The sequence below is a fragment of the Pseudomonas sp. Irchel s3f10 genome (genome assembly GCF_900187515.1).
GTDB lineage: Bacteria > Pseudomonadota > Gammaproteobacteria > Pseudomonadales > Pseudomonadaceae > Aquipseudomonas > Aquipseudomonas tensinigenes.
The window spans coordinates 1-115,343 of sequence record NZ_FYDZ01000013.1; the positions used below are offsets into that span (position 1 = coordinate 1).

The 115,343-nt window shown below is 60.0% G+C and carries 92 protein-coding genes and 1 pseudogene; 41 read left to right on the forward strand and 52 right to left on the reverse strand.

Annotated features, from left to right (window positions below; translation table 11 throughout):
• From CKW17_RS30620 to CKW17_RS22915, 4 genes and pseudogenes are all read left to right on the forward strand, one after another.
• A pseudogene (locus tag CKW17_RS30620) lies at nucleotides 1-119 on the forward strand (maturase); the annotation flags it as partial.
• Between the two features lie 677 nt (nucleotides 120-796).
• Nucleotides 797-4,072, forward strand: a complete 3,276-nt coding sequence (locus CKW17_RS22905) for a DUF2126 domain-containing protein (RefSeq protein ID WP_095121832.1) — start codon at nucleotides 797-799, stop codon at nucleotides 4,070-4,072.
• Between the two features lie 88 nt (nucleotides 4,073-4,160).
• Nucleotides 4,161-6,647, forward strand: coding sequence for a circularly permuted type 2 ATP-grasp protein (locus CKW17_RS22910; protein ID WP_095121834.1), 2,487 nt, complete (start codon nucleotides 4,161-4,163; stop codon nucleotides 6,645-6,647).
• On the forward strand, nucleotides 6,647-7,537 hold the full coding sequence (locus tag CKW17_RS22915) for a transglutaminase family protein (protein WP_095121837.1): 891 nt from the start codon (nucleotides 6,647-6,649) through the stop codon (nucleotides 7,535-7,537). Before CKW17_RS22910 ends, CKW17_RS22915 begins: the two co-directional genes overlap by 1 nt.
• 205 nt (nucleotides 7,538-7,742) lie before the next feature.
• Here the strand turns inward: CKW17_RS22915 and CKW17_RS22920 are convergent, their stop codons facing one another.
• Nucleotides 7,743-7,931 carry a hypothetical protein gene (locus CKW17_RS22920; RefSeq protein ID WP_095121840.1) on the reverse strand — a complete coding sequence of 63 codons (189 nt, stop codon included), beginning with the start codon at nucleotides 7,929-7,931 and terminating at the stop codon, nucleotides 7,743-7,745.
• Nucleotides 7,932-7,998: 67 nt separating this feature from the next.
• Nucleotides 7,999-8,586 (reverse strand): TIGR00730 family Rossman fold protein, encoded by a 588-nt coding sequence (locus CKW17_RS22925; RefSeq protein WP_095121842.1) that lies wholly within the window; start codon nucleotides 8,584-8,586, stop codon nucleotides 7,999-8,001.
• Nucleotides 8,587-8,924: 338 nt separating this feature from the next.
• Between CKW17_RS22925 and azu the strand changes: the two genes are divergently transcribed.
• Complete coding sequence (azu, locus tag CKW17_RS22930) at nucleotides 8,925-9,371, forward strand: azurin (protein ID WP_095121844.1); 447 nt, start codon at nucleotides 8,925-8,927, stop codon at nucleotides 9,369-9,371.
• Nucleotides 9,372-9,565: 194 nt separating this feature from the next.
• Nucleotides 9,566-11,599, forward strand: coding sequence for a hypothetical protein (locus CKW17_RS22935; protein ID WP_095121846.1), 2,034 nt, complete (start codon nucleotides 9,566-9,568; stop codon nucleotides 11,597-11,599).
• A 111-nt stretch (nucleotides 11,600-11,710) separates the two neighbouring features.
• On the opposite strand, the gene nadE is transcribed toward CKW17_RS22935, so the two are convergent.
• The 3 genes from nadE to CKW17_RS22950 all read right to left on the reverse strand — a co-directional run bounded on the left by nadE (nucleotide 11,711) and on the right by CKW17_RS22950 (nucleotide 14,882).
• Nucleotides 11,711-12,538, reverse strand: a complete 828-nt coding sequence (gene nadE, locus CKW17_RS22940; protein WP_095121848.1) for an ammonia-dependent NAD(+) synthetase — start codon at nucleotides 12,536-12,538, stop codon at nucleotides 11,711-11,713.
• Between the two features lie 4 nt (nucleotides 12,539-12,542).
• Nucleotides 12,543-13,766 (reverse strand): nicotinate phosphoribosyltransferase, encoded by a 1,224-nt coding sequence (gene pncB, locus CKW17_RS22945; protein WP_095121850.1) that lies wholly within the window; start codon nucleotides 13,764-13,766, stop codon nucleotides 12,543-12,545.
• Nucleotides 13,767-13,979: 213 nt separating this feature from the next.
• Nucleotides 13,980-14,882, reverse strand: a complete 903-nt coding sequence (locus tag CKW17_RS22950) for a LysR family transcriptional regulator (RefSeq protein WP_095121852.1) — start codon at nucleotides 14,880-14,882, stop codon at nucleotides 13,980-13,982.
• 163 nt (nucleotides 14,883-15,045) lie between these two features.
• Here CKW17_RS22950 and CKW17_RS22955 point away from each other — a divergent pair, with 163 nt between their 5' ends.
• The 9 genes from CKW17_RS22955 to CKW17_RS23000 all read left to right on the forward strand — a co-directional run bounded on the left by CKW17_RS22955 (nucleotide 15,046) and on the right by CKW17_RS23000 (nucleotide 26,138).
• Nucleotides 15,046-16,536 (forward strand): aldehyde dehydrogenase family protein, encoded by a 1,491-nt coding sequence (locus CKW17_RS22955; protein WP_095121854.1) that lies wholly within the window; start codon nucleotides 15,046-15,048, stop codon nucleotides 16,534-16,536.
• A 90-nt stretch (nucleotides 16,537-16,626) separates the two neighbouring features.
• Nucleotides 16,627-17,910 (forward strand): FAD-binding oxidoreductase, encoded by a 1,284-nt coding sequence (locus CKW17_RS22960; protein WP_095121856.1) that lies wholly within the window; start codon nucleotides 16,627-16,629, stop codon nucleotides 17,908-17,910.
• A 368-nt stretch (nucleotides 17,911-18,278) separates the two neighbouring features.
• The gene (locus CKW17_RS22965) at nucleotides 18,279-19,412 is read left to right on the forward strand and encodes an ABC transporter substrate-binding protein (protein ID WP_038360427.1); all 1,134 of its coding nucleotides are present in this window, start codon (nucleotides 18,279-18,281) and stop codon (nucleotides 19,410-19,412) included.
• Nucleotides 19,413-19,651: 239 nt separating this feature from the next.
• Complete coding sequence (locus tag CKW17_RS22970; protein WP_095121858.1) at nucleotides 19,652-20,566, forward strand: branched-chain amino acid ABC transporter permease LivH; 915 nt, start codon at nucleotides 19,652-19,654, stop codon at nucleotides 20,564-20,566.
• Nucleotides 20,567-20,569: 3 nt separating this feature from the next.
• Nucleotides 20,570-21,871 carry a high-affinity branched-chain amino acid ABC transporter permease LivM gene (gene livM, locus CKW17_RS22975; RefSeq protein ID WP_095047315.1) on the forward strand — a complete coding sequence of 434 codons (1,302 nt, stop codon included), beginning with the start codon at nucleotides 20,570-20,572 and terminating at the stop codon, nucleotides 21,869-21,871.
• Entirely contained in the window at nucleotides 21,868-22,740 is an 873-nt protein-coding gene (locus CKW17_RS22980) for an ABC transporter ATP-binding protein (protein ID WP_095121859.1), read from the forward strand. The genes livM and CKW17_RS22980 overlap by 4 nt, the downstream gene beginning before the upstream one ends.
• Nucleotides 22,737-23,453: an ABC transporter ATP-binding protein gene (locus CKW17_RS22985; RefSeq protein ID WP_007915900.1), complete on the forward strand. Its 717-nt coding sequence runs from the start codon at nucleotides 22,737-22,739 to the stop codon at nucleotides 23,451-23,453. The genes CKW17_RS22980 and CKW17_RS22985 overlap by 4 nt, the downstream gene beginning before the upstream one ends.
• An 839-nt stretch (nucleotides 23,454-24,292) precedes the next feature.
• Nucleotides 24,293-25,057 carry an SDR family oxidoreductase gene (locus CKW17_RS22995; RefSeq protein WP_095121861.1) on the forward strand — a complete coding sequence of 255 codons (765 nt, stop codon included), beginning with the start codon at nucleotides 24,293-24,295 and terminating at the stop codon, nucleotides 25,055-25,057.
• 175 nt (nucleotides 25,058-25,232) lie between these two features.
• Nucleotides 25,233-26,138 (forward strand): cation diffusion facilitator family transporter, encoded by a 906-nt coding sequence (locus tag CKW17_RS23000; protein ID WP_095121863.1) that lies wholly within the window; start codon nucleotides 25,233-25,235, stop codon nucleotides 26,136-26,138.
• 95 nt (nucleotides 26,139-26,233) lie between these two features.
• Here the strand turns inward: CKW17_RS23000 and CKW17_RS23005 are convergent, their stop codons facing one another.
• The 7 genes from CKW17_RS23005 to CKW17_RS23035 form a co-directional block, all read right to left on the reverse strand.
• Nucleotides 26,234-27,367, reverse strand: a complete 1,134-nt coding sequence (locus CKW17_RS23005; RefSeq protein ID WP_095121865.1) for an AGE family epimerase/isomerase — start codon at nucleotides 27,365-27,367, stop codon at nucleotides 26,234-26,236.
• Between the two features lie 182 nt (nucleotides 27,368-27,549).
• Nucleotides 27,550-28,122: a HupE/UreJ family protein gene (locus CKW17_RS23010; protein WP_095121867.1), complete on the reverse strand. Its 573-nt coding sequence runs from the start codon at nucleotides 28,120-28,122 to the stop codon at nucleotides 27,550-27,552.
• Nucleotides 28,123-28,149: 27 nt separating this feature from the next.
• Nucleotides 28,150-28,764 carry an urease accessory protein UreG gene (gene ureG / locus CKW17_RS23015; protein ID WP_007915910.1) on the reverse strand — a complete coding sequence of 205 codons (615 nt, stop codon included), beginning with the start codon at nucleotides 28,762-28,764 and terminating at the stop codon, nucleotides 28,150-28,152.
• 12 nt (nucleotides 28,765-28,776) lie between these two features.
• A complete protein-coding gene (locus CKW17_RS23020; protein ID WP_095121869.1) occupies nucleotides 28,777-29,451 on the reverse strand; it encodes an urease accessory protein UreF in 675 nt (224 codons plus the stop codon).
• Nucleotides 29,448-29,948 (reverse strand): urease accessory protein UreE, encoded by a 501-nt coding sequence (ureE, locus tag CKW17_RS23025; RefSeq protein WP_095121871.1) that lies wholly within the window; start codon nucleotides 29,946-29,948, stop codon nucleotides 29,448-29,450. Before ureE ends, CKW17_RS23020 begins: the two co-directional genes overlap by 4 nt.
• Nucleotides 29,949-30,248: 300 nt before the next feature.
• Entirely contained in the window at nucleotides 30,249-30,881 is a 633-nt protein-coding gene (locus CKW17_RS23030) for a TetR family transcriptional regulator (protein ID WP_077570695.1), read from the reverse strand.
• Between the two features lie 155 nt (nucleotides 30,882-31,036).
• Nucleotides 31,037-31,504: a hypothetical protein gene (locus CKW17_RS23035; RefSeq protein ID WP_095121873.1), complete on the reverse strand. Its 468-nt coding sequence runs from the start codon at nucleotides 31,502-31,504 to the stop codon at nucleotides 31,037-31,039.
• A 385-nt stretch (nucleotides 31,505-31,889) separates the two neighbouring features.
• Between CKW17_RS23035 and CKW17_RS23040 the strand changes: the two genes are divergently transcribed.
• Nucleotides 31,890-33,965, forward strand: coding sequence for an AsmA family protein (locus CKW17_RS23040; RefSeq protein WP_095121875.1), 2,076 nt, complete (start codon nucleotides 31,890-31,892; stop codon nucleotides 33,963-33,965).
• A 93-nt stretch (nucleotides 33,966-34,058) separates the two neighbouring features.
• Here CKW17_RS23040 and CKW17_RS23045 read toward each other — a convergent pair whose 3' ends face one another.
• A complete protein-coding gene (locus CKW17_RS23045; RefSeq protein ID WP_016985396.1) occupies nucleotides 34,059-34,592 on the reverse strand; it encodes a bacterioferritin in 534 nt (177 codons plus the stop codon).
• Nucleotides 34,593-34,690: 98 nt separating this feature from the next.
• Complete coding sequence (locus tag CKW17_RS23050; RefSeq protein WP_095121877.1) at nucleotides 34,691-35,626, reverse strand: LysR substrate-binding domain-containing protein; 936 nt, start codon at nucleotides 35,624-35,626, stop codon at nucleotides 34,691-34,693.
• Between the two features lie 120 nt (nucleotides 35,627-35,746).
• On the opposite strand from CKW17_RS23050, the gene CKW17_RS23055 reads away from it, so the two are divergent.
• From CKW17_RS23055 to CKW17_RS23065, 3 genes are all read left to right on the forward strand, one after another.
• Nucleotides 35,747-36,385: an FMN-dependent NADH-azoreductase gene (locus CKW17_RS23055; RefSeq protein ID WP_095121879.1), complete on the forward strand. Its 639-nt coding sequence runs from the start codon at nucleotides 35,747-35,749 to the stop codon at nucleotides 36,383-36,385.
• Complete coding sequence (locus CKW17_RS23060; RefSeq protein ID WP_016985399.1) at nucleotides 36,386-36,691, forward strand: multidrug efflux SMR transporter; 306 nt, start codon at nucleotides 36,386-36,388, stop codon at nucleotides 36,689-36,691.
• A 91-nt stretch (nucleotides 36,692-36,782) separates the two neighbouring features.
• Entirely contained in the window at nucleotides 36,783-37,661 is an 879-nt protein-coding gene (locus CKW17_RS23065) for a triacylglycerol lipase (protein ID WP_095121881.1), read from the forward strand.
• Nucleotides 37,662-37,770: 109 nt separating this feature from the next.
• Here the strand turns inward: CKW17_RS23065 and CKW17_RS23070 are convergent, their stop codons facing one another.
• Nucleotides 37,771-38,658 carry a DMT family transporter gene (locus CKW17_RS23070; protein ID WP_095121883.1) on the reverse strand — a complete coding sequence of 296 codons (888 nt, stop codon included), beginning with the start codon at nucleotides 38,656-38,658 and terminating at the stop codon, nucleotides 37,771-37,773.
• Nucleotides 38,659-38,754: 96 nt separating this feature from the next.
• Here CKW17_RS23070 and CKW17_RS23075 point away from each other — a divergent pair, with 96 nt between their 5' ends.
• The 3 genes from CKW17_RS23075 to CKW17_RS23085 all read left to right on the forward strand — a co-directional run bounded on the left by CKW17_RS23075 (nucleotide 38,755) and on the right by CKW17_RS23085 (nucleotide 41,261).
• Complete coding sequence (locus CKW17_RS23075) at nucleotides 38,755-39,549, forward strand: helix-turn-helix transcriptional regulator (protein ID WP_095121885.1); 795 nt, start codon at nucleotides 38,755-38,757, stop codon at nucleotides 39,547-39,549.
• A gap of 63 nt (nucleotides 39,550-39,612) precedes the next feature.
• Complete coding sequence (locus CKW17_RS23080) at nucleotides 39,613-39,918, forward strand: PsiF family protein (protein WP_038360460.1); 306 nt, start codon at nucleotides 39,613-39,615, stop codon at nucleotides 39,916-39,918.
• A 329-nt stretch (nucleotides 39,919-40,247) separates the two neighbouring features.
• Nucleotides 40,248-41,261 carry an AI-2E family transporter gene (locus CKW17_RS23085; RefSeq protein ID WP_064388695.1) on the forward strand — a complete coding sequence of 338 codons (1,014 nt, stop codon included), beginning with the start codon at nucleotides 40,248-40,250 and terminating at the stop codon, nucleotides 41,259-41,261.
• 112 nt (nucleotides 41,262-41,373) lie between these two features.
• On the opposite strand, the gene CKW17_RS23090 is transcribed toward CKW17_RS23085, so the two are convergent.
• Nucleotides 41,374-42,642 (reverse strand): Hsp70 family protein, encoded by a 1,269-nt coding sequence (locus tag CKW17_RS23090; protein ID WP_095121887.1) that lies wholly within the window; start codon nucleotides 42,640-42,642, stop codon nucleotides 41,374-41,376.
• Nucleotides 42,643-42,934: 292 nt separating this feature from the next.
• On the opposite strand from CKW17_RS23090, the gene CKW17_RS23095 reads away from it, so the two are divergent.
• Together CKW17_RS23095 and CKW17_RS23100 are read left to right on the forward strand one after the other, a co-directional pair.
• Nucleotides 42,935-43,885 (forward strand): DnaJ C-terminal domain-containing protein, encoded by a 951-nt coding sequence (locus CKW17_RS23095; protein ID WP_095121889.1) that lies wholly within the window; start codon nucleotides 42,935-42,937, stop codon nucleotides 43,883-43,885.
• 23 nt (nucleotides 43,886-43,908) lie between these two features.
• Entirely contained in the window at nucleotides 43,909-44,214 is a 306-nt protein-coding gene (locus tag CKW17_RS23100; protein WP_016984795.1) for a chaperone modulator CbpM, read from the forward strand.
• Nucleotides 44,215-44,337: 123 nt separating this feature from the next.
• Here CKW17_RS23100 and CKW17_RS23105 read toward each other — a convergent pair whose 3' ends face one another.
• Nucleotides 44,338-45,465, reverse strand: coding sequence for a sensor histidine kinase KdpD (locus CKW17_RS23105; protein ID WP_095121891.1), 1,128 nt, complete (start codon nucleotides 45,463-45,465; stop codon nucleotides 44,338-44,340).
• 325 nt (nucleotides 45,466-45,790) lie between these two features.
• On the opposite strand from CKW17_RS23105, the gene CKW17_RS23115 reads away from it, so the two are divergent.
• Entirely contained in the window at nucleotides 45,791-47,197 is a 1,407-nt protein-coding gene (locus CKW17_RS23115; RefSeq protein ID WP_095121895.1) for a hypothetical protein, read from the forward strand.
• Nucleotides 47,198-47,253: 56 nt separating this feature from the next.
• Here the strand turns inward: CKW17_RS23115 and ureC are convergent, their stop codons facing one another.
• The 20 genes from ureC to cbiE all read right to left on the reverse strand — a co-directional run bounded on the left by ureC (nucleotide 47,254) and on the right by cbiE (nucleotide 66,728).
• On the reverse strand, nucleotides 47,254-48,954 hold the full coding sequence (gene ureC, locus CKW17_RS23120) for an urease subunit alpha (protein WP_095121897.1): 1,701 nt from the start codon (nucleotides 48,952-48,954) through the stop codon (nucleotides 47,254-47,256).
• A 133-nt stretch (nucleotides 48,955-49,087) separates the two neighbouring features.
• On the reverse strand, nucleotides 49,088-49,396 hold the full coding sequence (locus tag CKW17_RS23125) for an urease subunit beta (RefSeq protein ID WP_095121899.1): 309 nt from the start codon (nucleotides 49,394-49,396) through the stop codon (nucleotides 49,088-49,090).
• The gene (locus CKW17_RS23130) at nucleotides 49,396-49,929 is read right to left on the reverse strand and encodes a GNAT family N-acetyltransferase (RefSeq protein WP_095121901.1); all 534 of its coding nucleotides are present in this window, start codon (nucleotides 49,927-49,929) and stop codon (nucleotides 49,396-49,398) included. Before CKW17_RS23130 ends, CKW17_RS23125 begins: the two co-directional genes overlap by 1 nt.
• A gap of 5 nt (nucleotides 49,930-49,934) precedes the next feature.
• The gene (locus CKW17_RS23135) at nucleotides 49,935-50,468 is read right to left on the reverse strand and encodes a GNAT family N-acetyltransferase (RefSeq protein WP_095121903.1); all 534 of its coding nucleotides are present in this window, start codon (nucleotides 50,466-50,468) and stop codon (nucleotides 49,935-49,937) included.
• Nucleotides 50,469-50,477: 9 nt separating this feature from the next.
• Nucleotides 50,478-50,780, reverse strand: a complete 303-nt coding sequence (gene ureA, locus CKW17_RS23140) for an urease subunit gamma (RefSeq protein WP_007915951.1) — start codon at nucleotides 50,778-50,780, stop codon at nucleotides 50,478-50,480.
• A 224-nt stretch (nucleotides 50,781-51,004) separates the two neighbouring features.
• Nucleotides 51,005-51,844, reverse strand: a complete 840-nt coding sequence (locus CKW17_RS23145) for an urease accessory protein UreD (RefSeq protein WP_095121905.1) — start codon at nucleotides 51,842-51,844, stop codon at nucleotides 51,005-51,007.
• 43 nt (nucleotides 51,845-51,887) lie between these two features.
• Nucleotides 51,888-52,586 carry an urea ABC transporter ATP-binding subunit UrtE gene (gene urtE / locus CKW17_RS23150; protein WP_007918914.1) on the reverse strand — a complete coding sequence of 233 codons (699 nt, stop codon included), beginning with the start codon at nucleotides 52,584-52,586 and terminating at the stop codon, nucleotides 51,888-51,890.
• A 134-nt stretch (nucleotides 52,587-52,720) separates the two neighbouring features.
• Nucleotides 52,721-53,590, reverse strand: coding sequence for an urea ABC transporter ATP-binding protein UrtD (gene urtD / locus CKW17_RS23155; RefSeq protein ID WP_007918913.1), 870 nt, complete (start codon nucleotides 53,588-53,590; stop codon nucleotides 52,721-52,723).
• Nucleotides 53,587-54,666: an urea ABC transporter permease subunit UrtC gene (gene urtC, locus CKW17_RS23160; protein ID WP_095121907.1), complete on the reverse strand. Its 1,080-nt coding sequence runs from the start codon at nucleotides 54,664-54,666 to the stop codon at nucleotides 53,587-53,589. Before urtC ends, urtD begins: the two co-directional genes overlap by 4 nt.
• Nucleotides 54,666-56,168 (reverse strand): urea ABC transporter permease subunit UrtB, encoded by a 1,503-nt coding sequence (gene urtB, locus CKW17_RS23165; RefSeq protein WP_095121909.1) that lies wholly within the window; start codon nucleotides 56,166-56,168, stop codon nucleotides 54,666-54,668. Before urtB ends, urtC begins: the two co-directional genes overlap by 1 nt.
• A gap of 143 nt (nucleotides 56,169-56,311) precedes the next feature.
• Nucleotides 56,312-57,577, reverse strand: a complete 1,266-nt coding sequence (urtA, locus tag CKW17_RS23170) for an urea ABC transporter substrate-binding protein (RefSeq protein WP_007914554.1) — start codon at nucleotides 57,575-57,577, stop codon at nucleotides 56,312-56,314.
• Between the two features lie 292 nt (nucleotides 57,578-57,869).
• Nucleotides 57,870-59,249, reverse strand: coding sequence for a PepSY domain-containing protein (locus CKW17_RS23175; protein ID WP_095121910.1), 1,380 nt, complete (start codon nucleotides 59,247-59,249; stop codon nucleotides 57,870-57,872).
• Between the two features lie 122 nt (nucleotides 59,250-59,371).
• Nucleotides 59,372-61,492, reverse strand: coding sequence for a TonB-dependent copper receptor (locus CKW17_RS23180; RefSeq protein ID WP_095121911.1), 2,121 nt, complete (start codon nucleotides 61,490-61,492; stop codon nucleotides 59,372-59,374).
• An 85-nt stretch (nucleotides 61,493-61,577) separates the two neighbouring features.
• Nucleotides 61,578-62,024 carry a DUF2946 domain-containing protein gene (locus CKW17_RS23185; RefSeq protein WP_095121913.1) on the reverse strand — a complete coding sequence of 149 codons (447 nt, stop codon included), beginning with the start codon at nucleotides 62,022-62,024 and terminating at the stop codon, nucleotides 61,578-61,580.
• Between the two features lie 21 nt (nucleotides 62,025-62,045).
• Nucleotides 62,046-62,525: a copper chaperone PCu(A)C gene (locus tag CKW17_RS23190; RefSeq protein WP_095121915.1), complete on the reverse strand. Its 480-nt coding sequence runs from the start codon at nucleotides 62,523-62,525 to the stop codon at nucleotides 62,046-62,048.
• 48 nt (nucleotides 62,526-62,573) lie between these two features.
• Nucleotides 62,574-62,972: a DUF2946 domain-containing protein gene (locus tag CKW17_RS23195; protein ID WP_095121917.1), complete on the reverse strand. Its 399-nt coding sequence runs from the start codon at nucleotides 62,970-62,972 to the stop codon at nucleotides 62,574-62,576.
• Nucleotides 62,973-63,069: 97 nt separating this feature from the next.
• On the reverse strand, nucleotides 63,070-63,360 hold the full coding sequence (locus CKW17_RS23200; RefSeq protein ID WP_095121919.1) for an addiction module antidote protein: 291 nt from the start codon (nucleotides 63,358-63,360) through the stop codon (nucleotides 63,070-63,072).
• 341 nt (nucleotides 63,361-63,701) lie between these two features.
• A complete protein-coding gene (locus CKW17_RS23205) occupies nucleotides 63,702-64,430 on the reverse strand; it encodes a cobalt-precorrin-6A reductase (RefSeq protein ID WP_095121920.1) in 729 nt (242 codons plus the stop codon).
• Entirely contained in the window at nucleotides 64,427-65,524 is a 1,098-nt protein-coding gene (locus tag CKW17_RS23210; protein WP_095121921.1) for a cobalt-precorrin-5B (C(1))-methyltransferase, read from the reverse strand. Before CKW17_RS23210 ends, CKW17_RS23205 begins: the two co-directional genes overlap by 4 nt.
• Complete coding sequence (gene cbiE / locus CKW17_RS23215; RefSeq protein ID WP_095121922.1) at nucleotides 65,517-66,728, reverse strand: precorrin-6y C5,15-methyltransferase (decarboxylating) subunit CbiE; 1,212 nt, start codon at nucleotides 66,726-66,728, stop codon at nucleotides 65,517-65,519. The genes CKW17_RS23210 and cbiE overlap by 8 nt, the downstream gene beginning before the upstream one ends.
• 132 nt (nucleotides 66,729-66,860) lie before the next feature.
• Between cbiE and cobG the strand changes: the two genes are divergently transcribed.
• The 6 genes from cobG (at nucleotide 66,861) to CKW17_RS23245 (ending at nucleotide 85,945) form a co-directional block, all read left to right on the forward strand.
• A complete protein-coding gene (gene cobG / locus CKW17_RS23220) occupies nucleotides 66,861-68,156 on the forward strand; it encodes a precorrin-3B synthase (protein WP_305883398.1) in 1,296 nt (431 codons plus the stop codon).
• Entirely contained in the window at nucleotides 68,149-68,775 is a 627-nt protein-coding gene (locus CKW17_RS23225) for a precorrin-8X methylmutase (protein ID WP_095121924.1), read from the forward strand. The genes cobG and CKW17_RS23225 overlap by 8 nt, the downstream gene beginning before the upstream one ends.
• Nucleotides 68,772-69,506 (forward strand): precorrin-2 C(20)-methyltransferase, encoded by a 735-nt coding sequence (locus CKW17_RS23230; RefSeq protein ID WP_371850966.1) that lies wholly within the window; start codon nucleotides 68,772-68,774, stop codon nucleotides 69,504-69,506. The genes CKW17_RS23225 and CKW17_RS23230 overlap by 4 nt, the downstream gene beginning before the upstream one ends.
• Nucleotides 69,506-71,206: a precorrin-3B C(17)-methyltransferase gene (gene cobJ, locus CKW17_RS23235; protein WP_095121925.1), complete on the forward strand. Its 1,701-nt coding sequence runs from the start codon at nucleotides 69,506-69,508 to the stop codon at nucleotides 71,204-71,206. The genes CKW17_RS23230 and cobJ overlap by 1 nt, the downstream gene beginning before the upstream one ends.
• A gap of 306 nt (nucleotides 71,207-71,512) precedes the next feature.
• On the forward strand, nucleotides 71,513-78,610 hold the full coding sequence (locus CKW17_RS23240; protein WP_095121927.1) for a TcdA/TcdB pore-forming domain-containing protein: 7,098 nt from the start codon (nucleotides 71,513-71,515) through the stop codon (nucleotides 78,608-78,610).
• Nucleotides 78,611-78,883: 273 nt separating this feature from the next.
• Nucleotides 78,884-85,945 carry a TcdA/TcdB pore-forming domain-containing protein gene (locus tag CKW17_RS23245; RefSeq protein ID WP_095122047.1) on the forward strand — a complete coding sequence of 2,354 codons (7,062 nt, stop codon included), beginning with the start codon at nucleotides 78,884-78,886 and terminating at the stop codon, nucleotides 85,943-85,945.
• A 77-nt stretch (nucleotides 85,946-86,022) separates the two neighbouring features.
• Here CKW17_RS23245 and CKW17_RS23250 read toward each other — a convergent pair whose 3' ends face one another.
• A complete protein-coding gene (locus CKW17_RS23250) occupies nucleotides 86,023-86,619 on the reverse strand; it encodes a MarC family protein (RefSeq protein ID WP_095121928.1) in 597 nt (198 codons plus the stop codon).
• A gap of 234 nt (nucleotides 86,620-86,853) precedes the next feature.
• Here CKW17_RS23250 and CKW17_RS23255 point away from each other — a divergent pair, with 234 nt between their 5' ends.
• From CKW17_RS23255 to CKW17_RS23265, 3 genes are read left to right on the forward strand one after another with little or no spacing between them, the layout of a single operon-like run.
• Nucleotides 86,854-87,654, forward strand: a complete 801-nt coding sequence (locus CKW17_RS23255; RefSeq protein WP_095121930.1) for a hypothetical protein — start codon at nucleotides 86,854-86,856, stop codon at nucleotides 87,652-87,654.
• 57 nt (nucleotides 87,655-87,711) lie between these two features.
• Entirely contained in the window at nucleotides 87,712-88,413 is a 702-nt protein-coding gene (locus tag CKW17_RS23260; RefSeq protein WP_095121932.1) for a hypothetical protein, read from the forward strand.
• Complete coding sequence (locus CKW17_RS23265; protein ID WP_095121934.1) at nucleotides 88,410-89,051, forward strand: hypothetical protein; 642 nt, start codon at nucleotides 88,410-88,412, stop codon at nucleotides 89,049-89,051. Before CKW17_RS23260 ends, CKW17_RS23265 begins: the two co-directional genes overlap by 4 nt.
• A 22-nt stretch (nucleotides 89,052-89,073) precedes the next feature.
• On the opposite strand, the gene CKW17_RS23270 is transcribed toward CKW17_RS23265, so the two are convergent.
• From CKW17_RS23270 to gcbA, 12 genes are all read right to left on the reverse strand, one after another.
• Nucleotides 89,074-91,848 (reverse strand): hybrid sensor histidine kinase/response regulator, encoded by a 2,775-nt coding sequence (locus CKW17_RS23270; protein WP_095121937.1) that lies wholly within the window; start codon nucleotides 91,846-91,848, stop codon nucleotides 89,074-89,076.
• A 99-nt stretch (nucleotides 91,849-91,947) separates the two neighbouring features.
• Nucleotides 91,948-93,243 (reverse strand): phosphoribosylamine--glycine ligase, encoded by a 1,296-nt coding sequence (gene purD, locus CKW17_RS23275; RefSeq protein WP_095121939.1) that lies wholly within the window; start codon nucleotides 93,241-93,243, stop codon nucleotides 91,948-91,950.
• Between the two features lie 172 nt (nucleotides 93,244-93,415).
• Nucleotides 93,416-95,023, reverse strand: coding sequence for a bifunctional phosphoribosylaminoimidazolecarboxamide formyltransferase/IMP cyclohydrolase (purH, locus tag CKW17_RS23280; RefSeq protein WP_007914589.1), 1,608 nt, complete (start codon nucleotides 95,021-95,023; stop codon nucleotides 93,416-93,418).
• Between the two features lie 83 nt (nucleotides 95,024-95,106).
• Nucleotides 95,107-95,427: a DNA-binding transcriptional regulator Fis gene (fis, locus tag CKW17_RS23285; RefSeq protein ID WP_003221275.1), complete on the reverse strand. Its 321-nt coding sequence runs from the start codon at nucleotides 95,425-95,427 to the stop codon at nucleotides 95,107-95,109.
• Nucleotides 95,424-96,434 (reverse strand): tRNA dihydrouridine synthase DusB, encoded by a 1,011-nt coding sequence (gene dusB / locus CKW17_RS23290; protein ID WP_095121942.1) that lies wholly within the window; start codon nucleotides 96,432-96,434, stop codon nucleotides 95,424-95,426. Before dusB ends, fis begins: the two co-directional genes overlap by 4 nt.
• 185 nt (nucleotides 96,435-96,619) lie before the next feature.
• A complete protein-coding gene (locus CKW17_RS23295; protein ID WP_095121944.1) occupies nucleotides 96,620-97,897 on the reverse strand; it encodes a DUF3426 domain-containing protein in 1,278 nt (425 codons plus the stop codon).
• Between the two features lie 30 nt (nucleotides 97,898-97,927).
• Nucleotides 97,928-98,806, reverse strand: a complete 879-nt coding sequence (gene prmA / locus CKW17_RS23300; protein ID WP_095121946.1) for a 50S ribosomal protein L11 methyltransferase — start codon at nucleotides 98,804-98,806, stop codon at nucleotides 97,928-97,930.
• A 268-nt stretch (nucleotides 98,807-99,074) separates the two neighbouring features.
• Nucleotides 99,075-100,433 (reverse strand): acetyl-CoA carboxylase biotin carboxylase subunit, encoded by a 1,359-nt coding sequence (accC, locus tag CKW17_RS23305; RefSeq protein WP_038360556.1) that lies wholly within the window; start codon nucleotides 100,431-100,433, stop codon nucleotides 99,075-99,077.
• 17 nt (nucleotides 100,434-100,450) lie between these two features.
• On the reverse strand, nucleotides 100,451-100,909 hold the full coding sequence (gene accB, locus CKW17_RS23310) for an acetyl-CoA carboxylase biotin carboxyl carrier protein (RefSeq protein WP_095121948.1): 459 nt from the start codon (nucleotides 100,907-100,909) through the stop codon (nucleotides 100,451-100,453).
• A gap of 48 nt (nucleotides 100,910-100,957) precedes the next feature.
• A complete protein-coding gene (gene aroQ, locus CKW17_RS23315; RefSeq protein ID WP_007914604.1) occupies nucleotides 100,958-101,410 on the reverse strand; it encodes a type II 3-dehydroquinate dehydratase in 453 nt (150 codons plus the stop codon).
• Nucleotides 101,411-101,661: 251 nt separating this feature from the next.
• Nucleotides 101,662-103,608 carry a methyl-accepting chemotaxis protein gene (locus CKW17_RS23320; RefSeq protein ID WP_095121950.1) on the reverse strand — a complete coding sequence of 649 codons (1,947 nt, stop codon included), beginning with the start codon at nucleotides 103,606-103,608 and terminating at the stop codon, nucleotides 101,662-101,664.
• Between the two features lie 51 nt (nucleotides 103,609-103,659).
• Complete coding sequence (gene gcbA, locus CKW17_RS23325; protein WP_095121952.1) at nucleotides 103,660-105,330, reverse strand: diguanylate cyclase GcbA; 1,671 nt, start codon at nucleotides 105,328-105,330, stop codon at nucleotides 103,660-103,662.
• Between the two features lie 424 nt (nucleotides 105,331-105,754).
• Here gcbA and CKW17_RS23330 point away from each other — a divergent pair, with 424 nt between their 5' ends.
• The 7 genes from CKW17_RS23330 to CKW17_RS23360 all read left to right on the forward strand — a co-directional run bounded on the left by CKW17_RS23330 (nucleotide 105,755) and on the right by CKW17_RS23360 (nucleotide 113,343).
• Nucleotides 105,755-106,822 (forward strand): DUF2333 family protein, encoded by a 1,068-nt coding sequence (locus tag CKW17_RS23330; RefSeq protein WP_095121954.1) that lies wholly within the window; start codon nucleotides 105,755-105,757, stop codon nucleotides 106,820-106,822.
• A gap of 3 nt (nucleotides 106,823-106,825) precedes the next feature.
• Nucleotides 106,826-107,383 carry an NUDIX hydrolase gene (locus CKW17_RS23335; RefSeq protein WP_095121956.1) on the forward strand — a complete coding sequence of 186 codons (558 nt, stop codon included), beginning with the start codon at nucleotides 106,826-106,828 and terminating at the stop codon, nucleotides 107,381-107,383.
• A 188-nt stretch (nucleotides 107,384-107,571) separates the two neighbouring features.
• Entirely contained in the window at nucleotides 107,572-107,943 is a 372-nt protein-coding gene (locus CKW17_RS23340) for a translation initiation factor Sui1 (RefSeq protein WP_007914613.1), read from the forward strand.
• A 219-nt stretch (nucleotides 107,944-108,162) separates the two neighbouring features.
• Nucleotides 108,163-110,076: an arginine decarboxylase gene (gene speA, locus CKW17_RS23345; RefSeq protein WP_038360569.1), complete on the forward strand. Its 1,914-nt coding sequence runs from the start codon at nucleotides 108,163-108,165 to the stop codon at nucleotides 110,074-110,076.
• Between the two features lie 233 nt (nucleotides 110,077-110,309).
• On the forward strand, nucleotides 110,310-111,659 hold the full coding sequence (locus tag CKW17_RS23350; RefSeq protein WP_095121958.1) for a type VI secretion system Vgr family protein: 1,350 nt from the start codon (nucleotides 110,310-110,312) through the stop codon (nucleotides 111,657-111,659).
• Nucleotides 111,656-112,450 (forward strand): DUF4123 domain-containing protein, encoded by a 795-nt coding sequence (locus CKW17_RS23355; RefSeq protein WP_095121960.1) that lies wholly within the window; start codon nucleotides 111,656-111,658, stop codon nucleotides 112,448-112,450. Before CKW17_RS23350 ends, CKW17_RS23355 begins: the two co-directional genes overlap by 4 nt.
• A 17-nt stretch (nucleotides 112,451-112,467) precedes the next feature.
• The gene (locus CKW17_RS23360) at nucleotides 112,468-113,343 is read left to right on the forward strand and encodes an alpha/beta hydrolase (RefSeq protein ID WP_095121962.1); all 876 of its coding nucleotides are present in this window, start codon (nucleotides 112,468-112,470) and stop codon (nucleotides 113,341-113,343) included.
• Here the strand turns inward: CKW17_RS23360 and CKW17_RS23365 are convergent.
• Nucleotides 113,337-114,686 carry an MATE family efflux transporter gene (locus tag CKW17_RS23365; RefSeq protein ID WP_095121964.1) on the reverse strand — a complete coding sequence of 450 codons (1,350 nt, stop codon included), beginning with the start codon at nucleotides 114,684-114,686 and terminating at the stop codon, nucleotides 113,337-113,339. The genes CKW17_RS23360 and CKW17_RS23365 overlap by 7 nt on opposite strands.
• A 230-nt stretch (nucleotides 114,687-114,916) precedes the next feature.
• Nucleotides 114,917-115,210, reverse strand: coding sequence for a hypothetical protein (locus CKW17_RS23370; protein WP_064388791.1), 294 nt, complete (start codon nucleotides 115,208-115,210; stop codon nucleotides 114,917-114,919).
• Nucleotides 115,211-115,343 lie beyond the last annotated feature (133 nt).

Sequence of the window (115,343 nt, forward strand, 5' to 3'; positions counted from 1 at the left end):
GTCCTTGGTGGAATTCGGGAGCGCCACATATGAACCAGGCGCTACCAAAGAAACTCTGGGATGGACTCGGATTGGTCTCGATACTGGATACGATAAACCGACTTAATCGCACAATCTGAACCGCCGTGTACGGAGCCGTACGTACGGTGGTGTGAGAGGACGGCGATCGCGAGACCGCCTCCTACTCGATTCTGCCGTTGGATTTATGCAGGCCGCAAGATCCATCCCCCTCACCCCAGCCCTCTCCCCCATGGGGGGCGAGGGGGAAGGGAGCAGATCTCTGTGCCTTTCAAACCTGAGTTCGACTCAAGTCTTTCAAGTCGGCGTATCTCGAACATCCAACGCGGTCAGTCCCCTCTCCCTCTGGGAGAGGGTTAGGGTGAGGGGCTCTTCGCAACAGATCTCCTTGCTTTTCAAAATCCGGGTTCGACTCAAGTCTTTCAAGTCGGCGTATCTCTAACATTCACCTCGGTCAGTCCCCTCTCCCTCCGGGAGAGGGTTAGGGTGAGGGGCTCTTCGCAACAGATCTCCTTGCTTTTCAAAATCCGGGTTCGACTCAAGACTTTCAAGTCGGCGTATCTCCAACGGCCACCCCGATCAGTCCCCTCTCCCTCTGGGAGAGGGCTAGGGTGAGGGGCTCTTCGCAACATTTACGTGCAATCAGCCCAAACCATTTCCCCGCATCGCCCGATTTTGGTGCTGTACTGCCCTAAGCATTCCGGGAAAGCGCCCAAGCCTGTGCATGGCATAAGTCTTGCGCGCTTTCGAATACGCTTAGGCTCGCAGGAGGCACGCCGTGTCGATTCATGTCGCATTGCATCACGTCACGCATTACCGCTACGACCGCGCTGTCGAACTCGGCCCGCAGATCGTGCGCCTGCGCCCGGCTGCCCACAGCCGCACGCGGATTTTGTCGTATGCACTGAAAGTCTCGCCCGAGCAGCATTTCATCAATTGGCAGCAAGACCCGCAGGGCAATTACCTCGCCCGATTGGTGTTCCCCGAGAAAACCAATGAACTGCGCATCGAAGTTGATCTGCTCGCCGAAATGGCCGTGTTCAATCCATTCGATTTCTTCCTCGAACCCTACGCCGAAAAAATCCCTTTCGCCTACGCTGCCGATGAGCGCAAGGAGCTGGCGCCGTACCTCGAAACCCTGCCGCTGACGCCGAAATTCAAAGCCTATCTGGACGCCATCGACCGCACGCCGCTGCCGGCGGTGGACTTCCTTGTGGCGCTCAACCAGCGCTTGAGCGAAGACATCGGCTACCTGATTCGCATGGAGCCGGGCGTGCAGACCCCGGAACACACCCTCGAACACGCCTCCGGTTCCTGCCGCGACTCGGCGTGGCTGCTGGTGCAGTTGCTACGCAACCTCGGGTTGGCGGCGCGATTTGTCTCCGGTTATCTGATTCAACTGACCGCCGACGTGAAAAGTCTCGACGGCCCATCCGGCACTGAAGTGGATTTCACCGACCTGCACGCCTGGTGCGAGGTGTATTTGCCGGGCGCGGGCTGGATCGGCCTCGATGCGACTTCCGGGCTGTTCGCCGGCGAAGGGCATATCCCGTTGGCCTGCAGTCCCGATCCGTCCTCGGCGGCACCGATCAGTGGCCTGGTCGAGCCGTGCGAATGTGTGTTCAGCCACGAAATGTCGGTGGAGCGGATCTGGGAGGCGCCGCGCGTCACCAAGCCCTACACCGATGAACAGTGGCTGGCGATTCAGGCGCTGGGGCGGCAGATCGATGCTGACCTGCTGGCGGATGATGTGCGCCTGACCATGGGCGGCGAGCCGACCTTCGTGTCCATCGATGACCCGGATGGCGCCGAGTGGAACACCGCCGCATTGGGCGCGGACAAGCGCCGGCTCTCCGCCGAACTGTTCCAGCGCATGCGCAAGCATTACGCGCCGAAAGGCCTGGTGCATTTCGGCCAGGGCAAGTGGTATCCCGGCGAGCAACTGCCGCGTTGGTCGCTCAATTGCTACTGGCGCCGTGATGGTGTGCCGATCTGGCACAACGACGCTTTGATCGCTGATGAGCAACAGGATTACGGTGCCAATGGCGAACTCGCAGGGCGTTTTCTGGCCAGTGTGGCTGAACGCCTGAAATTGCCTACGCGCTTTGTGTTCCCGGCCTACGAGGACAATTTCTATTACCTCTGGCGCGAAGGCACGTTGCCGAGCAACGTCAGCGCCGAAGATGCGCGTCTTGAAGAGCCGCTGGAGCGCGCACGCCTGCGCAAAGTCTTCAGTCAGGGCCTGAACAAGGTGATCGGCCAAGTGCTGCCGCTGGCGCGTACCGCCAAGGGCGACCAATGGCAGAGCGGGCGCTGGTATCTACGTGATGAGCACTGCCGTTTGGTGCCGGGAGATTCGCCGCTGGGCTATCGCTTGCCGCTGGGTTCGCAGCCTTGGGTGAAAGCCGCCGAGTATCCGTTTATTCATCCACAGGACCCGAATCAGGATTTTCCCGAGTTGCCGGATGCCGCGCAGCTCAACCGTCACAGCGAACCCGCGACGGTTGACGAACGCGTGCCGAAGATCGACGAATCTGCTGACTGGCTGACCCGCACCGCATTCTGCGCCGAGGCGCGGGAGGGGCGGTTGTACCTGTTCATGCCGCCGCTGGAGCGGGTTGAGGATTATCTGGAATTGGTGGCCGCCATCGAAGCGACCGCCGAAGAATTGCATTGCCCGGTGCTGCTGGAAGGCTACGAGCCACCGAGCGATCCGCGTCTGAGCAATTTCCGCATTACCCCCGATCCCGGTGTGATCGAGGTCAACGTGCAACCCTCGGCCACGTGGGACGAATTGGTCGAGCGCACCGAGTTTCTGTATGAAGAGGCGCGTCAGACCCGCCTGACCACCGAAAAATTCATGATCGACGGCCGTCACACTGGCACCGGCGGCGGCAACCATTTCGTTCTCGGTGGGGCGACGCCGGCGGATTCACCGTTTCTGCGCCGCCCCGATCTGCTACGCAGCCTGATCAGTTACTGGCATAACCATCCGTCATTGTCGTATCTGTTCTCTGGACTGTTCATCGGCCCGACGTCTCAGGCGCCGCGTGTCGATGAGGCGCGCAATGATGCTTTGTATGAACTGGAAATCGCTTTCGCGCAGATGCCCGAACCGGGCGAGGAATGCGCCCCGTGGCTGGTCGATCGACTGCTGCGCAATTTGCTGATCGACGTCACCGGCAACACCCACCGCGCCGAATTCTGCATCGACAAACTGTATTCGCCTGATGGCGCCACCGGGCGTCTTGGCTTGCTGGAACTGCGCGCCTTTGAAATGCCGCCCCACGCGCGCATGAGTCTGGCGCAACAGTTGTTGCTGCGGGCACTGGTCGCACGGTTCTGGCGCGAACCTTATGCGCCGCCGAAACTGGCGCGCTGGGGCACCGAACTGCACGATCGTTTCCTGCTGCCGCACTTTATCGAGCAGGATTTTGCCGACGTTATTGTCGAACTGAACAACGCCGGTTATCCGCTGCGCGCGGAATGGTTTGCGGCGCATCTGGAATTTCGTTTTCCCAAGGTCGGCGATTACGCCGTCAACGGCATCGAACTGGAACTGCGGCAGGCGCTGGAACCGTGGCATGTTCTGGGCGAGGAGGGCGCGGCAGGCGGCACGGTGCGTTACGTCGACTCATCGCTGGAGCGCCTGCAGGTCAAGCTCAAAGGCTTGCCGCCGCAGCGTTATCTGCTGACGTGTAACGGCATCGCGGTGCCGTTGCACCCGACCGGACGCGTGGGCGAGTTCGTCGCGGGTGTACGTTACCGAGCGTGGCAACCGGCCAACTGTTTGCAACCGACAATACCCGTGCACGCACCGCTGGTGTTCGACCTCCTCGACACCTGGATGGGGCGTTCCCTGGGCGGTTGTCAGTACCACGTTGCCCATCCGGGCGGGCGCAATTACGAGACGTTGCCGGTCAACGCCAACGAAGCGGAGAGCCGGCGGATGGCGCGATTCTTCCGCGTCGGACACACGCCGGGGAAACTTCCTATACCGAACGTAGAAATCAGTGACGAGCTACCGATGACAATCGATTTACGACGTTTCTAAGGCCTACGCGACACGCGGATTTTTCGTATATCCGCGCGTCATGTGCCTGCGTTAGTCTGACCGTTCCTTGCTGTCTGCCGAGCTTTCCATGCCTGACCTGCTAGACCGCTACCCGCTTACGGCGGGCACTTATCACGAACTGCTCGACGGCAGTGGCGCGGTGCGCCCGCACTGGCGGCGGCTGTTCGATCAGTTGCAACGCAGCACCCCGGCGCAACTGATACAGCGGCAGGCATTGCTGGCGCGGCAGATTCAGGAAAACGGTGTCACGTATAACGTCTATGCCGATCCCAAAGGCGCGGATCGGCCGTGGGAGCTGGATCTGCTGCCGCATGTGATTGCTGCGGATGAATGGCAGCAACTGTCGGCAGGCATCGCCCAGCGTGCGCGACTGCTCAATGCTGTGCTGGCTGATTTGTATGGGCCGCAACGGCTGATCAGCGAAGGCCTGTTGCCGGCAGAGCTGGTTTTCGGCCACAACAATTTTCTCTGGCCGTGTCAGCATGTCGCGCCGCCGGAAGCGTCGTTTCTGCACCTGTATGCCGTCGATCTGGCGCGCACGCCGGACGGGCGTTGGTGGGTGACCGCCGATCGCACCCAAGCCCCGTCGGGCGCCGGTTATGCCCTGGAAAACCGCACCATCGTGTCGCGCGCCTTTCCCGAGTTGTATCGGGATCTGAAGGTGCAGCATCTGGCCGGGTTCTTCCGTACGTTGCAGGAGACCCTCGCGCGACAGGCGCCGTGTGACGATGACGCGCCGCTGGTGGTGCTGCTCACACCGGGGCGCTTCAATGAAAGTTATTTTGAACATCTGTATCTGGCTCGCCAGCTCGGTTATCCGCTGGTCGAGGGCGGTGATCTGACGGTGCGCGATGCCACGGTCTACCTGAAAACCCTCAGTGGCCTGCGTCGGGTGCACGCAGTCATGCGCAGGCTCGATGATGATTTCTGCGATCCGCTGGAGTTGCGCACGGACTCGGCACTCGGCGTTCCCGGGTTGCTTGAGGCGGTGCGCCAAGGTCGAGTCCTGGTCGCCAATGCGCTGGGTAGCGGCGTGCTGGAGTCGCCGGGGTTGCTGGGCTTCCTGCCGAAGATCAACCAATACCTGTTTGGTGAAGAGCTGATTTTGCCCTCGATCGCGACGTGGTGGTGTGGTGAGGCGCCAGTGTTGGCCCAAGCCCTGGAAAAACTGCCCGAACTGCTGATCAAACCGGCGTTTCCGTCGCAGAGCTTCGCGCCGGTATTTGGCCGTGATCTGAGTGAAAAACAGCGTCAGGCGCTTGCCGAACGCATGCAGGCGCGTCCTTATGCCTATGTCGCGCAAGAATTGGCTCAGCTGTCCCAGGCGCCGATCTGGCAGGCGGAAAACGCTCAACTGCAACCACGGGCGATCGGTATGCGCATGTACGCCGTGGCCGGTGCTGACGATTATCGCGTGCTTCCGGGTGGTCTGACCCGGGTGGCGGCCGAGGCCGATGCCGAAGTGGTGTCGATGCAGCGTGGTGGGGCGAGCAAAGACACTTGGGTATTGGGTGATCGCCCTCCCAGCGGTGAGCAATGGAAGAGTCAGCGCAACGTTGGGGTCCATGATCTGGTGCGGCGCGATCCGTACCTGCCGTCACGGGTGGTGGAAAACCTGTTCTGGTTCGGCCGTTACTGCGAGCGCTGTGATGACAGTGCGCGGTTGCTGCGCATCATGCTCGCGCGTTACGTCGACGGCGACGACCCGCAAGCGTTGCAGGCCGCTGTCGACCTCGGCGAGCGACTGACGCTGCTGCCGGACGAGGGTGAACTGCCGGAGCGTCTGCTGGCGGCACTGCTGGGTGAGGACTGGTCGTTCAGTCTGCGTTCCAACCTGCAGCGTTTGCAGTGGGCGGCCTCACAAGTGCGTGGCAAACTTTCTCGGGAAAACTGGCAGGCGCTGGTGGAGCTGCAACGCGAAGCGACGGAGCTGGACACCGATGAGCCGGATTTCGGCGAGTTGCTGGATTTTCTCAACCGGCTGGTGATGTCGCTGGCGGCGCTGTCCGGGTTTGCCCTGGACGACATGACCCGCGACGAAGGCTGGCGCTTTCTGATGATCGGCCGGCGTATCGAGCGTCTGCAATTTCTCAGCAGCAGTCTGGCGGCGTTTCTGCGTGGCGCTGGGGCGTTCGATCAGGCGGGCCTGGAGTGGTTGCTGGAACTGGGCAACAGCAGCATCACCTATCGCTCACGTTATCTGGCGGTGGCGCAATTGATTCCGGTGCTCGACCTGTTGCTGCTCGATGAGCAGAACCCGCACGCGGTGTTGTTCCAGTTGAAACTGGTGACCCGCACCTTGAAACGTTTGAACGACGATTTCGCTGCGCCAAGCGAGGCCGGACTGCCGCAATTGGTCGAGCGTCTGGCGCGCTTCGATCTGGGATGTCTGGAGAATCCATTATTCGGTGAGTCCAGTGTACGAGCCGCTCTGAATGGTCTGGCGGATCTGCTGCAAGAGATTGCCGAGGCCAGCGGGCAGGTGTCGGATCGTCTGGCCCTGCGCCATTTCGCCCATGTCGATGACGTCAGCCAGCGCACGGTGTCCGTCTGATGAATGCTCGCTACCAGATCCTCCACGACACCTGTTACCACTACGACAGCCCGGTGTCCCTGGCGCAGCAACTGGCGCACTTGTGGCCGCGTGAATGCGCCTGGCAGCGCTGCACTGAACAGCAGCTGCTGATCAGCCCGGACCCGACAGCACGCCGCGATGAGCTCGACGTGTTTGGCAATCCGCTGACCCGGCTGGCCTTCGAGCGTCCTCACGATGAATTGCAGGTCAATGCCCGGCTCACCGTTGAGGTGCTGGCGCGGCCGGCTCTGGATTTCAATCAGTCGCCGGCCTGGGAATTGACCCGCGATGCACTCACCTACAGCAGCCAGCCGTTGTCCGCTGAGTTGCTCGAAGCCTGTCGCTACCGGTTCCAGTCACCGTACGTGCATTTGAAAAGCCGCTTCGTCGAGTTCTCTCAGAGTTGTTTTGCGCCGGGCAGGCCGTTGCTGTTGGGCGTGCGGGACTTGATGCAGAAGATCTTCAGCGAATTCACTTTTGATGCCGAGGCGACTCAGGTGGCGACCCCGCTGGTGGAAGTGCTGGAGCGGCGGCGCGGGGTCTGTCAGGACTTCGCGCACTTGATGCTGGCGTGCGTGCGCTCGCGAGGGCTGGCAGCGCGCTACATCAGTGGTTATTTGCTGACGCAGCCACCACCGGGGCAGCCGCGCTTGATCGGCGCCGATGCTTCGCATGCCTGGGTGTCGGTGTTTTGTCCGGTACTGGGCTGGGTGGATTTTGATCCGACCAATAATGTGCAGCCAGCGCTCGAGCACATCACGTTGGCGTGGGGGCGGGATTTTTCCGATGTGTCGCCGTTGCGCGGGGTGATCCTCGGTGGCGGCAATCACGACCCGGAAGTGCGCGTCACCGTAATGCCTCTGGATTAACGCCGATCAAACTGTAGGAGTGAGCCTGCTCGCGATAGCGGTGTGTCAGCAGCAAATATTTCAACTGACACACCGCTATCGCGAGCAGGCTCACTCCTACAGGGGGAATTGGATATTTCGGGGAGGGCTGTGAGGGCCAGCAGTGAAACCGCCAGCCCCGTCACAAATCCGCAGGGTCTGATTCGATCATCAAACCCGGTGGGGTTCAGGCGTCGGGCGCCTGATCTTTCGGTGTTTCGGTTGCATCAACATCATCTTCCGTTGCCACTTCACCCTCAGGGTTCAGTGCTGCTTCTTCAGCGGTTTGTTTCTTGCGCTGAAGCTTTTCCTCTTTCTTCTGTTCCTTTGCCAGGTCTCGTTGACGTTTGGCGAAGGAGTAATTGGGTTTGGCCATGGGCGTTCCTCTTGGTCGAAGGTGAGGTTGAGCGGCGCGTATTCTGCCCTGTATCGGTGTCCGGGGGTTAACCGGGTTTTTGCTCGACCCATTTTGGCGTGACGGTCGGCTTCCAGCTATCCAGAGCATCGAGCAGTGCTTGCGGCGATTCGCTCACTTGCAGCATGTCACGGTGTGGCGCGCGAACGAAGCCTTCGCCGACGATATGGTCGAGAAATGCAGTGAGCTTGCTGTAGAAACCGTTCACTTCCAGCAGGCCCAGCGGCTTGCCGTGGTAGCCGAGCTGGCCCCAGGTCCAGACTTCGAACAGCTCTTCCAGCGTACCCAGACCACCGGGCAGAGCAATGAACGCGTCGCTTAGCTCAGCCATCCGCGCCTTGCGCGCATGCATGCCGCCGACCACTTCCAGACGGGTCAGGCTTTTGTGGCCGATTTCCTTGTCCATCAGGCTTTGCGGGATGATCCCGATCACTTCGCCGCCGGCCGCCAGTGCCGCATCGGCAACGATGCCCATCAAACCCACGGCGCCGCCGCCATAGACCAGAGTCAGCTTACGTTCGGCCAACGCCTGGCCAAGAGCAACTGCGGCTGCGGTGTAAGCCGGAACAGTGCCGGCGTTGGCACCGCAAAATACACAAACGGATTTCAGAGACATGCCTTCCTCCTGGGTCAATCCGACACAGGGTAATGGCTGGCACGCCTTGATCCAAGGGCTAAACTTCGCGTTCCGGCGATTCAAAGGTGCCGCTGGCACCACAGGCGTAGGCGGCGAGCAAACTGCACAACAGACCGTTAAAGAACATGACAGACACTCCGTCTCAGTAGATGCGCCGATCATAGGGCCGACCGGGGAATCTGGCCGTTAGATTGTCTCGATGAGTGTCATAGCCTGAAAGTTGTATACAATTTTTGACTCAAGTCATAGGAACTTGCGAAGATTTCAGGCAGTCTTTCCACCATTCGTGTTTGTTAACCCTGCCTTGGAGATTCACCATGTTTTCCAAAGTTGTTGCGGTATCCCTGCTGGCGCTGGCCAGCAGCCAATTGATGGCTGCCGAGTGCAAAACCACCGTTGACTCCACCGATCAGATGTCCTTCAACACCAAGGAAATCGTGATCGACAAGAGCTGCAAGACCTTCACCGTCGAGCTGACCCACTCCGGCAACCTGCCGAAGAACGTCATGGGCCATAACCTGGTGATCAGCAAAGAAGCTGACATGCAGCCAATCGCCACCGCTGGCCTGGCCGCCGGTATCGACAAGAACTACCTGCCGGAAGGTGATGCGCGCGTTATCGCTCACACCAAGATCATCGGTGCCAAGGAAACCGACTCGGTGACTTTCGATGTGTCGAAGCTGGATGCCGCTGAAAAATACGGCTTCTTCTGCTCGTTCCCGGGCCACATCTCGATGATGAAAGGCACAATCGTCCTGAAGTAACACTGGGTTCAGGTGTCTCAAGAAACGCCGCTGCGCGATGATCGCCAGCGGCGTTTTTGCGTCTGGCATGGATTTTATTTGAGCTACCTTTCATCCGAAAAGCGCTGTCACCTGTAATTTCTGACAGTAGACCGCTCCTCGAAGTCGGGATTACATGGGTCTTCATTCCAGACGATTGCAAAGAGGATTCACCCATGGACGACAAGCGCAAGAACTCAACCTTGGCCGACCTGAAAATCACTAAAGTGTTTTCAGGTGGGGAGGAGATTGCCAGCGGCGGAAGGACTTTCTCCTCAAGGGCCAACTTCACCGTTACCGGGCCTGCGGACTCTCGTCTTGAGCTCCTTATCGATGATGGGTCGAAATACTATGGCCAGACAAACCTGGCAGGCGACGGATTTTTCCTGATAGATAATCTGCCTGAAGGAAAACATGAATATGTGCTGTCCCATGGGGAGGACGAAACCGATCCATTTGTAATGATCTCCGTAGTAACAAAGCCCTTTATTGAAATGCTGGAAGACTCCAGCGGCGCAGAGGTAGAAAACGGAGGCCAGACTGAAGACACGGATCTGAAGATCAAGGGTTTGGCGAAGACAGGCCAGATAAGGATCTTCAACGGTGCTGCCACTGCGCCGATTGCGACGTTTACGGTGAAACCAGACCGCAGCTGGGATGGCAGTCTCACGCTTGTAACGGGGCAGGTCTATGCGCTGAAAGCCAAGGCGGATGATAGAACCGAATCCGACATCTATACCGTTACCATCGGGGAAGTGTCCGAAGGCGAGGTAAAGATTACTTCGCTGAAGGATTCGGAAGAGGGCGAGATCGAAGACGGTGGGACTACCGCAGACACCACACTGACGATCACCGGCTCGGCGAAGGACGGCGAGGTCAAATTGCTGGATGGAGATAACCCGACTCCGATTAAAACGTTTACGGCAGCGGATGGCACTTGGGGTGGCGAAATCGAGCTCACGGCGGGTAAAACCTATGCGCTGAAAGCCGAGGACGTAGACGGCGAAAAATCCGAGACCCGCACCGTGACTGTCAGCGAGGCGTCCGAAGGTGAGGTAAAGATTACTTCGCTGAAGGATTCGGAAGAGGGCGAGATCGAAGACGGTGGGACTACCGCAGACACCACACTGACGATCACCGGCTCGGCGAAGGACGGCGAGGTCAAATTGCTGGATGGAGATAATTCGACGCCGATTAAAACGTTTACGGCAGCGGATGGCACTTGGGGTGGCGAAATCGAGCTCACGGCGGGTAAAACCTATGCGCTGAAAGCCGAGGACGTAGACGGCGAAAAATCCGAGACCCACACCGTGACTGTCAGCGAGGCGTCCGAAGGTGAGGTAAAGATTACTTCGCTGAAGGATTCGGAAGAGGGCGAGATCGAAGACGGTGGGACTACCGCAGACACCACACTGACGATCGCCGGCTCGGCGAAGGACGGCGAGGTCAAATTGCTGGATGGAGATAACCCGACTCCGATTAAAACGTTTACGGCAGCGGATGGCACTTGGGGTGGCGAAATCGAGCTCACGGCGGGTAAAACCTATGCGCTGAAAGCCGAGGACGTAGACGGCGAAAAATCCGAGACCCGCACCGTGACTGTCAGCGAGGCGTCCGAAGGCGAGGTGAAGATTACTGGTCTGACTGGCATTTCTGGAGAAGTGCGCAACGAAACGGCTACGCCGGACACTAAATTAACGATTGCCGGGACCGCCAGCTCAAGTACGGTAGAGGTGTTTGCTAAAGATAATTCAGAGCCGATCGAGACCTTTGACGTGACCGATGGCGAATGGAGCGGCGAGTTGGATTTTCCCACCGACACAAGATATTCGCTGACTGCCAAGGCTCCACAGGGCGACCCGACGGCCGCCATAGACTTCTATGTCGGGTCACCGAAACAACCTGCTATCGGCCGGATTGCAGAAGTCGGCGAAGGCGGCAAGGATCTGCAAGATGGCGACGATACTGAGTTTACGACGCTTGCGTTCAGTGGCCAGGCAGCAGGACACTTCCGATTAATACTTCGCAATGGTGAACAGGATTTGGCCCCGACTTCAGTGGCCTTCGATAATGCCTGGCAAGAGACACTCCCGGACTTGAAGCCCGGAACATACGTATTCAACGCAATAACGCCGTCGGATAGCCAATCTGAATCAATCACTATCACGATCGTGGACCCTGAAGCCCCTGAACAACGCCTGAAGCAATGACTGCAAGTCTCCACGTAGCGGCGCCGAAGCTGTCCGCAGGCTGCGATTTTTTGATTTTCGTACTCGAAATCGGGATCGCCGCCTGCGACAATTTTTGCCTCTCGTAGCAGCTCAAGGCGCGAACGGCATGACCCGCTTGTGATGCGTCTTGTTGTACGTATCGACAATGATCTTGAACGCGTCTTCCCGCACGGGCTCGCCATGCAGGAAGGCGTCGATTTCGGCATAGGTCACGCCATGCGAAGCCTCGTCCGGTTTGCCCGGCGACAGATCTTCCAGGTCTGCCGTCGGCACTTTCTCGACCAGCGACTCCGGCGCGCCAAAGCTGCGCGCAATCGCCCGAACCTGATTTTTTACCAGACCACTGAGCGGTGCCAGATCGCAAGCGCCGTCACCGAACTTGGTGAAGAAACCCATTACCGCTTCCGCCGCGTGATCGGTGCCGATCACCAGACCGTGCGCCGCGCCAGCGATGGTGTACTGCGCAACCATGCGCATCCGCGCCTTGGTGTTGCCCAGTACGAAGTCCACCGATACCGCATGCTTGCCTTCGAAGGCCGCGACTTCACTGGCCAGCGATTTCACCGCCGGGCCGATGTTGACTGTGTGACGCTCGTCCGGGGCGATGAAATCCACCGAGGCCTGGGCGTCGTGCTCGTCGAACTGGGTTTCGTACGGCAGGCGCACGGCGATGAATTTGTAACTGTTGTCGCCGGTCTGGTCGCGCAGCTCACGCATCGCACGCTGGGCCAAGAGGCCTGCGGTCAGCGAATCGACGCCGCCGCTGATGCCCAGTACCAGCGTCTTGAGCCCGGAATTGACCAGACAGTCCTGAATAAAGGCAATGCGCCTGGCGACTTCGGCCTGCAGGGCCTGGTAGTCGGCGAACGGCGGTTGCACCTTGAGCTGTTCAGCAATCTCACGCTGTACGGCTTGCATGAATTCACTCCTTGCTAGATAGACTGGAATCGGCAGGAACCTGGAACACGTGTCGCAAATAGGCGACAAAATTCGGGTCTTTGCAGTGGGACTTGCCTGGCTCGTCGGAGATCTTCGCCACCGGTTGGCCGTTGCAGGCGGTCATTTTAAGCACGATGCTCATCGGTTCGACACCTGCAATGTCACAGGTGAGGTTGGTGCCGATGCCAAAGCTGACGTTGATCCGACCGTGCAGCGCGCGGAAAATCTCCAGCGATTTGGGCAGGGTCAGGCTGTCGGAAAACACCAGGGTCTTGCTCATCGGGTCGATGCCGAGCCTGTGATAGTGGGCGATGCATTTTTCGCCCCACACCACAGGATCGCCGGAGTCGTGGCGCAGTCCGTCGAAAAGCTTGGCGAAAAACAGGTCGAAGTCGCCGAGGAACGCATCGGTGGTGATGCAATCGGTGAGCGCGATCCCCAGCAGGCCACGGTATTCGCGAACCCAGCAATCCAGCGCGGCGATCTGGCTGTCGATCAATCGCGGGCCGAGTTGCTGGTGGGCCATGATCCACTCGTGGGCCATGGTGCCCAGCGGTTTCATGTCCAGTTCACGCGACAGATGCACGTTGCTGGTGCCGACGAAGCGTCCGGGGAAGTCGTGCTTGAGCACATTCACCACTTCAGCCTGCACACCGTACGAAAAGCGCCGACGGGTGCCGAAATCGGCGACCTGCAGTTGCGACAATTCGTCGGCCGAGGCATTGGCGGTCAGCCAGTCGAACTTGCGATAGAGCTGTTCGCGCGCCTGTTCCAGTACTGTTTCGCGGTAGCGATAGCGGTTGCGCACTTCGCTGACGATCGCCAGCAACGGCACTTCGTAGAGAATCACATGCAGCCACGGCCCGCGCAGACGGATGAACAGCTCGCCGTTCTCGATGCCGGTGTGCACATAGCGCAGGTTGAAGCGGAACAGCCCGAGGAAACGCAGGAAGTCCGGTTTCAGGAAGCTGATGCGCTCAAGAAAACTCAGTTGGTCGGCGCTCAGGCTCAGTTCGGCCAGCCGCTCGATCTGAAAACGGATCTCGGCCAGATACGGGCGCAGATCCTCGCTATTACGGCAACGAAACTCCCATTCGACTTCGACGTTGGGGTAGTTGTGCAGCACCGCCTGCATCATCGTCAGTTTGTAGAAGTCGGTGTCGAGCAGGTTCTGCACGATGCGATCGGCAAACACGCTCTCGCTCATAACGGGGTCTCCAGGTGCGCCGCGCCTGTGCGCGGTCTCAATCAATGGCGCTAGTGGCGCATATCAGGGACGAAGATTGCCAGCAATTTTTTAGATCACCGCAGAACCCTTGTGGGAGCGAGCCTGCTCGCGAAGGCGTCATTTCAGTCGAAATGGGTAGTGAATGTGCCGGACTCTTCGCGAGCAGGCTCGCTCCCACATAATTCAATCGGTTCAGTCATTCGGGCTGTCGATCTGCTCCAGCATCCACTTCACAAAATCACGCACCTTCGGCACTTCCGCCGCGTGCTCCGGGTAGGCCAGGTAATAGGCGTCGCTGCTGGGCATCGCATGCTGCCAGGGAATAACCAGTTTGCCGTCGGCCAATTCCTCTTCCACCAGAAATCGCGGCAACAACGCCACGCCGCAACCAACCTGCGCGGCACGGATGCACATATAAAAGGTTTCGAAACGCGGCCCGTGGTAGCTGTGTTCGGTCTGATAACCCTGACTGTCGAACCAGTCGTGCCACGCCTGCGGGCGCGAGGCATTTTGCAGGAGTACCAGATCGGTAAGTTGCGTCGGATAAGTGAACGGCTTGTCCGGCAGGCTGCCCGGCGCGCAGACCGGAACAAGCTCTTCGCCGAACAACTTCAGGCATTCAGTGCCGGGCCGTGAGCCTTGGCCGAAGTAGAACGCCAGGTCGCTGCGCCCTTGCAGCAGGTCATCCGCTTCCTGCTCGTTACACAAATCCAGATGGATCGACGGATGGCGCAGACGCCAGCCTTTCAGGCGCGGCACCAGCCAGCGCGCGCCGAAGGTTGATGGCGTAGACACGCGCAGGACTTCAGTCTCACCGCCGTAGGAGCGCAGGTAATGCGTCGACATTTCCACTTGGGTGAGGATTTTTCTTACTTCAACCAAGTACAAATCCCCGGCCGGGGTCATCTGCAAGCGCCGCCGCACGCGGAGGAACAACAAGTGCTGCAACAACTCCTCAAGCTGCGCGACCTGTTTGCTCACCGCACTCTGGGTCAGGTTCAGTTCCTCGGCGGCGCGGGTGAAGCTCAAGTGCCGGGTCACGGCCTCAAAACACTGCAGGGCGGTGATCGAGGGCAAGTGGCGTTTGTTCAGCATGGCCGATCCTTTTCTTGTCTTTCTGTGCGCAGCATGAATAAACGGAATGATATCTCGCGTAAAGGTCGTTTGTTGCCTTGCCATTGTGACGCTACAACTAAAGGCCTGCCCGGTCGCGAAAAAGCGCCCGCACACATTCAGTTTTTTGCTTGAGGAGTGACCCATGGTTGCCGCATTGCTTGATCGTCTAGGTGTGAACCCGGCCCTTTATCAGAACGGCAAAGTGCCGGTGCATTCGCCGATCGACGGCAGCCGCATCGCCGCCGTCAACTGGGAAGGCCCGGCCGAAGTCGAGCAGCACATCAGTCGCGCAGATCATGCGTTCGAGCAATGGCGCAAGGTGCCGGCCCCGCGTCGCGGCGAACTGGTGCGTCAGTTCGGTGAAGTGCTGCGCGAATATAAGGCTGATCTTGGCGAGCTGGTTTCCTGGGAGGCCGGCAAGATCACTCAGGAAGGTCTGGGTGAAGTGCAGGAGATGATCGACATCTGCGATTTCGCCGTCGGCCTGTCCCGCCAGTTGTACGGTTTGACCATTGCCTCCGAGCGTCCGGGCCACCACATGCGTGAAACCTGGCATCCGCTGGGCGTGGTCGGGGTGATCAGCGCGTTCAACTTCCCGGTCGCAGTGTGGGCGTGGAACACCACGCTGGCGCTGGTCTGCGGCAACCCGGTGGTGTGGAAACCGTCGGAGAAAACTCCGCTCACCGCGTTGGCCTGTCAGGCGCTGTTCGATCGCGTGGTGAAGAACTTCACCGATGCGCCGGCGAACCTCTGCCAAGTGATCATCGGTGGTCGCGATGCCGGCGAAGCCTTGGTCGATGACCCGCGTGTAGCGCTGATCAGCGCCACTGGCAGCACACGCATGGGCCGCGAAGTGGCGCCGAAAGTCGCCGCACGTTTCGCCCGCAGCATTCTGGAACTGGGCGGTAACAACGCGATGATCCTCGGCCCGAGCGCCGATCTCGACATGGCCGTGCGTGCGATTCTGTTCAGCGCCGTTGGTACTGCCGGGCAGCGTTGCACCACCCTGCGCCGTCTGATCGCTCATGAGTCGGTCAAGGAAGAAATCGTTACTCGCCTCAAAGCTGCATACTCGAAAGTGCGCATCGGCAACCCGCTGGAAGGCAATCTGGTCGGTCCGCTGATCGACAAGCACAGCTTCGAAAACATGCAGGATGCGCTGGAACAGGCATTGAGCGAAGGCGGTCGGGTGTTTGGCGGCAAGCGTCAGCTCGAAGATCAATTCCCCAACGCCTACTACGTCTCGCCGGCCATCGTTGAAATGCCGGAACAAAGCGATGTGGTCTGCAGCGAAACCTTCGCGCCGATTCTGTACGTGGTCGGTTACAACGATTTCCAGGAAGCGCTGCGTCTGAACAATGCGGTGCCGCAAGGTTTGTCGTCGTGCATCTTCACCACTGACGTGCGTGAAGCCGAGCAGTTCATGTCGGCGGTGGGCAGTGATTGCGGCATTGCCAACGTCAACATCGGCCCGAGCGGTGCAGAAATTGGTGGCGCGTTTGGTGGCGAGAAGGAAACCGGTGGCGGTCGTGAGTCCGGCTCGGACGCTTGGCGCGCGTATATGCGCCGCCAGACCAACACCGTGAATTATTCGCTGGAGTTGCCGCTGGCGCAGGGCATCACATTCGATTAAGCAGCAGCGAGCTTCAAGCCCCAAGCTACAAGCAGATCGGCTTGCTGCTTGTAGCTCAAAGCTTGCAGCTGCTCCGTCAGGAGCTTGGCAATGCCGTTACGCGAAGAATGTCTGTGGGAAAAACTCACGCCACAAAGGCCGGATAACACCGCGCTCAAGGGCGAAGTCAAAGTCGATGTCTGCGTGATCGGCGCCGGGTTTACCGGGTTGTCGGCGGCGCTGCATCTGTTGGAAAAAGGCAAAAGCGTCTGCGTGCTGGAGGCTCATCGTGCGGGTCACGGTGGTTCCGGGCGTAACGTCGGACTGGTCAACGCCGGTATGTGGATCCCGCCGGACGAGATCGAAGCCGGTTTCGGCGAAGCGGTCGGCAGCCAGCTCAACCGCATGCTCGGGGCCGCGCCGGCACTGGTGTTCAGCCTTGTGGACAAGTACAACATCGATTGCCAGTTACGCCGCGAAGGCACGTTGCACATGGCGCACAACGCCAAGGGCGAGGCGGATTTGCGTAGCCGCGAGCAACAATGGAAACGTCGCGGCGCACCGGTTGAACTGCTGACCGGCAAGGCCTGCGAGCAAGCCACCGGCACGCAGAAGATCGCCGCGGCTTTGCTCGATCGTCGCGCCGGCACGCTCAACCCGATGGCGTATGTCACCGGGCTGGCCAACGCGGTGAAAGGTCTCGGTGGGCAAATGTTCGATCATTCGCCGGTCACTCGCCTTGAGCGTCAGGGGGCGAACTGGTCAGTGCAGACCGAACGCGGTTCAGTGCTGGCCGAGCAAGTGGTCATCGCCTCCAACGCCTACACCGAAGGCGACTGGACCGAACTCAAGCGCAACTTCTTCCCCGGTTATTACTACCAGGTCGCCTCGGTGCCGCTGAGCGAAGATGCCGCGCAGGAAATCCTCCCGGGCGGGCAGGGCTCGTGGGATACCCGCCAAGTCTTGAGCAGCATCCGCCGTGACAAAGAAGGGCGGTTATTGCTCGGCAGCCTCGGCAATGGCAACCAGAAACCGACCTGGTTTCTCAAGGCCTGGGCCGACCGCGTGCAGCAGCATTACTTCCCCAATCTGAAACCCGTCGAGTGGGAATGCACCTGGACCGGGCGCATCGCTTTCACGCCCGATCACCTCATGCGCCTGTTCGAACCTGCACCGGGATTGGTGGCCGTCACTGGTTACAACGGTCGTGGCGTGACCACTGGCACCGTGGTCGGCAAAGCCTTCGCCGACTATTTGTGTCACGGCAATCCGCAAGCCCTGCCGATTCCCTTCGCACCGATGCAGCCCCTGGCTGGCGTGGGCTTGCGCAGTTGCCTGTATGAGGCCGGGTTTTCGCTGTATCACGCGGGCCAGTGCCTGCGCATTGTGATTTGAGTGTTGAAATATGTTGCCGGAAGCGGCGCTTTTCGATGCAGCGACTAGCCTGTAATGGTGCGGGTTGTAGCAGTCCCGCACCAGCAGTGTGCAGTTCGGTGACGCGGGCTGTTACAGGCTGGTTGCACGTCGTTTGACGCCGCGGTTGCAATGATGGCGCGTGCGGGTTGCGCCTGAAAAAATAAATGGTTTCACCTTCCGCGGTTTAGACGGTTGCACGCCCAATGAAAATGGGAACGAAACAGTCGAAATAACAAGAAAGCAGCGACTTTTTGAAGAATAAAAAACCGATGGCACGGCCCTTGCTCAGAGCATTCAGTGAAGTGAAGTCGCAGTGCCAACTAAAAAAAACCTTGGAGCACCACCTCATGTCCCAGACGTTTTACAAGAAAGGCTTTCTGGCCCTCGCAGTGGCTACTGCGTTGGGTGTTTCTGCGTTTGCTCAAGCTGATGTGAAAATCGGTGTAGCGGGTCCAATGACTGGCGCCAACGCGGCATTTGGCGAGCAGTACATGAAGGGTGCACAGGCAGCGGCTGACGCGGTGAACGCGGCTGGCGGCGTCAACGGGGAGAAAATCGTTCTGGTCAAGGGCGATGACGCCTGCGAGCCGAAGCAGGCCGTGACGGTCGCCAAGGACCTCACCAACCAGAAAGTCGCCGGCGTGGTCGGTCACTTCTGCTCTTCTTCGACCATTCCAGCGTCGGAAATCTACGACGAAGCCGGGATCATCGCGATCACCCCGGGTTCGACCAACCCGCAAGTCACCGAGCGCGGCCTCAGTGCCATGTTCCGTATGTGCGGGCGTGACGACCAGCAAGGCATTGTGGCCGGCGACTACATCGTCGACGTGCTCAAGGGCAAGAAAGTCGTCGTGCTGCACGACAAAGATACCTACGGCCAAGGCCTGGCGGATGCCACCAAGGCGCAACTGGTCAAGCGCGGCGTGACGCCCGTGTTGTACGAAGGCCTGACCCGTGGCGAAAAAGACTTCAGCACCATCGTCACCAAGATCCGTGGCGCCGGCGCCGACGTCGTCTACTTCGGCGGTCTGCACCCGGAGGCCGGCCCGCTGGTTCGCCAACTGCGTGAACAAGGCCTGAAAGACGTCAAGTTCATGTCCGATGACGGCATCGTGACTGACGAACTGGTGACCACCGCCGGTGGTCCGCAATTCACCGATGGCGTGCTGATGACCTTCGGCGCCGACCCGCGTCTGTTGCCTGAGAGCAAGACCGTTGTGGACGCATTCCGCAAGGCCGGTACCGAGCCTGAGGGCTACACCCTGTACGCCTACGCTTCGGTGCAGACCCTGGCTGCCGCGTTCAATGGCGCGAAGTCCAACAAGGGTGAAGAGGCTGCGGCCTGGCTGAAGAAAAATCCGGTGAAAACCGTCATGGGCGAAAAAACCTGGGATTCCAAGGGCGACCTGAAAGTCTCCGACTACGTGGTTTACCAGTGGGACAAGGATGGCAAATATCACCAGCTGGAAAAACAGAAGTAAGGGCTGACGCGATCAACTGATCCCACGGTTCCTTTGTAGGAGTGAGCCTGCTCGCGATGACGGAGTTACAGGCAACACATGTGTTGAATGTTAATCCGCTATCGCGAGCAGGCTCATTCCTACAGGGGGCGGTGGTGACGGGTGGATCGTGGCTGACATTGCTCCGACGTAAATCTGTATTTTTCCTAGAAGAGCCGCACATCAAAGGTGTGCAGGTTCTCACTGCGTGAGATTGCGTTATGGATGGTATTTTCCTGCAGCAACTGGTCAATGGCCTGACCCTCGGGTCGGTCTATGGCCTGATCGCCATCGGCTACACAATGGTCTACGGCATCATCGGCATGATCAACTTCGCCCACGGCGAGGTTTACATGATTTCTGCTTACCTGGCGGCAATCAGTCTGGCTCTGCTGGCTTACTTCGGTATCGAATCTTTCCCGCTGCTGATGCTCGGCACACTGATCTTCACCATCGTCGTCACGGCGGTGTATGGCTGGGTCATTGAACGAGTCGCCTACAAACCCCTGCGCAACTCCACCCGACTGGCACCGCTGATCAGCGCCATCGGCATTTCCCTGATCCTGCAAAACTACGCACAGATCGCTCAAGGCGCCAAACAACAGGGCGTGCCAACCCTGCTGAGCGGTGCGTGGCGTGTCGACATCGGTACCGGTTTCGTGCAACTGACCTACACCAAAGTTTTCATTCTGGTGGCCGCATTCGTCGGCATGGGCCTGCTGACCTACATCATCAAGTACACCAAGCTCGGACGCATGTGCCGTGCGACCCAGCAAGACCGCAAGATGGCTTCGATCCTTGGCATCAATACCGATCGGGTCATTTCCTATGTGTTCATCATCGGTGCAGCCATGGCAGCGCTGGCCGGCGTACTGATCACCATGAACTACGGCACTTTCGACTTCTATGCCGGCTTCATTATCGGCATCAAGGCGTTCACCGCGGCGGTGCTTGGCGGGATCGGTTCACTGCCCGGGGCCATGCTCGGCGGGATCATCCTCGGCATTTCCGAGTCGCTGTTCTCCGGTCTGGTCAACTCCGACTACAAAGACGTGTTCAGCTTCTCGCTGCTCGTACTTGTTCTGGTCTTCCGGCCGCAGGGCCTGTTGGGCCGTCCTCTTGTGTCGAAGGTGTAAGCGATGTCTTCAACCACTCAAAAATCCATCGATATCAAAAAAAGCCTGGTTGAGGCGATTCTTGCCGGCCTGATTGCCCTGATCGTTTTCGGCCCGATTGTCGGCGTCGTGCTCGAGGGTTACAGCTTTAACCTCGAGCCGACCCGTGTGGCCTGGATCATCGGCATTGTCATGATTGGCCGCTTTGCCCTCAGCCTGTTCCTGCAAACGCCCAAGGGCCTGAAAATTCTCGACGGATTCGAGAGCACCGGCTCTGGTGTGCACGTGCTGCCTGCCGATCACAAATCCTCGCTGCGCTGGATCATCCCGCTGCTGATTGTGCTGGCCGTCATCGTGCCGTTTGTCTCCAACTCCTATCTGCTCGGCGTGGTCATCCTCGGGTTGATCTACGTGTTGCTGGGGCTGGGGCTGAACATTGTGGTCGGTCTGGCCGGTCTGCTCGATCTGGGTTACGTGGCGTTCTACGCCATCGGTGCCTACGGTCTGGCGCTCGGTTATCAGTACCTCGGTCTGGGCTTCTGGACGGTGCTGCCGCTGGCGGCGATCACTGCCGGGCTGGCCGGGTGCATCCTCGGCTTCCCGGTGTTGCGTCTGCACGGCGACTATCTGGCAATCGTGACTCTGGGCTTTGGTGAAATCATTCGCCTGGTCCTCAACAACTGGTTGTCGCTGACCGGCGGCCCTAACGGCATGCCGGCGCCGCTGCCGACGTTCTTCGGTCTGGAGTTCGGCAAACGGGCGAAGGATGGCGGGGTGCCGTTTCACGAGTTCTTCGGCATCGCCTACAACCCGGACGTGAAGTATTACTTCATCTACGCGGTGTTGTTCCTCGTGGTGCTGGCGGTGCTGTACATCAAGCATCGTCTGGTGAAGATGCCGGTCGGCCGCGCTTGGGAAGCCTTGCGTGAAGACGAAATCGCCTGCCGTTCGATGGGCCTCAACCACGTGCTGGTCAAGCTCTCGGCGTTCACCATCGGTGCATCGACCGCAGGTCTGGCCGGGGTGTTTTTCGCCACCTACCAAGGCTTCGTCAACCCGACCTCGTTTACCTTCTTCGAATCAGCGTTGATTCTTGCCATCGTTGTGCTCGGCGGCATGGGCTCGACCATCGGCGTGGTAATCGCCGCGTTCGTGCTCACCGTCGCTCCGGAACTGCTGCGCGGCTTCGCTGAATATCGCGTGCTGCTGTTCGGCATCCTGATGGTCTTGATGATGATCTGGCGACCACGCGGGCTGATTCGCATCAGCCGTACCGGGGTCACTCCACGCAAAGGTGCCATTCACTATGAGAGGACTGCGCCATGAGTGAAGTCGTACTCTCTGTTGAAAAACTGATGATGCATTTCGGTGGCATCAAGGCCTTGAGCGATGTCAGCCTGAAGGTCAAACGCAACTCGATCTTCGCCCTGATCGGCCCCAACGGCGCCGGCAAGACCACGGTGTTCAACTGCCTGACCGGGTTCTACAAAGCCACCGGCGGCAAGATCGAACTCAAGGTGCGCGGCCAGCAGACCAACGTCATCCAGTTGTTGGGCGAGTCGTTCAAACCGACCGATTTCGTCTCGCCGAAATCCTTCCTCAGCCGCATGTACTACAAAATGTTCGGCGGCACGCACTTGGTAAACCGTGCAGGCCTGGCGCGAACCTTCCAGAACATTCGTTTGTTCAAGGAAATGTCGGTGCTGGAAAACCTGCTGGTGGCGCAGCACATGTGGGTCAACCGCAACATGCTCGCCGGCATCCTCAACACCAAGGGCTATCGCAAGGCCGAAAGCGACGCGCTGGACTGCGCGTTCTACTGGCTGGAGGTGGTCGATCTGGTCGACTGCGCCAACCGTCTCGCCGGTGAACTTTCCTACGGCCAACAGCGCCGTCTGGAGATCGCCCGGGCCATGTGCACGCGGCCGCAGATCATCTGCCTCGACGAACCGGCCGCCGGCCTCAACCCTCAGGAAACCGAAGCGCTGAGCGCGATGATCCGGCTGCTGCGCGACGAGCACGATCTGACCGTGGTGCTGATCGAACACGACATGGGCATGGTTATGAGTATTTCCGACCACATCGTGGTGCTGGACCACGGCATCGTCATCGCTGAGGGCGGGCCTGAAGCGATCCGTAACGATCCGAAAGTGATTGCCGCCTATCTGGGCGCCGATGAAGAGGAGCTGGTATGACCCAACCGATCCTCGAACTCAAAGACCTCGACGTGTTCTACGGACCGATCCAGGCGCTCAAAGGTGTTTCGCTGCAGATCAATGAAGGGGAAACCGTCAGCCTGATCGGCTCCAACGGTGCCGGTAAATCAACGTTGCTGATGTCGATCTTCGGTCAGCCACGGGCGGCAGGCGGGCAGATCCTTTATCAAGGCGTCGACATTACCCACAAGTCCTCGCACTACATCGCCTCCAACGGAATCGCGCAATCGCCGGAAGGGCGGCGAGTGTTCCCCGACATGACCGTCGAGGAAAACCTGCTGATGGGCACCATTCCGATTGGCGACAAGTACGCCAAAGAGGATATGCAGCGCATGTTCACGCTGTTCCCTCGGCTTGAAGAGCGACGTAACCAGCGGGCGATGACCATGTCTGGTGGTGAACAGCAAATGCTTGCCATTGCCCGGGCCTTGATGAGTCGGCCTAAGCTGTTGCTGCTCGATGAGCCTAGCCTCGGGTTGGCGCCGATTGTGGTGAAGCAGATCTTCGCGACCCTGCGTGAGTTGGCGAAAACCGGCATGACCATTTTTCTGGTCGAGCAGAACGCCAACCATGCGCTGAAGCTGTCGGATCGCGCGTATGTGATGGTCAACGGCGAGATTCGCCTGACAGGTACCGGTAAAGAGCTGCTGGTGAACGAGGAGGTGCGTAACGCTTATCTGGGCGGGCACTGATTCCTCGACGTTATGCACAGCCCCGGCGACGCAAGTCCCGGGGCTTTTTACATCTCAAACCCACCACAAATCCCTTGTAGGAGTGAGCCTGCTCGCGATGGCGGTTTCCCATTCGCCATCACCGGTGACTGATACACCGCTATCGCGAGCAGGCTCACTCCTACAGTTGATCTGCGCCAGAATCCAGAATTGTGGAAAACAAATTCCCCAAGCTGCCAAAGCGCGACATATAGACGCTGCAAATGGCTGTTTTTCCACAGTTTTGACTTGTCCCCGTTTGCTGTGGAGCTGGCTGTGAATAACGTGGGTGTATCTGGCTGCATGCCTTTTAAACCGTGGCTTGCAAGCGTGTGGTTGTTTTTTGATCAGGCGTTTTTGCGAGGCTTGAAGTCTTCGTTGTCAACCTTTTTATAGAGGTGCCGGTAGCAGCTATCACCGGTGAGCGGGCCTGTGGATAAGTCTGTGATTAAACTCTGGAAAGACTGCGCTGAGGGCCGTAATTGCTGGCCTCGCGCAATCACTGTGCTGAGTGACCAGTCGTGCAAAATGCCATGTCCCGCACATCCACCACTTCAGGGTCAAGCAAAAAACTTTCTATTTCGCCCGCAAAGCCTTGCGTGGCGCGGCTTTGCGCGTTTGCACTTGCCCCCGGAAACTGTGGAAGGGACTGTGGATAACATGCGTGCACATGGCTACAGGCCACGGCGGCTATGGCGTTGGTATGGCTGGTCGTTTTTTGTACAGCTTGTGGGTGTTGCCCGTGAATGCGCGGGCGGGCATGCTGCCTGCTGATTTTCTATTCCAAGGGCTGCCCCGGCGGCCGAAGCAAGGAGAACACGATGTCCAACACCCTGTTTATCACCGGCGCGACGTCCGGATTTGGTGAAGCCTGCGCCCGCCGTTTTGCCGGGGCTGGCTGGAAACTGGTGCTGACCGGCCGTCGTGAAGAACGCCTGACCGCGCTGTGTGCCGAGTTGTCGAAGCAGACCGAAGTGCATGGTCTGGTGCTTGATGTGCGTGATCGCAAGGCGATGGAGGAGGCGATTGCCAATCTGCCGCCGTCGTTCGCAAAGCTTCGCGGGCTGATCAACAACGCAGGTTTAGCGCTGGGCGTGGACCCGGCGCCGAAGTGCGATCTGGACGATTGGGACACCATGGTCGACACCAACGTCAAAGGCCTGATGTACGCCACTCGCCTGCTGCTGCCACGCCTGATCGCCCATGGTCGTGGCGCCGGCATCGTCAACCTTGGCTCCATCGCCGGCAACTATCCGTACCCGGGCAGCCATGTGTATGGCGCGACCAAAGCGTTCGTTAAGCAGTTTTCGCTGAACCTGCGTTGCGACTTGCAGGGTACCGGTGTGCGGGTCAGCAATATTGAGCCGGGGCTGTGCGAAAGCGAGTTCTCGCTGGTGCGTTTCGCTGGCGATCAGGAGCGTTACAACGCGACTTACGCCGGTGCCGAGCCGATCCAGCCACAGGACATCGCCGAGACGATTTTCTGGGTGATGAATGCGCCGGCGCACATCAACATCAACAGCCTGGAATTGATGCCGGTGAGCCAGACCTGGGCTGGTTTTGCCATTGAGCGGAACAAGGCTTAAGACCGCGCGGAAGCCATTCGCGAGCAGGCTCGCTCCCACATTTGATCGCGGTCTCATGTGGGAGCGAGCCTGCTCGCGAAGAGGCCAAAAAGGCCAAAACAGGGCGATAAGGTAAACTCCCCTCGCAACAACCCAACCGCACCCCGCGGTTTTCAAGGTTTTTCGAGGAGTCAAAGTGAGTAACCGAGGTGAGCAGGCACTGCTCAAACAATCGACCATTCTGATGTTGGCTGTGGCGATTGCCGGGATCGTCACCGGTTTTGTTTCAGGTTCGCAATCCATCCTGTTCGATGGTTTTTTCTCGCTGATCGCAACGTTCATCAAAGTCCTGATGCTGATCACTGCCAAGCTGATCGCCAAGCAAAGCAATCACCGTTTCCAGTTCGGTTTCTGGCATCTGGAACCGATGGTGCTGCTGATTGAGGGCAGCTTCCTGATGTTGATCGCGATCTACGCGTTTCTCAACGGCGTGTTCGGCATCATCAACGGTGGCCGCGACATCGAGTTGGGGCTGGTGATCATTTATGCCGCGGTGTTTACCGTGGTCGAATTCGCCTACTTCTTCTACGTCCGGCAGCGCAATCGCAGGCTCAAATCCAGCCTGATCCAGTTCGACAACATCAGTTGGTTGGTGGACGCGATGCTGTCCGTGGGCCTGTTGATCAGTTTTCTCGCGGCGCTGCTGCTCAAGTCTCAGGGCTATGGCCAGTGGGCGGTGTATGTCGACCCGCTGATCCTGATCGTACTGGCGCTGACCATGTTGCCGCCGGCGTTCAAGATCCTTGGGCCGGCGCTACGCGATGTCTTGGGGATCGCCCCGGACACGCTGGATGATCAGGTGCGACAGGTAATGGACGCGGCGAAAACCGAGCATGGTTTCGACGATTACGTGTCGTACGTGCAGAAGCACGGACGGGCACGGTTTATCGAGATTCATGTGGTGTTGCCGGCGGATTATGCGCTGAGCCATGTCGGACAGCTGGATGCGTTGCGCGAGGAGATTTCGGCGAAGCTGGGCAAACCGGATGCGGCGCGCTGGTTGACCATCAGCTTTACCGGGGACAGGAAGTGGATCGCCTAGCGACCGCGTAACGGCTAATCGCGAGCAGGCTCACTCCTACATTTGGAATGCGTTCCCCTGTAGGAGTGAGCCTGCTCGCGATAGCTATTTATCCATCAGCGAAGATATTCAGCCAGACCGTGGTAACAAGTCGCCAAGTGATAAGGCGTAGTCGAAGGCATGTCCTTGCGGCTCACTTCGCCTAACTCATCCCGGCACTCATGCCAGCCACCCGCATGCAGAAACCGCTGCTGCAACGCCTGCAACTGGCGCAGTACCACCGCTTCACTGCCCTGACGCAAGGTCAGCGCGCGCAGATATTCCGCCTGAGCCCAGATCCGCTGAGTCGAGTCGCGCGGGCGTCCATTCGTTTCCAGATCGAGCATCGCCCGCACCGCGCCGGATGACTGCACCACACCGTATTGCTCGGTGAAGGCAAACGCCCGATCCAGCGCCGCATGCAGTTTCGAACCCCGCAACAACGCAGACGATTCCAGCAGGAAATACCATTCGAACTGGTGTCCCGGCTCATACCAGTTATCCACAGCGCCGAGCGGCTTTTCCATCAACACGCCGTATTGCGGGTCGACGAACTGCTTGTGCATGGCTGTGCATAACTCCAGCAATGCCTTTTGCGTCTGGGCATCTTCGCGAACCGCCAGGGTGGCGAGGAACGCTTCGGCCAGATGCATCAACGGATTCTGCAGCGGACCGGTTTGCAGGGTAATCCAGTCGCGTTCCAGGCAGGCTTCGTACAAGCCATCACCGGTGGCAAAGCGCCGGCCAATGATTTCCAGCGCCGCATTCAACGTCGACTCGACCAGCGAATCGCCGGACTTTGCCCAGTAATGCGCGCAGGCAAACAGGATAAAGGCGTGGGTGTAGAGATCCTTGCGCTGATCCAGCGGCTTGCCCTGCGCATCGATGCTGTAGAACCAGCCGCCGTGTTCGGCATCGTGAAAGTACCGTTGCAAGGAGCGGAACAGCGCTGCCGCGCGTACGTCAGCGTTATCCACAACCCCGATCAGACTGGAAAACAGGTACAGCTGCCGTGCGCAGGCCATTGCCCGGTAGCGCTGCGGTGGCAGCGGCTGATGCGTGGCGTCCAGCGCCTCAAAGGGCAGCGCCATGTCGGCGTTCCAGCCCGGGCCTTGCCAGAGGGGCACGATCACGTCGACGAAGTGCTGTTGCACATCGCGAAACAGGGCGGTCAATTCAGGCAGGGAGGTGGAGCGGGAAGCGTGGGGCATGGGCGGACGTCGTCACGGGCTGGGGCGATTGCGCGACATGGTAGCAGAGAGACCGGCCTGAGCGATGTGGTGTCTGTCAGTCCGCCTTCGCGAGCAGGCTCGCTCCCACAGTGGATTTGCAGCGTACACAAAACCTGTGGGAGCGAGCTTGCTCGCGAAGGGGCCAGTTCAGACAATAAAAACTAGCCTGCGAGCAACCAAACTCCAGTCGCCGCCGAAGCCGCGCCCGCCAAGCGTACCAGCGGCGCCGCTGCCTGAGGCAGGAAACGCACCACGGCATAACCCGCCGCATGCAGTGCGGCTGTCGCAGCGACAAAACCCGCCGCATACGCCCAAGGGCTACTCATGTCCGGCAGTTCCAAGCCGTGCGCCACGCCATGGAACAGCGCAAACAGCGCCGTCGCCACCACCGCCATGACCAACGGCGGACGCACCGCCAGTGCCACGGCCAAGCCCAGCGCCAGCACCGACGCAGCAATCCCGCTTTCCAGCGCCGGCAGTTCCAGCCCTTCAAACCCGAGCATGCCGCCAATCAGCATGGTGCCGACAAATGTGCACGGCAGTGCCCAGCGCGCCGCGCCTTGCTGTTGCGCGGCCCACAGACCGACAGCGACCATCGCCAACAAATGGTCGAGTCCACCGATCGGGTGACTGATACCGGCGATCAAACCACTGTCGCCATGACCTGGGTGAGCGAAGGCCAATGCTGGAGTCAGCAGCAGCGCCACGGCGCCAAGAATGCGTTTGAGTGTCATGGATGAGCTTCCTTGTTGATCAGTGAATCAGGCTGCGGTCAGCAGGCCCTGGCGTTCGATGAAGGCGATGATTTGTTCCAGGCCTTGACCGGTTTTCTGATTGCTGAAGACGAACGGCTTGCCGTTGCGCATGCGTTTGGTGTCGCTGTCCATCATCTCCAGCGAGGCGCCCACCAGCGGCGCGAGGTCGATCTTGTTGATCACCAGCAGATCGGATTTGCAGATGCCCGGCCCGCCCTTGCGCGGCAGCTTGTCGCCGGCCGAGACGTCGATCACGTAGATGGTCAGGTCGGACAGTTCCGGGCTGAAAGTCGCCGAGAGGTTGTCACCACCGGATTCCACCAGAATCAGATCCAGCCCCGGAAAACGCCGGTTCAGTTGATCGACTGCTTCCAGGTTGATCGAGGCGTCTTCGCGGATCGCCGTGTGCGGGCAGCCGCCGGTTTCCACGCCGATGATCCGCTCGGGCGCGAGGGCTTCATTGCGCACGAGAAAATCGGCGTCTTCGCGGGTGTAGATATCGTTGGTGACCACGGCGAGGTTGTAGCGCTCGCGCAGGGCCAGGCACAGGGCCAGGGTCAACGCGGTTTTGCCGGAACCGACCGGGCCGCCGATGCCGACGCGCAGAGGTTGTGTGTTCATCGAGTGTTTCTCCTAAGAACGGAAGAGGCGGCTGTACTGGCGCTCATGGGCCATGCACGCCAGGGACAGACCGAACGCGGCGCTGCCCATGTGTTCGGGGTTGATTCGGCTGGCGTCCTGCTGCGCTTGTTGCAGCAGCGGCAGCAGTTCGCTGGTCAGGCGCTGGGCGGCCTGCTGGCCCAGCGGCAGGGTTTTCATCAATACGGCGAGCTGGTTTTCCAGCCAGCTCCACAACCACGCGGCGAGGGCATCCTGCGGGCTGATGCCCCAGGCGCGTGCGGCCAGCGCCCAGCACAGGGCCAGATGCGGTTCCGTGCATTGATCGAGAAAGTCGCGCGCCGGCGTGTCGAGTTCAGGCAAACCATTGAGCAATTGCTGCAACGAATAGCCCATCTGCCGGCTCTCCAGATGCAACTCGCGAGTCTCGCGGCTGGCGCGGTGGCTTTCGCAGAGGATCAGCAACTCGCTCCAGTTTTCATCCGCCGCCGCCTGACAATGCGCGAGCAACAGCGGCGCTTCAAAACGCGAAAGATTGAGCAGCAACTGATCGCTGATCCAGCGGCGGGCGTCGTCCGGTTTTTTCACCCGGCCGTTATCCACAGCCATTTCCAGGCCTTGCGAATAGCTGTAGCCGCCAATCGGCAGTTGCGGACTGGCCAGGCGCAGCAGCGCCCAGGCCGGATTCACAGGCGTACGCCGAACTGATGGAGTTTCGGCGCGTAATTGAAGTCTTCGTCGCCGTGGCGTGAATGGTGATGGCCGCCGCCATAAGCGCCGTGCTCGGGCTGGAATGGCGCTTCGATCGCTTCGACCTGTGCGCCGAGTTGTTCAAGCATTGCTTTGAGCACGTAGTCGTCGAGCAGGCGCAGCCAGCCATCGCCAACCTGTAGAGCCACGTGGCGGTTACCCAAGTGATAAGCGGCGCGGGTCAGTTCGAAAGCGTTGGCGCAGGTGACGTGTAGCAGTTGCTCGGGTCGAGCGCAGACGCGGACGATACGGCCGTCCTCGGCTTGCAGGCACTCGCCATCAAACAGTGGCGGCTGACCGCGCTCCAAAAACAACCCGACGTCTTCGCCCTCGGCACTGAAACAGCGCAAACGGCTTTTGCTCCGCGCTTCGAAGGTCAGGTGCAACTCGGCGGCCCAGACGGGTTGAGGGTCGATTCTGCGGTGAATCACCAGCATCGGAAAGCTTCCAGCTATGGACAATACTCTGGCTAGAGCAAGGGCCTTGCCAATCGGACGAGATGTAGGAAATCCCTGTCGGAGCGTAGTGAATGTTTCAAGATGTTGCGGGAATATGGAAGGTTTTGGTGCGTGAAGAATTTTTTATGCACCAAATGGAGGCTGATGCGCCGAACCTCTGTAGGAGTGAGCCTGCTCGCGATAGCGGAGTGTCAGTCAGCAAATATGTAGCTGATAAACCGCTATCGCGAGCAGGCTCACTCCTACAGGGGACCGGATGTATCAGTAAGGAAGAGGGAATTACTCGGTACTGCCCAGGCCTTGCCAATGCTTGAGGCCAATAAAGATAAAGCGCAGTTGCTGGGTGATCTTCGCCTGTGGCGTCAGATGCTCCGGCAGGGCTTCGGCGGGCGGATCGATGATGTCGGGGAGGGTGGCGAATACCGATTTGACGATCAGGTCAGCCATCACGCTCAGGCCCTCGGCGTCCAGATGCTGAAGCTTGGGCATCATTGTCAGGTCAGCAGCCAGGTCGGAACTGATGTTCTCGCGCAACCGCCCTATCGCCTGACGCACCGGCAGCGAACCGCCGTATTGCTCACGGGCGAGAAACAGGAATTGCGAGCGATTGGCGCTGACCACGTCGAGGAAGATCCGCACCGAAGCATCAATAATGCCGCCCATGACGAATTCGTTGTGCCGTACCAAGCGGATGGTTTCACGGAAGGTCTGGCCGACTTCGCTGACCAGCACCAGGCCCAGCTCATCCATATCGGCAAAATGCCGGTAGAAACCGGTGGGCACGATGCCGGCGGTTTTGGTCACTTCGCGCAGGCTCAGGCTGCCGAATCCTCGGCCGCTTTCCATGAGGTGGCGGGCAGCGTCCATCAAGGCGTTGCGGGTCTGTTGTTTCTGTTCGGCGCGGGGCAGCATCGCAGGAGGTGTTCTTTGGCAGGACAAGCGCCGCACTCTAGCAAATCGGCTTTGTCGGCGTCGAACGGGAGGGCATGCAGCGAAAGATTTTATCGGGCCGGAAAAGTCAAAAGCCCAATCCGGTGATTGGGCTTTTTTTCGAGGCCGCCATGGGCTTAGCTCAAGGCACTGTTGCGTTCGATCACACGGTCACCACCACCTTCGGCAAGGGTTTGGCCTTGTGGAGTGCGGTCGCCACCGTCGGAAGCGAGGGTCTGGCCTTGTGGAGTACGGTCGCTACCATCGGACGCCAAGGTTTGGCCTTGTGGCGTGCGTTCGGTGCCGTCAGATGCCAAGGTCTGGCCTTGTGGAGTGCGATCGCTACCGTCGGACGCCAGAGACTGTCCTTGTGGAGTCTTGTCGTAGCCGTCTTGAACCAGACCTTTCTCTTCCAGACGATCACGGCCGCCTTCAGCCAGAGTCTGACCTTGTGGAGTGCGGTCGCCGCCATCGGCAGCTACGGTTTGGCTGAACACCGAGTGGCTGGATTTCACTTGCGGAGTAGCTTGATCGGCAGCCGGCAGGGCGAACGCAGTGCTGGCCAGCATCGACAGGGTAAGGCTAAGCAGTAATTGGCGTTTCATGATGGGTTGCTCCTTGGGAGGGCGATAAAGTGGGTACGAGGGCAATGCTACTCTCGATAAGTCGATATAAAAGTTCATAAACGCAATGGTAATAATCAACAGAATTGATTGTTCTGCCGGGAGGCTCTAGATCGGGCCTTTGCGGGCGACGGTTTTGCACCGGGGTGGGTATTTTCGACTCACTCGCGCCTCGCAAAAGTGCGGGTCGTGGTAACACCGTTCGACTGATCGGTCAGATTTCGCGCGGCTTTTTGCGCGGTAATTGGCCTTTCGATTAAACCTGCGGCTGGTTTGCCAGTCGTAGATTTCATGAGGGCCGCTTTGGCCCGCCGTTTCAGCCGTGCGCCGCAGTCTTTGCGTGCGGTCGTGATCAGGAGCTTTGTGCATGACGCGCACTGGAAAAATCTTCAGCTGGACCTTCGCCATCCTCGTGCTGCTACTGGCTGTGCTGGTATTGATCATCGTGTTCTTTGACTGGAACCGGATCAAACCGCCGCTCAACGCCAAAGTCTCGGAAGAACTGCACCGACCGTTTGCCATCAATGGCAACCTCGCGGTGATCTGGCAGCGCGAGCCGGACGAGGGTGGCTGGCGTGCGTGGGTGCCGTGGCCGCATGTGGTCGCTGAGGATTTGAGCCTGGGCAACCCGGACTGGTCGAAAAAACCGCAAATGGTCACGCTCAAGCGCGTTGAGCTGCGTATCTCGCCATTGGCGCTGTTGGCGCAACGGGTGGTGATTCCACGCATCGACCTGACTGAACCCAATGCCGAGTTGCAGCGCCTGGCCGATGGCCGCGCCAACTGGACGTTCAACTTCGACCCGAAAGATCCGAACGCCGAGCCGTCGAATTGGGTGGTCGACATCGGCGCCATCGGTTTCGACAAGGGCCACGTCACCCTTGACGATCAGACGCTCAAAACCAATCTCGATGTGCTGATTGATCCGCTGGGCAAACCCATCCCCTACAGCGACATCGTCGGTGCCAAAGCGGCGAAAACCGTGCAGGACAAGGGCGGCTCACCGCAGGATTATGCGTTTGCCTTGAAGGTCAAAGGTCAATACCACGGCGAGAAACTCAGCGGGCAGGGCAAGATCGGCGGTCTGCTCGCCTTGCAGGACGCGAGCAAGCCCTTTCCGTTGCAGGCGCAGGCGAAGATCGGCGACACCAGCATCGAACTCGCCGGCACGCTGACTGATCCGCTCAACCTCGGCGCGCTCGATCTGCGCCTGAAACTGGCCGGTGCCAGCCTCGGCAATCTTTATCCACTGACCGGCGTGACCCTGCCGGACACGCCGCCGTATGCCACCGACGGCCATTTGATCGCCAAGTTGCATGATGAGGCCGGGGCGAAATTCACCTATGAACAGTTCAACGGCAAGATCGGCGGCAGTGATATCCATGGCGACCTGACCTACGTCGCCAGCCAGCCTCGGCCTAAACTCAGCGGCGCGCTGCTCTCCAATCAACTGCTGTTCGCTGACCTCGCACCGCTGATCGGCGCCGATTCCAATGACAAGCAAAAGGCCCGCGGTGGCGAGAGCAAACAACCGGCGGACAAGGTGCTGCCGGTAGAAGAGTTCAAGACTGATCGCTGGCGCGCGATGGATGCCGACGTCGAGTTCACCGGCAAGCGCATCGTCCACAGCGAGAAGCTGCCGTTCAACGACCTCTATACCCATCTGAAACTCAACGACGGCGAACTTAGCCTCGAGCCACTGCGTTTCGGCGTGGCGGGCGGCAATCTCGATGCACAGATTCGCCTCAACGGCCGCACCGAACCGCTGGAAGGCCGGGCCAAACTGACCGCCCGCCGGTTCAAACTCAAAGAGTTGTTCCCGACCTTTGAGCCGATGAAAACCAGCTTCGGTGAGCTCAACGGCGACGCCGACATCAGCGGGCGCGGCAACTCGGTGGCCAAGCTGCTGGGCGGTGCCAACGGCAAATTGAAGATGCTGATCAACGATGGCGCGATCAGCCGTGAGCTGATGGAACTGGCCGGGCTCAACGTCGGTAACTATGTGGTCGGCAAGATCTTTGGCGACAAGGAAGTGAAGATCAACTGCGCGGCGGCGGACTTCGACATCAAGAGCGGTCTGGCGACTACGCAGCTGTTTGTCTTCGATACCGAGAACGCGATCATTTATATCGACGGCACGGCGAACATGGCCACCGAGCAGCTTGACCTGACCGTGACGCCGGAATCAAAGGGCTGGCGTTTGATTTCCCTGCGTTCGCCGCTGTATGTGCGGGGCAAGTTCATCAAGCCGGATGCGGGCGTGAAGGCCGTGCCGTTGCTGCTGCGCGGGGCGGGAATGGTTGCTCTAGGTGTGATCGCTGCGCCGGCGGCGGGGCTGTTGGCGCTGGTGGCACCGAGTGGCGGTGAGCCGAATCAGTGTGCGCCGTTGCTGGAGCAGATGAAGGCGGGCAAGGCGCCGGTCACGGTCAAACCTACCAAGTAATCTTCAGCGTTAATAAAGACGCCATCGCGAGCAGGCTCACTCCTACATGGGAACGCATTCCAAATGTAGGAGTGAGCCTGCTCGCGATAGGGGTTACAGATCGTTCAGGATGTCAGCCATGTCATCGGCATGCTCTTCTTCCTGCGCCAGGATATCTTCGAAGATACGCCGCGTAGTCGGGTCTTTCTCGCCGATGTACTGGATGATCTCGCGATAGCTGTCGATGGCGATCCGCTCGGCCACCAAGTCCTCGTAAACCATTTCTTTCAGGGTTTCCCCGGCCACGTATTGCGCGTGGGACATCTTCGACAGCATGTCGGGGTTGAACTCGGGCTCTCCGCCCAATTGCACAATGCGCTCGGCCAGGCGGTCGGCGTGCTGGGCTTCCTGAGTGGCGTGCTCGAGAAACTCTTCGGCGGCCACATGGGCTTTAACACCATTGGCCATGAAGTAGTGGCGCTTGTAACGCAATACGCAGACCAGTTCAGTGGCCAGCGATTCATTGAGCAAGCGCAGCACCTCTTCACGGTCGGCGCTGTAGCCCTCGGTGACGGCGCCGTTCTCGACGTGTTGGCGCGCACGGTCGCGCAAGGTTTGAACATCTGACAGATGCAGGTCGTCGCTCATTTCGATCTCCTGGAGGCTAATCCGATGGGCGCCACGTTCTGCGGACGCGGTCGCTACCTAAGCTGTGAGTCATGAGCGTTGCAAAAAGTTTTATCGGTTTACGCAACCCCTGCAGGAGCTGCCGAAGGCTGCGATCTTGGCGCCAGCCCGGACAAAACTGCCTCCCCCCGCAACCAGGCAAAAAACGCCCGCACCGGCGGATGCCGCTCGCGCCCCGGCACGCACAACGCGCTGTAGCCGGCGCCATCGACTTGAACCTCACCCTTGTACGGCAGCAACAAACCGCTGGTGACGCTCTCCGACACCAGAATATTGCTCGCCAGCACCAGCCCTTGTCCGGCGATTGCTGCTTGCAGGGCGTAGTGCTCCTCATCGTATTCGCGGACTGCCGGTTGCTGGTTCAACCAGTTTTCGTCGGCCTTGGCGCACCACGCCTCCCAGCCATGGGCATACAGTTTCGAGTTGTGCCAGCGCACGCTGATCAACGTTGGCGTGCGCCGCGCGGCCAGTGCCACTTGCTCGGGCGAGCCGTACACGCCGAACGACTCATCGAACAGGCACAGGCCATAGAGGTTCGGGTAATCGTCGAGGCTATAACGCAAAACCAGATCGACACTGGCGTCCTGATGCAGATCGATGACTTCGCAGTGGGTGTCGAGGCGCACGTTGATGTTTGGATGCTGGGCATAAAAACGCCCGAGGCGCGGCACCAGCCACAGCGCCGCGAAGGCGGCGGTGGTCGATAGCGTCAGCGTGCTGGCGTTGCGCTGCGGGCGCAGGGTGTCGACGCTTTGCGCCACCTCCAGTAAGGCACCGTGCAGGCTGCGAAACAGGCGCTCGCCGCCTTCGGTCAGGCGCACTTGGCGTGGCAGGCGCTCGAACAACGCGACGCCGAGCCAGTCTTCCAGCGAACGGATCTGGTGCGATATTGCCGTAGGCGTGACCGACAGCTCTTCGGCGGCAGCCTTGAAGCTCAGCAATCGTGATGCCGATTCAAAGGCGCGCAGGGCGGTCAGCGGTAGCGAGGCGAACATTTAAAACTCCAAGGATGAAATGAATTCATCCCGACTGATTTTTGCTCATTTGAGGCCTGAGCGTGACGCCTGCAATCTGCAGCGACACAGCCATTAAAGTCTAGCCTCAAGGAGTTTCAGATGAGCAAAATTCTTGCGATCCATGCCAGCCCGCGTGGCGACCGTTCCCACTCGCGGCGCCTGGCGGAACATTTTCTCAGTGCCTGGCAGGTGCGTCATCCGCAGGCGCAGCTGACTCGCCGCGAGGTCGGGCGGGCGCTGATTCCGGCGGTAAACGAAGCCTTTGTCGCTGCAGCGTTTTATCCACAGCCTGAAGCACGCCCACTGTCGATGCAGGCCGATCTGGCCCTGAGCGATCAACTGGTCGGCGAGTTGTTCGATCACGACCTGCTGCTGATTTCCACGCCGATGTACAACTTCAGCGTGCCCAGCGGCCTCAAGGCCTGGGTCGATCAGATCGTGCGCCTGGGCCTGACTTTCGATCACACGCTGGACAATGGTGTCGCCCAATACACTCCGCTGTTGCAGGGCAAGAAGGCGTTGATCGTCACCAGTCGCGGCGGTTTCGGTTTCGGCCCGGGTGGTGAACTGGAAGCCTTGAACCACGCCGATCCATGGCTGCGCACGGCGCTGGGTTTCGTCGGTATCAACGACGTCACGGTGGTCGCGGCCGAGGGCGAAGAGTCCGCCGAACGCACCTTTGCGGTGTCGGTGGCCGAGGCCGAGCAGCGTTTGCTCGACCTCGCCCGGGTGTTTTAGGTGGCCTGGCTGTTCCTGCTGATCGCCGCCGGGTTTGAAGTGACCTTCGCCATGGGCATGAAGTACGCCGAAGGTTTCACTCGGCTCTGGCCCTCGCTGATCACGGTGATTGCGGCGGTCGGCGGGATTTATTTCCTGACCCTGGCGATGCGTGAACTGCCGGTGAGCATCGCCTACCCGATCTGGACGGCGATTGGCTCACTGGGTACGGTGTTCCTCGGTTTTGCCCTGCTCGGCGAGAGCCTGACGCTGGTCAAACTGCTTTCGGTAGGGCTGATTGTGGCAGGGGTGGTGGGCCTGAAGTAGGCTGGTCGTTGAGTTGTCATCATCAGGGAGGATGCTTGGCGGGCGTTTTGCACACCTTGCATCCACTCACCGACCACAAGGATGTTTGCCCATGTCGACGCGTTATCCACTGGTGCTGGTGCCCGGCATGCTCGGGTTTATCCGGCTGGTCCTCTATCCGTACTGGTACGGCATCATCAAGGCGTTGCGCCGCAGTGGTGCGACAGTGATCGCGGTGCAAGTGTCGCCGCTCAACTCTACAGAGGTGCGCGGCGAGCAATTGCTGGCGCAGATTGATGAGATCTTGCGCGAGACCGGGGCGCAAAAGGTCAACCTGTTCGGCCACAGTCAGGGCTCGCTGACGGCGCGCTATGCGGCGGCGAAACGGCCGGATCTGGTGGCTTCGGTGACATCGGTGGCCGGGCCGAATCATGGCTCGGAGCTGGCTGACTATCTGCAGAAACACTACCCGGCGGACAGCGCCAAGGGCCGCCTGCTGGAAGCGTTGCTGCGTTTTGTCGGCTGGCTGATGGCGCTGTTGGAGACCGGTTACCACGGGCCGAAACTGCCGGTGGATATTCACGCCTCGCACCAATCGCTGACCACTGAGGGCGTGGCGCTGTTCAATCAGCGTTATCCACAGGGGTTGCCTGAAACCTGGGGCGGTCACGGGCCGGAGGAGGTCAACGGCGTGCGCTATTACTCATGGTCGGGAACGTTGCAGCCGGGCAAGACCGATCGTGGCGGCAATCTGTTCGATGGGACCAATCGCAGCTGTCGCTTGTTTGCGAAAACCTTCGTGCGTGAGCCGGGGCAGTGCGACGGGATGGTCGGGCGCTACAGCTCGCATCTGGGCACGGTGATTGGCGATGACTATCCGTTGGATCACTTCGACATTGTCAATCAGTCGCTGGGGCTGGTCGGCAAAGGTGCGGATCCGGTGCGGCTGTTTGTCGAGCATGCGGCGCGGCTGAAGGCTGCAGGCCTTTAGGATCAAAAGATCGCAGCCTTCGGCAGCTCCTACAGGTTCGGTGTCGAACACAAATTTTGTGAACGCCCCGAACTCATGTAGGAGCTGCCGCAGGCTGCGATCTTTTCCATCAGGCAACGCTGATCCGGCGGCCCAACACGGTGGTCCAGCGCTCGGAAAGAATCACCCCACCCAAGGTCAACAATCCCCCGACCAAGTGATACATCGCCAACTGCTCCTTCAACACCACCGCCGCAATCAGCGCGGTAATCAACGGCAGCAAGTTAAAGAACAACGTCGTGCGGCTCGGACCGAGACGCTGCACAGCCTGCATCCACGCCAGCGGCGCGAGCATCGACGCCAACAGACACGCATACAACACCAGCGGAATGTTCTGCAGTGTCAGCCCGGTCTTTGGCGAAGCGGCGTACAGCGGAAACAACACGACAATCGCCACCAGCACCTGCAAGTACAGCAACACCAGCGGCGGCAGGCGCAGCTGCCATTTTTTCAGCAAAGTGCTGTAGATCGCATAGGCCAGGGTCGCGATCAACATCATCGCATCGCCCATGTTCACGCCGTGCTGCAGCAACGCGCCGAGGCTGCCGGACGACACCACCACCAGCACACCGGCAAACGACAACACGGCACCGACCAGCGCGCCGGCGGTCAGGCGCTGCCCGAGGCTGATGATCGCCATGGCCAGCGACATCAACGGCATCAGCGACAGGATGATGCCCATGTTGGTCGCGGTGGTCAGGGTTGCGGCGAAGTAGGCGAGGCTTTGATACACCGCCATGCCGAGTACGCCGAGGATGAAAATCTTGCCCAGGTTCGGGCGGATCTGCGGCCAGTGCGCGATCACCGCTTTGAGCATGAACGGGGTGAACAGCAAACCGGCGAGCAGCCAGCGGTAGAAACCGATCTCGGCGGGAAAAATTGCCCCGACCGCCAGTTTGTTGATCACGGTATTGCCGGCCCAGATAAAAATCGCCAGCAGCGGAAACGCGTATTGCATGAGTCGAAACCAGTACGTTGATGAAGGGCAATTATCCCTTGTCTGGATGCAAGCCTATACTGCGAACCGGACAACCTGCCTCTGAAACCGGACAGCATGAACAGTAAACACATCGATCTGCTGGATTTCAGCGAACTGCCGTCGGCGGTGTACTTCCGCTACGCCGATTTCAACGCCCATGAATACGCCGCGCCGCACCGCCATCCGTGGGGCACGCTGGAATACGCGGCGCACGGCGTGCTGCACATGGACGTCGACGGCAGCCGCTTCATGTCGCCGCCGCAATACGCGGTGTGGGTGCCGCCGCAGGTCGAGCACAGTTTCTACAGCCATCAACCGGTCAACTATCGCGCGGTGTGCCTCGACCCCAAGGTCTGCGCCGAACTGCCGAAGCGCGCCTGTACTCTGGCGATCAGCGACATTCTCAAGGCGATTCTCAAGGACTTCGCCGCCCGTGACGTGAAGATTCCCGAACTCGATGCCGATCAGCGACTGGCGCAGGTGTTGGTCGATCAACTGCAACAGGCCCCAGTGCATGAGTGTTATCTGCCCTACGCCAGTAGTCCGGGATTGCTGGCAATCCTCGAAACCTTGCAGGCCGAGCCGGGCAACAATCAGCCGCTGGCGCATTGGGCGATGCAAGTGCATGTCAGCGAACGCACGCTGGCGCGGCAATTCGTTCGGGAGCTGGGAATGAGTTTTGGCGAGTGGCGCCAGCGTCTGCGTTATCTCGCCGCGATCGAGGCGCTGGAAACTTCGCGCAGCGTGCAGGAAATCGCTTTCGATCTCGGTTACAGCAGCGGCTCGGCATTTATCGCCATGTTCGCGCGGCAGGCGGGGTGCACGCCGGAGCAGTATCGCCGTAGCCATCTGGAAGGCAGGAAGGTGTAACAGGATTTGGCTACACTCCAGCAGAGGCCGCCCCCATCGGTGCGGCGCCAAGGAGAAAACTCCATGAAGATGTTGCGTGTGCCGTTGTTGATGATTGGTTTGCTCCTGTGTTCCCAGGGTTTCGCCGCCACGGCGCAACAGAACAAAATGACCACCTGCAATGCCGATGCGACCGCCAAGAGTCTGAAAGGCGATGAGCGCAAAACCTTTATGAGCACCTGCCTCAAGGCAACGCCAGCGGCCAACGATGCCAAGGCCCTGACCCCGCAGCAGCAGAAAATGAAGACCTGCAACGCCGATGCCGCCACCAAAGCCCTGACCGGCGATGCGCGCAAGACCTTCATGAGTGATTGCCTGAAGAAAAAATAACCTGGTTCTGTGGGGTGACTGGTTTAGGCGTTCGCTTGAGATTTGCCCTCACCCTAACCCTCTCCCAGAGGGAGAGGGGACTGACCGCGGTGTTTTCAGATATCCATCGACCTGAACTATCCGGCCGATTCTGAATTCAATACAGCACTGGCAGGTCACCGGATTTCTTCGCCATTCCTTGATCGGTCCCCTCTCCCACCGGGAGAGGGCTAGGGTGAGGGCTGGATCTCAAGCCGTGCAGCAAAACCCGAAACACCGCATATACCTAGTGCTCCCCCGGGAACGCTGGCAGACTGCCAATCCTTTTACGCCGTTCGTTTTGAGGCTGTATGCCAACGTTTTCTGAGCGTCATGTAGTGTTCTGGGTCAGTTGCATCATCATTTTCGGCGGTTTGCTGCTGGTGCTGCCGCTGCGCTTGCTGCCCAGTCTGTTGGCCGGTTTGTTGGTCTATGAGCTGGTCAACATGCTCACTCCGCAACTGCAACGGCTGATCGAAGGCCGACGCGCGCGGTGGCTGGCGGTGGCGTTGCTGGGGACGTTGGTCGTCAGCGTTCTGGCGCTGATCTTCGCCGGCGCGATCAGTTTTCTCCTGCACGAAGCAGAAAACCCCGGCGCGTCACTCGACAAGTTCATGGGCGTGGTCGATCGCGCACGCGGGCAGTTACCGCCGTTCATCGACGCCTACCTGCCGGCCAGTGCTGCGGAGTTTCGCGTGGCGATCGGCGAGTGGATGAGCAAGCACTTGTCCGACCTGCAACTGGTCGGCAAAGACGCGGCGCACATGTTCGTGACATTGCTGATCGGCATGGTCCTCGGCGCGATCATCGCCTTGCAGCGCATCCCCGACGTGACCAAACGCAAACCGTTGGCCGCGGCGCTGTTCGACCGTTTGCACCTGTTGGTGCAGGCGTTTCGTAACATCGTTTTCGCGCAGATCAAGATTTCCCTGCTCAACACCTTCTTCACCGGGATTTTCCTCGCAGTGATCCTGCCGATGTTCGGCATCAAGCTGCCGCTGACCAAAACCCTGATCGTGCTGACCTTCCTGCTCGGCCTGTTGCCGGTGATCGGCAATCTGATGTCGAACACGCTGATCACCATCGTCGGCCTGTCGCTGTCGATCTGGGTGGCGATTGCTGCGCTGGGTTATCTGATCTTTATCCACAAGCTCGAGTACTTTCTCAACGCGCGCATCGTTGGCGGGCAGATCAGTGCCAAGTCGTGGGAGTTGCTGCTGGCGATGCTGGTGTTCGAGGCCGCGTTCGGCCTGCCGGGGGTGGTGGCGGGGCCGATTTATTATGCGTACCTGAAGAGTGAGTTGAAGCTGGGAGGAATGGTTTAACAGCAGCTTCGAGTTGCAAGCTTCAAGCTACAAGTAAAAGCAGAAGCGAGAGCGCAGTGGCTCTTGCTTTTGCTCTTACTTGCCGCTTGCCGCTTAAAGCTTGCAGCTGCCGTTAAACGCCATAGCGTTTCATCGCTTCAATCGCCAATCCGCTACCAATGCTGCCAAAGATATTCCCTTCGACATGCCGCGCATTCGGCAGCATCGCCGACACGCTATTGCGCAGCGCCGGAATCCCGCTCGAACCGCCGGTGAAGAACACCGTGTCGACCTGATCCACCGCCACACCGGCATCGTTCAACAGCTGCGTAACACTGCCGCGCACCCGCTCCAGCAGCGCATCAATCGCCGATTCAAACAGCGCGCGAGTCAGTTCCACGCTCAGCCCGGCTTCGATCCGGTCCAGCGGCACATGGCGGCTGTCGGTATGAGTCAGCTGGATTTTGGTCTCTTCGACTTCCATCGCCAACCAGTGGCCAGCGCGCTGTTCGATCAACTTGAACAGGCGATCGATGCCGCCAGTGTCTTCGATGTCGTAGCGCATGCTGCCCAGGGCCAGGCTGGATTTCTGCGAGTACACCGAGTTGATGGTGTGCCAGGTCGCCAGGTTCATGTGGTGGCTGGTCGGCATGTAGGCGCCGCTTTTCATCCGGCTGCCGTAGCCAAACAGCGGCATCAGGCCTTGCAGGCTCAACTGCTTGTCGAAGTCGGTCCCGCCGATGTGCACGCCGCCGGTGGCGAGGATGTCGTCGTGACGGTTATCGAAACCGCGACGCTCCGGCGACAGGCGCACCAGCGAGAAGTCGGAGGTACCACCGCCGATGTCGACGATCAGCACCAGCTCTTCTTTCTCGATGGTCGACTCGTAGTCGAAAGCGGCGGCAATCGGTTCGTACTGGAAGGAGACTTCCTTGAAGCCGATCTTCTTGGCCACGTCGACCAAGGTGTCTTCGGCTTCCTGGTCCGCCAGCGGATCGTCATCGACGAAGAACACCGGGCGACCGAGCACCACTTGTTCGAATTCCCGACCAGCGGCGGTTTCCGCGCGGCTCTTCAACTGGCCGATGAACAGGCCGAGCAAGTCCTTGAACGGCATTGCGGTGCCGAGGACGCTGGTGTCGTGTTTGATCAGCTTGGAACCGAGCAGGCTCTTCAACGAGCGCATCAGCCGGCCTTCATAGCCTTCCAGGTACTCGTGCAGCGCCAGACGACCGTACACCGGGCGGCGTTCCTCGATGTTGAAGAAGACCACCGACGGCAGGGTGATCTTGTCGTCTTCCAGCGCGATCATCGTTTCCATGCCGGGGCGCAGCCAGCCGACGGTGGAGTTGGACGTGCCGAAGTCGATGCCGCAGGCACGGGCTGGAGAGGCGTCTTTCATGTCTTTCGGTTCCGGTCAAAAAAACGGCCGCGCAGTGTATGTCAGTGCGCGCCAGATTCGAAGGCCGGTCATCTGCTATTTCACGACTAAACTGCCTTGAAACCTCAAGCTTTGCCCCAAACTTGCTGGCATGGGCCGGCAGAACCACCGGCGGTCGCAAGAACCGCCGTCCACTGCCGATAAACTTCTGCTGCGCCACCCGGTCACAAACTTGAGATCGGTCAACCCGGCACGCGCGAATCGGCGCATGCTGGCATCGGCGCGAAATCGATAACGGATGGTGATTCCTTCAATGGACTTCAAAGACTATTACAAGATACTCGGCGTGGAGCCGACAGCAGACGACAAGGCAATCAAGGCTGCCTATCGCAAGCTGGCGCGCAAATACCACCCCGATGTCAGCAAGGAAAAGGACGCCGAGGCCAAGTTCAAAGACGCCTCGGAAGCCTATGAAGCGCTGAAAAGCGCCGACAAACGCGCCGAGTACGACGAGCTGCGCCGTTATGGTCAACATGGTCAGCCGTTCCAGGGACCACCGGGCTGGCAGAGCCGTGGCGGTTTTGGCGGTGGCGGTGGCGACACCGGCGACTTCTCGGACTTCTTCAGTTCGATCTTCGGCAATCGCGGCCCCGGTTTCGGTGGCGGTGAAGGTCGGCAGCAACGCAGTGCAGGGCGCCGAGGACAAGACGTGGAAATGGAACTGCCGATCTTCCTCGAAGAGACGCTGGCGAACGAGTCAAAGAAAGTCACCTTCCAGGTGCCGCAATACAACGCCAACGGCCAGCACGTCAGCAACACCAGCAAAAGCCTGAACGTGAAGATCCCGGCGGGCGTGACCGACGGCGAGCGCATCCGCCTCAAAGGCCAGGGTGCACCGGGCGTCGGTGGCGGGGCGAATGGTGATCTGTACCTGACCATTCGTTTTGCGCCGCACCCGAAATTCGATGTCGAAGGCGAAAACCTGATCATCACCCTGCCACTGGCGCCGTGGGAACTGGCGCTGGGTGCCGAAGTGGCGGTGCCGACCCTGACCGGCAAGATCAACCTCAAGGTCCCGGCCGGCAGCCAGAATGGTCAGCGCATGCGCGCCAAAGGTCATGGCCTGAAAAACAAGGCCGGCGAGCGCGGTTATCTGTTCGTGCAACTCAAAGCCGTGATGCCGAAAACCTCCGACGACGAGGTCAAGGCGCTGTGGCAGGAACTGGCAAAGAAAGCCGCGTTCAATCCGCGAGAGAACTTCTGAACCCGACGACGGAGTAGCCCATCATGAGCAGCCCCCTGATCGTTCAACTGGACCTGGCAGAATTCTGTGAGGCGGCCGATTTGTCGGACGTCTACGTGATCGAAATCGTCGAGCACGGCATCCTCGAACCTCAGGGCGCGCAGCCCCGGGAGTGGCGCTTCACCGATTACGAATTGGCCTTGGCCAAACGCGCCGCCAAGTTGCGGCGCGATCTGGAGCTGGAATGGGAAGGTGTCGCCCTGGCGCTGGATCTGCTGGAAGAAGTCCGCGAGCTTCGTGCCGAGAACCGCATGTTGCGGCAACGGTTGGGGCGGTTGGTAGTTGAGTAGATAGCCTGATGTTTTCCGGTTGGTTGATCGGGCCTCTTCGCGAGCAGGCTCGCTCCCACAGGAATACGCATTCCAATGGGGGAGCGAGGTTGTTCGCGAAGAACGATAACGCGGTATCGCTGGCTACACCCTCTTGGGCAACACCACGCTGAACCGTGTCCCGTCAGCCTCATTCGAGCTGACTTCAATCGTCCCGCCATGAGCGTTGACCACTTCCCTGACGATAAACAATCCCAACCCCAGGCTGGTCGAAGGCTGCCCCGGTTCTTCATCGGCGCTGCGCACCAACGGGTCGAAAATAGTCCCCAGCGTCTCTTCCGGAATCGGTGTGCCGAAGTTATGCACCGACAGGCACACCGCGTCCGCTTCCTCCTGCAACGTCAACGTTACCTGCTGTGTGTTCGAGCCATGCTGCAACGCATTGCCGATCAGGTTCTGCAGCAATTGATCGATACGCCCCGCGTCCCACACACCTCGCGTATCGCCGTGAACGTGCAGCACCGGCGAGCAATGCGGGTTGCCGGCGCAGGCTTCGGCAATCGCCGCCTGCGCCGCCTCGGCCAGATCCATCGGGGCCGGCTCGATCGGCAGGCTTTTACCGAGACGACTGCGCACCAGCTCCAGCAAATCACTGATCATTGCCGCCATGTGCCGGACGCTGCGTTTGATGTTGTGAGCGCATATCAGCGCTTCGCCCTCGAGCGTGGATTTGCGCAGCAACAGGTCGTTGGACATGCCCACCGCCTGCAACGGTGCGCGCAGGTCATGGCCGAGTATCGCCAGGAATATATCCCGTGAACGGTTGACCTGTTCAGCGTAGGCCGCCGTCGACTCGGCGAGCGCTTCATCAATGGCTTCATTGAAGCGGATCATGTCCTGAACGCAGGCCATGTCCGGTGATTCAAGGCTGTCGACCCAACGCCGAATCACACAGGCACGCAAGTGACGAAATTCCGAGGTCATCTGTACCAGGTCGAAACCGACAGTGTGGCGCAGCTCGCCATGACTGGCGCCGGCCTGGTCCAGACTCGGGGTCATTTCCGGACCTTCACCCTTGGCTTTGGCCGCTTGCTCCTGCGCTGTCTGTGGTTTGCTCATGTCTCGTGCGGCGGCCAGCAAAATAGCTTTGGCGTGGTCACGTAGTGCAGTGGCGTCCAGATAATCGGCAGCGGGGGTAATGGTGGCTGCAAATTCCTCCCAGTCATCGACGATACAGTCCACGTGCTGCCTGATGAATTCGGATAGACGCATGGCCGGTTCCTTTCTGGAGAGTCTCGCGATACTAGTCTCTTTGCCCGACGGTAAAAACTACCGTTCAGGGGTGTGTCTTGCAGACTGGATGGCGAGTTCGTTGCTACTGATTTTTCTGCTTGTGAAATTCGCTACTCAGTTAGCCCGGTACGCGGCTATTAACAATATTCCGGTTTTTAATTTCTTTTGCCAACTGCATAGTCTGGTCGGGCCTGTGGTGGAGAAATGGAACTCTCCCTTCAGGGCACCATGCAAAAAAGTCACAGATTCAGGTTTCGGATAAGCAAAAGGGCAATGTCGCCCTTAACGTTCAAGGATGAAAACCATGCCGCTAAAGCCGCCTTCCAAGGGTGCCGTCAGCAGTGATGTGCACACACGCGCGACACCCACGCCCGATGGGCATACGTCGCCTGGGCAAGCGCCACCACGTACCGATTTCGGCCCTGCCACCGCCACGCCTTCGCGATCATCTTTTGCGCCGGGCGGATCCGCGCTGACTCTTGACGCGGATGCCACATCGTCCACACCCTCGGTTGCAGTGCGACAAATCCCATCTTCCTCAAGCACGTTGACCAAGGCGGATCAACGGCCGTGGGCGGATTATCTGAGCAACGCCCCGCTCCGGCTTCTGCGGCCGGCCGAGGCGCCGGGGCTGTGGACATTGAAGGGCCGTCGGTATGCCAAAGTACCTGACGGCGTGGTACAGGTGGGGGAGGATCCTCTAACGGGACAATTACGGGCCAAGCTGGCCAGTCAACTGAATCCCAAAGGCCCCGTGCTCGTTTGGGATCCCGACGTGCATCTCTGGCATCCGCTGGAGGAATCCGGGTCGCCGATCCTGCGCTCCAACCACCGCAAGCGTTCTGTGGAAACACCGCTGTCCGACGACGAATTCGAGATGGCTCTGGAGTTCTTGCCGGACCGGTCGCAAACCGTGGATGACGTGTTTGAAATGGCCTCCGAATCGATGCCGATCCAGCCGTATACCGCGCAGGAACTCAGCTTCATGAGGCAAGAGGTACGCTATACATCGTTGAGTAATCAACGAGGCTCCTACAATCGCGCCAACAACGGCAAGTACCCGCTCAGGGACAGTCTCGGCAGGCCTGTGCGTATCCGCACATTGCAGAGCAAAGTTACTTTTGACTCGGGAGAAACCTACACCTCAGAGCAAATCAAGCCGTATATAAAGTTTGAAGGTTATGAAACGGTTGCCAGACTCTATGAGGAAAAGCTGCAACTGCGCCAATTTACCGAAGCAGACGTGCAGGTGCCGGGTGAACGAGCGCTGATCGGTCAGTCGATGGTGGTGGCGAACAGACGGATCGCCAAAGGTGAGGTCGTCGGCGTCTATGGTGGGACCATTAGATCAGGGAGGTTCCTGCTCCCCGCCGAGCAAGTGTTTTCGATGACCATTGGCATGGATGTGGTCCTCAGGTCAGGTCAACTCGGCCCTGGCCCGATCGCCGTCGTGGGAGACAACATCATTTCCAGGATCAATACCCACTTTATTTATGACGATACCGGCAAACCCCTGCGGCAAGCGCCGGACGGCTACAACATCAACCTGATAGGGTTTAAGGTCGAGGCTGATCTGCCGAACAGTGACGGTGTCACCCGCAAGACTTACTTGCTGAATAGCGCATTTGCGCTTGAAGACATTCCTGCCGGCACCGAACTGCGCTGGAACTATAACTACAGTGACGAAGACATCGGTCTGCTTTTCTCATGACGAGAAGCTGTTCGGTGCAATACGGGCAGCATTGCCCGTATTGGTAAAAGTCGCCGTTAGAACAGAAAATACCGTTGCGCCATCGGCAACACATCAGCCGGCTCACACCAGAGCAGCACACCGTCCGCCTTGACCTGGTACGTCTGTGGATCAACATCGATGTCCGGCAGATAGTCGTTGTGGATCAGGTCGGTTTTCTGCACGTCACGGCAACCTTTGACCACGGCAATTTTCTTCTTCAACCCCAACGCTTCCGGTAAACCTGCCTCCTGCGCGGCCTGACTGATAAAGGTCAGACTGGTGGCGTGCAGCGAGCCGCCGTAACTGGCGAACATCGGCCGGTAATGTACCGGTTGCGGCGTTGGGATCGAGGCGTTGGCGTCGCCCATCAGGCTCGCGGCAATCGCGCCGCCCTTGAGAATCAGCGTCGGTTTCACGCCAAAGAAAGCCGGGCGCCACAGCACCAGATCCGCCCATTTGCCGACTTCGATCGAGCCGACTTCATGGCTGATGCCATGGGTGATCGCCGGATTGATCGTGTATTTGGCGATGTAACGTTTGGCGCGGAAGTTGTCGTTGCCTGCGCCGTCCTGCGGCAGCGGGCCGCGCTGTTTTTTCATCTTGTCGGCGGTCTGCCAGGTGCGCGTGATGACTTCGCCGACGCGGCCCATGGCCTGGCTATCGGAGCTGATCATCGAGAACGCGCCGAGGTCGTGAAGAATGTCTTCGGCGGCAATCGTTTCGCGGCGGATACGGCTTTCGGCGAACGCGACGTCTTCGGCAATGCTTGGGTCGAGGTGGTGGCAGACCATCAGCATGTCGAGGTGTTCGTCGATGGTATTGCGGGTGAACGGCCGGGTCGGGTTGGTCGAACTCGGCAATACGTTGGGGAAGCCGCAAGCCTTGATGATGTCCGGCGCGTGACCACCGCCGGCACCTTCGGTGTGATAGGTGTGAATGGTGCGGCCCTTGAACGCGCCGAGGGTGGTTTCGACGAAACCGGATTCGTTGAGCGTGTCGGTGTGGATCGCCACCTGCACGTCGAACTGGTCGGCGACGCTCAGGCAGTTGTCGATACTCGCCGGGGTGGTACCCCAGTCCTCGTGCAACTTGAGGCCGATGGCGCCGGCCCTGACCTGTTCGATCAGCGGCTCCGGCAGGCTGGCGTTGCCCTTGCCGGTGAGGCCGATGTTCATCGGGAAGGCGTCGGCGGCCTGGAGCATCCGCGCCAGGTGCCACGGGCCGGAGGTGCAAGTGGTGGCGTTGGTGCCGGTGGCAGGTCCCGTGCCGCCGCCGATCATGGTGGTGACGCCGCTCATCAGCGCTTCTTCGATCTGCTGCGGGCAGATGAAATGGATGTGCGTGTCGATGCCGCCGGCGGTGAGGATCATGCCCTCGCCGGCGATCACTTCGGTGCCGGCGCCGATGGCGATGGTCACGTTGGGCTGCACGTCCGGGTTACCCGCCTTGCCGATCGCGGCGATGCGCCCGTCCTTGAGACCGACGTCGGCTTTGACGATGCCCCAGTGGTCGATGATCAGCGCGTTGGTGATCAACGTGTCGACGACTTCGGCCGCCAGCAGTTGGCTCTGGCCCTGGCCGTCGCGGATGACTTTGCCGCCACCGAACTTCACTTCTTCGCCGTAGGTGGTGAAGTCTTGTTCGACTTCGATCCACAGCTCGGTGTCGGCCAGGCGCACCTTGTCGCCGACGGTGGGGCCGAACATGTCGGCGTAGGCTTGTCTGGAGATTTTCATGCAGCGTCCTTCAGGAAAAGTTGATCGTTCCCACGCTCTGCGTGGGAATGCCGCCATGGACGCTCTGCGTCCGCCGTTATGTGACGCGGAGCGTCACGGGATGCATTCCCACGCAGAGCGTGGGAACGATCAGTCAGTCGAGGTCGCCCATGATCCGTCCGGCAAACCCGAACACCCGCCGATGCCCGGCATAATCCACAAGCTCAACCTCACGACTCTGCCCCGGTTCGAAGCGCACCGCCGTCCCCGCCGGAATATTCAGGCGCATGCCACGGCTCGCTGCGCGATCAAAGGTCAACGCGTCGTTGGTTTCGAAAAAGTGATAGTGCGAGCCGACCTGAATCGGCCGGTCGCCGCTGTTGGCGACTTTCAGGCTGAGGGTGCGACGGCCGACGTTGAGTTCGATGTCGCCGGGCTGGATCTGGTACTCGCCAGGAATCATCACTGGGCTCCTTGCAGAATCTTGTAATAGAGGGCGGTCGGGCGGTATGTACCCTGCGGGTCGCAGGCGTAATCAGGAATCTGGCCCGCGCGTGTGTAACCCAGCGCCTTGTAGAAATCTTCGGCGGGGGAGCCGGCCTCGGTGTCGAGGTAGAGCATGCCGCGCTTGTGCTTGGGCGCTTCGAGTTCCAGCGCACTCATCAATTGCTGGCCGAGGCCGCGCCGCCGTGCGTGTTCGCGCACCAGCAGTTTCTGCACCTCGGCGCGATTGAGGCCGTTGGACTTCTGGCACAGGCCCAGTTGCACACTGGCCAGCACCTGCTCGTCCTTGACCACCACCCAGAGCAGCACGCTGCCCTTGTTGACGTTGTCCTGCACCTCATCGAAATAGGCGCGCGCCTGCGCGGCATCAAGGTCGGCCATAAAGCCGACGCTGGCGCCGTAACCCACGGCATCCAGCAGCAGATCGATCAGACCCTGACGGTAATGCGCAAAACTTTCAGCATTGACGCGGCGCAGTTGGGCGGCGTTCATCGGTGTCACTCCTTGTTGGCGTCTGGCGGCTCCGCGCCGGGGTTGAGGGTCAGTTGCATAAATGTCAGGTCGAGCCAGCGACCGAACTTGGTACCGACTTGCGGCATCTGCCCGGTAATGCTGAAACCGGCGCGCTCGTGCAGACGAATCGAGGCGGCGTTGCCGCTTTCAATGGCGGCGACCATCACGTGCTTGTCGCAGGTCTTCGCCCGTTCGATCAGCACGCTCATCAGCTGGGGACCGAGGCCGTTGCCGCGTTGATCGCTGCGCACGTAGACCGAGTGCTCGACGGTGTGGCGGAAGCCGTCGAACGGCCGCCAGTCACCGAACGAAGCGTAGCCGAGCACGCTGTTGTCACCGTCGACGATCACCAGAATCGGATAAGCCTGGGCCTGACGGGCGCTGAACCACGCCTGACGGTTGCCGAGGTCGACGGCTTGTTCATTCCAGATCGCCGTGGTGTTGAGTACGGCGTCGTTGTAGATGTCGCGGATCGCCGGCAGATCGGCGTGGACGGCATCGCGAACGGAGTAAGTCATGGCGCGGCCTCAGACGATCGGTTGGTGGACGGTGACCAGTTTGGTGCCGTCGGGGAACGTCGCTTCGACCTGGATTTCCGGGATCATCTCCGGGATGCCTTCCATGACTTGTTCGCGGCTGAGCAGGGTGGTGCCGAAGTGCATCAGCTCGGCCACGGTCTGACCGTCACGCGCGCCTTCGAGCAGCGCGGCGGAGATGTAAGCCATGGCTTCCGGGTAATTGAGTTTCACACCGCGCGCCAAACGCCGCTCGGCGACGAGGCCGGCGGTGAAGATCAGCAGCTTGTCTTTTTCGCGTGGGGTCAGGTCCATTGTGGGGTTCCGTCAGGGCAGATTTGTGAGGTTCTTGCAGGCGCGGGGTGCCAGTTGGAGCGGCCCCTCACCCTAGCCCTCTCCCGAGGGAGAGGGGACTGATCTCGGTTGTTTTCAATGGCCGGTTCAGTCAGCGGTATTCGTTCAGGCAGTTAAATTCATTTCAAACGACTCGGTCGGGCTCCCTCTCCCTCCGGGAGAGGGCGGGGGGTGAGGGGCGCTTTTCAGGTGTTCCATATTCTCGGTGACACCGCCTCGCGATCCAGAAGCACCGGTCGCAGCAAGCGCCATAAATCGATGAGCCAGGCACGGGCGAGCAACGCTTCACTGGCCAGACAACGGGCCACCAGCAGCCCTGGCAGCTGGCTCAAATCTCCGCGCACGTCATGACCCAGCGAACGACAACGCTCCAGCAACTCAGCATCAATCTCACCGGTTACCAACAACGTCGCAAACACCGGATTGCCATCCAGTCCGATCGGCGAATCAAGTAAACCGTCATCCCCGACAATGCGCTGGCGCTCATGCCAGAGCAATCGACCATCGCGGCGAATATCCAGATGCGCCTGAAAATGCCCACGGTCAAAACGCTCGCCACTGGCCGGGCGACCCAGCGCCACCACATCCCAGTAGAACAGCCGCGCATCACCCTCAAGATCAATCGAAGTGGTCAGCTCGGCCTGCGCGGCGCTGTAGACGATGGTCTCCTGCGGCAGCCATTCCAGCGTCGCCCCGGCAGCCACTTTCAAGTCGAGCTGCTGATAAGCCGGCCCACCGGCGCGATACCACTTCGCCGCGCCGGGGCTGGTGATCTGCGCCCAGGCGTCGGCTTCGACGCGCGCGCTGATGTCCAGCCGATCACCGCCGGCAATCCCGCCCGGCGGGTGGACGATGATGTGCTGGCAGACCTCGGGGCCTTCGGCGTACAGGTGTTTTTGCACCCGCAGCGGGCCGAGGTGTCGGCGCATGACCGGGCGCGTGCAGTCGCCGAAACGGGCGTAGGCGAGTTCCAGCTCGGCGTGCCAGCTCGGGGTAAACAGGGCAGGTGCAACAGTCGAATTCATGGTGTGTAATTATCGTTAGGAAGCTACAGATTAATTCGTTGTACTAGATCGTTACCAGCCCGCGTACACCCTCGGCCTCCATATTTTCACCGCGACCCTGCTGGACGATTTCGCCCCGGGACATCACCAGATACTGATCGGCCAGTTCCGCGGCGAAATCGTAGAACTGCTCGACCAGCAGAATCGCCATATCACCGCGCGCCGCGAGCTTCTTGATCACTGCGCCGATCTCCTTGATCACCGAAGGTTGAATGCCTTCGGTGGGTTCGTCGAGGATCAGCAAGCGCGGACGGCTGGCCAGTGCGCGGCCGATCGCCAACTGCTGTTGCTGACCGCCGGAGAGGTCACCGCCGCGACGCTGCTTCATTTGTAGCAGCACCGGGAACAATTCGTAGATGAAACTTGGGACTTCTTTGGCTTCACTGCCGGGAAACCGCGACAGACCCATCAACAGATTCTCTTCCACCGTCAGGCGTCCGAAGATCTCGCGGCCCTGTGGCACGTAAGCGATCCCGGCATGTACACGTTGGTGTGGCTTGAACGTGGTGATCGGTTTGCCTTCCCAATTCACCACGCCTTCTTTGGCCGGCAGCAGGCCCATCAGGCATTTGAGCAGGGTGGTTTTACCGACGCCGTTACGGCCGAGCAGGCAGGTGACTTCACCAACCTTAACGTCGAAGCTTAAGCCGCGCAGGATGTGGCTACCGCCGTAATACTGGTGCAGCTTGTCGACTTGCAGCATGTTCAAATTCTCCCCGGTGATCGTTCCCACGCTCTGCGTGGGAACGCATCCCGTGACGCTCCGCGTCACATAACGGCGGACGCAGAGCGTCCATGGCGGCATTCCCACGCGGAGCGTGGGAACGATCTGAGTCCTTAGCGGCCGAGGTAAACCTCGATCACGCGCTCGTTTTCCTGCACCTGCTCAAGCGAGCCTTCTGCCAAAACACTGCCCTGATGCAATACGGTGACATGGTCGGCAATCGAGCCGACAAAGCCCATGTCATGTTCCACCACCATCAATGAATGCTTGCCGGCCAGCGACTTGAACAGTTCAGCAGTGAACTCGGTTTCGGCATCGGTCATCCCCGCCACCGGCTCGTCGAGCAGGAGCAATTGCGGGTCCTGCATCAACAACATGCCGATCTCGAGAAACTGCTTCTGCCCGTGGGACAACAACCCCGCCTGACGATTGACCGAGGTAGTCAGGCGAATCGTCTCCAGCACTTCACTGATCCGGTCCTTCTGTTCGCCACTCAAACGCGCCCGCAAACTGGCCCACACCGACTTGTCGGTTTTCTGTGCCAGTTCAAGGTTTTCAAACACGCTCAGCGCTTCGAACACCGTTGGCTTCTGAAACTTGCGGCCTATACCGGCCTGGGCGATTTGCACTTCGCTCATTTGCGTCAGGTCCAGCGTTTCGCCGAACCAGGCCTTGCCGTGACTCGGGCGGGTCTTGCCGGTGATCACGTCCATCAGCGTGGTTTTTCCCGCGCCGTTGGGGCCGATGATGCAGCGCAATTCGCCGACGCCGATGTACAGATTGAGATTGTTCAGTGCGCGAAAGCCATCGAAGCTGACGCTGATGTCTTCCAGGGTGAGGATCGTGCCATGACGGGTGTCGAGGCCCGGACCGACCCGCTGGCCGAGGCCGATCGAGTCGCGGCTGGTGCCGGCGTCCTTGTTCGGTTCGACGGGAAAGAAGGCCGGTTCCAACATGAATTCAGCGCTCGCCGTGACTCTCATTGTTCACCTCGTTTCTTCAGCAGGCCGATCACGCCTTTGGGCAGGTACAGCGTCACGACGATGAACAGCGCGCCGAGGAAGAACAGCCAGTATTCGGGGAAGGCCACGGTGAACCAGCTCTTCATGCCGTTGACCACACCGGCGCCGAGCAGCGGGCCGATCAGCGTGCCGCGACCGCCGAGGGCAACCCACACCGCCGCTTCAATCGAGTTGGTCGGCGACATTTCGCTCGGGTTGATGATGCCGACTTGCGGCACATACAACGCCCCGGCCAGGCCACACAACACCGCACTCAACACCCACACGAACAACTTGAAACCGCGCGGGTCGTAGCCGCAGAACATCAAGCGGTTTTCCGCATCACGCAACGCTGTCAGCACGCGGCCGAACTTGCTCTGCGCCAGGCACCAGCCGATAAACAGACTCGCCACCAGCAGCAACACCGTGGCCAGAAACAACACCGCGCGCGTCCCCGGTTCGGTGATGCCGAAACCGAGAATTGTGCGGAAATTGGTGAAGCCGTTGTTGCCGCCGAAGCCGGTCTCGTTGCGGAAAAACAGGAGCATGCCGGCGAAGGTCAGGGCCTGGGTCATGATCGAGAAATACACGCCTTTGATCCGCGAGCGGAAAGCGAAGAAACCGAACACCAGCGCCAGCAAACCCGGCGCCAGCACCACCAGACACATCGCCCAGGCGAAGCTGCTGGTGCCGGTCCAGTACCACGGTAATTCGCTCCACGACAGGAAGGTCATGAACGCCGGCAAGCCATCGCCAGCGGCCTGACGCATCAGGTACATGCCCATCGCATAACCGCCGAGGGCGAAGAACAGACCGTGGCCCAGCGACAGCAAACCGGCGTAACCCCAGACCAGATCCAGCGCCAGGGCGACGATGGCGTAGCAGAGGATTTTGCCGACCAGCGTCAGCGTGTACGCCGACACCGACAGGGCATTTTCCGCTGGCAACAACGACAGCAGCGGCAGGGCGATCAGCAGCGCAAGAATCACCGCGCCGACCGCGATCGTGACTTTCGGACCGGCCTTTTGTGTGGCCGTGACTAACAGAGGCTGGTTCATCAGTCGATCACCCGTCCTTTCAGTGCGAAGAGGCCTTGCGGACGTTTCTGGATAAACAGAATGATCAGCGCGAGGATCAGGATCTTGCCGAGCACCGCACCGATCTGCGGTTCGAGAATCTTGTTGGCGATGCCCAGGCCGAACGCGGCGAGCACGCTACCGGCCAACTGACCGACGCCGCCAAGCACCACGACGAGGAACGAGTCGATGATGTAGCTCTGGCCGAGATCCGGGCCGACGTTGCCGATCTGGCTCAGCGCCACACCACCGAGGCCGGCGATGCCCGAGCCGAGGCCGAAGGCGAGCATGTCGACGCGCCCGGTCGGCACGCCGCAGCAGGCGGCCATGTTGCGGTTCTGGGTGACGGCGCGGACGTTGAGACCGAGGCGGGTTTTGTTCAGCAGCAGCCACGTCAGCACGACGACGAACAAAGCGAAGGCGATGATCACGATGCGGTTGTATGGCAGCACCAGATTCGGCAGCACTTGAATGCCGCCTGACAGCCACGCCGGGTTGGCCACTTCAACGTTTTGCGCGCCGAACAACAGGCGCACCAGTTGAATCAGCATCAGGCTGATGCCCCAGGTGGCGAGCAGGGTTTCCAGGGGGCGGCCGTAGAGATGGCGAATCACCGTGCGTTCCAGCGCCATGCCGATCGCCGCCGTGACAAAGAACGCCACCGGCAGCGCGATCAACGGGTAGAACTCAATCGCCTGTGGTGCGTAGCGCTGGAACATCAACTGCACCACGTAGGTCGAGTAGGCGCCGAGCATCAGCATCTCGCCGTGGGCCATGTTGATCACACCGAGCAGGCCGAAGGTGATCGCCAGACCGAGTGCCGCCAACAACAGAATCGAACCAAGCGACATGCCGCTGAACGCCTGACCGAGCACTTCGCCGATCAGCAGTTTGCGTTTGACTTGGGCGAGGCTGGTTTCGGCGGCGGTGCGCACATTGGCATCGGCTTCGACGCCGGGTTCGAGCAAACCTTCGAGGCGCGTACGGGCCAGTGGATCGCCGGTTTCGCCGAGCAGGCGTACTGCGGCAAGACGCACGGCCGGATCGGTATCGACCAGTTGCAGGTTGGCCAGCGCCAGGCTCAGGGCGGCGTGGACGCCTTCATCTTTTTCGCCAGCCAGTTGCTGGTCGAGGAATTTCAGCTGCGCGGGTTTCGCGCTTTTCTGCAACTGCTGCGCGGCACTTAGACGGATTTTGGCGTCGGCGGCGAGCAATTGGTGGCTGGCCATGGCGGTGTCGATCAGACCCCGCAGGCGGTTGTTCAGGCGCAGGGTTTTCGGTTGGCCATCGATGGTCAGTTCGCCTTGTTGCAGGGCGTTGATCAGTTCGATACGGGCCGGATCGGGCTGCGCGGCCCAGGTTTCCAGCAGTTTGGCTTGCTGCACAGGATTGGCCGCGACGAAGTCTTCGGCATCGCCGGCATGGGCCAGCATTGGCAGCAACAGCGTGAGGGCTAGAAGCAAGCGGTAGAGGGCAGTGCGCATATGCGTGGCCTTGCGTAGTGATCGTTCCCACGCTCCGCGTGGGAATGCAGCCCGGGACGCTCCGCGTCCCCGAAGCGGACGCAGAGCGTCCGTTGAGGCATTCCCACGCAGAGCGTGGGAACGATCAGGTTGAGCGGGATGACTCAGTTGCTCTTCACCGCATAATCCGGCTTCTTGTCGTTGCCCTGAATGAACGGGCTCCACGGCTGCGCACGGATCGGCCCTTCGGTCTGCCATACAACGTTGAACTGACCATCGGCCTGAATCTCGCCGATCATCACCGGTTTGTGCAGGTGGTGATTGGTCTTGTCCATGGTCAGCGTGTAACCCGACGGCGCGGCAAAGGTCTGCCCGGCCAGCGCTTCACGCACTTTGTCGACGTCGGTGGACTTGGCTTTCTCAACCGCCTGCGCCCACATGTGGATGCCGACATAAGTGGCTTCCATCGGGTCGTTGGTCACGGCTTTATCCGCGCCCGGCAGGTTGTGTTTCTTCGCGTAGGCTTTCCAGTCAGCGACGAACTTCTTGTTCTGCGGGTTTTCAACCGACTCGAAGTAGTTCCATGCCGCAAGGTTGCCCACCAGCGGTTTGGTATCGATGCCGCGCAGTTCTTCTTCGCCGACCGAGAACGCCACAACCGGTACGTCGGTCGCCTTCAGACCCTGGTTGGCCAGCTCTTTATAGAACGGCACGTTGGAGTCGCCGTTGACGGTGGAGATCACGGCAGTCTTGCCACCGGCGGAGAATTTTTTGATGTTGGCAACAATGGTCTGATAGTCACTGTGACCGAACGGCGTGTAGACCTCTTCGATGTCCTTGTCGGCCACGCCTTTGGAATGCAGGAACGAGCGCAGGATCTTGTTGGTGGTGCGCGGGTACACGTAGTCGGTGCCGAGCAGGAAGTAGCGTTTGGCGCTGCCGCCTTCTTCGCTCATCAGATATTCAACCGCCGGGATCGCCTGCTGGTTTGGCGCGGCGCCGGTGTAGAAGACGTTCGGCGACATCTCTTCGCCTTCGTATTGCACCGGGTAGAACAGCAGACCGTTAAGCTCTTCAAACACCGGCAACACCGATTTACGCGACACCGACGTCCAGCAGCCGAACACCACGGCGACTTTGTCCTGAGTCAGCAACTGCCGGCCTTTCTCAGCGAACAGTGGCCAGTTCGATGCCGGATCCACCACTACCGGCTCAAGCATCTTGCCGTTGACGCCGCCCTTGGCGTTGATCTCGTCGATGGTCATCAGCGCCATGTCTTTGAGCGACGTTTCGGAGATCGCCATGGTGCCGGACAACGAATGCAGAATCCCGACCTTGATGGTCTCGGCGGCCTGGACTGTCCAGGTCATGCCCATCGCGGCAATGGATGCCGTGAGTGTGAAAGCCTTGATCAAACTGCGACGCTTCATTGTGCGATCTCCATGAACGTTTGAAGTTTTTTTGGTTGGCAGATGCGGACGACTGAAGGGTGTTTTGCAAGGGCTGTGCCCGGTCGGGTTTGGGCAGGAAAATGTCGTGTTAGAGCGGTTGCGCTGCTGAGCTCTGCACCATGAAGGGACGCACATGAGGCGTTGGTGCAGGCGGTCGCGCCAGAATGGGGCGCGAACAATCCGTGTAGGAGCTGCCGCAGGCTGCGATCTTTTGATGTTGTTTTTCAAGATCAAAAGATCGCAGCCTGCGGCAGCTCCTACATGGGGTGGATCAGGATGAAGTCGAGGCGGACTCGGTTTGCCTGCTCAGGCGCGACAGCAGCAGGCGATCCAGCAGCCACACCACCACCAGCGAAGCCCCCACCAGCGGAAACACCACGGCCAGCACGAGCATGATCACCACGCCGGTTTTCCACTTCGGCAAATCATGACGCAGCGGCGGCACACCCAATTTGCCTTGTGGCCGGCGCTTCCACCAGATCACCACGCCGCTGACGGCGCTGAGCAGAATCATCAGGCAGATCAGCAGCACGACGATCTGGTTGAAGGTGCCGAACATCTTGCCTTCGTGGAGCATCACGCCGATTTCGGTGGCGCGGGCGACGCTGCCGTATTGTTCGAAACGCACATCGGCGAGGACCTTGCCGGTGTACTGATCGACATGCAAAGTCGCATCGTTGCGCGGGTCATCGGCGAACACGGCGATGGTGAACACGCCGGTGGCGGTGGTCGGCAGGGTGATGCTGTAGCCCGGCTCGACCTTGCGCTGGGTGGCGATGTTCTGCACGTCTTGCAGGCGGATGGCGGGTGCTGCAGGGCCGGCGTTGCTGGCGCCGTGGGCCATGTGTTCGGCGTGGTCGCCGGACATCGGCATCGGCGTGTTTTCCATCGCCCATGGCACGGTCTGGCGCGTGGCGGTGTTCAGGCTGCGGGCTTCGACGTCGGAGGTCGGCACGTTGTCCCACATCGCCGCCGGGAACACGTTCCACACCTGCGCGTATTGCTTGCCCCAGAAACCGGTCCAGGTCATACCGCTGAGCAGCATCACCAGCAGCAGGGTTGCGCCCCAGAACCCGGTGACTGCGTGCAGATCGCGCCACAACACGCGACCGCGACTGTTCAGCCGCGGCCACAAAATGCCCGCGGCCTGACCGCGCGGCCACCACAGGAACAGGCCGGACACCACCAGCACCACGCCCCAACCGGCAGCCATTTCGATAAGACGATCACCGACGGTGCCGATCATCAATTCGCCGTGGATGGCTCGGGCGATGGCTTGCAGGTTCTGCTTGGCATCCTGCTCGCCGAGGATGTCGCCGTGATACGGATCGACGAATACGTTGAGTTCCTGGCCGGCGTTTTTCACCACAAACTGTGCGCTGCGTTCGGCGTTGACCGGCGGCAGGTATTGGGTGACCTGGCCTTGTGGATAAGCGCTTTTCACCCGTTGCAGCAAGTCATCGGCCGGGACCGTGTGATGCCCGGCGGGAACGTTGAGCAGGCTGCTGTACATCAGCGAATCGAGCTGCGGTTTGAACAGATAAATGATGCCGGTCAGGGCCAGCATCACCATGAACGGTGCGACGAACAGGCCGGCGTAAAAATGCCAACGCCAGGCCAGGTTGTAGAAATTCGGTTTGGGCTGTTTCATCACGTGTGCTCCGCTTGGCGAATTTTTTTAGATCAAAAGATCGCAGCCTTCGGCAGCTCCTACGGGGTGTACGCGCTCCCATGTAGGAGCTGGCGCAGCCTGCGATCTTTTGACTTTTCTTGTTAGAAACTCATGTCGACCTTGGTCCAGAGCGTGCGCCCCGGTTCATTGATCGCTTGTGGGTCGTTGGCCGGGTAGCCGAATCCGGCGTTGCCCGCCAGGTTCAGGTGTTCGGCGTAAGCCTTGCCGAACAGGTTGTCGACGCCGCTGCTGACCTTCCAGTTCTTGTTGATCCGGTAGGCACCGTTGAGTGAGAGCACGCCGAAGCCCGAACTCTTGTCGTAATCCTTGCCGACCACGTTGCCCTTGTTCTGGTCGATACGGTTCTGCGCGGCAACCACCCTCCACAGTGCGCCAGCGCTCCAGTTGTCTTCGCTATAGGTCAGACCGAAGCGGGCATCCAGCGGCGGCATTTGCGGCAATGCCTTGCCGTCGCTGCTGTTCTTGCCCCAGGCGTAGGCCAAGGTCGCATCGGCTTTCCAGTGGTCGGTGAGCTTGTATGCGGCACCGAGTTCACCGCCCATGATTCGCGCGTCAATGTTCTCGGCGCGCGAGGTGCTCATGCCCATCATTCCCGGGGTGTAATCAAAGAGGATGTAATCGCGCACCACGCCGATATAACCCGAAGCCCAGGCTTCAAGTTCGGCGCTCTTGTAGTTCACGCCAAAGTCGAACTGAGTGGTCTTTTCCGGTTTGATCGAATCGAACGCGTTGACCGATCCTGCCGGGCCGGATTTGGGCGAAAACAGCTCCCAATAATCCGGGAAGCGCTGCGCGTGACCGAGGCCCGCATAGAGCGTGGTCGGGCTGTCAGCGAGGTCATGCTCGTAGCGGATGAAACCGCTCGGCAGGGTGTCGGCGCGGGTGTCGTCGGCGGTCGGGTTGGGACGGGACATCATTCCCGAACCGGTGGTCTGCCGGTAATCCTTGGCCGAAGCGCGGTCGACGCGGGCACCAGTGATCAGCCGATCACGGTCGGCGGCGTACCAGGTCAGTTCGCTGAACACGCCGTAGTTATGGAAGTCGGCGTCCTTGCTGTAGGGCTGATCCTTGTAGGTGTCGATGCCCATGCCGCTGCGTTGGCGGTGTTCGTTGGTCTGCGCGTCGAGGCCGGTGATCAACTGAATATCAGCCCAACGCCAAGTGGCTTTGATCCGTGCTCCGAGGGTGCGGCGGTCGACATTGGACGCCATCGGCCCGGCCATCATCCCGGTGCCGGACGGCGTGCGCAGGGTGTAGTTGTCCATCACGTGGTCGGCGTAGTTGTAGTAGACCTGCGCTTCGAGTTTCTCCAGCACGTCGGTGATGTTGGATTTTTCGAAACGCAGGCCGAGGCTTTCGCGCAGGAACTGCGAGCCGTCCATGCCGCGTCCGGCGTAGCGTGCTTCACCATCGCCCTTGCCGGCGGTGAGTTCGATCAGGGTGTCGGCGTCCGGGGTCCAGCCCACCGCGATGTCACCGTTCCACTTGTCGTAGCGTGAGGCGACGATGTCGTTGTTGCCGTCGCGGTAATCGTCGGAATGCGCGGTGTTGCCGATTACTCGCACGTAGCCTAACGGCCCGCCGGCAGCGGCATCGACGACTTTGTCGAAGCGTCCGTGGGAGCCGGCGAGAATGCTCGCGTTCACGCGGGTGCCGAGTTCGCCGAAGCTTTCCGGCTCACGATCAAACAGCACCGTACCTGCCGATGCACCCGGACCGTAAAGCACGGTTTGCGGACCTTTGATCACGGTGAGTTTGTCGTAGGTTTCCGGCGAGATGTACGAAGTCGGCGCGTCCATCCGGCCGGGGCAGGCACCGAGCATCATGCTGCCGTTGGTGAGGATGTTCAGGCGTGAGCCGAACATGCCGCGCAGCACCGGATCACCGTTGGTGCCGCCATTGCGCACCAGGGCGAAGCCCGGAATGGTCTTCAGATAATCGCCGCCGTCACTGGCCGGCACCGGTTGGCGCGGATCTTTTGGATTGGTGACGATGGTCAGTGGCGAGCTCGGCGCAATTGCGGTGATCACCGTTGGACTGAGTTCTTCGTTGTGGCCAGCGTGATCATCGGCCAGCACCAGCGGGGACAGCAGAACGCCGCAAAGGACGGCGGTAGCGTGCCTGAAACGAATCCGCGATTCGTTCAAAGCGAAGGACGCCGGGGCAACGCCCGAGCGTGGAACAACAGAAAACCTGGACATGACAATTTCCATCAAACAGTCGTAAACGACACGGCCGGCAGCCTGAAGCTGTCTTCTCAACCGTGTGCAATCAGAGGTGCGGTGTTTACGCTGCGACGGGCGGGGCGCGGCTGCGCGCGCCGGGGAAAAAGGTCTGCCGGGCGTGGCCCAGGCGTGGGGCGGGTGGGGTGAAGGTGTTGAGCGGTGGGATGTTGAACGCGACGAAATCGCCGACGCCGGTCAGTGCCGGGCAATTGAACAGCAGGCTGCAATAGCCGCACTTTTCCCACAGCACGTGGTGCGAGGATTGTGGCGGGCAGTGTTCGGCTGAGGGCTTGGTGTCGTGGCCGCTGTGATCCATGCCCGGCATGGCCATCGACATGTCCATGCTCATTGGCATGGAAGTCGAGGCGTGTTGATCCATCGGCATCGACTGAGAAATCAGTGGGCCGATGAAGATCATCAACATGGCGAACAGGGCGATCCAGCTGCCGCGAGTCAGAGTTTGAGTCTGACGGCGTTGCCGCAAAGGCCTGGCGCTCAGCGGGCGCATGGGCGGAGTCTGCCGAAAGGCTTACTGAGCGTGCGCGTGGGCCTGCGTGGTTTCCGGTGGTTTCTTCTGCACCGAGACTTCGACAGTGACGTCACCGGCCTTCTCGAAATGCAGCGTCAGCGGGAAGCGCTTGCCGTCGCTGAGCAGGCTGCGGTCTCTCGGGTTGAGCAGCATCACGTGATAGGCCATTGGCGCAAAGGTCACATTGCCGCCGGCCGGAATGGCCACGCTCGGCACTTGCTGCATCTTCATCAGATCGCCTTGCATCACGTGCTCGTGCAGTTGCGCTTCGGGGGCGATGGGCGAGTCGACGCTGAGCAAACGGTCGGCAGTTTTGCCTGCATTGTGAATGATGAAATACGCGGCGACGGTCGGCGCGTTGGGCGGCAGCTCCTGCGACCATGGGTGGGCGATTTCCAGCTCGCCGGCCTTGTATTCGTGAGCATGAGCAAAGCACGCCGGCAGCAGCAGCGCAGCGACGATGATGAGTTTGTTCAACATGGCAGTTCTCCAGAACGATTTGAAACGCAGGTCAATTGCGCGAACAAATCAAACCAGAGGGGAGGCGCGGGGATTGAGACTCGGCCATTGCTGGCGCGGCGTGGGTGTTTGCAGAGAGGCGGGCGCCACGCTGCGGTTGCTTTCGTAGCGGGCGAAATACAGCTGCGGCGCATGCCCCGGCAGCGCCACCAATGGCGCCGAGCCTGAGCAGCACCAGCAATGCTGCATGTTCGAATGCGTGTCGTTGGCCGGGGCTTTCTGATCGGTGGTGCCGATGTTGATCGCCACCATTTTGGTTCCGCTGCCGGTGCAGAAACTGCTCCAGAGCCATTGCTCGGCCGGTGAATTGGCCGCCTGCGCCATCGCCCCGGTCATCGGCATGGCGAGCATGTTGAACAGCACTGCAAAGCAGGCGATCCAGGCAATTGCTAGCCGGTGTCGGTTCATGGGACAGATCCATTGGGTGGGCGATCAGGCGCGGCTATTTAGCCTGATCAGGGCCGATAAGTAAAAAAGCGTCGTGCGGTTTGGTGTCGCAGCGCGTTCACAGTGTTACGGCATGCAATCGCAAACCCAGAGCCTTCATGACTTTCATGATAGTTGCGAATTCGGGATTGCCAGTGCTACTCAGCGCTTTATAAAGACTTTCGCGGCCCAAACCTGCATCCCGCGCCACTTGTGTCATGCCTTGAGCCCGGGCGATGTCATTGAGCGCTGCACGGATAAGGACGCCGTCGCCTTCATCGTCGTCAAAACAGGCATCCAGATACGCCGCCATGTCCTCGGGAGTTTTGAGGTACTCGGCGGCGTCAAAACGGGAGAATTCTTCTGACATTGGATGTGTGCGCCCTTGGAATCAAAGACGTTGAGCGTAGAGGTGGACGCTGACTGCCGATAGTCAGTGATTCGTTAAGTTGTTGTGGGCAGTGTCCGGCGCGTTTGTAGGATTCAAGTCAGATATCCGGCCGAGCCCCTGACATTGTGGGAGCGAGCCTGCTCGCGAAAGCGGTGGGTCAGGCAATGATCTGCAGACTTTGCCGACGTCTTCGCGAGCAGGCTCGCTCCCACAGTGGTCGGTGGCGAACACGTAGTCTGTGTACGTCGCGAACCTTGTGGAAGCGGCGGTGCGACTATTCGACTTGCCCGCGAAGGCGTCCGTGAGAACTGCGCTTGTTTTTAGATAAGGTTAACGGTCGCGAGGGCCATGAGGATTTCGTCGACCGAGGCAAACTCCCGATCAACCCCCGGTAACCCGGGTCGCTTCAACACCAGCACCGGCACCCCACGCTCGCGCGCCACTTCCAGCTTCGGCTCGGTCGCGGTGCTGCCGCTGTTCTTGCTGATCAACACATCGATCTGCCGCCGCTCGAACAGTGCGCGCTCATCCTCCAGCAGAAACGGCCCACGGGCGCCGATCACTTCGCAGCGTTCGTTGCCGGGGTAGACGTCGAGGGCGCGCAAGGTCCAGAACTGCCCCGCGGGGATCTCATCGAGGTGCTGCAGCGGTTCGCGGCCAAGGGTGAACAAGGGGCGACGGAATGGTTTGAGGGCGGTGATCAACTCGGCCCAGTCGCTGACTTCGCGCCAATCATCACCGGGCTGCGGCTGCCACGCCGGACGGCGCAATGCCCAGCAGGGGATGTCGGTCAGCCGCGCGGCGGTGGCGGCATTCTGGCTGATCTGTGCGGCATAGGGATGCGTGGCATCGAGCAACAGGTCGATGCCTTCGTCGCGAATGAATTGCGCCAGACCTTCAGCGCCACCGTAACCACCAACACGCACCTGACAGGTCAGATCTGTCGGCACTCGGCCGACGCCAGCCAGGCTGTAAATATGTTCCGGCCCCAGCGTGCGGGCAATCGCCAGCGCTTCGGTCACGCCGCCGAGCAACAAAATCCGCTTCATGCAAAACCTCCGGCCTGCCCGACAATCCCGCCCTGACGATCAATCGCAAACACCTCGACCTGGACCTGCGCCGGCACCACGCTGCGGGCGAAATTCAACGCATGGCGGCAGACTTCATCACCGAGGGCGACCCCCGCCGCACTGGCCATGGCCAAGGCTTGCTGACTGGTATTGGCCTCGCGAATGCCTTGCTGCAGCGCCTCATCGGCGCCAATCGCCGCCGCCCACGCAGCCAGTTGCGGCAAGTCGATGCTCGAATGCCGCGAGTGCAGATCCATGTGTCCGGCCGCCAGTTTGCTGATCTTGCCGAAACCACCACACAGGCTGAGTTTATCCACAGGTACTTTGCGCAGATGCTTGAGCACTGCACCGACGAAGTCGCCCATCTCGATCAGGGCGATTTCCGGCAGGTCGTAGACCCGGCGCATGGTGTCTTCACTGGCGTTGCCGGTGCAGGCGGCGATGTGCAGATAACCGTTGGTTTTCGCCACGTCGATGCCTTGATGGATCGAGGCAATGTAAGCCGCACAGGAAAACGGCCGGACAATGCCGCTGGTGCCGAGGATCGACAACCCGCCAAGAATGCCCAGTCGCGGATTCATGGTTTTCAGCGCCAGCGCTTCACCGCCCTCGACGTTGACGGTGACGTCGAAGCCGCCTGCATAACCGGTTTCCGCCGCGAGCAATGTCAGGTGATCGCTGATCATTTTGCGTGGCACCGGGTTGATCGCCGGTTCACCAACGCCGAGCACCAGTCCCGGCCGGGTCACGGTGCCTACGCCGGCGCCAGCATTGAAGCGAATCCCCGGTTCGGCCATTAGCCGTACCCGCGAATAGAGCAGAGCGCCGTGGGTCACGTCGGGATCGTCACCGGCATCCTTGATCGTCCCGGCCTCGGCACCGTCGTCGGTCAAACGACAGAACTCCAGGCGCATCTGCACCTGCTTGCCTTTGGGCAAAACGATCTGCACCGCATCGGCCGAAACCCCGCCGAGCAACAGGCGTGCAGCGGCGAGGCTGGTGGCGGTGGCGCAGCTGCCGGTAGTCAGGCCGCTGCGCAGCGGCGCGGGTTGTTCGGCGGTTTCGTCACGCATCGAGGGGTTTGACCAGATCGAGCAGAGTGATCGGCAACGCCTGACGCCAAGTGTCGAATTCGCCGAGTGGTTGCGCTTGGGCGACATGGATACGCGTCAGTTCGCCGCCGAAGCGCTCGCGCCAGTTCATCAGGGCCATTTCGCTTTGCAGGGTCACTGCGTTGGCGACCAGACGGCCACCGGGCTTCAGCTGTTCCCAACAGGTTTCGAAGACGCCCTCACGGGTGACGCCGCCGCCAATGAAAATTGCATCCGGGCGCTCCAGCCCGGCCAATGCCTGCGGCGCCTTGCCGCGAATCAATTGCAAGCCGGGCACACCCAAGGCATCGCGGTTGTGTTCGATCAATTGCTGACGGCCGTCATCGGCTTCAATGGCCAAGGCGCGGCAGCTCGGGTGCGCGCGCATCCACTCGATACCGATCGAACCGCTGCCGGCGCCGACATCCCAGAGCAGTTCGCCGGGGGTCGGGGCGAGGCGGGCGAGGGTGATGGCGCGTACGTCGCGCTTGGTCAACTGGCCGTCGTGCTGGAATGCCGAGTCGGGCAGACCGGCCAGGCGCGACAGGCGCGGGGCGTCGCTATCGGCCTGGCACTCGATGGCGATGACATTGAGGTCGGCTATCGGCGCGTCGTCCCAAGCGTTGGCGGTGCTGTCGATGCGTCGCTCGGCGTCGCCGCCAAGATGCTCGAGAACGCTCAGGCGACTCGAACCAAATCCGCGCTCACGGAGCAATTGCGCAACAGCCGCCGGACTCTGACCGTCATTGCTCAGCAACAACAGCCGCACACCGCTGAACAGTTGCGCATTGAGTGCCGCCAGTGGCCGGGCCACCAGCGACAGCGTCACCACCTCCTGCAACGGCCAGCCGAGGCGGGCCGCAGCCAGCGAGCACGACGAAGGTGCGGGCAGAATCAACATTTCGTCGCTCGGCACCTGGCGGGCGAGGCTCGCACCGACGCCGTAGAACATCGGGTCACCACTGGCCAGCACGCAGACCGCTTCGCCGCGCTGCTCAAGCGCCGGTGCAAGGGAAAACGGGCTGGGCCACAATTGCCGCTCACCGCGAATACACACCGGCAGCAGATCCAGTTGGCGCTGGCCACCGACGATCCGCGAGGCGCCCAGCAGGGCACGCCGGGCGTTTTTGCCCAGGCCCTTGAAGCCGTCTTCACCGATTCCCACTACCGTCAGCCAGGGTGACATCTATATTCCTCTAAACACGCCGTTCCGACGGGCAGTCTTTTCATGCCAGCGGACAAAGCAGGCATAATACCGCGCCTTCGCCCGCGAAGCGCCTTTCCCACGCAGCCGGTCCGCCCCTTGAACGAACGCCCGATGTCCACCGCCTTACGCCCCTCGGCCTGTCCGGGGTTGCTGCGTATCGTCCAGGCACTGGACGGCGGTATCTGCCGGATCAAGCTCAATGGCGGGTCAATCAGTGCCGATCAGGCTGACGCGGTGGCCGAGGCTGCCGAACAGTTCGGCGCGGCGATCGAGGCGACCAACCGGGCCAATCTGCAGATTCGCGGGATCGGTGAGCAATCCACAGCGCTGATCGAGCGTTTGCTTGCTGCCGGGCTCGGCCCACGCACCGCCGCCGGTGACGACGTGCGCAACTTGATGCTCAGCCCGGCAGCCGGCATCGACCGGCAGATGCGCGTCGATACCCGTGCACTGGCCGAGCAGATCCTCGACACCTTGCAAAGCCATCCACGCTTTCATGAGTTGAGCGCCAAGTTCGCCGTGCAACTCGATGGCGGTGAAGCGCTGGCGATGCTCGAACATCCGCATGACCTGTGGTTGTCGGCGTTTGAGCGCGACGGTGAACGATTGTGGGCATTCGGCCTGGCCGGGTGCCCGACGGATCGTGCAGTCGGCGCCGTGGCGGCAGAAAACGGCCATGCGCTGGTGGTCGCGGTGCTGGAATTGTTCCTGCAACTGGCCCGCCCTGAACAAACGCGGATGCGCCATTTGCTCGATGAGTTGCCGATGCTGGCCTTTCTCGACGCCCTGCGCACGTGCGTGCCGATCAAGTCGGTCAGCCAGTGGCAGCGCACTGCCGTTGCGCGGGATCTGCACATCGGCGTTCATCCGCAACATGCCTCGGGGCGGGTGTACGTCGGCGCCGTGCCGCCGCTCGGGCGTCTTGATCCGGCGATGTTGCGCGCCGCTGCACAACTGGCTCGCCAGTACGGTGACGGCAGCCTGCGCTTCACGCCATGGCAAAGTCTGCTGCTGCCGAATGTCGAAGCGGCCGATGCACCTGTGGTGCTTGAGGCACTTGAGCAGTCGAACCTGCTGACCGATTCCGGCGAGCCGTTGGCACAACTGATCGCCTGCACCGGTGCCAATGGCTGCGGCAAAGGCCTGGCCGACACCAAACAGGATGCGCGCCATCTGGCGACGCTGCTGCCCTCGGGTGTCAGCGTGCACCTGTCCGGCTGCCCGCGTTCGTGCGCTGCCGCTCACCGCGCGCCAGTCACTTTGCTGGCGGTCAGCCGCGGTCATTACGACCTCTATTTTCGCGATGCCACGCTGCCGGGTTTCGGCACGCTGCACGCACGCAACCTTACTATTGAAGCGGTCGCGACCCTGCTCGCCGCCCGCTCTCGGAGCCCCCTTGATGCTTGATTACATCCGCGACGGTCAGGAGATCTATCGCAACTCCTTCGCGATCATTCGCAGCGAGGCCAATCTCGCGCGAATCCCGGCCGATCTGGAAAAACTCGCGGTGCGGGTCATCCACGCCTGCGGCATGGTCGAGGCCATCGACGGTCTGCAGTTTTCCGAAGACGCGGGCAAGGCCGGGCGCGATGCGCTGGCCGCCGGTGCGCCGATCCTCTGCGATGCGCGGATGGTCTCCGAAGGCGTGACCCGTGCCCGCCTGCCGGCCAACAACCAGGTGATCTGCACCCTGCGCGACGACAGCGTGCCGGATTTGGCCCGTGAGTTGGGCAACACCCGTTCCGCCGCCGCGCTGGAACTGTGGCGTCCGCACCTGGAAGGCAGTGTCGTGGTGATCGGCAACGCGCCGACCGCGTTGTTCTATCTGTTGGAAATGCTTGATGCCGGCGCCCCGAAACCGGCTCTGATCCTCGGCTTCCCGGTGGGTTTCGTCGGCGCCGCTGAGTCGAAAGCCGCCCTGGCCGCCGACAGCCGTGGCGTGCCGTTCGTGATCATGCAGGGCCGCCTCGGTGGCAGCGCCATGGCTGCGGCTGCCGTCAATGCCCTCGCCACGGAGATCGAATGATGCAGGCCAAAGGACGTTTGATTGGCCTGGGCGTCGGCCCCGGTGATCCGGAACTGATTACCGTCAAGGCCCTGCGCCTGCTGCGCGAATCGCCGGTGGTGGCGTATTTCGTCGCCAAAGGCAAAAAGGGCAATGCGTTCGGCATCATCGAAGCGCATCTGCAAGACGCGCAGAATCTGCTGCCGCTGGTCTATCCGGTGACCACCGAAGCGCTGCCGGCGCCATTGTCTTACGAACAAGTGATCAGCGATTTCTACGATGAGGCTGCCGAAACCGTCGCGGCACATCTGGATGCCGGGCGCGACGTCGCGGTGATCTGCGAAGGCGATCCGTTCTTCTACGGCTCCTACATGTACCTGCACGATCGCCTCGCCAGCCGTTACGAAGCACAAGTGGTGCCGGGCGTTTGTTCGATGCTGGGCGGCGCTTCGGTGCTGGGTGCGCCGTTGGTGTATCGCAATCAGAGCCTGTCGGTGCTTTCCGGCGTATTGCCCCATGAAGAGCTGAAGCGACGTCTGGCCGATGCCGACGCGGCGGTGATCATGAAGCTGGGGCGCAACTTCCCGAAAGTGCGTCAGGTACTCGAAGAACTCGGTCTGGCCGAGCGCGCGCTGTACGTCGAGCGCGCAACCATGGCCAATCAGAAGATTGTGCCAATGGATCAGGTCGAGCCGATGTCGTCGCCGTACTTCTCGCTGATCATTGTGCCGGGCGAACGGTGGCAAGGCTGATGACTCAATCCACCCCCGCCATCGTCATTCTCGGTCAGGGCAGCCTGGCCACCGCACGGCGCATTCAGCAGGTCTATCCAGCGGCGCAGATTCACGGCCTCGCCGGGCGCGTCGAAGGCGCCGATCGCACCTATCAGGAATTCGGCGCGACCCTGCGCGCGTTGTATCAGCAGGACACGCCGATCATTGCCCTGTGCGCGGCCGGGATTGTCATCCGCACACTCGCGCCGCTGCTGCTGGAGAAAGGCGCCGAGCCACCGGTACTGGCCGTCGCCGAAGACGGCAGCGCGGTGGTGCCGCTGCTTGGTGGTCTGGGCGGGGTAAATGTCATGGCGCGGGACATCGCTGCCGGGCTGCAAGTCGCAGCGGCCATCACCACCAGCGGCGAGTTGCGTTTTGGCACGTGCCTGCTCAACCCACCGAGTGGTTACGCGCTGGGCGATCTGGAACTGGGCAAGCGATTTGTCTCCGATCTGTTGGCCGGGCACAGCGTGCGCATCGAAGGCGCGGCGCCCTGGCTGGATCAGGCGCAATTGCCGGAAGATCCGCAGGCGCAGCGCTCGATTCATGTCGGCAGTGCCGAGCGTGTGGCGTGTGCCAATGAGTTGTTGATTTATCCGCGCAGTGTCGCGGTGGCAGTCAGCGCCGAAGTGGCGGATTTGCCGAACGTCGTCCGCGCGGCGTTGCAGCAAGCGAATCTTGCAGTGCAGGCGCTGGCCTGTCTGTTGGCGGCCGAGACCGAAATGGCCTCGACGAATCTGCATGAAGCGGCAATGGAATTGGGGGTGCCGTTGCGCTTTGTCTCGGTATTGAACGATATCGAGGCGACGGTATTGGCGGCTGTGCCACAGGCGAAGGTCGTCATTGTCAACGACATGGCAATCGCTATTGCCGAACAGCCTTTGGACGTCGCGCAAATCGGCCGTGCACGTGGGCGTTTGGCGGTGATCGGTCTCGGTCCCGGCGCTGCCGAACTGATGGTGCCGGCGGTAAAAGCCGAACTGGCCCGCGCCACCGATGTGCTCGGCTACGAAACCTACGTGCGCATGGCCGGGCCTTTCCGTGATGATCAAATCCAGCACTGCACCGACAACCGCGAAGAAATGCAGCGTGCTCGTCACGCCTTCAGGCTGGCGGCCGAGGGGCGTTCGGTAATTGTTGTATCGTCCGGCGACCCGGGCGTATTTGCCATGGCGGCGGCGGTGCTGGAGGCGTTGCACGAGTCCGATGATCCGGCGTGGCACAGCGTTGACCTGGAAATCCTGCCGGGTGTCTCGGCCTCGCTGGCCACCGCCGCGCAGGCCGGTGCGCCGCTGGGCCATGACTTCTGTGTAATGTCGCTGTCGGACAATCTCAAACCGTGGTCGATCATCGAAAAACGTCTGGACCTGGCTGCCGAAGCGGATCTGGCGCTGGCGTTCTACAACCCGATCTCCCGCGCCCGTCCGTGGCAACTGGGCCGGGCACTGGAAATCGTCGCACAGCACCGCACGCCGCAAACCCCGGTGGTTCTGGGCCGTGACATCGGTCGCCCGGGCCAGACCTTACGCACCACGACGTTGGGCGCGTTGACTGTGGACCAGGTGGACATGCGCACGATGGTATTGATCGGTTCTTCGACCACGTGCACGTTTCCACGGGCAACCGGTGGGGATTGGGTTTACACGCCGCGTTGGTATGGTGAAAAGCCGATTGTCTGAGTTTGCCGTTATTGATCGCCGGGGGAAGTTGTAAATAACTTCTCTCGTCGTGACATCAGGTCAACACTTGCGAAGTTGAATGCCGGCAGTAAGACAAGGCCACGCCCTTTCCGGGGGACGTGGCCTTTTCGTTGTTTACGATAAAAGAAATAACAGGCGCAGTTGTTGCTGAATCATACCGTTGTCCAATTTGAATGTTGGTCGATGTTTCATTCGACATTATTTGAGCTTGTTCAAGTTTGAGTGCGCCGTGTTTATTCAATAGTTTTGCCCGACTTAGAACTGTTGAATCAAGGAAGAATACGGATGAGTGCTACGGGAAACACTGCAGGCGAACTTTCATTCACTTCGGCTGCAGAGTATTCGACACTTCAAGGGGCATTGAGCGAGTTTGCCGATTCAGGCGAGTATGCGGCGCTGGCCGAGTCTCATGAACTTGCCAGCAAGACCTTCACAGCGGTCGAAAAACTGCTGCCGGCGAAACTGTTTCAGGAGCGACTCGAGGCCTTGATGGATCGCAAGTCGACGCCGGTGCCTATGGCCATCCATCGGATTCGAACCCGGTTGAATCGCTATGTGGCGAGATTGTCAGCCACGGTGGACATGCTGAACGGCGTCGCCCGGCCCGTGCCGAACATCATGCACTTCGTCTGGGTCGGTGGCAGTGAGGTGGGCAACAATCAGCGCGATTACATGAACATCTGGCGCAAGGTGCTGGAGCCGCAGGGGTATCGGTTCAATCTCTGGTACGACAGTGATGCACTGCTCGCCTTTGAGATGAATCGGGTGATTCTCGACAGTGCAAGAGCGGATGCGATGGCATCGGAAGGCGACAAGGTCACCAGGCCCCTGCAGTTGTCGCAGATGATTGAAGACCGCGCGCGGGTATTGAAACATCAGATGTTCGATTACCTGAACCAGCCACAATGGGCTGGTCGGGCGGACGAGGCGCGTATCGATCTGATGGTTCGTGCTTACGGCAAGGATCGCGCGACGCTTGAGGCTTTCCGTCAGCAGTGCCTGGAGACGCATCAGGCCATGGTCGGCACGGACTTGCAGCTACGTGACGTTCGCCACGAATTTGCCGGGCATTTCCTACAGGATGTCTATCAGCGTGAAGTGGCCATGCGCGGCAATTTTGCCGCGGCGAGTGATGTCGTGCGGTTGCAGGCCGAGTACCTAGAGGGGGGGCGTTACAGCGACATGGATTACTTGCCGCCACTGGCCGAGACGTTGGGCGGCGTGGATATCAGTGGTTTTGATGGCAATCAGCGACTCGGGGTACTGAAACTTTTACTGGATCACAACCAAGCGCTGATGCCCGGCCGGGATCCGCACCGCTATACAGAGATAACCGGCGAAATTGGAGCTCGGCATAAAGAGGCATTAACCACTTTTGCGCGCGGTAAACCCGGTATTCATGAGGTTTTCGTCGCACCGCAGGAGCGCGCTGTGCCGCAGGATGCCCTTCGCTTGGGAACTGCCCATGGCAGTGCGAATACCGGGGAAATGAACGCGCATTTCATCGCCCACCCGGGCAGTGCCATGACGCTGTCTTACATGCAGATGATTCGAAGCAATTATGACTGTCTGCTAGAAGTGGAGAGCCGCTTGCTCGCTGCCGGCATCGATATTGCGGATGAGGGACGGGCGTTGCCCATCATTCAAAATGTGGTCAATGAAACGGCGGCCGAGGGCAAGTTTCCCGATTCAAAAACTCACTATTCGTCAGCGAAGCTGATCGATGCCATTCGCACGTATTATCAGGACGGTATTCGGGTCGATGCACGCGGCACCATTGCCCTTACCGGGCCGGGTGCGGCGGCGGCAGGACTTGGCAAATATATCGAACAGCGTCTGCAATCCGATCATATCGATGAGGTTCGCAATCGACTGAAATTGGTCGAGGGCTATAACGTTTCCACGGAAGAGGAGCGGATCTCCGGCTGGACCGTGAATGGCGATGAAAACAAATGGCTTGAGCAAGAGCAGGACAAATGGCGCAACGGCAAACTCAAGTCACGTTACGCCGGTCAGTTGGCGGATCTGCTGAGGCCGCAGACCCTGACCTTTAAACAAGGCTGGCCGGTGATCGAAGGCAAACCGGTGCTATTGACCTCGGTGCTGCAACAGCTGATGGATGACTTGGGCGAACCGTTCATTCGCGCAATGAAAGACAAGTTGAGCGGCGATGTCACTTTCAACGAAGCTTTTGCCATCGGTTTCGATGCCCGCCAGCAAATTCTCGCCCAGCCTGCCCTTGAACTGCCGCCGTCTTACGGTGCGGAGTCCACCAGTAACCTGAACGAACTGTTGGTCCGGGTTGCCCGCGGCTCGCTCGCCGTCGAACAACTCAGCCCGTTGCTGCGCGTGATGCTGGGCGGAATGTTCGGCGCGGCGAGCCTGGATATCGATGGCTTTGCCGGTGCGTGGAAGGACCTTTCCAGCCTCGCTGCGCAAACCGCCGAAGATGGGCTGTTTGTCCGCTTCAACGCTATCGAAAGTGCCTTGCGCCAGCACGCGACGCCGGCCTTCAAGGCAGGCCTGGCAAGCGCTGAACCTTCCACCACGTACACCGCCCGCGAACTCAAGGTGCGCGCCTTGGGCGAGCCATTGACGTTGCGTCAGTGGGGTGAACGTATTGCCCGGATCAACAGCACGGCACGCCGTGAATATCACGCGCAGATTCTGCGTAGCGGTGAGGCGGTTCGTACCGAATTGTTCAAGGCTGGCGCCATGTCCGCCAGGAAAGTGCCGCAGGACCTGCTCATGACCACGCCGGGCGATCCTGGTCGTCGATGCTATCCGCTGGCACTGATGATGGCGGCAGCGCTGACCGGTGGTGAGGCGGCTGAGCGTGCCCTGATCGGCCGGGTGGCGAACGTCAGCCATGCCCCGGAGGACGCCGACTCGCGGGCTTTGTTATTGGCGCTGGACGAATTGCAGGCTGTGCCGCTGACAGCCGTGGGCAAGCCACACGGCCATCATGGCCTGGACTCCATCGCACAAATGCTGGAGGCGAAAGCCGCTTCGACGGTCATGCTGCTCGACACCGGCAATCACGCGTTGCTGGTGGGGAAAACAGTGGCGGGCAGCCAGACGGTTTACCGTTTTTACGAGCCGAATTTTGCGATTTACGGGTTTGCCCGGGTAGAGCAACTTAAAGAGGGCATGCAGCGCTACCTGAGCAGAGATAACGCTGCAATGGCCCGGCTATACGGTCTCGCGGAGGGCGACCGTGCGCGGTTCAATGTTGTCGAGCTCGATACCACGGCGATCATCGGCCGGACACTTTTGTCGAATACGCCGCTGGGCAGCTTTTTGCAAAACGCTCCGATTGTCGATCCAGGGAGCGCTTCGGTCTGGCAAAAACAAGCCGTTGGACGCCAGCGATCGCTGGGTGAAAACGCCCGGATGGGCGCCAGTCTGGCGCAACTGGATGCGCGTTATTGGGCGCAGGCATTCGAGCAGGCCACCGGTCAGTTACGTACCGAAAACAAGTTGGGCGGTGAGTTTCTGCCGCTGCTGGAAACGCTGCAGAAGCACCCCGACGCAGGCTACAGCGTGACGCTGGTAGACGCGCGCAATCCGCAAAACGCTCGAGTCGTTACCACCACCGACGCGCGCTTCAGCAAAGTCCAACAGCACATCCAGCGTCTGGTGCAGTCCCTGGCCGGCAAAAATACTGCAGCGGGCGAGGCCGACGGCGGTAGTCGGTTGAGTTTCGCCTTTGCGATTCAGACGCTGATTACCGAGATGCGCCATCGCGAATACCAGGCCGGGGAAGAGCAGGTGCCGGCGTTGTCGATCGCCCTGCAGGTGCAGGTCTATGTCAGTTATGCCCAGTTAGGTTATGGCGTATTGAACGATGCGGCACAGATCGTCAGTCTGGTTCGTCAAGTGGCTGCCAGTGAGCAGGCATTGGCGCTGCGCCAGTCATCGCTGTCCGGTCGGCTGCTGGGCCGGGCGTCCGTAGCTGCCGGGATTGTCTTCTCCGCCGTCAATATAGGGTTTGACCTCTATGGTCTGGCAGTGGCGACCAATCAGGAACAGCGTTCACGGTTGGCCACGCAACTGGTATTCAATGTCGCGGCCCTGGCGCTGGATATCACCGCATTGGCGGTTGGCGGAGCGGTGGGCGGTGCCGCTGCGATTCTGTCGGTGCCGCTGCTCGGCGTCGGCATTGGTGTGACGGCGATCGCCAGTAACCTGGGACAGATCAGCGACAAGGCCAAAGGCGTGGGCGCGTACTTGCGCAAGATCCAGGACGCCTACGGCCCTGGCGTTTACACGCGCAAGGACGGGGCGCTGAGTTTTGAACCCGAAGCCGTCATCACCGAGCTGGACTTGCAAGGCAACCGGATCCGTTTCGACAGTCAGAAGTTTTACCCCATGGATCGCGGTGGACTTGAGCTGCCGCAGTTCAACAATCACCCGTCGCGACTGCATCAGGCGATCGATATCCGCGAGACGCTCGGACTGCCGCAAGTGGTCAGTCTCATCCGGCCGGCGCCCGGTGACGTACAGACGGTGGTGCTCCCGTGTACACCGCAGTGTTATTTCGGTTATGAGTACCAGGTCGGAACGTCCGGCTATGCCTATGAGCCACAGCCTGGCGAGTTGGCGCGCGAGCCCCGGCAAGCAAGCGAAAAGGCCTCAGCGAGCTTCCTCAGCACATTTCTGCCATTTGGCGTCCTGGCTGATGAGCTCCACCAGCCACTCATGCAAACCTGGTATCCGAGCCTGCGCAACAGTACCGTCAACAAGCTGGAGTACGACAGGCATGGCAACCAGCGTTTCTATTTCTTCGCCAACACACCGTTCCCGCACATCCTCTACAAGCTCTACCCGTTCAACAAGCCCACACGGATTGTGGTGACGCTGGATGAACAGGTGCGCCAGTTGCTGGTGCCGACATTGCCGGCAGAATGGAAGCAGTGCATTTCCTACGAGATCTTCAGCCGTTCACCAGGTGCTCGCCAGCTCTGGTTGACTCCCGGTCTGGTTGCCGTTTTCCTGCGCAATTACGCGGCGACCCAGTGGGTACTTCATGCGCCATGGGTCAGCGAAAACAAGGTGCGATTTGAAGAGTCGTTTCTCAGTGTCGATGGAATACGGATCGAGGGTCAGGTGGACTTCATCCAGCTGAGCAATGGCGAGATGTTCAGTCTCGACTGGAAAAACCAGCGTCTGCTGCTGGTGTCTGTCACCCAGGAGCAACAGGATTCGCAGGCTGCGCTGCTGGCACGCGTTCGGACACGCGTGGTGGAGCGACGCGTTGCAGCGGCTTTTGTGCCGTTACACAAATTCCGGGTGCCTATGGACGCTGCGCTGCGGCCCGTCCTGGTCACCGCCTACTACGACGTTGCGCGTGCCCGGCTGTTGTATGCGCGCAACCTGCCAGAGGGTGTCAATGACGGCGTTGTATTGGCTGCAGCCAACGCCGGGCAGGCATGGTTTTATCACCCCGGGCACGCGACGGTCTGGCGGGTCGATGCGATCACCGGCACGGTCAAGCATCGCTACCGACTGATGAACCCTGGCGGTGGTGCAAGGATCATTGGCTGCGAACAGACTGCCAACGGCCTGCGTCTGCGGCAGAAAATGCTTGAAGTCAACGGAGGGGTAGAGATCGCATTCGAATACCTGCTGACTGAGTATTCTGCAGTGCTTGCCGGCATCCATACATCAGCCGCCTGGAGCGATTACACGCCTAGGCGTCCGGCCGATTACTGGCATGCATTGGTGGCTCGTTTCAATACGCCGCGGACCTATGCCGATGGCACGTCTGGCATGGCGTCGAGCCTGAGCACCTGGGGGCCCGCCGGGTTCGTGCAGATTCGCAGCCATGAGAAAGAAACGCTGCGAGATCTGGGCTGGATCCGTCTGGCTGACCGGCTGTATTTCCAGTTGGCCCATAGCACCGGGCTCAAGCTGGACACGATCCTGCTGACCTGGAATGACGGCTTGGACGACGTGCCGCTGTTCTACAGCAAACAGGCCCGATTGCTGCGTCGTGGAGCCGGGCCGGCGGGTGGGCAAGTCGTCGCCGAGAATGTCATCGATGTCAGTTCATTCGCTGAGCGCTACATCGCAACCCGGGCAGACGGACGCCTGTTTGAGGTCGACAAGCAAGGCGCGCTGCAATTCGTTGGCATCGGCACCCACTGGTTGCGCAGCCATGCCGACTGGCTCAGCGCATTACCGGCGCTGGCCAATGATTATCGGGATGCGCCGTTTTCGATCATCGGGTTGAGTAACGTTTCCGGCCTGCACTCAGTGGCGGCGTGGTGTATCGGCGCGAAGGTATTGCTCGCTGAGGTCGGTGAAGGTACGGAGCTGGCCTTGCTTGGGCTGACGCCCGACAAGCAGGCCGCGTGGCTGCTGGACGTTTCGGCTGGGCAGCTTTATCGCCAGGCGCTGGTGCAGATCCAGACGTTGCGCGCAGCGTTTGCCAACGGCCCGCGGTTACTGGATCGCACGTTGCTGCCAGTGGCGGAAAAAGTCTGGGGGCAGTGGTCATTCGCCGAGGTGCTGACGCAGGGGCAAGGGTTGCTCGGGCGTACCCGCCAAGGCGTTAACCTGGAACTGCTCGATCAACAGCCGGCACGCATCGTCGGCGTCGAAAGACAATGGTCATTCATCCCCGGGCAGACCGCCGAGCAGTTGCAGGCCCGCTTGAAGGCGTTATTGAGCGGACAAGCCCATGCACCGGTTGTGCACGTCGAAGATTCCTTGGGTCGCTATACGTACTTTGTGCCGGAACTGGATCGCCTCTTTGATATTTCGGGCCGGGCCGATGGTCAGTGGCCGGTGTTTCTTGGCGCGCGCGACACATCGGTGGCCATGCTGTTCGACCCGATTGACAACCTGATCTACAGTCGCGGGGCGGCGCAGGGCGTCTGGGCACAAGACAGTTACGCCCGGCGCGAAGGCGAGCTCCTGGCGCTCGAGGTGAGTGGTGAGCTCACCGATATCATGGCAATGCTGCCTGACGGGGTCGAAAAACTGATTCTCACCTATGGTGCCAAGGCATTGAGCTATCGGGTGTCGGAACAAGCCTGGCAACGGCTGGACTGCATCGTAGTCGATCGCCAGCGTCCGCAAGGTGCAGTCGATACGCGTATCTGTACTTTGGTACTGGACGTGGACGCTGCCGAGCGCCTGTTGGTGTCTTTGGTCGACGGGCAGTTGGTAATCTCAGACCCGGATACGGCCCACAGTCTGATCGTGCGTAATGTCGCGCCGGAAGATGACGAGTCAGGCAGGCCACTGCAGATAAGCATCAGGCTCGGCGCGGTGGACTACCGGCGAGGTGTCAACCAGTGGCTTGATGCGCTGGCATACGTACAGTCCGATGTAGAGGTTGCAACACTGGAGAAGTTAGTAAAACAGCTGGCCTGAAATATACAGCCAAACTAAAACGTAAAAAGGTCGTGGTCGCGAGTTCACGACCTTTTTACGTTTAATTGTTTTTATTTGTTTTAGGTTGTTCAGGTTTTAAAGGTGTTGATGCTCGGCGGAAATATACGGAAAGCGATTGTTCTGATGATTGAACAGATGTTTAAGTTGCACATGATTTCTGAAAATAATTGAGTTTTTTCTTTTTTGAGATTTGCCGATTTAATGATTAGCGTGGTGCTCGTTACTATTATTTTGAAAGATTTCGAGGGCATCATGCGAGATATTGAAGTTGCAGTTGGCGAGAATTTTGTGAACTTTGGATCGCTCTTTGCGCGTAGTGATTTTGAACAGGCGTTATTACTGCATAAAAACAACAAGCATTACGACGCGCTGCTGCGCTATTACGCCGCCTGTGCCGGCGCCAAGGATTCACAGCAGTTGCTTGAGCCCTTGCGGCTGTTACGTCAGACGCTGGAGCCTTTGCTGGGATCGAGTCGGGTGAGGCGTGAGGTGGAACCGCCGTTGCCAACCGAGCAAGCGTCCGCCCCGGATCTGGCGCGAATTTACGAGCGGGTCGAAGCCTTCGAGTCGCGGGTGCATGTGGGGGTCGAACTGCTCAAAACCGCGCCGACACGCGTTGCAAAAACGCTGCACTTCGTCTGGCTGGGGGGCGGGCTTGGCGAGATTCAGCGTGATTACCTCAATGTCTGGAAACAGGTGCTTGCCGGGCAGGGGTACACGCTCAATCTCTGGTACGACAGCGATGCGCTGCTGGCATATCAGACCAACAAGCTGATGGTCGAGGCGGCCAAGGTTGACGCCCTGGCCCATGTCGGCGATAAAACCGTCGATGAAAATGCGCTGGCTGACCTATACGAAGAGCGTGCCATTGTGCTGAAGCGGCAGATGCAGGCACACCTCAATGAGGCTGTGGCCAAAGGGCAATCCGCCGATGACGCACGGATTGATCTGCTGGTTCGCGCCTATGGCCAGGATGCGGCGTCATTGCAGGTACTGCGCGAGCAGAACCGTCGCACCCTGCAAGCCATGGCCGGAGGCGATCTGCAGTTGCGCGACCTTGACGCGGCGTCTGTTCCCTTGCAGCTTCAGAGCCTCTATGAGCAGGAAATGCGTTTGCGCGGCAATCTGGCGGCAGCTTCGGATATCGTGCGGGTCGAAGTGCTGTATCGCGAGAGTGGCAGCTATGCCGATGTCGATAACTTGCCGCCTTTGGTGGCGAAGTTGGCGGGGGTCGATCTTGAGGTTCTGGGAGTCGACGCCCGCCTGGGTATTTTGCAGCTGCTGCTCAACCATAATCCCGATTGGATGCCGGGGCGTCAGCCCTCCAACAGCTATGCCAAGCGCATTCCGGCAGAGCACCGTGCGGCATTTGAAGCGTTCGCTCAGAGCCGGCCGGCACTGAGCCAGGTTTTCCAGGCACCGACCGATTTGCTGGCTCGCCCCTTCATGTTGCGAGCAGTCGCCGAAGGCAATTCGATGACCAACGCGTTCCTGATGGCCCATGCCGGATCGGCGACGCTGCAAGCAGTGATCGAACGTATCCGCTTCAACTATCAGTTGGTCGACGACACGCTACGCCAGGCGGCGCAGCGTGGTGTCGCACTGACTGACTCTGAAGGTGTGTTGTCGTTGGCACAGACGATTCTGGAACAGACTTACGGCCCGTTCGGCGAACTGCCGAACCAGGAAGAAATGCTCGCAGGCTTTCTCGCCAGTGCGGCTGCGAGCTACTTCAGTGACGGGATCCGGCGCCAGAGCGAAGGCACCATCTATCTGACCGGCCCGGGTGCGATACGCGACGCCATGGCCGATTACGCCAGAGTGCATCTCACTCCGGAGCAGGCCAGGGAAATTCGCACCGAGGCCGCCATTGCACGCTACGCCTCGGTCAACCGCGCCACCGAAGAAGAGCTGGATCACTCCTGGAAAGACAACGCGACCGATCCGGTGAAATGGGTCGAGGATGAGCAGGCGCGCTGGAAGCAAGGCCAATACAAAACCCGCTACCAGGGCGATGTCGCGCAATTGCTCAAAGGTTCGAGCATTGAGTTCGAGCAGGGTTGGCCTCTGATTGAAGGGCGTGCGGTGCTGCTGACCGATATCTTGCAGCGTCTGGTCGACGGGCTCGGCGATCGCTTTGTCGAGGCCATGCGTCAGGGCTTCGACGGGACGATGACGTTCGAGGATCCTTTGCCCCTGAGTTTTGCCGATCGTCAGCTCATCAAGGATCAGCCGCTCAGAGCGCGACCTGCAGCTTTTCCGCCAGACAGGCGATTCCTGAATCTGGGGCTGGATGAAGTGCTGAGCGCGATGGCCCATGGTGAGCTGACACTGGCCGAGACAACGCCACTGCAGCGTTTGGCGTTGGGCGTGTTGCTGGGAATCGACTCGCTGCACAGCCAACGCTTTGACGCGTACAGCGGTGATTTGGATAACCTGGCCAACAGTGTTCGTGAGCTGGGTGCTTCGAGTCGCTATGCCGTCATTGAACGACATCTGTATACCCGCAAAGATGCAGCGTTCCTGAGTGGTCTGGCCGGCGAGATCGCTGAATCGGCAGCATCGGTCAGCGCGCTGGATCTGAAAAAAGCTGCGCTGATAAAGGCGCAGACCCTGCAACAGTGGGGACGCTACGTTGCACAGATACAACAAGTGGCCACGCTTGAACATCGCTTGCAGATTGGCCAGCAGATGGATCAGGTCTTCAGTCAAATCGAAGTCAGCGGCGTGAAACCCGTACCGCAAGATCTATTGCTTGATGGCGTTGGCGAAACGATTGGGGGGCGCTGTTATCCCCTGGCCTTGATGATGGCCGCTGCCATTGCGACGGGCGAAACGGCTTCCCATCACCTGCGCGAACGTTTTTACCTGGCCGTTCTTGAGCCACAGCAGAATGATTCGATTGTTTTTGTACAAGCGCTGGAGGAACTGCGAGGGACCCGGCTGAGTGAGGTGGGCACGACGCTCTCGCGGGCTGATCTGAGTCAGATCACCACGGCACTGGAGAACCATACAAGCACCCGAACGTTGTTGCTCAACTCGGACAATCACTCGATGCTGGTGGCGAAAACCGTAGAGGGTGAAAAGGTCCTCTATCATTTTTACGACCCCAACTTCGGCGTGTTCGAATTCGAGAGTGCCGCGATGCTCAAGCGGGCGCTAGAGCACTTTTTCCTGAAGATGGGCATGGCCAAATATTATGCGGCCTACGGCGCCGAGATCCGGCCGACGTTCGACCTGATCGAGTTGCAGGGCGAGCGCGTGGCGGCCTTGCCATTGTCCACCGGGTTCGAGGTGGCGAAGATGCTCAAGGGCGAGCCGTTGCCCGGGCAGCCAGCCGGCAAGCTGCGCCAGCGTCTGAACAGCGCTCATGGTCGATCACTGGTCGAAAATTCTCATCTGGGGGCCAGCCTGCTCGGGCTGGACAGTCATTGGTGGGGGCAGCAGATCGCTCATGCGACGACAGCGCTGCAAGACCTTCATACGTCGGCCACGCCGTTGGTGCCATTGTTCGACACCCTGGAAGTCACCCCCGAGGGCCAGTATCGATTGCATTTGATCGACCCGGCGCAGCCTGAACGTGTGGTGCAGGTTGTCAGCGACGACCACCGACTGCTGCGGATCAAAAACTGGTTGTCCGAGCAGTTTACGACGCTGGCGCGCAAACCGGTCGCAACCGTGGCGGTACTGGATCCGACCGAGGCTGGCAGTGTTCATACCCTCAATGCCGGTTTCGCGATCCAGGCGCTGATGAACGCCTTGCGCGGACGTGAAGGCGAAGGCCGCACGCTGACCACCGCGGTACGTCTGCACGCTTACCTCAATTACGCGCAGTTGCTGCATGGCAATGTCGTGGATGTAGTCGGTCTGGTTCAACTGGTCAAAACCGCGTTGGGGGAAGAAAAGATCATCGCCCGTACTTGTGCCTCAGTGGTCTCAGAGGCGTTGGGGCATGCAGCCAATGAAGGTATCGGGGCCGTGCTCGGACTGGCCAACGTCGGGTTTGATATTTATCAGTTGGTAACCGCTGGTGACGATGTTGAAAAAGCGCAATTCGGCACGCAGCTGGCGTTTGACTCCGCCAGTCTGGCCTTGACGGCCGGCGGGGTCGGAGCGGCAGTAGCTGGCGCGTCGACTGCCGCTGCGGTGCTGGGCGGCGCCGGGGTGATTTTGGGCGGGTTGGCTGTGGGCGTGGCGGCGCTTGCCCAAGGGTTTGCCGCCATCGCACGCAACGCCCAGGAAGTCGGGACGTTTTTTTCGGATCTGCAAGAGGCCCATCGCGGCGTCGGTTATCGCTTCGACGATGCCCTGAAGGCGTGGGTTGTGGCGCCAGCGCTGGTGGTCAAAAGAATCGATCTGGCAGCCACTGCGCTGATACTCGACAGCCCCAGGCTTTACCCGTTACGCGACCACTTCGGTGTGCCGGATTTCGACGCCGACTACTCCCGGGCGATCAATGTGCGCCAACACCTGGGTTTGCCCGGGCAGCTTGCGTTCGCACCGGCCGAGGGACAAGCCATCGTCCTGCCGTGCACCCCCGAGACCTGTTATGGCTATGAATACAAGGCGCTGCCGTTTGCTTCTTCGCGGCATGACCGCGGTTTCGACATCGCCCGCCGTCTGGAAAAACGGCAAGCAAACGGCAACTGGCTGTTTCTGTTTTCGTTTTACTCATTTCCTTCGCACTACATCGTCAGCCGTCTGCTTCCTCAGTATCGCGAAACCGTTATCGAAGTTGTTCTGGACAGGACTCAACGCACGCTGGTGGTGCCGTCGCTGCCCCGCGCCTGGAAAAATCAGGTGTCATACAAGATTTTCGGCGTTGGCGCGCATTGCACCCTGGCGCTCAATCCGGACGCTCACATAGAACTCGTGTCGTCGAGCCAGCACTCCTCCAGATGGGTACTGGAGGCTGGTTGGGCGCGCGAAAGTGATGTCCGGATCGAGCAACTGGGCGATCTGTATATCGGTAATGTTCACGTGAAAGTGACCGGTCATGGACGTCATTCGCTGCTGATTCGCACGGGCGATCACCAATTGTTCAGCGTTAACCGTGGCAAGCGTCAGTTGGATGTCATTCAGCAAAGCGCTCCGGAGGGGCTTGATGAGCAAGCGTTACTGACGCATTTCAGAGCGCTGGCCCGCGAGCATCGCCTGGTACTGCCCTACACGCCGGTGCATGACTGGCTGATCCCGTTCGAGTCGCCGCAGGCGCCGCGCTCCACCACCGCCTGGTATGACGCCCGGGAAGACCGTTTCGTCTACATCCGCAACGAAGACATCGCCGATACCGAGGATGCACAACTGGCACTGGTGGCCGATGGGTATGCGTATTTCTATCTACCGGACAGCTATGACATCTGGCAGGTCGATGCCGTCAGTGGGCTGCTCAGGTATCGCTATCGGTTGATCGTGGCTGAGGGCGAAAGCCTGATTGGCCCTGTCGAGATGGATGCACATGGCGTGATTCATGTCGAGCAGACTGTCACCGGCGCCCATGGCCCCCGACGGTTCAATTACCTGATTCACCGGCAGCAACTGCTGCTGGGTTCCGTCACCCATGACATGGCGCCGGAGCTGCAGGCGACTGTGTTCGCCAGCGAAATCCTGGGCGACTGGGCATCGGTGCTGGGCGAGCACACAGTGCTTCGTGCCGTCGCTGAGCGAGACGGTGAGACGACTGTCGACTGGCAACCGGCGACGTACGTTTCCGTCAGCTGGACATTCGACACGGACAAGCGCGATATCGTCTGGATTCGCAGTCTCGATCGCTTGTTGATTCATCCATTGCCTGAGGCGCGTCATGCCCGTGGCTGGCCGGACTCGATCAAGAATCTGGCGGACCTGGTGCTGTTGCCGATGGCGCAGCAAAAAAATGTCTACTTCATCTACAACCGTCTGGAGCAGACCCTTTGTCGCCGGCAGCGGGTGGTAGTGCAAGGTGTCGAACAGTGGTCGGATCGCTGGGTGCAGCCGCCAGGGCTCAAGCAAATCGTGGCGGTCGAGAACGGCTACCTGATTCTGGACGACGAGGGACGACTCTTTAATCTGTCTGCCCAAGGCGAGTTCCCCCTGTACGGTGTCGGTGAGCAGTGGCTGAAGGATCATACGCACTGGTGGCTGGCGCTGGAGCCGCTTGCCAAACGTTATCCGGTGGACAGTTTTGCGATCGTTGGTTTACGCAACCTGGCCGGAGACGGCAACCTGAGTGCCTGGTGTGTCAACGGCCGCCTGCTCTTGTGCGATCCGGGACGCGACGTTCCAGTGCGCTTGCTGGGCATGGCCTCCGATAATCGGGCGGCCTGGCTGTTCAATATGTCCACAGGTGAAATCTGGACACAGGGGTTCGTTGAACCACAGCAGCTTGTCCGGGCATTTGCAGAAGGGGCGCAACTGCTGCACAGCGACGTTCTGCCAGTTCCCGAGCGGGCGTGGCGTGACTGGCGGTTTAGCGACGTTGCCGTGGATGGCTCCGGGTTGCGCGGTACAACCGTTGACGGCGTAACGCTGCAACTGGGGCATCAGCAGACAGCCTTGGTCACCGCTGTCGACCGTCGTTGGGTGGCGGCACAAGGCGAGCACCTGGTAGAGCACATGCAAGCCTTGTTGGCCAGGGTTGAACATGGCGCGTTTGTGTCAGTGGAGTCCGCGCCTGGCCATTTGCAGTGGTACGACGTGCGCAGCGCTCGGCTGGTGAGCATTGCCGCCGACCGCCTGCCTGCGGACGTTGTCATGCTGGGCACCCGCAATCAGGTCAATGTGTTACTGCTCGAGCGTCGGCAGGGCACGGTGCAGGCGTATCCAGGCCTGCACAGCTTCGGGCCGTTCGACTATCTTCAGCGCGATGCACAGGTCATGACCCTTGAAGGCCACGACAAAATAAATGATCTGCTACCGCTGATTGCCGACGATGTCAGCACGCTGGTCGTGCGATTGGGACAGGGCGGTGTGACCTGTCATTTGTCGAAGGACGCCTGGTCGAGACTGGACAGGGTTGTCGTCGACTGTCGCCATGCACTGGGGCAATCGCCGGCGATCCCGGGCAAGTTGATCTGGGACTTCGACACGCCGGATAACCTGTTGTTCGAGATCGTGCAGGAGCATTTGGTCATCGTCGATCCAGCCAATGAGCATGCACTGATATTCCGTGATGTGGGCTCATCCGATCCGTCATTGCGCGGGGAAGTATTCCTCGCCTTCAAAGCCCGGCAATCCTTGCCGATCTCCGCGTGGGTGCGGCAGTTGCAGACCAGGAAAGGACGTGGCAGCGTGACATTCCGGGCACTGACCGCCGAGCCGGCCATTGCCGGCTAAGCCCGCCTCACGATAGAGCGCCGCGAACAAGGCTGTTCGCGGCGTTCTGCTGTCCGATCATGGTTCGAGGCACTGGTTCAGGACACCAGATAGCCTTTGACCCCGGTGAAGATGATCTGCGCTGCCAGTGCGCAAACAAACAAACCCATCAAACGACTGACAATCTGCAAACCCTGGTCGCCGAGAATCCGCTCAATGCGGTTGGACAGGTAGAGCACCACGCCGACGGTGAAACTGGCCAACGCAATACTCATGATCGCCGTGAGTTTGTCGTCCCAGTGCGGCTGGCTGACTCCCATCACCAGCAGTGCACCGATAGTGCCGGGGCCAACGGTCAACGGAATGGTCAACGGTACGATGGTCACGTCCTGCTGCACGTTGTCGGTTTGTACCACGGACTTGCCTTGCGCCATGCCCAGCGCAGAGATGAACAGCACGCTGCCGGCACCGATACGGAAGGCATCGACCGTGATGCCGAACACATCGAATATCACCCGCCCGAACAAATACAGCAGCACACTGGAAACCAGAGTGGCGATCGCCACCTTCCAGGCCAGGCGCCGTTGCTCCTTGCGCGAATAACCACGGGTCAGGCTGATAAAGCAGGACAACACGAAGAACGGGCTATAGAGCACCAGCATCTTCAGGTAAACGCTGAACAACACGTGGAGCATGGTCTTGGCTCGCAGCAGGAGAGTGTGGGAAGGAGTCTATCAGTCGTTCAATGACTTGTGGGTGTCATGACTTTAAAGTCTTTTGATGTTGTTGTGTTATTGGTTGGTTATGTGTTGTTTAGTTGCTTTGGTAATTGGTGTTACATGTTTTGGTTTGTTGTTGGTTAATGCTTTGGTTATGGTTGTTTTCGCAAGTTCATGAGGGCTTGTTTTAATAAGGATAAGGAATCCATGATGCATAACCAATACATTCAACGAGCTTATATTTCCAACTGCGTTGGCAACTTGCAGCAATATGAAATTGATGAGCCTGCGGCTATTCAGAGTCGCAGTTTTGCTCTGAGTCTCGACTCGGGAGACGTGGTTGAAGCCCCGACCAAAGGTTCTATCGTTGGCGAAGGCATCTTGTCCTTCTCGGGTGGTCTCAGTGACCAGAATCGATCCGATGCGCAGAACGCTTTTCTCTTCGCAAGTCTGGTGGCGAACAAAAAGTATCCGCTGGAGCATCAGGGCCAGGAGTGGTATCTGTTATTCCGCGAGGTCATGACCAACGCCGGCTGGACACCGGTCAGCAAGTACTACAGTAACCTGGAAGTCGCCGGTACCAGTGTCCGGATGGATAAACTGGTGCTGGAAATTCTCGGCTCGGTGATTGCAGGTCTCGCCGTCCCGGGTCCCACCACCGCGTTGATGCTGAAAGTCGCTGGGGACGCCATCGCCGCGTTGCAAAAACGTGACACCGCCCTGACGGTGTACGAGCGAAATCTGCTGAACAATGGCGTCGGTGGCGTTACGGCCGCAGCCTGCACTGAAGTAAACGGCGAAGCCATCATGGCGATGGGTGCCGTACGTTTTCTGCGCAGGAACACTTCGACCAAAGTCTTGTTTGTAGACGTGGATGTCCGCAATGTGAAGTTGTACCGTGGTGAAACGGTATTTGCCAAAAATACACTGGTCGCTGATGCAGCTCGCGATACTATCCGGAAAAAGCTGGGTCTGAATGCTGTTTCGAAAATCGAAGAATATGATATTTAATTGATGTGAAAGGGTGGTCGAAAGTCGGCCGCCCTTTTTTGTATGGGAGAAAACAATATGACTGACGATTGTTTGATATTGGTTGTCGGAGCTTCCATTCTGGTTTTGCCTGAAACGGATCAGATGGAAGTTTATGATGATCTGATTGACTCAACGTTATTGGCGCAACTGGTGGCCAACAAAAGGATTGAAAAGTTTCCGGGCGTGAATTGGTACGACGCTTATGTAGGCGTTCTCGATGACTTCTGGTTACGCCATCAAAAGTCCAGTCAGACCTGGAAGGTCAGCGACGAAGCGGAAGAAACTTCCCTTGGTTTTTTTACCGCCGCGCTACGCCAGGGCGCTTTGGGGCAAACCCGCACAATGACCAACGTGCTGGCACGAATGGCAAAGATGTCGGGCGAAGAGCCTGCCATCCAGTTGTTGCGCAGTTACATGACAGTTTCTGACGCGGGGCAATCGATCACCGCACCGGCATCGTCGATGGATGTGCGCTTGCTGGTCACCTGCGCGAACTCACCGTCCTCGATCACAACCTCGTATGTCCAATTCAAGACTCGCGAAGCGCTGACTTCCAATCCGTTGCAACAAGTGTTTCAACCCGATGATGTACGAGGCGTGGTCCAGGCGAATCACGCGCGGGCCAATCTTTCCGAAACCCTTTATGGCCCTGCGCGCAGGGCCATTGCCTTGAAAGTCAGGGATCGGCGTGCCAGCAGCGTCGCAACATTGACTCTGCCAGCGGAGATTGAATCGTGACGGACCTCAATACACCGCATGCCGCAGTGGTGGGTGCCAGTGTCGTGGCTTTTGCCGGTGGTCTGCCGGCGTCACATCGGGACGACATCTATATGAGCACCGCCTATGCACAACGGGCTACGCGCGCGGCATTCAATGACGGACTGTCGGGTGACTGGTTCGAGTATTACTGCAACGTGCTCAGGTTTGTCGGCTGGGATATGCCGAAACCGCAAACACTGGCGCCATTGAATAACCGCCGGATGGCCACGCAGGCCACGCAGCGTATCTCAAGCAACCTCGGCGAAGCATTCTGCGAGCCAATGCGCCGTGCTCTGGTGGCGATGGAGCGAAACGCAGTGGCGCTCAACCTGTTTGAGACCGCCAGCCTTCGCGCTAACGCTGGTTTTTTTCAGATGATTCCCTGCGTCCTGAACGGACCGAACAAGGTGGAAATGGGCGTCTATCATCGACAGTTTCAGATTGAGCGAGCCGTGCCGGGATTTCTGTTCAGCGAAGATCAAACACTGATCCACGACAGCGTTGAACAGTTCGCCGCCATCACCTTCAATACCCTCCACTACGCGCAGTTTCGAGAGAAGGTGAAAAAGTCGGTAATTACTGGCTCGCTCAAGTACTTGAGCAATCTGGAAATATGATCGACTCGGCGACCAGGACAACTCAGAACGTCGAGGCTGTCCGGTTCTGCTGATCACGCTGGGCGACCCAGTGCTCGATCAGCTCGCGCAACTGCGACAGCTCGACGGGCTTGGACATGTGCCCGTCCATCCCGGCCTGGCGCGCGCGCTCTTTGTGCTCGGCGAGAATGTGCGCCGTCAATGCCACGATGGGCGTGCGAATGCGTTGGTTACTGACTTCCCATGCGCGCAATTGCTGGGTCGCGGAGAAACCGTCGAGTATCGGCATTTCGCAGTCCATCAGCACCAGATCGTAGCGTTGCGCCTTCATCGCTTGCAGCGCTTCCTCGCCATTGCTGGCGGTGTCCGGTTGCAGATTGAGCTTGCCGAGCATGCCGCGAATCACTTTGGTCGAAATCGTATTGTCTTCGGCAACGAGGATGCGGAAATCGCTTGGCACTTTCGCCGCCGTGGCCGGGCTGACCACTTGCGGCTGGAACACCACCTGGCCTTTGTTGCGCTGGTTCAGTTCATCGGCGAGCGTCGTCTTGAGGGTGTAGCCGGCCACCGGTTTGGCGAGGATGCGTTTGATCCCCGAGTTGCGCGCAATGATTTTGCTTGGCGCATTGCTGATGCCGGTAAGCATGATCAGCAAGATGTCGTGATTCAGACTCGGGTCTTCCTTGATCTTGGCCGCCAGTTGCATGCCGGTCATGCCCGGCATGTTCTGATCGAGCAACACCACATCAAAGTAATCACGCAAGTGCGCCTTGGTGCGCAACAGTGCCAGCGCTTCTTTGCCTGATGGCACGGCGCTGACGTTCAAGCCCCAGGCACTGCATTGCTGGACCAGTACTTTGCGGCAAGTGTCGTTGTCATCGACCACCAGCACCCGTGCGCCTTGCAGCGGACTGTCGAGGTCGGAGGTCGGATGTTCGAGGCGATCCGGATCCAGTGGCAAGGTCAGCCACAAGGTGCTGCCCTGAGTGGTGCCGCTCTTGATGCCGAACTCACCATGCATCAGACGAATCAATTGCCGTGCGATCACCAGCCCCAGATTGCCGCCCAGGCGATTGGCCGAGAGGAAATGCTTGCTGTGCAGTTCGGCGTGCATCAAGGCATCACGCTCTTCCTGCTCCATTGGCTGGCCGCTGTCCTGCACGGCAATGCGCAGGCGCGGTTTGCTGCTGCGCTCATCGAGGGCGACGACGATCAGTACTTCGCCCTCGTCGGTTTTCTTCAGGGCGTTCTCCAGCAGGCTTAGCAGGGTCTGGCGCAGGCGCGTCGGGTCACCGCTGATCACCCGTGGCACTTGCGGCTGGATAAAGCTGATCAGTTCGACATTCTGCTGCTCGGCCTTGGCGCGGTAGATGCTCAGGCAGTCATCGATCAAGGCATTGAGGTCGAACTGCACGTCGTCCAGTTCGATCTGCCCGGATTCGAGCTTGGAGATGTCGAGGATCTCGTTGATCAGCGTCAGCAGTTCGTTGCCGGCGCTGTGGATGGTCTGCACGTAGTCGCGTTGCTTGACCGACAGCGGTGTGCCCAGCAGTAGCTCGGTCATGCCCAGCACGCCGTTCATGGGCGTGCGGATTTCGTGGCTGATCTTGGCGAGGAATTCGGCTTTGGCGTTGATCTCGGCATTGCTTGCGGCGAGATCGCGGCTGACGCTGAAGCGGCTTTCGGTGATGCTGCGCTGGCGCTCGCCCAGGGCGATGCTCATCAACAGACCGCTGATGCAGATGAACGCCATCAGGGTCATGATCAAGCCTTGCGGCGACACCAGTGTCAGCCCCAGCAAGGCGGGAAGAATGATCAATGTGCCGATGTTGAACACCACCATCGCCGCGACGAACAAACGCGCCGGGCGATAACCCTTCTGCCAGTGATAGAACGCGACAAACAACATGCTCAGGCCGGCCAGGGCCACCAGTGCATAAGTGATGATGTTCAGCGGCAGGGTGTTGACGAACAGCAACAACAGGCTGCAGGTCACGATAAACAGAATGTCGCCCAGCAACAGTTTGTTCAGCGGGTGCGGACCAAGCGGGGCGAAGAAGCGCAACGCAAACATCAACCCGGCCGGTGCGGTCAGCAGTAGGGCCAGATAGGCGCCCGGTGTCTGGATCGCGTGCCAGTTCGGCAGCCACGGGCCGGCGAGATTGAGCAGCAGCAAAAGGCTGAGGCCCAACAGGCCTTCGCAGACCGCCAGCCACAAGCTGCTGCGCGAGCGGGAATAGGCGTAGCGCACCAGATTGTGCAACAGCAGCATGGCGAGGCAGCCGAACAGCAAACCGAAGACCAGCGTCTGATTGTGGTTGGCCGCGCTCATCACCGCCGATTGCAGGGTGACGTGCGGGCGCAACTGATGGTCGGAGACCATGCGCAGATAGACATCGAGGGGTTTGTCGCTCTGTGGCAACGGCAGCATGAAGTCGCTGCTCGGCAACGGCCGTTCGGCCTGCGGCTGGTCGGTGCCGGTGTTGCGTTGCTCGATCAGCTGGTTGCCGTCGAGCACGTAGAGATTGAGCTGTGACAGGTCGGGGGCAAAGATGCGCAGCACTTGTTCGTGCTTGCCCGGTGCCAGCCGGAAACGCAGCCACAGGGCGCCATCGGGCGCGGACGCGGTGAGGCGGTCAAGGTCGATGGGGCTGAATTGATTGGTGTAGCGAGCGGAGCGGATGTCGCTCAGTTGCAGATTGCCCTGATCGTCGAGCAATACCGACCAGCCACTGCCTTGCGCGGCCTGGGCCGGGAGCATGCAGAGCAAGGTCAGCAACGTGACGGTGAAGCTTATGGCAATCCTGAGCCAGCGCACGGCGAAATCCCTTCGTAGGTTGATGCCAGAATATAACGATGCGCGACGGTGGAACAGCCCGGCAGGGAATGGCATTCCTCGCCGGGCTACAACGACAGCTTATTCCTGGGTTTCGCCACGTTCACGGGCAATGGCGCGGTAGCCAATGTCCTTGCGGTAGAAGCAGCCTTCCCAGTCGATGACTGCCGCCAGCTTGTAGGCTTGCTGCTGCGCTTCACCGACGCTGGCGCCCATTGCCGTGGCGCAGAGCACGCGACCACCGGCAGTGACAACCTGAGCGTCTTTCAGTGCGGTGCCGGCGTGGAAGACTTTGCCTTCCAGCTTCGCCGCAGCATCGAGACCATTGATCGCGGCGCCCTTGGCGTAGTCGCCCGGGTAGCCGCCAGCAGCCAGCACGATGCCGACGCTCGGGCGTGGATCCCACTGTGCTTCAACCTTGTCCAGCGCTTGCGCCAGCGCGGCTTCGACCAGCAGCACCAGGCTCGATTGCAGACGCAGCATCACCGGTTGGGTTTCCGGATCGCCGAAGCGGCAGTTGAACTCGATGACTTTCGGGTTACCGGCCTTGTCGATCATCAGACCGGCATAAAGGAAACCGGTGTAGACATTGCCTTCCTCGGCCATGCCGCGCACGGTCGGCCAGATCACCAGATCCATCACGCGCTGGTGCACGTCGGCGGTGACCACCGGGGCAGGGGAGTAAGCACCCATGCCGCCCGTGTTCGGGCCGCTGTCGCCGTCGCCAACACGCTTGTGGTCCTGGCTGGTGGCCATCGGCAGCACATTCTTGCCGTCGACCATAACGATGAACGAAGCTTCTTCGCCGTCGAGGAACTCTTCGATCACCACACGCGAACCGGCGTCACCGAAAGCGTTGCCAGCGAGCATGTCACGCACGGCGTCTTCGGCTTCAGCCAAAGTCATGGCGACGATCACGCCTTTACCGGCGGCCAGGCCATCGGCCTTGATCACGATCGGTGCGCCTTTTTCACGCAGATAAGCCAGAGCCGGCTCGATCTCGGTGAAGTTCTGGTAGTCGGCGGTCGGGATCTTGTGGCGTGCCAGGAAATCCTTGGTGAAGGCTTTCGAGCCTTCCAGTTGCGCAGCACCGGCGGTCGGGCCGAAGCAGTCCAGACCACGTGAGCGGAACAGGTCGACGACGCCAGCCACCAGTGGCACTTCCGGACCAACGATGGTCAGGGCAACGTTTTTCTCGGCGAAGTCGGCCAGTTGCTCAAGCGCCAGCACGTCGATGGCGACGTTTTCGCACTTGGCTTCAATGGCGGTGCCAGCGTTGCCCGGTGCAACGAAAACCTTCTGCACGCGCGGATCCTGAGCCACTTTCCAGGCCAGGGCGTGTTCACGGCCACCGCTGCCAATGATCAAAACGTTCAAAGAGAGACTCCTTCGGAGAAAGCTGCAAGCTATAAGCTGCAAGCAAGAGCGAATGTGTGGCTCTTAACTACAGCTTATTGCTCTGAATTAATAAGGCTGCAACTGCAAGAAGGAGCGACACCGGTCTGCTCTTTCTTGCAGCTTGCAGCTTGAGACTTGTAGCTGCCGTGTATCAGTGACGGAAGTGGCGCATGCCGGTGAATACCATCGCGATGCCGGCTTCGTCAGCAGCAGCAATCACTTCAGCATCACGCATCGAACCACCCGGCTGGATCACCGCAGTGATACCGACCTTGGCCGCATTGTCCAGGCCGTCGCGGAACGGGAAGAACGCGTCGGAGGCCATCACCGAACCGGCCACTTGCAGGCCAGCGTGCTCAGCCTTGATCGCGGCAATACGCGCCGAGTTTACGCGGCTCATCTGGCCAGCGCCGACACCGATGGTCTGACGGTTCTTGGCGTAGACGATGGCGTTGGACTTAACGTACTTGGCGACTTTCCAGGCGAAGATCAGGTCGTGGATTTCCTGTTCGGTCGGCGCGCGTTTGGTCACGACTTTCAGGTCATCGGCGCTGATCATGCCGATGTCACGGCTCTGCACCAGCAAACCGCCGTTGACACGCTTGTAATCCCACGCAGCAGCGCGGTCAGCCGACCACTCGCCGCAGGCCAGCAGGCGCACGTTGGCTTTGGCTGCAACGATGGCGCGAGCTTCTTCGCTGACGCTCGGGGCGATGATCACTTCAACGAACTGACGCTCGACGATCGCTTTGGCGGTCTCGGCATCCAGTTCACGGTTGAAGGCAATGATGCCGCCGAACGCCGATTCGGTATCGGTGGCGTAAGCCAGTTCATAGGCCTGACGGATGCCGCCTTCAGCGTCCGGGCTGACTGCCACGCCGCATGGATTGGCGTGCTTGACGATCACGCAGGCTGGCTTGACGAAGCTCTTCACGCATTCCAGCGCGGCGTCGGTGTCGGCGACGTTGTTGTACGACAGCTCTTTGCCTTGCAGTTGGGTCGCAGTGGCGATGCCGACTTCGGCAGGCTTGGCCTCAACGTAGAACGCCGCGCTCTGGTGCGGGTTCTCGCCGTAGCGCATTTCCTGGGCCTTGATGAACTGGCTGTTGAAGGTGCGCGGGAATTCGCTGCGGCCTTCAGTGCTCAGGGTTTCAGCGGCCTGGTTCACGGTGCCCATGTAGTTGGCGATCATGCCGTCGTAGGCGGCGGTGTGTTCGAAAGCCTTGAGCATCAGGTCGAAACGCTGAGCGTAGGTCAGGCCGCCGGCCTTGAGGCCTTCGAGCACGCTGGCGTAATCGCTGGCATTTACCACGATCGCTACGTCTTTATGGTTTTTCGCTGCCGAACGGACCATGGTCGGGCCGCCGATGTCGATGTTTTCGATGGCAGTCGGCAGGTCGCAGCCTGGCTTGTTGATGGTGGCTTCGAACGGGTACAGGTTGACTGCAACCAGATCGATCGGCTTGATGCCGTGCTCGCTCATGATCGCGTCGTCGATACCGCGACGACCGAGGATGCCGCCGTGGATTTTCGGGTGCAGGGTTTTCACCCGACCGTCCATCATCTCGGCGAAACCGGTGTAATCCGCGACTTCCACTGCGGCAACACCGTTGTCGCGCAGCAGCTTGAACGTCCCGCCGGTGGAGAGGATCTCGACGCCCAGGGCTTCAAGCTCCTTGGCGAATTCGAGGATCCCGGTCTTGTCGGAAACGCTGATCAAGGCGCGGCGGATCGGCAGGCGGGTAGTCTGGTCGGTCATCTCAATTTCCATCAAAAGCAAAGGAAGTCAGCAAAAAAGGCGACCGTTTTTTACGCGGGCGCCTTTCTGGTTTGATTGAATGCTTACAGCAGATCGTACTGCTTGAGTTTCTTGCGCAGCGTGCCGCGGTTAAGTCCCAGCAGCTCACTGGCCTTGGTCTGGTTGCCCTTGACGTAGTTCATCACGCTTTCGAGCAGGGGCGCCTCGACTTCGGAGAGCACCAAGTTGTACACATCCGTGACGGACGCGCCCTCAAGGTGGGCGAAATAATTGTGCAGCGCCTTCTCGACACTCCCGCGAAGGGTCTGACCTTCTTCGCTCGGAGTATTGAGGTGCTGTTTCAAATTCACGTTGTCGCTCACGGGTGCTGTTCCACTCACTAAAGTCTCGGTCATCATCGTCATGCGGCCACCCCTTCTTCGTCCCCTGTCAGGCTCTTGTAACGCTCGGCGAAGAACTCCCGAACGTTGGCGCATTGTGTTTCCGTACCATCCAAACGATTGAAGTGGGCGCGAAACTCCCTGGCGCCCGGCAAGGTTGCGAGATACCAGCCCACATGCTTGCGCGCAATGCGCACGCCCATCACATCCCCATAGAAAGCGTGAAGTGCGGCCAGATGCTCTAGCAGTATGTGTTCCACCTCGATCAGTTCCGGTGCCGGCAATTTCTCGCCTGTGCGCAGGTAATGATCGATCTCGCGAAAAATCCATGGCCGCCCTTGGGCAGCGCGGCCTACCAACAGGCCATCGGCACCGGTCGCGTCGAGCACGTAACGGGCCTTTTCCGGCGAATCGATATCGCCATTGGCAAACACCGGGATCGACACGGCCTGCTTGATCGCGGCAATCGTGTCGTATTCGGCTTCACCCTTGTACAGATCGGCGCGAGTGCGGCCATGCACTGCCAGCGCCGTAATGCCGGCCTGCTCGGCGATCTTCGCCACGGTCAGACCGTTCTTGTTGTCGCGATCCCAGCCGGTGCGGATCTTCAGGGTGACCGGCACATCAACCGCCGTCACAACGGCATGCAGGATCTCGGTCACCAGTGCTTCATCTTTCAACAACGCGGAACCGGCGGCCTTGTTGCAGACCTTCTTTGCCGGGCAACCCATGTTGATATCAATAATCTGTGCGCCCAGTTCGACGTTGGCCCGGGCCGCGTTCGCCAGCATCTGCGCGTCGCCACCGGCAATCTGTACCGAGCGTGGCTCGGGATCGCCTTCGTGGATCATGCGCATGCGCGACTTGCGGGTGTTCCACAGGCTCATGTCGCTGGTGACCATTTCCGAGACAACAAGCCCTGCGCCCAGACGCTTGCACAGCTGACGAAAGGGCTGATCGGTGACCCCCGCCATCGGGGCGAGAATCAAGCCGTTCTGCAATGTGTATGGGCCGATGCGTACCGCCGACATAGGACTTCCCTGAAGTGGGGCCGGATCATGAGAGTTCGAAAAAGGGTTGGCATGATACCCGCTCTCGATGACTGGATAAAGGCTGAATTGAACAAAATCTGAACAGTTATTCTGTTATCGCCACAGGTTTGGTTGTGGGTGGCAAAGTCAGAAAACCGTCGTCAATTCAGAAACGATGAAGCGACTCACTCGGGCGAGTGGAAACTCAGGCTGTAGTTCACCGCCTTCGGGCCTGGATCGAGAATGTCCAGCGCAATGTGGATCGGCGTCTGCGGCGGCATTTCCGCCAGACCTTCGAGATCACCTCTGAGGTATTCGCCGGGTTTGAAGCGACGACTGGCGATCAGGTGGCCGTTGAGGTCGGCAAAGCGCAGCTCCAGCAATGGAAATGGCTGGGAGAATGTCGCGCGGTTATAGATGATTGCGTCGACCACCAGCGCACCGTTGAACTCCGGATGGCTGCGCACCACCAGGTTGCTGCTCTTGATTCGGGCGATGTCCACTTTGGACGGCACCGTGCAGCCGATCTGCGGGCAGATTTGCTGGAACCACGGGCGGTATTGATCCTGCCGGGCCAGCTCATCGAAATGATAGGAGATGTACTGGGCAGCCAGTCCGCCTGCCGCCAGCAAGACCAACACCAGCCAAAGCAAGCGACGACCCCACGGCGAGCGGCGTTTCTGCCAGTCCAGTTGCAGCGGGTCGTCGGTCAGGTCCTGCAGCACTTCGGCGCGTACGCCGGGTTCTGCGCGCTCACGTTTTTTGCGCAGCGGCTCGATCGATGGCAAGTCGTCGTCAGCGCTTTCGTCGCTGGCCGACAAGCGCTCGCGGCGGGCATTCGGGTCGATCGGGTCGTGCAGGCGCAGATGCGGGATTGCCGGTTCGTCATCCAGATCCACCGGTTCCAGCGATAGCGAAGGTTCGGTTCGCTCGGATTTGACCGGTTCGATGTCGGCGATTTCTGCCTCGTCGTCCTCGGGCTCAGCCGTGTGTTCATCGGCGCGCTCGCTGAACAGACTGTCGCGCCAGAGCGTTTCATCCGGTTCAGGGGTGTCGCGGCGTGCGCTCAGGGCATCTTCGCGTGGACGACCGAATTCGGTGGTCGGCTGGATTTCCCGTTGTTCGAGGCGGGCCAGTTCTTCGTCCAGATCGAGGCTGTCGAGATCCAGTTCGGACGCGCTCCACTGCTTTTGGCTGATGGCACGCGGCGCGGGCTGTTCGACGATGGCCGGCGCCTGGACAACCGGCGGGGCCTCGATAATCGGCGGCGGCTCGACAACCGACGGTGCAACCGGTGTCACCGCGTCCTTGCCGGCGTGTTGCTCCAGCAGCTGTTTGGCGGCGTTGAACACTTGCAGGCAGGAGCCGCAGCGAACCACCCCGCGGGCCACGCTCAATTGAGCATGGCTGACGCGGAAACTGGTTTGGCAATGCGGGCACTGGGTGACGAAACTGTCGGTCATGCGGCGATCCGGATTATGCAGACGGACATATTAGCGCCGACGGCCAGTGATGCGCACCCAGCCATCGCGGTTGGCGATCGGGTCGAGGTCAAAGTCCTGCGCATAAGCGGCGGCGACTTCCTCACCTTGCTCGGCGAGAATGCCCGACAGCGCCAGACGGCCACCGGACTTGACCAGCGCGGACAGTTGCGGCGCCAGCGAAACCAGCGGGCCGGCGAGAATGTTCGCGACCAGCACGTCGGCTTGAACCTGCGGCAGATCTTCCGGCAGGTACAGCGGGAACAGTTCGTCGGCAATGTTGTTGCGCCCGGCGTTGTCGCGGGATGCTTCCAGCGCCTGCACGTCGATGTCAGTGCCGACCGCTTCTTTCGCGCCGAGCAGCAGGGCGGCGATGGCCAGAATCCCCGAGCCGCAGCCGAAATCCAGTACGTTGCAGTCTTTCAGGTCCTGACCGTCGAGCCATTCCAGGCACAGCGCGGTGGTCGGGTGAGTGCCGGTGCCGAACGCCAGACCCGGATCCAGCAGCAGGTTGACCGCATCAGGCTCCGGCGCAGCGTGCCAGCTCGGCACGATCCACAGGCGCTGGCCGAAGCGCATCGGCTCAAAACCGTCCATCCAGCTGCGTTCCCAGTCCTGATCTTCTATGACTTCGCTGTGATGCTCGGGCAACGGGCTGCCGGTCAGCAGTTCCAGATGGGCCAGAACCGGTGCCGGTTCAGTGCCGCCTTCGAACAGCGCGAGCAGATGCGTGTGCGCCCACAGCGGGGTGGTATTGAGTTCCGGCTCGAAGATCGGCTGATCTTCGGCGTCCATGAAGGTCACCGACACGGCGCCCACTTCAAGGAAAGCGTCTTCGTAGGTTTCGGCTTGTTCCGGGCTGATGGCGAGACGTACTTGCAGCCAAGGCATGGCGGGCACCTTTGAAAAATATTGATTGCAGCCTAGCGGCCGGCGAGAAGCGCGCAAGTTTACGCGAGCGCAGGCGGTTTGTGGGAGCTGGATTTGTAGCGCCAATCCCTTGTAGGAGTGAGCCTGCTCGCGATGGCGATGTTGCCGTCAACATAAATGCTGAATGTGCCAGCCTCATCGCGAGCAGGCTCGCTTCCACAGGGGCTTTTGAAACCCGCAGAAACAACAAAGCCGCCCGAAGGCGGCTTTGTCTGGTGCGGGTTGAAGCTTAGTGCTTCTCGCCAGCCAGCTTGTGCTCGAGGTAGTGAATGTTCACACCGCCCTTGCAGAAGCCTTCGTCACGAACCAGATCACGGTGCAGCGGGATGTTGGTCTTGATCCCGTCAACCACGATTTCGTCCAGGGCATTGCGCATGCGGGCCATGGCTTCGTCGCGGGTCGCGCCGTAAGTGATCAGCTTGCCGATCAGCGAGTCGTAGTTCGGCGGAACGGCATAGCCACTGTACAGGTGCGAATCGACGCGAACGCCGTTGCCGCCTGGCGCGTGGAAATGCTTGACCGTACCCGGGCTCGGCATGAAGGTTTTCGGGTCTTCAGCGTTGATCCGGCATTCCAGCGAGTGACCGCGGATTACCACGTCATCCTGCGTGAACGACAGCTTGTTGCCAGCGGCGATGCTGAGCATCTCCTTGACGATGTCGATACCGGTGACCATTTCCGAAACCGGGTGCTCCACCTGAACACGGGTGTTCATTTCGATGAAGTAGAAACGACCGTTCTCGTAGAGGAACTCGAAAGTCCCGGCGCCACGGTAACCGATGTCGATGCACGCCTTGACGCAACGAGCCAGTACTTCCTCGCGCGCCTTCTCGTCGATGCCCGGTGCCGGCGCTTCTTCGAGAACCTTCTGGTGACGACGTTGCAGCGAGCAATCGCGGTCGCCCAGATGGATCGCATGACCCTGGCCGTCGGAAAGAACCTGCACTTCCACGTGACGTGGATTGGTCAGGAATTTTTCCAGATACACCATCGGGTTGCCGAACGCCGCGCCAGCCTCGGTGCGGGTCAGTTTGGCGAAGGCGATCAGGTCTTCTTCCTTGTGCACAACACGCATGCCGCGACCACCACCGCCGCCAGCGGCTTTGATGATCACCGGGTAGCCGACTTCACGACCGATGCGCAGCGCCGTTTCTTCGTCTTCCGGCAACGGGCCGTCGGAGCCTGGAACGGTAGGCACGCCTGCTTCGATCATCGCGTGCTTGGCCGAAACCTTGTCGCCCATCAGGCGAATGGTTTCGGCTTTCGGGCCGATGAAGGCGAAGCCGGAGTTCTCGACCTGCTCGGCAAAATCGGCGTTTTCCGCGAGGAAACCGTAGCCTGGGTGAATGGCGGTAGCGCCAGTCACTTCAGCGGCAGCGATGATGGCCGGGATGTGCAGGTAGGACTGAGCGGCAGACGCCGGGCCGATGCAGACGGATTCGTCTGCCAGACCCAGGTGCATCAGCTCTTTGTCGGCCTTGGAGTAAACGGCGACGGTCTTGATGCCCATCTCTTTGCAGGCACGCAGAATCCGCAGGGCGATCTCACCGCGGTTAGCGATCAGAACTTTTTCCAACTTCGCAGTCATCAAAGGCTCTCCGCAGTTCAAACGATGGTGAACAGCGGTTGGTCGTACTCAACCGGCTGGCCGTCTTCGACGAGGATGGACTCGATCACACCGCTGGTTTCAGCTTCGATGTGGTTCATCATCTTCATGGCTTCGACGATGCACAGAGTGTCGCCTTTCTTCACGGTCTGGCCGACTTCAACGAAGGACGGCGAGGTTGGCGAAGATTTACGGTAGAAGGTGCCGACCATCGGCGAACGGGCAACAGTGCCGTTCAGCGCAGGAGCGGCAGCGGCAACCGGGGCTGCAGCAGCTACCGGAGCAGCAACAGGTGCGGCAGCCGGTGCTTGCATCGGCGCTGGCGCGTAGTACTGCTGAGCCGGGGTCTTGCTGTGACGGCTGATGCGTACGGACTCTTCGCCTTCCTTGATCTCGAGCTCGTCGATGCCGGACTCTTCCAGCAATTCGATCAGTTTCTTAACTTTACGGATATCCATGAATCATCAACTCCCAAGGGTCGGTCAGGGGCGCTTAACGCTTGTATTTCAAGTCGTTGCCTGTGTTTCAAGCTGTTCTAGTGCAGCCTCCAGGGCCAGTCGGTAACCGCTGGCGCCAAGGCCGCAGATCACTCCCACCGCTACGTCGGAGAAGTAAGAGTGATGGCGGAAAGGTTCGCGTTTGTGCACGTTGGACAAATGCACTTCGATGAATGGGATGCTCACTCCCAGCAACGCGTCACGTAATGCGACACTTGTGTGTGTAAAAGCTGCTGGATTGATCAGAATGAAATCGACACCTTCGCCGCGCGCGGCGTGGATGCGGTCGATCAATTCGTACTCGGCATTGCTTTGCAGATACAGCAGATGATGGCCTGCTTCACGGGCGCGGCGCTCCAGATCCTGATTGATCTGCGCCAGGGTCGTTGAACCGTAGGTGCCGGGTTCGCGGGTGCCGAGCAGGTTCAGGTTGGGGCCGTGCAGCACCAGTAGGGTTGCCATCTGCGTAGTCCTTGTTATGAATGAGCAATCGTCAGAACCCGGCGACTATGCCGCAAAGACTTTGTGACTGTCCAGTTCTATGCAATAGCCAGCACGATGGCCGATGTTTGCGCGAAATATGTGACCAAGTGATTTGATCCGGTCATTCCGCAAGATAGGCGGTGATACAAATGACGCTATCGCGAGCAGGCTCACTCCTACAGTTGAAATGCGTTCCCTGTAGGAGTGAGCCTGCTCGCGATAGCGGTCTATCAGACGCGAAAGGCTTGTACGGCCGTATGCAGTTGCCCGCCCAATACCAGCAGGTTCTCACCCTGTTCGCGCCCACGACCGATACGCACCAGATTATCCCCACCCAACTGATGAATCCGCTCACTGTGATCGCGAATCTCGCTGACCGCGCCACTCTGCTGCGCAGTGATATCAGCAATGCGGATCGCCGTGTCGGAAATGGTCTGGATCGCGCCGACGATTTTATCCAGCGCACCGTCCGCCGCTTGCGCCTGATTGGCGGTGGCTTCGGCGTGTTCGACCTGCGCGCGCATGCCTTCGACCGATTGACGAGCAGCGGTTTGCAGGCCGGCAATCAGCGTCTGAATTTCGGCAGTCGCGCCGGCAGTACGCTGGGCCAGTGAGCGCACTTCTTCGGCCACTACGGCGAAACCCCGACCCATTTCCCCGGCACGCGCCGCTTCGATCGCCGCGTTCAGCGCCAGCAGATTGGTCTGGTCGGCAATCGAGCGAATCACCGTCAACACGCCGCCGATGGTCGCCGACTCTTCAGCCAGATGCTCGATCATTTGCGCGTTGCCCTGAACCTCACCGACCAGCGCGTGCAGGCCGGTCAGGCTCTGGCCAATCACCGTCTGGCCATGCTCGACCGCCAGTCCGGCATGACGACTGGCGTCAGCGGCCTGCTGCGCATCGCCGGCAACCTGCTGGATTGTCGCTTCAAGTTCGCCGAGGGAATCGCGGATCAGCGCGGTGTCGCCGGCCTGATGTTCGGCACCGCTGTGCAAGTCGTTACTCAGTTCGGCCAGGGTGCGGCTACTGCCCGCGACTTGTTCGGCATTGCCGCGAATGGTCCCGACCAGATCGACCAGATACGCGCGCAAGCGGTTGAGCGAGGCTTCAATGTCGTGCAGTTCACGGTTGGTCTTGCCCAATTGAATATCGCGGCTGAAATCGCCTTCGGCCCAGGTCGATAGTGCCGGCGCGAGATTGGTCAGCGTACGGGCCAGTCGCCGCTGCAAGGTGTCGATCAACAGCGCGATCAGCAGAATCAAACCAATCATCACGCCTTGCATCAAGCGTACTTCACCTTGGATTTGTCCGTGCTGGGCCCGCACGACTGGCTCCAGCCCGGCAATGGCTTGCTGCACCGCGGCGATTTTCTGATGGGTGGCGGCACTGAGGTCAGTGCGCTTCTGAATCTGATCGCGGGTGCGCTCAAGCTCCGCCGGATAACGTCCGAGCAAACTGTTGAGTTCGCGCTTGAGGCCGACGCCAGCATCTTCCGCGACAGTTTTTTCCGTGTTTTCGATGCCCATCATCGCCGCGAAGTCGTCGCTGCCCGATTCACTCTTGGCGACAACGCCGAGCAGGGGCAGGGCATCAATCGCTTGGGCCTGCGAGCGGATGTTGCTGACCTCGCGCTCTACATCGGCGGCCAGCTCACTGCGCCCGCTGCTGACCAGTTTGTCCCGCGCCAGCGACAGTTTGCCCAAATGCTGCGAAGCGGCGAGCAGCGGTGCCAGATAAGCCGCGTTACCGTTGGCGTAAGTGCTGAGCTGATCGAGGCTGGCGCTCAATTCGCGCTCGGCCTGCAACAACAAGGCTTGCGGGTCTCCGGCCAGTTTGCCGGCCGCGAGCAGGTCGGTTTTGCTGAATTCTTCCAGCCCCGTCAAGCTCGGGCGCAGGGGGGCGGCCAGCGTCGGCGGCAACTCATCGAGTTCTTTGCGCAGGCTATCGAGGGCCTGACTGGCGCTGCTCAGGCGCAAGGCGTCACCGCTGGCGAGATAGTCCTCGACGTTGCGCGCCACCTCATTCTGAAATTGTTGCGACAACCCCAGATAGCGCTCCATCAACAGATACGGGCGTTCGAGGGCTTTTTGTGACCACCACAGCGTGGCGCCGAGTGCGAGGCACACGGCGACCAGCAGCAGCGTATTGAGATTGGTGAGCAACTTCAGGCGCATGACGGCTACCAACGGCAGAAATGGTAAGCGCCTGAATTTATTGCGGTTCTGTTACAGGGTTATGACCGAATCAGTGGAATCCGATGAAAAAGTGGCACTTTGCTTTGAGTCGCGCGCGGTCTGCACGCGATTGCGTCCGGCACCCTTGGCGCGGTACAGCGCCTCATCGGCCTGGCTGGCCATCATCAGGCTGTCGCAGTCGTCGTGCATTTCCACCACGCCGGCACTGAAGGTGCACCATAAATCCTGCGGCTGCGCTGGGTAATGGATCTCGGCGAAGCGCTGGCGGATTTCGTCGAGGACTTTGTGCGCGGCTTCTATATCGGTGTCGGGCATGACGATGGCGAACTCTTCACCGCCGTAGCGGCCGATGAAGTCGGTCTTGCGCAAACGCTGTTTGAGAAACAGCGCCAGACTCTTGATCACCCGGTCGCCCATCGGGTGGCCGTGGCTGTCGTTGACCCGCTTGAAATGGTCGATGTCGAGCATGGCAAAGCTCAGCGGCTTGCCCTCGCGGCGGGCGCGGAACGAGCAGTCTTCAAGCAATTGCAAAATGTGCGTGTGGTTGTACAGACCGGTGAGGCTGTCGCGGACCATCCGTGCTTTCAGATTGCGCGCGCGGGCGGCGCGGTTGCGCACGGTGGTGATCAGGTGGCGCGGCTTGATCGGTTTGGTCAGGAAATCATCGCCACCCTCGCTCATGGCGTCGAGCTGCTTGTCCAGATCGTCCTCGGCCGACAGATAGATGATCGGCACGCTGACATAACGGTCGTTGTGGCGAATCACCTTGGCCAGTTCGGTGCCGGTGCAGGCCGGCATGTACATGTCGAGGATGATCAGGTCGGGCTGGAAATCGGCCAGTTCGGCCATCGCCTGAATCGGTTCGATCAAGGTGCGGGTGACAATGCCGGCGCTGTTGAGCAGGCGTTCGGTGTGCAAGGCTTGCGCACGCGAATCGTCGATGATCAGCACTTTATAAGGTTCGTACTGAGCGACGCAGGTGAGGACCTCGATTTTTTCCAGCAGGCTCGACGCTTCGAGGGTGCCGGTGAGAAATTCCTGGCCACCAGCGCGCACCGCCGCGAGACGGGTCGGCGTGTCGGTTTCGTGCAGACTGAAGAACAGCAGCGGCAGCGGTTCTTCGAGGCCAACCTGGGCCTCGGCGGCGAGTTTCAGGCCGATGCCGGCGCCGCTGAAATCGACGTCCATGACGATCGCTGCCGGCAGGCGCTCGCCCATCGAGGAGCGAAAGGCCGAAACACTGTCCAACGCCTGTGCGCTCAGACCGAAGAATTCCAGTTGTTTGGCCAGGCGTTCGGCGCGGTCGTGGTCCTGCAGCATCACGTAGATCGGTTTACGCAGCGGCGGCAGGAAGGTCTGGTCGAGTTGATCGCCGTGGCGCAGGCCGGTGCGCGACAAGCGCTGCATCAAGCGATTGAGATCGGTGATCAGGCCGCTGCTGAGGCGGCCGCGATTGGCGTCCACTGCTTCCAGCGATTGGCTGATGTGCCGCGCGAGTTGAGTGTGTTCCGGCTGTTCGAAGCGCTCGGCAAAACGCAGCAGGCGCAGGTTGGCCTCGCTCAGTTCGGCGAGGTCGACAGTGGACCACTCACTGCGTTGCAGGCGCTGCCATATCTCAAGAATCTGACGTGCCTGATGAATTACCCGCTGGGCAAAGTGGTGCTTGAGACGCTCACGGCTGGGGTCTTCTGGCTCGGTCATATCCTGACTACTAGTTAGGCTGCATGCTGAGATCGACTGGTGGCTCTATGCTAGCACCTCTTTTCCCTTACACGAGTGTCGTACGTCAATAATCTGCAATGCGTCACCATTCAGTTTCTGACCGGGCGGTTTTGTTTTTGACTTTGGTGTCTGACAAGTCCCCGTAGGCCGGGCACTCCCTGACTAAGCTGGGTGGTCAGGATGACGGGGCAGTGGTGCTTTTATCCGTGCAGTGAATGACCTTTGCGATGGTTTTCAATCCGATGGGCTGAAGCGTGGGCATCGGGGATTCCCTTAGTGAGCGTCGAAGCGTCATTGGCCCACATGATTTGCGGCTTATCTATACTCGCGGGTGCCCGGCCTTGGCACGTTGTTGTATGGTTGTGGTCGAACCGTTGAACCCAAGATTTGAAAGGATATCGCCATGCTGGACTGGAAAAACCGCGCGGGCAGCGCGCCTGAACGTGCCACCGAGCCCAAGTCGGCCACCCGCAGCTATGTCGGTGGGGTGCTGTTCAGCCGTGCATTGGCCACGCTGATCGGCATTTATCTGCTGGTGACCATTGGCCTTGGCTGGTACTGGAGCCAGGAGCCGGCGCTGTTTCCGGTTGCGCAAAACGCTCAGGTAGCTGCCGAGAAAGAAGGCAAGCAGATGGTGATCGGCTACACCACGGTCGAAACCCTGAAGACCGTTGCCGGCACCTTGCTCAACAAACCGGGCGGCTACATCTCCAATGACCGCTTCCCGCCAGGTTTGTGGATGGACAACACGCCAAGCTGGGAATACGGCGTACTGGTGCAGGTGCGTGACCTGACCCGTGCCCTGCGCAAAGACTTCGCCCGTTCGCAGTCGCAGTCGGCGGAAGATGCCGATCTGGCCAAAGCCGAACCGCGCTTCAACTTCGACAACAAGAGTTGGATTCTCCCTTCCAGCGAGTCTGAGTATCAGGAAGGCATCAACTCCCTGAGCCGTTATCAGGCGCGCCTGTCCGATCCAACCCAGAAAAACGCGCTGTTCTATGCCCGCGCCGACAACCTGAACAACTGGCTCGGCGATGTTGGCACCCGTCTCGGTTCGCTGTCGCAACGCCTGTCGGCCAGTGTTGGCCGGGTCAAACTCAACACTGCACTGAAAACCGAAGTGCCGGCCATCGGCGAAGTGCCGCAGGTTGACGAAGAGGTCGTCGAGACCCCGTGGATGCAGATTGACAACGTGTTCTACGAAGCACGCGGTCAGGCCTGGGCGCTATCGCACCTGTTGCGCGCCATCGAAGTCGACTTCGCCGATGTGCTGGCGAAGAAGAACGCTACCGTCAGCGTGCGTCAGATCATTCGTGAGCTGGAAGCCTCGCAGGAACCGGTCTGGAGTCCTATGATTCTTAACGGCAGTGGCTTCGGCGTGCTGGCCAACCACTCGCTGGTCATGGCCAACTATATTTCCCGTGCCAACGCTGCTGTGATCGATTTGCGTCAACTGCTCAATCAGGGCTGATTCATGAGCCAGAACGCCAAAGAGGCGGCCCATCGCGCCGCCTCGGATGCCGAACAGATCGCCTGGGTCGACGAGCAGGACAATCTGCTCGGCGCTCTGGTGCGCGCCGATCTGCGCGAGCGTGGGCTGATCGGCCGTGGCACGTACATCATGTTGTTCAATTCCGCCGGCGACCTTTGTGTACATCGGCGCACGTTGAGCAAGGCGATTTATCCCGGCTACTGGGATGTTGCGGCAGGCGGCATGGTGCAGGCGGATGAGACCTACGCCGAGTCGGCAGCCCGTGAACTGGAAGAGGAATTGGGCGTCAGCGGCGTAGAGCTGACGGCCCATGACCATTTCTACTTCGAAGACACCGGCAATCGTCTTTGGTGTTCGGCGTTTTCCGCTGTATGGGACGGCCCGCTCAAACTGCAGCCTGAAGAAGTGCTGGAAGCACGCTTTATTCCGGTCGAGCAGGTCATGCAGGAAATCCAGCAAAAGCCTTACTGCCCGGACTCTCTGGCGGCGTTGGAGCGCTATCTGAAGGCGCAGCAAAGCGACGTCGCAAAGAACACATAAATTGGCGCCGATTGGCACTTAGCAATTGGGTTTTTTGCCGTTACACTGCGCGACCTTTTCAAGCTGCACCGTCCTGCTTTTATTGAAGCATCCGGTGCAGTAGCGCTGCCCCTGCCTGAGTGGGGCTTCGCGGTCGCTGACCTTGCCCAAGGTTGCGATCAGTCTTTGTCCTCCCAAGAGGATTGCCGGTGGCCAAAAAAGCCGCATCCTTCGCCGCCTTGGGCGGCCTGGTATTTTCCACCGACGCAGGTCGTCATTGCCCGGAATGCAGCAAGCCGGTGGACGCCTGTATCTGCAAACAAACCGTGATCCCGGCCGGCGACGGCATTGCCCGCGTGCGACGTGAAAGCAAGGGCCGTGGCGGCAAGACGGTGACCACCATCACCGGCGTGCCATTGGCTGAAGACGCGCTCAAAGAGTTGGCGACAACGTTGAAGAAACGTTGCGGCACCGGCGGGGCGTTGAAAGACGGCATCATCGAAATCCAGGGCGATCATGTCGAGCTACTCTTGGCTGAGCTGATCAAGCACGGTTTCAAAGCGAAGAAGTCCGGCGGCTAGCAGCCTCTGTGAAACCCACCTGCGGCTTGATCCGGCGCTGAAGCAGTTCAGATCCGGCGTCGTCTCCATGGTTTTCACAGAGCCTGTTCATGACCGGTTTCTAAACTCCACGCGGTCAGCGCGGTCTACCGCCGCGCTGACGAACCGTCATTTTCATTCTTTAGAATGCGCCGACCTGAGATCAGGCGACGCACTATGACTTCTTTATAGGGGACTTCGATGTCCGTACGACGCACACGCAAAGACGATGGCAGCCAATGGACAGTTGCGGACAGCCGCAGTGTTTACGGGATTCGCCATTGGGGGGCCGGGTATTTCGCGATCAATGACGCCGGTCGCGTCGAAGTTCGTCCGAACGGACCGAGCAGCTCGCCTATCGACCTGTTCGAGCAAGTCGACCAACTGCGCAAAAGCGGTTTGTCCTTGCCGTTGCTGGTTCGTTTCCCCGATATCCTGCAAGACCGTGTCCGCCAGTTGACCGGTGCCTTCGATTCGAACATCGAGCGCCTGGAATACCAGAGCAAATACACCGCGCTGTACCCGATCAAGGTTAACCAGCAAGAAGCGGTGATCGAGAACATCATCGCCACTCAGGATGTTTCCATCGGTCTTGAAGCCGGCTCCAAGCCTGAGCTGCTGGCCGTGCTGGCGCTGGCGCCGAAGGGCGGCACCATCGTTTGCAACGGTTACAAGGACCGTGAGTTCATCCGTCTGGCGCTGATGGGCCAAAAGCTCGGCCACAATGTTTTCATCGTGATCGAGAAAGAATCCGAAGTCGGTCTGGTGATCGAAGAGGCCGCCTCGCTCAAGGTCAAGCCACAGGTCGGCCTGCGCGTGCGTCTGTCGTCGCTGGCGTCGTCGAAGTGGGCCGACACTGGCGGTGAGAAATCCAAGTTCGGTCTGTCGGCGGCGCAACTGCTGTCGGTGGTCGAGCGCTTCCGCGCGGCGGGCCTGGATCAAGGCATTCGCCTGCTGCACTTCCACATGGGTTCGCAGATTGCCAACCTGGCTGACTATCAGCACGGCTTCAAAGAAGCGATCCGTTACTACGGTGAGCTGCGCAATCTCGGTCTGCCGGTCGATCACATCGACGTCGGTGGCGGTCTGGGTGTCGACTACGACGGCACGCACTCGCGCAACGCCAGCTCGATCAATTACGACATGGACGATTACGCCGGTGTCGTGGTCGGCATGCTCAAGGAATTCTGCGATGCGCAGAGCCTGCCGCATCCGCACATCTTCTCCGAAAGTGGCCGCTCGCTGACCGCGCACCACGCCATGTTGGTGGTGCAGGTGACCGACGTCGAGAAACACAACGACGAAATCCCGCAGATCGAAAACAAGGAGTCACTGCCGGAAACCGTGCAGTGGCTGGTTGATCTGCTCGGCCCGACCGACATCGAAATGGTCACCGAAACCTACTGGCGCGCCACGCACTACATGAGCGACGTGGCCGCCCAGTACGCCGACGGCAAACTGACCCTGGCCGAAAAAGCCCTGGCCGAGCAGTGCTACTTTGCCGTGTGCCGTCGCCTGCACAACTCGCTGAAAGCGCGTCAGCGTTCGCACCGTCAGGTGCTCGACGAGCTCAACGACAAGCTGGCCGACAAGTACATCTGCAACTTCTCGGTATTCCAGAGCCTGCCGGACACCTGGGCGATTGATCAGGTCCTGCCGATCATCCCGCTGCACCGTCTTGACGAAGAGCCGCTGCGCCGCGCGGTGCTGCAGGATCTGACCTGCGACTCCGACGGCAAGATCAACCAGTACGTCGACGAGCAGAGCATCGAAACCAGCCTGCCAGTACACGGTTTGAATGAAGGCGAAGACTACCTTCTGGGCGTGTTCCTCGTGGGCGCCTATCAGGAAATCCTCGGCGACATGCACAACCTGTTCGGTGATACCGACTCGGTGAACATCTACCAGAACGCCGATGGCAGTGTTTACCACGCCGGCATCGAGACCCACGACACCATCGAAGACATGCTGCGTTACGTGCACTTGTCGCCGGAAGAACTGATGACTCACTACCGCGACAAGTGCGCCAGTGCCCGCATCAGTGCCAGCGAGCGCACGCAATTCCTCGATGCCTTGCGTCTGGGCCTGACCCGTTCCTCCTACCTGTCTTCCTGAGGTCAGGTGGCGATCTCGCCGGGTTGTCTGAAATGTTCCCAATAGCTGTGGAAAATTCAGATGACCCGGTGGGATACATCCCAAAATCTTCGCGAAATGCTTGCCGGTCCCGGCCAGCAAAGTCATCCGGTCTGCTTTTCGCGTAGGTCATTTCCTAAGTTGTACTTCAGCTCTCTACTCGGCCATGGCTCTCGGCGAGAATCCCCGACCGCCCCTCCTGTAGAGATCCGCCTATGTTCGATCAAGCCAACGAGTCCTCGTTTCGTCTCGATGTAGCGGGCCTGTCCGACCCTTTCGAAGTCCTGGCCTTTACCGGTAGCGAAGCCCTGAGCGAGCCCTTTGCATTCGAAATCGATGTGTTGATCGACGATCCGCAACTGGACCTTGCCGACCTGCTTTACCGTTCGGCGTTCCTGTGTTTCGGGGCGTCGGGGGAGGGCGTACACGGGCAATTGCAGAGCCTCGTCCAGCACGAACACGGGCACGGTTCAAGATTGTGCCGGATCCGTCTGGGGCCGAAACTGGGTTGTCTCGACTTGCGCATCAGCCAACGCATCTTCAGTGGCTGTTCGGTGCCACAGATCATCGAGCAGGTGCTCAGGGAGCACGGAATTATCGGCGCTCAGCGCCGCTTCGAATTGCACGGCGATTACCCCGTCCGCACGTTCTGTACGCAATACCGCGAATCCGATCTGCAACTGCTCCAGCGCTTGTGTGCACAGGCGCGAATTCACTACTTTTTCGAACACGGGCCCGACCGGCATTGCCTGGTATTCGGTGATGATCCGACGCAGTTGCCCTTGGCTGGCACCGTGCTGTATCGGGACGAGCCCGATAGTCAGAGCGTGTCCCCCGGCGTGCGCCATTGGCAATTTCAGGAAACCTTGCAGTCCGCGCCGCCAGACGCAAGGCCGGCACACAGTGCCGAAGGCTGCAGTCATCTCGCGGCGTTACGCAGCGGTTATTGGCTGCGATTGGCCGGGCACCCTTTTGCCGAGTGCAATCGCCATTGGTTGCTGACCCGTATCGAGCACAGCGCTGATCCATCGCTCGACCTTCCTTATGCCAACCGTCTGTTTGCGACACTGCAACTGCCTTCGTGCCTGCCGGCCACTGTGCCGACACGACTGCGCATGCACAGCCTGCAACGGGCCTGGGTTGTGACGGTAGACGAGCCGCAGCCCGACTGCTTCAGGCCCGTCGCGGTGCAGTTCGACTGGCTTTATCAGGGCGAAGGGGCGGCGCCGAGTCATTGCTGGCTGCCACTTGCACCAGCCCTGGTCGACGCGCCTTTGTTAGCACTGAGCGAGGGTGTCGAAGTGGTGGTGAGTTTCTTTGAAGGCGATCCGGATCAGCCGATGATCAGCGGCGTGCTACAGCCGTCGGTCGCTGGGGCGGACATCAGCGATGAGCCAGCGTTACCGGACAGGCTGGTGAGTCAAGGCTTGCAGCAACTGCTGGCCTCTGGCGAACCGTTATTGCTGTTGTGCCTGATCCCCGGCGGCGGCAGTTTCAGCCACTGCTCGCAAGCCGTGTGCAGTTGTCGGCTAGTGACCGCGCTTGAACAGAGCGGCGCAACATGAGTGGCGCGGCGCGCGAGCCGATGGCGCAGTGGTTGCTGCTCGATGGCCCGGATGCGACGCGGGCATTGACGATTTTGCGCCAGGGATTCGCCGATGCGCAGCGGTTCTGGTTGTTCGACGGCACTGAGTTTGCACCGGTTTGTGAATACGGCCCGGTGCTGGTCGACTTGCGCGGTTGTCCGGCACTGGCGTCGTTGTGTTACAGCGATCCGGACACCTGGCGCGGGTTGTTGCTCGCGAGCGAGGCATCGGCGCAGGATCTGCTGAGTCATTTGCAGTGCATGCTCACGGTCTCTTTCGGGCTGAGTCATCGGGCTTTGCTCAGTTATTACAACCGTCAGACCGCGAGCTATTTTTTCGACGCCTGTGATGCCGCTGACCTGAGTCGCTGGCTCGGGCCGATCCGCCAGTTGCGCTGGTTCGGCGGGACGTGGGCCGACCGTGCTATCGGCAGTCAGGGCTGGCAGCAGTTGCGCAATCCGGGGCTGGCTGTCGAGCCACTGAGCGTCGAGGAGAGCCTCACTCGCCGTCAGCGCGAACGCCTGCAAACCTGTTTGTTGGAGCAGCATATCTGGCGCTGGTGTCAATCGCTGGGAACCGACTACGCGGCGATGGCCTCCCATGTTCAACAAGGCCTGGCGTTGGGATTCAGCGATCGCTCGGTGCTCGACGCCTGGTTATGGCTACGCTTGCTGCATCCGCGAGCCGTGCTGGTGCCGCCACCGGAGGGCTTGACTCAGCAGGAACGGCTTGAACATGTGCGACGTCAGTGGCGCGGCGATCAGACTTGAAGTGAGGTTCGGCGCCTATGGCAGGTTTTTTTCGCAAGGGGCTCGGCTTGATGCCCGGCGCTCTTCTAATGTTGGCGCTGAGCGCCTGTTCGCCAGTGAAAGTGCTCAATGCGCTGACCCCCAGTCAAACGTACGACAAGACCACGGGTATCGCTTATGGCGACGATCCCCGGCAGAAGCTTGATGTCTACGTACCACGTCACGCATTGGCCGGTGCGCCGGTGGTGGTGTTTTTCTACGGCGGCAGTTGGAACAGTGGGTCGCGCGACGACTACACCTTTGTCGGCGAGGCGCTGGCGTCTCGCGGGATTGTCGCGGTGGTGGCGGACTACCGGTTATATCCGCAGGTGCGTTATCCGCTGTTTCTTGAGGACAGCGCGCGAGCGGTGGCCTGGACCCGAACGCACATTCGCGAGTTTTCCGGCAATGCACAACGGATGTACCTGATGGGGCACAGCTCTGGTGGATACAACGCGGCAATGCTGGCCCTGGACGCCAATCTGCTTGGCGCGGTCGGAATGTCTCCCAAGGATCTGCGCGGCTGGATCGGTCTGGCCGGGCCCTACGATTTTCTGCCGATCGAGAATCCTGATGTGCGTCCAGTGTTCTTCTGGCCGCTTTCACCGCCGCAATCACAGCCGATCAACCACGTCAGTCGCGGTGCGCCCCCCGCGCTGCTCATCGCCGCGAGCAGGGATGATCTGGTCGACCCGGCGCGCAACACCGCTGGCCTGGCGCGAAAAATGCGCGAGGTCGGGGTGTCGGTGCAGGATCGGTACTATTCGCGGCCCAGTCACATTACGTTGGTGGCGACGCTGTCGAGGCCACTGCGGGGACTGGCGCCAGTGCTCGATCAAGTGGTCGGTTTCATCAAGCACACGCCGATTCAGTGAGCGGCGCCGCTGAACCAGCCGTCATTGCGTTTGAGCCACCAGGCTTGCGCTCCGAGGGTCAGGCTGCGCAGCACCATGAATAAAAGAAAGGTTATCCACAGACCGTGATTGCCCAGACCTTGCAGTGCCCAGGCAAAAGGCATGAGCAACACCACCGAGATGAGCATGCCGTTGCGCATTTCCCGCGCGCGGGTGGCGCCGATGAACAGGCCGTCGAGCAGGTAGCTCCAGACCGCAATCAACGGCAAAACGGCAAGGTAGGGCAGGTAGGTGAACGCGGTATCGCGCACGCTCTGGATGTTGGTCTGCATCTCGATGAACAAATGCCCGGCCAGTACAAACAACAGGGCAAAGCCGAGGCTCGCGATCAGTGACCAGCCACCGGCGACTACCAGTGATCGGCGCAAGCCCAGGCGATCACGGGCACCGATGGCGTGCCCGCACAAGGCTTCGACGGCGTGGGCCAGACCGTCCAGGGCATGGGCCGTCAGTAGCAAGCCATTGAGCAATAGCGCATTGGCGGCAACCGTGGCATCACCCAGTCGTGCGCCTTGCACGGTGATCAGAAAAAATACCGATTGCAGCGCCAGACTGCGGATGAATATGTCGCGGTTGACCGCCAGCAGTGGGCGCCAGCTCTGCCAAACCCTCAATGTCACCCAGACAATGTGCCCGGGATAGGCACGCAGCGCTTTGCGGGTCAGCCACAGGCCGAGCAGGGCACCGCTCCATTCAGCGATCACCGAGGCCCGCGCCGATCCGACTACACCCCAGTCCAGGCCGATGACGAACCATAGGTTGAGGGCGATATTGATCAGGTTGGTGCTCAGCAGGATCGCCAGCGGCGCCCGGGCGTTTTGCGTGCCGAGGAACCAGCCGACCAGCGCATAACTGGCCAGCGCCGCTGGCAGGCCGAACAACCGCGTGTGGAAAAAATCACGAGTGAGCTGATCCAGCTCCGCCGACGGTTGCATGAAGTGCAGCGCAATCCCACTCAGCGGCACACCCAGCGTGCCAAGCACCAGTGCCAGTCCCATCGCCAGCAGCAAACCTTGCAACAGAATCTGCCGCAACGCCGCGCCGTCGCTGCGCCCCGCGGCCTGCGCAGCAAAACCGGTGGTGCCCATGCGCAGAAAACCCATGGCCCAGGCGAGAAAGGTGTAAAGGCTGGCGCCGACCGCCACCGCGCCCAATTGGTGGGCGTGGGGCAAGTGGCCGATGACGGTGCTGTCGACCAGCGCCACCAGCGGTACGGAAATATTGGAAAGAATCATCGGCGCAGCGAGCGCCCAGACCTTGCGGTGAGTTGGGCGGTCGCGCCAGTCGGCGATCAGAGTGGACATGCGGGCTCCTTGGGGGAGCGGCATTGTAGCGGTAGAAGCCACCCTCACCCCAGCCCTCTCCCAGAGGGAGAGGGGGCCGACCGAGGTGTCTGGCGTCATCCATCGACCTGAGAGAATGTGCCGATTATGGATTCGCTGAAGCTCGCTCAAGTCGGTGTAGCTCTTGAATATCCCCCATTCAGTCCCCTCTCCCTCCGGGAGAGGGCTAGGGTGAGGGGCTCTTCAGCGGCCTAATGAATAATCCAGCTCAACAACCACAACCCCAGCAACAACCAGATGATCCCGGCAATGATCGACGCATTCATGAACGCCCGAATCGCTGACCACAACAGCATCAGCCCGACGATCAACGCAATGATGCTGATGATCGAGGTGTCCATGCCCAGCGTCTTCGCCAGCCCGTCGACAAAGTTGCCGCCGGCATTGCTCAGAATGTTGAACAAGCCACTGAGGCCGTCGACGATAAAGCGGATGATCGAACCGAGCGCTTGCCCGAGCCATTCGAAAAAGCTTTCTACCTGCATGTGTGCATCCTGATGAAAGAGCTGAGCCTTGGGCCACAACGCAGGTGGCCGAGTTCCCTGCATGATAGAAGGTTTGCACCGCCCTTGTAGGAGTGAGCCTGCTCGCGATAGCGCTGTGTCAGTCAACGATGAT

Excerpts from the sequence above, each read along its gene's own strand:
- CKW17_RS23105 (WP_095121891.1), bottom strand. The coding sequence starts at position 45,465 with ATGCGTCTATCCGAATTCATCAGGCAGCACGTGGACTGTATCGTCGAT.
- CKW17_RS23320 (WP_095121950.1), bottom strand. The coding sequence starts at position 103,608 with ATGCGCCTGAAGTTGCTCACCAATCTCAATACGCTGCTGCTGGTCGCC.
- CKW17_RS22955 (WP_095121854.1), top strand. The coding sequence starts at position 15,046 with ATGGTTGCCGCATTGCTTGATCGTCTAGGTGTGAACCCGGCCCTTTAT.
- urtE (WP_007918914.1), bottom strand. The coding sequence starts at position 52,586 with ATGCTGCAAGTCGACAAGCTGCACCAGTATTACGGCGGTAGCCACATC.
- aroQ (WP_007914604.1), bottom strand. The coding sequence starts at position 101,410 with ATGGCAACCCTACTGGTGCTGCACGGCCCCAACCTGAACCTGCTCGGC.
- livM (WP_095047315.1), top strand. The coding sequence starts at position 20,570 with ATGTCTTCAACCACTCAAAAATCCATCGATATCAAAAAAAGCCTGGTT.
- CKW17_RS23010 (WP_095121867.1), bottom strand. The coding sequence starts at position 28,122 with ATGACACTCAAACGCATTCTTGGCGCCGTGGCGCTGCTGCTGACTCCA.
- CKW17_RS23355 (WP_095121960.1), top strand. The coding sequence starts at position 111,656 with ATGAGTGGCGCGGCGCGCGAGCCGATGGCGCAGTGGTTGCTGCTCGAT.
- CKW17_RS23095 (WP_095121889.1), top strand. The coding sequence starts at position 42,935 with ATGGACTTCAAAGACTATTACAAGATACTCGGCGTGGAGCCGACAGCA.
- CKW17_RS23050 (WP_095121877.1), bottom strand. The coding sequence starts at position 35,626 with ATGTTCGCCTCGCTACCGCTGACCGCCCTGCGCGCCTTTGAATCGGCA.
- speA (WP_038360569.1), top strand. The coding sequence starts at position 108,163 with ATGTCCGTACGACGCACACGCAAAGACGATGGCAGCCAATGGACAGTT.
- urtA (WP_007914554.1), bottom strand. The coding sequence starts at position 57,577 with ATGAAGCGTCGCAGTTTGATCAAGGCTTTCACACTCACGGCATCCATT.
- dusB (WP_095121942.1), bottom strand. The coding sequence starts at position 96,434 with ATGTCGGCGGTACGCATCGGCCCATACACATTGCAGAACGGCTTGATT.
- urtD (WP_007918913.1), bottom strand. The coding sequence starts at position 53,590 with ATGAGAGTCACGGCGAGCGCTGAATTCATGTTGGAACCGGCCTTCTTT.
- CKW17_RS23190 (WP_095121915.1), bottom strand. The coding sequence starts at position 62,525 with ATGTTGAACAAACTCATCATCGTCGCTGCGCTGCTGCTGCCGGCGTGC.
- cobG (WP_305883398.1), top strand. The coding sequence starts at position 66,861 with ATGTCCACCGCCTTACGCCCCTCGGCCTGTCCGGGGTTGCTGCGTATC.
- CKW17_RS23255 (WP_095121930.1), top strand. The coding sequence starts at position 86,854 with ATGCATAACCAATACATTCAACGAGCTTATATTTCCAACTGCGTTGGC.
- ureG (WP_007915910.1), bottom strand. The coding sequence starts at position 28,764 with ATGAACACACAACCTCTGCGCGTCGGCATCGGCGGCCCGGTCGGTTCC.
- CKW17_RS23210 (WP_095121921.1), bottom strand. The coding sequence starts at position 65,524 with ATGCGTGACGAAACCGCCGAACAACCCGCGCCGCTGCGCAGCGGCCTG.
- urtB (WP_095121909.1), bottom strand. The coding sequence starts at position 56,168 with ATGCGCACTGCCCTCTACCGCTTGCTTCTAGCCCTCACGCTGTTGCTG.
- pncB (WP_095121850.1), bottom strand. The coding sequence starts at position 13,766 with ATGAGCGAGAGCGTGTTTGCCGATCGCATCGTGCAGAACCTGCTCGAC.
- CKW17_RS23175 (WP_095121910.1), bottom strand. The coding sequence starts at position 59,249 with ATGAAACAGCCCAAACCGAATTTCTACAACCTGGCCTGGCGTTGGCAT.
- urtC (WP_095121907.1), bottom strand. The coding sequence starts at position 54,666 with ATGAACCAGCCTCTGTTAGTCACGGCCACACAAAAGGCCGGTCCGAAA.
- CKW17_RS22935 (WP_095121846.1), top strand. The coding sequence starts at position 9,566 with ATGGACGACAAGCGCAAGAACTCAACCTTGGCCGACCTGAAAATCACT.
- prmA (WP_095121946.1), bottom strand. The coding sequence starts at position 98,806 with ATGCCTTGGCTGCAAGTACGTCTCGCCATCAGCCCGGAACAAGCCGAA.
- CKW17_RS23075 (WP_095121885.1), top strand. The coding sequence starts at position 38,755 with ATGAACAGTAAACACATCGATCTGCTGGATTTCAGCGAACTGCCGTCG.
- CKW17_RS23225 (WP_095121924.1), top strand. The coding sequence starts at position 68,149 with ATGCTTGATTACATCCGCGACGGTCAGGAGATCTATCGCAACTCCTTC.
- CKW17_RS22970 (WP_095121858.1), top strand. The coding sequence starts at position 19,652 with ATGGATGGTATTTTCCTGCAGCAACTGGTCAATGGCCTGACCCTCGGG.
- CKW17_RS23040 (WP_095121875.1), top strand. The coding sequence starts at position 31,890 with ATGACGCGCACTGGAAAAATCTTCAGCTGGACCTTCGCCATCCTCGTG.
- ureC (WP_095121897.1), bottom strand. The coding sequence starts at position 48,954 with ATGAAAATCTCCAGACAAGCCTACGCCGACATGTTCGGCCCCACCGTC.
- CKW17_RS23065 (WP_095121881.1), top strand. The coding sequence starts at position 36,783 with ATGTCGACGCGTTATCCACTGGTGCTGGTGCCCGGCATGCTCGGGTTT.
- CKW17_RS23195 (WP_095121917.1), bottom strand. The coding sequence starts at position 62,972 with ATGAACCGACACCGGCTAGCAATTGCCTGGATCGCCTGCTTTGCAGTG.
- CKW17_RS23070 (WP_095121883.1), bottom strand. The coding sequence starts at position 38,658 with ATGCAATACGCGTTTCCGCTGCTGGCGATTTTTATCTGGGCCGGCAAT.
- CKW17_RS23200 (WP_095121919.1), bottom strand. The coding sequence starts at position 63,360 with ATGTCAGAAGAATTCTCCCGTTTTGACGCCGCCGAGTACCTCAAAACT.
- gcbA (WP_095121952.1), bottom strand. The coding sequence starts at position 105,330 with ATGACCGAGCCAGAAGACCCCAGCCGTGAGCGTCTCAAGCACCACTTT.
- CKW17_RS23130 (WP_095121901.1), bottom strand. The coding sequence starts at position 49,929 with ATGAACGCCGCCCAACTGCGCCGCGTCAATGCTGAAAGTTTTGCGCAT.
- CKW17_RS22980 (WP_095121859.1), top strand. The coding sequence starts at position 21,868 with ATGAGTGAAGTCGTACTCTCTGTTGAAAAACTGATGATGCATTTCGGT.
- CKW17_RS23365 (WP_095121964.1), bottom strand. The coding sequence starts at position 114,686 with ATGTCCACTCTGATCGCCGACTGGCGCGACCGCCCAACTCACCGCAAG.
- CKW17_RS23135 (WP_095121903.1), bottom strand. The coding sequence starts at position 50,468 with ATGACTTACTCCGTTCGCGATGCCGTCCACGCCGATCTGCCGGCGATC.
- CKW17_RS22915 (WP_095121837.1), top strand. The coding sequence starts at position 6,647 with ATGAATGCTCGCTACCAGATCCTCCACGACACCTGTTACCACTACGAC.
- CKW17_RS23145 (WP_095121905.1), bottom strand. The coding sequence starts at position 51,844 with ATGAATTCGACTGTTGCACCTGCCCTGTTTACCCCGAGCTGGCACGCC.
- CKW17_RS23115 (WP_095121895.1), top strand. The coding sequence starts at position 45,791 with ATGCCGCTAAAGCCGCCTTCCAAGGGTGCCGTCAGCAGTGATGTGCAC.
- CKW17_RS23330 (WP_095121954.1), top strand. The coding sequence starts at position 105,755 with ATGCTGGACTGGAAAAACCGCGCGGGCAGCGCGCCTGAACGTGCCACC.
- CKW17_RS23295 (WP_095121944.1), bottom strand. The coding sequence starts at position 97,897 with ATGACCGACAGTTTCGTCACCCAGTGCCCGCATTGCCAAACCAGTTTC.
- CKW17_RS23335 (WP_095121956.1), top strand. The coding sequence starts at position 106,826 with ATGAGCCAGAACGCCAAAGAGGCGGCCCATCGCGCCGCCTCGGATGCC.
- CKW17_RS23230 (WP_371850966.1), top strand. The coding sequence starts at position 68,772 with ATGATGCAGGCCAAAGGACGTTTGATTGGCCTGGGCGTCGGCCCCGGT.
- azu (WP_095121844.1), top strand. The coding sequence starts at position 8,925 with ATGTTTTCCAAAGTTGTTGCGGTATCCCTGCTGGCGCTGGCCAGCAGC.
- CKW17_RS23085 (WP_064388695.1), top strand. The coding sequence starts at position 40,248 with ATGCCAACGTTTTCTGAGCGTCATGTAGTGTTCTGGGTCAGTTGCATC.
- cobJ (WP_095121925.1), top strand. The coding sequence starts at position 69,506 with ATGACTCAATCCACCCCCGCCATCGTCATTCTCGGTCAGGGCAGCCTG.
- CKW17_RS23045 (WP_016985396.1), bottom strand. The coding sequence starts at position 34,592 with ATGAGCGACGACCTGCATCTGTCAGATGTTCAAACCTTGCGCGACCGT.
- CKW17_RS23080 (WP_038360460.1), top strand. The coding sequence starts at position 39,613 with ATGAAGATGTTGCGTGTGCCGTTGTTGATGATTGGTTTGCTCCTGTGT.
- CKW17_RS22965 (WP_038360427.1), top strand. The coding sequence starts at position 18,279 with ATGTCCCAGACGTTTTACAAGAAAGGCTTTCTGGCCCTCGCAGTGGCT.
- CKW17_RS23055 (WP_095121879.1), top strand. The coding sequence starts at position 35,747 with ATGAGCAAAATTCTTGCGATCCATGCCAGCCCGCGTGGCGACCGTTCC.
- CKW17_RS23260 (WP_095121932.1), top strand. The coding sequence starts at position 87,712 with ATGACTGACGATTGTTTGATATTGGTTGTCGGAGCTTCCATTCTGGTT.
- CKW17_RS23090 (WP_095121887.1), bottom strand. The coding sequence starts at position 42,642 with ATGAAAGACGCCTCTCCAGCCCGTGCCTGCGGCATCGACTTCGGCACG.
- CKW17_RS23185 (WP_095121913.1), bottom strand. The coding sequence starts at position 62,024 with ATGCGCCCGCTGAGCGCCAGGCCTTTGCGGCAACGCCGTCAGACTCAA.
- CKW17_RS23100 (WP_016984795.1), top strand. The coding sequence starts at position 43,909 with ATGAGCAGCCCCCTGATCGTTCAACTGGACCTGGCAGAATTCTGTGAG.
- CKW17_RS22995 (WP_095121861.1), top strand. The coding sequence starts at position 24,293 with ATGTCCAACACCCTGTTTATCACCGGCGCGACGTCCGGATTTGGTGAA.
- CKW17_RS23035 (WP_095121873.1), bottom strand. The coding sequence starts at position 31,504 with ATGAAACGCCAATTACTGCTTAGCCTTACCCTGTCGATGCTGGCCAGC.
- accB (WP_095121948.1), bottom strand. The coding sequence starts at position 100,909 with ATGGATATCCGTAAAGTTAAGAAACTGATCGAATTGCTGGAAGAGTCC.
- fis (WP_003221275.1), bottom strand. The coding sequence starts at position 95,427 with ATGACGATGATGACCGAGACTTTAGTGAGTGGAACAGCACCCGTGAGC.
- cbiE (WP_095121922.1), bottom strand. The coding sequence starts at position 66,728 with ATGTCACCCTGGCTGACGGTAGTGGGAATCGGTGAAGACGGCTTCAAG.
- CKW17_RS23370 (WP_064388791.1), bottom strand. The coding sequence starts at position 115,210 with ATGCAGGTAGAAAGCTTTTTCGAATGGCTCGGGCAAGCGCTCGGTTCG.
- CKW17_RS23250 (WP_095121928.1), bottom strand. The coding sequence starts at position 86,619 with ATGCTCCACGTGTTGTTCAGCGTTTACCTGAAGATGCTGGTGCTCTAT.
- CKW17_RS23245 (WP_095122047.1), top strand. The coding sequence starts at position 78,884 with ATGCGAGATATTGAAGTTGCAGTTGGCGAGAATTTTGTGAACTTTGGA.
- purH (WP_007914589.1), bottom strand. The coding sequence starts at position 95,023 with ATGACCGACCAGACTACCCGCCTGCCGATCCGCCGCGCCTTGATCAGC.
- CKW17_RS22960 (WP_095121856.1), top strand. The coding sequence starts at position 16,627 with ATGCCGTTACGCGAAGAATGTCTGTGGGAAAAACTCACGCCACAAAGG.
- accC (WP_038360556.1), bottom strand. The coding sequence starts at position 100,433 with ATGACTGCGAAGTTGGAAAAAGTTCTGATCGCTAACCGCGGTGAGATC.
- CKW17_RS22910 (WP_095121834.1), top strand. The coding sequence starts at position 4,161 with ATGCCTGACCTGCTAGACCGCTACCCGCTTACGGCGGGCACTTATCAC.
- CKW17_RS23180 (WP_095121911.1), bottom strand. The coding sequence starts at position 61,492 with ATGTCCAGGTTTTCTGTTGTTCCACGCTCGGGCGTTGCCCCGGCGTCC.
- CKW17_RS23240 (WP_095121927.1), top strand. The coding sequence starts at position 71,513 with ATGAGTGCTACGGGAAACACTGCAGGCGAACTTTCATTCACTTCGGCT.
- nadE (WP_095121848.1), bottom strand. The coding sequence starts at position 12,538 with ATGCAAGCCGTACAGCGTGAGATTGCTGAACAGCTCAAGGTGCAACCG.
- CKW17_RS22925 (WP_095121842.1), bottom strand. The coding sequence starts at position 8,586 with ATGTCTCTGAAATCCGTTTGTGTATTTTGCGGTGCCAACGCCGGCACT.
- CKW17_RS23205 (WP_095121920.1), bottom strand. The coding sequence starts at position 64,430 with ATGAAGCGGATTTTGTTGCTCGGCGGCGTGACCGAAGCGCTGGCGATT.
- CKW17_RS22950 (WP_095121852.1), bottom strand. The coding sequence starts at position 14,882 with ATGCTGAACAAACGCCACTTGCCCTCGATCACCGCCCTGCAGTGTTTT.
- CKW17_RS23125 (WP_095121899.1), bottom strand. The coding sequence starts at position 49,396 with ATGATTCCTGGCGAGTACCAGATCCAGCCCGGCGACATCGAACTCAAC.
- CKW17_RS23005 (WP_095121865.1), bottom strand. The coding sequence starts at position 27,367 with ATGCCCCACGCTTCCCGCTCCACCTCCCTGCCTGAATTGACCGCCCTG.
- CKW17_RS22985 (WP_007915900.1), top strand. The coding sequence starts at position 22,737 with ATGACCCAACCGATCCTCGAACTCAAAGACCTCGACGTGTTCTACGGA.
- CKW17_RS23360 (WP_095121962.1), top strand. The coding sequence starts at position 112,468 with ATGGCAGGTTTTTTTCGCAAGGGGCTCGGCTTGATGCCCGGCGCTCTT.
- ureA (WP_007915951.1), bottom strand. The coding sequence starts at position 50,780 with ATGGACCTGACCCCACGCGAAAAAGACAAGCTGCTGATCTTCACCGCC.
- CKW17_RS23350 (WP_095121958.1), top strand. The coding sequence starts at position 110,310 with ATGTTCGATCAAGCCAACGAGTCCTCGTTTCGTCTCGATGTAGCGGGC.
- CKW17_RS23030 (WP_077570695.1), bottom strand. The coding sequence starts at position 30,881 with ATGCTGCCCCGCGCCGAACAGAAACAACAGACCCGCAACGCCTTGATG.
- ureE (WP_095121871.1), bottom strand. The coding sequence starts at position 29,948 with ATGCTGGTGATTCACCGCAGAATCGACCCTCAACCCGTCTGGGCCGCC.
- CKW17_RS22920 (WP_095121840.1), bottom strand. The coding sequence starts at position 7,931 with ATGGCCAAACCCAATTACTCCTTCGCCAAACGTCAACGAGACCTGGCA.